At 36.2% G+C, this 115343-nt stretch carries 85 protein-coding genes and 3 tRNA genes (1 of these 88 running past the window's edge); 51 read left to right on the top strand and 37 right to left on the bottom strand.

Annotation, left to right across the window (positions count from 1 at the left end; translation table 11 throughout):
* From ACHRWY_RS23105 to ACHRWY_RS23060, 10 genes are all read right to left on the bottom strand, one after another.
* Positions 1-1047: the 5' end (the start) of a glycoside hydrolase family 3 N-terminal domain-containing protein gene (locus ACHRWY_RS23105; RefSeq protein WP_395357746.1), read on the bottom strand. It extends 1614 nt beyond the left edge of the window; the window shows 1047 of its 2661 coding nt (coding positions 1-1047); it begins with the start codon at positions 1045-1047; its stop codon lies off the left edge, out of view.
* Between the two features lie 13 nt (positions 1048-1060).
* Positions 1061-3304, bottom strand: a complete 2244-nt coding sequence (locus tag ACHRWY_RS23100) for a GH92 family glycosyl hydrolase (protein ID WP_395357745.1) — start codon at positions 3302-3304, stop codon at positions 1061-1063.
* Between the two features lie 4 nt (positions 3305-3308).
* Positions 3309-4793, bottom strand: a complete 1485-nt coding sequence (locus ACHRWY_RS23095; RefSeq protein WP_395357744.1) for an alpha-L-fucosidase — start codon at positions 4791-4793, stop codon at positions 3309-3311.
* Between the two features lie 128 nt (positions 4794-4921).
* Entirely contained in the window at positions 4922-7243 is a 2322-nt protein-coding gene (locus ACHRWY_RS23090; RefSeq protein WP_395357743.1) for a family 20 glycosylhydrolase, read from the bottom strand.
* Positions 7244-7248: 5 nt separating this feature from the next.
* Complete coding sequence (locus tag ACHRWY_RS23085) at positions 7249-10389, bottom strand: glycoside hydrolase family 2 TIM barrel-domain containing protein (protein WP_395357742.1); 3141 nt, start codon at positions 10387-10389, stop codon at positions 7249-7251.
* 178 nt (positions 10390-10567) lie between these two features.
* Positions 10568-11647: a putative glycoside hydrolase gene (locus ACHRWY_RS23080; protein WP_395357741.1), complete on the bottom strand. Its 1080-nt coding sequence runs from the start codon at positions 11645-11647 to the stop codon at positions 10568-10570.
* A 6-nt stretch (positions 11648-11653) separates the two neighbouring features.
* Positions 11654-12724: a carbohydrate-binding family 9-like protein gene (locus ACHRWY_RS23075; protein ID WP_395357740.1), complete on the bottom strand. Its 1071-nt coding sequence runs from the start codon at positions 12722-12724 to the stop codon at positions 11654-11656.
* A gap of 7 nt (positions 12725-12731) precedes the next feature.
* The gene (locus ACHRWY_RS23070; protein ID WP_395357739.1) at positions 12732-13697 is read right to left on the bottom strand and encodes a glycosidase; all 966 of its coding nucleotides are present in this window, start codon (positions 13695-13697) and stop codon (positions 12732-12734) included.
* Between the two features lie 310 nt (positions 13698-14007).
* The gene (locus ACHRWY_RS23065; protein ID WP_395357738.1) at positions 14008-15885 is read right to left on the bottom strand and encodes a sodium:solute symporter family protein; all 1878 of its coding nucleotides are present in this window, start codon (positions 15883-15885) and stop codon (positions 14008-14010) included.
* A gap of 36 nt (positions 15886-15921) precedes the next feature.
* Positions 15922-18165 (bottom strand): GH92 family glycosyl hydrolase, encoded by a 2244-nt coding sequence (locus tag ACHRWY_RS23060; protein WP_395357737.1) that lies wholly within the window; start codon positions 18163-18165, stop codon positions 15922-15924.
* A 121-nt stretch (positions 18166-18286) separates the two neighbouring features.
* Between ACHRWY_RS23060 and ACHRWY_RS23055 the strand changes: the two genes are divergently transcribed.
* Positions 18287-19345, top strand: coding sequence for a sensor histidine kinase (locus ACHRWY_RS23055; protein ID WP_395357736.1), 1059 nt, complete (start codon positions 18287-18289; stop codon positions 19343-19345).
* A 67-nt stretch (positions 19346-19412) separates the two neighbouring features.
* The gene (locus ACHRWY_RS23050; RefSeq protein ID WP_395357735.1) at positions 19413-20126 is read left to right on the top strand and encodes a LytR/AlgR family response regulator transcription factor; all 714 of its coding nucleotides are present in this window, start codon (positions 19413-19415) and stop codon (positions 20124-20126) included.
* A gap of 674 nt (positions 20127-20800) precedes the next feature.
* Here ACHRWY_RS23050 and nagB read toward each other — a convergent pair.
* The 3 genes from nagB to ACHRWY_RS23035 all read right to left on the bottom strand — a co-directional run bounded on the left by nagB (position 20801) and on the right by ACHRWY_RS23035 (position 26175).
* Positions 20801-22714 (bottom strand): glucosamine-6-phosphate deaminase, encoded by a 1914-nt coding sequence (nagB, locus tag ACHRWY_RS23045; protein WP_395357734.1) that lies wholly within the window; start codon positions 22712-22714, stop codon positions 20801-20803.
* A gap of 141 nt (positions 22715-22855) precedes the next feature.
* A complete protein-coding gene (locus ACHRWY_RS23040; RefSeq protein ID WP_395357733.1) occupies positions 22856-24955 on the bottom strand; it encodes an alpha-L-fucosidase in 2100 nt (699 codons plus the stop codon).
* 302 nt (positions 24956-25257) lie between these two features.
* Positions 25258-26175 carry a Dyp-type peroxidase gene (locus ACHRWY_RS23035; RefSeq protein WP_395357756.1) on the bottom strand — a complete coding sequence of 306 codons (918 nt, stop codon included), beginning with the start codon at positions 26173-26175 and terminating at the stop codon, positions 25258-25260.
* Between the two features lie 361 nt (positions 26176-26536).
* Between ACHRWY_RS23035 and ACHRWY_RS23030 the strand changes: the two genes are divergently transcribed.
* Positions 26537-27460, top strand: a complete 924-nt coding sequence (locus ACHRWY_RS23030) for a hypothetical protein (protein ID WP_395357732.1) — start codon at positions 26537-26539, stop codon at positions 27458-27460.
* 102 nt (positions 27461-27562) lie between these two features.
* Positions 27563-28543, top strand: coding sequence for a phosphotransferase enzyme family protein (locus tag ACHRWY_RS23025; protein ID WP_395357731.1), 981 nt, complete (start codon positions 27563-27565; stop codon positions 28541-28543).
* A gap of 62 nt (positions 28544-28605) precedes the next feature.
* Here the strand turns inward: ACHRWY_RS23025 and ACHRWY_RS23020 are convergent, their stop codons facing one another.
* The 5 genes from ACHRWY_RS23020 to ACHRWY_RS23000 all read right to left on the bottom strand — a co-directional run bounded on the left by ACHRWY_RS23020 (position 28606) and on the right by ACHRWY_RS23000 (position 30481).
* A complete protein-coding gene (locus ACHRWY_RS23020) occupies positions 28606-29427 on the bottom strand; it encodes a phospholipase A (protein WP_395357730.1) in 822 nt (273 codons plus the stop codon).
* Between the two features lie 337 nt (positions 29428-29764).
* Positions 29765-30019: a GIY-YIG nuclease family protein gene (locus ACHRWY_RS23015; RefSeq protein ID WP_395357729.1), complete on the bottom strand. Its 255-nt coding sequence runs from the start codon at positions 30017-30019 to the stop codon at positions 29765-29767.
* A 180-nt stretch (positions 30020-30199) separates the two neighbouring features.
* A tRNA-Arg gene (locus ACHRWY_RS23010) sits at positions 30200-30273 on the bottom strand.
* Positions 30274-30305: 32 nt separating this feature from the next.
* Positions 30306-30380 (bottom strand) — tRNA-Pro (locus tag ACHRWY_RS23005).
* 17 nt (positions 30381-30397) lie between these two features.
* Positions 30398-30481: transfer RNA gene (locus ACHRWY_RS23000), tRNA-Ser, on the bottom strand.
* Between the two features lie 239 nt (positions 30482-30720).
* On the opposite strand from ACHRWY_RS23000, the gene ACHRWY_RS22995 reads away from it, so the two are divergent.
* The 3 genes from ACHRWY_RS22995 (at position 30721) to ACHRWY_RS22985 (ending at position 33813) form a co-directional block, all read left to right on the top strand.
* Positions 30721-31899, top strand: a complete 1179-nt coding sequence (locus ACHRWY_RS22995; protein ID WP_395357728.1) for an acetyl-CoA C-acyltransferase — start codon at positions 30721-30723, stop codon at positions 31897-31899.
* Between the two features lie 66 nt (positions 31900-31965).
* Positions 31966-32727, top strand: a complete 762-nt coding sequence (locus ACHRWY_RS22990; protein ID WP_395357727.1) for an NlpC/P60 family protein — start codon at positions 31966-31968, stop codon at positions 32725-32727.
* 27 nt (positions 32728-32754) lie between these two features.
* Positions 32755-33813 carry an SMI1/KNR4 family protein gene (locus ACHRWY_RS22985; protein WP_395357726.1) on the top strand — a complete coding sequence of 353 codons (1059 nt, stop codon included), beginning with the start codon at positions 32755-32757 and terminating at the stop codon, positions 33811-33813.
* Positions 33814-33980: 167 nt separating this feature from the next.
* Here the strand turns inward: ACHRWY_RS22985 and ACHRWY_RS22980 are convergent, their stop codons facing one another.
* Positions 33981-34430, bottom strand: a complete 450-nt coding sequence (locus ACHRWY_RS22980) for a hypothetical protein (protein ID WP_395357725.1) — start codon at positions 34428-34430, stop codon at positions 33981-33983.
* Between the two features lie 56 nt (positions 34431-34486).
* Positions 34487-35335 (bottom strand): AraC family transcriptional regulator, encoded by an 849-nt coding sequence (locus ACHRWY_RS22975; RefSeq protein ID WP_395357724.1) that lies wholly within the window; start codon positions 35333-35335, stop codon positions 34487-34489.
* Between the two features lie 115 nt (positions 35336-35450).
* Between ACHRWY_RS22975 and ACHRWY_RS22970 the strand changes: the two genes are divergently transcribed.
* From ACHRWY_RS22970 to ACHRWY_RS22955, 4 genes are all read left to right on the top strand, one after another.
* Complete coding sequence (locus ACHRWY_RS22970; RefSeq protein WP_395357723.1) at positions 35451-36437, top strand: aldo/keto reductase; 987 nt, start codon at positions 35451-35453, stop codon at positions 36435-36437.
* 426 nt (positions 36438-36863) lie between these two features.
* Positions 36864-37469: an NAD(P)H-dependent oxidoreductase gene (locus ACHRWY_RS22965; protein WP_395357722.1), complete on the top strand. Its 606-nt coding sequence runs from the start codon at positions 36864-36866 to the stop codon at positions 37467-37469.
* 2 nt (positions 37470-37471) lie between these two features.
* Positions 37472-37750, top strand: a complete 279-nt coding sequence (locus ACHRWY_RS22960; RefSeq protein ID WP_395357721.1) for a putative quinol monooxygenase — start codon at positions 37472-37474, stop codon at positions 37748-37750.
* 10 nt (positions 37751-37760) lie between these two features.
* Entirely contained in the window at positions 37761-38738 is a 978-nt protein-coding gene (locus ACHRWY_RS22955; RefSeq protein WP_395357720.1) for a zinc-dependent alcohol dehydrogenase family protein, read from the top strand.
* 57 nt (positions 38739-38795) lie between these two features.
* On the opposite strand, the gene ACHRWY_RS22950 is transcribed toward ACHRWY_RS22955, so the two are convergent.
* Both ACHRWY_RS22950 and ACHRWY_RS22945 read right to left on the bottom strand, forming a co-directional pair.
* On the bottom strand, positions 38796-39332 hold the full coding sequence (locus ACHRWY_RS22950; protein WP_395357719.1) for a YbhB/YbcL family Raf kinase inhibitor-like protein: 537 nt from the start codon (positions 39330-39332) through the stop codon (positions 38796-38798).
* Positions 39333-39352: 20 nt separating this feature from the next.
* Positions 39353-40060 (bottom strand): class I SAM-dependent methyltransferase, encoded by a 708-nt coding sequence (locus ACHRWY_RS22945; RefSeq protein WP_395357718.1) that lies wholly within the window; start codon positions 40058-40060, stop codon positions 39353-39355.
* Between the two features lie 201 nt (positions 40061-40261).
* Here ACHRWY_RS22945 and ACHRWY_RS22940 point away from each other — a divergent pair, with 201 nt between their 5' ends.
* Positions 40262-41146, top strand: coding sequence for a LysR family transcriptional regulator (locus ACHRWY_RS22940; protein ID WP_395357717.1), 885 nt, complete (start codon positions 40262-40264; stop codon positions 41144-41146).
* Between the two features lie 441 nt (positions 41147-41587).
* Complete coding sequence (locus tag ACHRWY_RS22935) at positions 41588-42865, top strand: DUF2130 domain-containing protein (RefSeq protein WP_395357716.1); 1278 nt, start codon at positions 41588-41590, stop codon at positions 42863-42865.
* Positions 42866-43165: 300 nt separating this feature from the next.
* Here ACHRWY_RS22935 and ACHRWY_RS22930 read toward each other — a convergent pair whose 3' ends face one another.
* Positions 43166-43948 (bottom strand): META domain-containing protein, encoded by a 783-nt coding sequence (locus tag ACHRWY_RS22930; RefSeq protein WP_395357715.1) that lies wholly within the window; start codon positions 43946-43948, stop codon positions 43166-43168.
* A gap of 269 nt (positions 43949-44217) precedes the next feature.
* Here ACHRWY_RS22930 and nirB point away from each other — a divergent pair, with 269 nt between their 5' ends.
* From nirB to ACHRWY_RS22885, 9 genes are all read left to right on the top strand, one after another.
* A complete protein-coding gene (gene nirB, locus ACHRWY_RS22925; RefSeq protein WP_395357714.1) occupies positions 44218-46731 on the top strand; it encodes a nitrite reductase large subunit NirB in 2514 nt (837 codons plus the stop codon).
* A gap of 285 nt (positions 46732-47016) precedes the next feature.
* Entirely contained in the window at positions 47017-47394 is a 378-nt protein-coding gene (nirD, locus tag ACHRWY_RS22920; protein WP_395357713.1) for a nitrite reductase small subunit NirD, read from the top strand.
* A 131-nt stretch (positions 47395-47525) separates the two neighbouring features.
* Positions 47526-48110 carry a DUF4202 domain-containing protein gene (locus tag ACHRWY_RS22915; RefSeq protein ID WP_395357712.1) on the top strand — a complete coding sequence of 195 codons (585 nt, stop codon included), beginning with the start codon at positions 47526-47528 and terminating at the stop codon, positions 48108-48110.
* 61 nt (positions 48111-48171) lie between these two features.
* The gene (locus ACHRWY_RS22910; RefSeq protein ID WP_395357711.1) at positions 48172-49977 is read left to right on the top strand and encodes an ATP-binding protein; all 1806 of its coding nucleotides are present in this window, start codon (positions 48172-48174) and stop codon (positions 49975-49977) included.
* A gap of 598 nt (positions 49978-50575) precedes the next feature.
* Positions 50576-51238, top strand: a complete 663-nt coding sequence (locus ACHRWY_RS22905) for a response regulator (protein WP_395357710.1) — start codon at positions 50576-50578, stop codon at positions 51236-51238.
* A 94-nt stretch (positions 51239-51332) separates the two neighbouring features.
* Positions 51333-52811, top strand: a complete 1479-nt coding sequence (locus tag ACHRWY_RS22900) for a nitrate/nitrite transporter (RefSeq protein ID WP_395357709.1) — start codon at positions 51333-51335, stop codon at positions 52809-52811.
* Between the two features lie 89 nt (positions 52812-52900).
* Positions 52901-54163, top strand: coding sequence for an alginate export family protein (locus ACHRWY_RS22895; protein ID WP_395357708.1), 1263 nt, complete (start codon positions 52901-52903; stop codon positions 54161-54163).
* 186 nt (positions 54164-54349) lie between these two features.
* Positions 54350-55063: an endonuclease/exonuclease/phosphatase family protein gene (locus tag ACHRWY_RS22890; protein ID WP_395357707.1), complete on the top strand. Its 714-nt coding sequence runs from the start codon at positions 54350-54352 to the stop codon at positions 55061-55063.
* Positions 55064-55066: 3 nt separating this feature from the next.
* Positions 55067-55690, top strand: a complete 624-nt coding sequence (locus ACHRWY_RS22885; RefSeq protein ID WP_395357706.1) for a class I SAM-dependent methyltransferase — start codon at positions 55067-55069, stop codon at positions 55688-55690.
* Positions 55691-55766: 76 nt separating this feature from the next.
* Here ACHRWY_RS22885 and ACHRWY_RS22880 read toward each other — a convergent pair whose 3' ends face one another.
* Positions 55767-56471 (bottom strand): Crp/Fnr family transcriptional regulator, encoded by a 705-nt coding sequence (locus ACHRWY_RS22880; RefSeq protein WP_395357705.1) that lies wholly within the window; start codon positions 56469-56471, stop codon positions 55767-55769.
* 183 nt (positions 56472-56654) lie between these two features.
* Here ACHRWY_RS22880 and ACHRWY_RS22875 point away from each other — a divergent pair, with 183 nt between their 5' ends.
* From ACHRWY_RS22875 to ACHRWY_RS22865, 3 genes are all read left to right on the top strand, one after another.
* Positions 56655-60173 carry a molybdopterin-dependent oxidoreductase gene (locus tag ACHRWY_RS22875; RefSeq protein WP_395357704.1) on the top strand — a complete coding sequence of 1173 codons (3519 nt, stop codon included), beginning with the start codon at positions 56655-56657 and terminating at the stop codon, positions 60171-60173.
* A gap of 268 nt (positions 60174-60441) precedes the next feature.
* Positions 60442-61872, top strand: a complete 1431-nt coding sequence (locus tag ACHRWY_RS22870) for a rubredoxin (RefSeq protein ID WP_395357703.1) — start codon at positions 60442-60444, stop codon at positions 61870-61872.
* A gap of 368 nt (positions 61873-62240) precedes the next feature.
* Complete coding sequence (locus ACHRWY_RS22865; RefSeq protein WP_395357702.1) at positions 62241-62879, top strand: hypothetical protein; 639 nt, start codon at positions 62241-62243, stop codon at positions 62877-62879.
* 189 nt (positions 62880-63068) lie between these two features.
* Here ACHRWY_RS22865 and moaA read toward each other — a convergent pair whose 3' ends face one another.
* The 9 genes from moaA to glp form a co-directional block, all read right to left on the bottom strand.
* Entirely contained in the window at positions 63069-64076 is a 1008-nt protein-coding gene (moaA, locus tag ACHRWY_RS22860) for a GTP 3',8-cyclase MoaA (protein ID WP_395357701.1), read from the bottom strand.
* On the bottom strand, positions 64063-64977 hold the full coding sequence (gene moaCB, locus ACHRWY_RS22855) for a bifunctional molybdenum cofactor biosynthesis protein MoaC/MoaB (RefSeq protein WP_395357700.1): 915 nt from the start codon (positions 64975-64977) through the stop codon (positions 64063-64065). Before moaCB ends, moaA begins: the two co-directional genes overlap by 14 nt.
* Positions 64970-65407, bottom strand: a complete 438-nt coding sequence (locus tag ACHRWY_RS22850; protein ID WP_072972525.1) for a molybdenum cofactor biosynthesis protein MoaE — start codon at positions 65405-65407, stop codon at positions 64970-64972. The genes moaCB and ACHRWY_RS22850 overlap by 8 nt, the downstream gene beginning before the upstream one ends.
* A gap of 237 nt (positions 65408-65644) precedes the next feature.
* Positions 65645-66724, bottom strand: a complete 1080-nt coding sequence (locus ACHRWY_RS22845; protein ID WP_395357699.1) for a ThiF family adenylyltransferase — start codon at positions 66722-66724, stop codon at positions 65645-65647.
* A gap of 10 nt (positions 66725-66734) precedes the next feature.
* Complete coding sequence (locus tag ACHRWY_RS22840; protein WP_395357698.1) at positions 66735-66971, bottom strand: MoaD/ThiS family protein; 237 nt, start codon at positions 66969-66971, stop codon at positions 66735-66737.
* Positions 66971-67762, bottom strand: coding sequence for a uroporphyrinogen-III C-methyltransferase (cobA, locus tag ACHRWY_RS22835; RefSeq protein WP_395357697.1), 792 nt, complete (start codon positions 67760-67762; stop codon positions 66971-66973). The genes ACHRWY_RS22840 and cobA overlap by 1 nt, the downstream gene beginning before the upstream one ends.
* A 5-nt stretch (positions 67763-67767) precedes the next feature.
* On the bottom strand, positions 67768-68340 hold the full coding sequence (locus ACHRWY_RS22830) for a molybdenum cofactor guanylyltransferase (RefSeq protein ID WP_395357696.1): 573 nt from the start codon (positions 68338-68340) through the stop codon (positions 67768-67770).
* Between the two features lie 177 nt (positions 68341-68517).
* A complete protein-coding gene (locus tag ACHRWY_RS22825) occupies positions 68518-69264 on the bottom strand; it encodes a sulfite exporter TauE/SafE family protein (protein WP_395357695.1) in 747 nt (248 codons plus the stop codon).
* A 257-nt stretch (positions 69265-69521) separates the two neighbouring features.
* A complete protein-coding gene (glp, locus tag ACHRWY_RS22820) occupies positions 69522-70694 on the bottom strand; it encodes a gephyrin-like molybdotransferase Glp (RefSeq protein WP_395357694.1) in 1173 nt (390 codons plus the stop codon).
* A gap of 942 nt (positions 70695-71636) precedes the next feature.
* Between glp and ACHRWY_RS22815 the strand changes: the two genes are divergently transcribed.
* The 16 genes from ACHRWY_RS22815 to ACHRWY_RS22740 all read left to right on the top strand — a co-directional run bounded on the left by ACHRWY_RS22815 (position 71637) and on the right by ACHRWY_RS22740 (position 99355).
* The gene (locus ACHRWY_RS22815; protein ID WP_395357693.1) at positions 71637-74768 is read left to right on the top strand and encodes a SusC/RagA family TonB-linked outer membrane protein; all 3132 of its coding nucleotides are present in this window, start codon (positions 71637-71639) and stop codon (positions 74766-74768) included.
* Between the two features lie 17 nt (positions 74769-74785).
* Positions 74786-76258 carry a RagB/SusD family nutrient uptake outer membrane protein gene (locus ACHRWY_RS22810; RefSeq protein ID WP_395357692.1) on the top strand — a complete coding sequence of 491 codons (1473 nt, stop codon included), beginning with the start codon at positions 74786-74788 and terminating at the stop codon, positions 76256-76258.
* Between the two features lie 29 nt (positions 76259-76287).
* Positions 76288-77856, top strand: a complete 1569-nt coding sequence (locus ACHRWY_RS22805) for an arylsulfatase (RefSeq protein ID WP_395357691.1) — start codon at positions 76288-76290, stop codon at positions 77854-77856.
* A 42-nt stretch (positions 77857-77898) separates the two neighbouring features.
* Complete coding sequence (locus ACHRWY_RS22800; protein WP_395357690.1) at positions 77899-79827, top strand: arylsulfatase; 1929 nt, start codon at positions 77899-77901, stop codon at positions 79825-79827.
* A 64-nt stretch (positions 79828-79891) separates the two neighbouring features.
* Entirely contained in the window at positions 79892-80443 is a 552-nt protein-coding gene (locus ACHRWY_RS22795) for a DUF1254 domain-containing protein (RefSeq protein WP_395357689.1), read from the top strand.
* A gap of 228 nt (positions 80444-80671) precedes the next feature.
* Positions 80672-81265 carry a DUF1214 domain-containing protein gene (locus ACHRWY_RS22790; RefSeq protein ID WP_395357688.1) on the top strand — a complete coding sequence of 198 codons (594 nt, stop codon included), beginning with the start codon at positions 80672-80674 and terminating at the stop codon, positions 81263-81265.
* Positions 81266-81539: 274 nt separating this feature from the next.
* Positions 81540-82610: a sterol desaturase family protein gene (locus ACHRWY_RS22785; protein ID WP_395357687.1), complete on the top strand. Its 1071-nt coding sequence runs from the start codon at positions 81540-81542 to the stop codon at positions 82608-82610.
* Between the two features lie 7 nt (positions 82611-82617).
* On the top strand, positions 82618-84570 hold the full coding sequence (locus ACHRWY_RS22780) for an alkyl/aryl-sulfatase (RefSeq protein WP_395357686.1): 1953 nt from the start codon (positions 82618-82620) through the stop codon (positions 84568-84570).
* A gap of 11 nt (positions 84571-84581) precedes the next feature.
* Positions 84582-85298, top strand: coding sequence for a thioredoxin domain-containing protein (locus tag ACHRWY_RS22775; RefSeq protein ID WP_395357685.1), 717 nt, complete (start codon positions 84582-84584; stop codon positions 85296-85298).
* Positions 85299-85554: 256 nt separating this feature from the next.
* Positions 85555-87171, top strand: a complete 1617-nt coding sequence (locus ACHRWY_RS22770; protein ID WP_395357684.1) for a sulfatase-like hydrolase/transferase — start codon at positions 85555-85557, stop codon at positions 87169-87171.
* A gap of 218 nt (positions 87172-87389) precedes the next feature.
* A complete protein-coding gene (locus ACHRWY_RS22765; protein ID WP_395357683.1) occupies positions 87390-88652 on the top strand; it encodes a YeiH family protein in 1263 nt (420 codons plus the stop codon).
* A 234-nt stretch (positions 88653-88886) separates the two neighbouring features.
* Positions 88887-90536, top strand: a complete 1650-nt coding sequence (locus ACHRWY_RS22760) for an arylsulfatase (RefSeq protein WP_395357682.1) — start codon at positions 88887-88889, stop codon at positions 90534-90536.
* Positions 90537-91721: 1185 nt separating this feature from the next.
* The gene (locus ACHRWY_RS22755) at positions 91722-92642 is read left to right on the top strand and encodes a family 2A encapsulin nanocompartment shell protein (RefSeq protein ID WP_072960213.1); all 921 of its coding nucleotides are present in this window, start codon (positions 91722-91724) and stop codon (positions 92640-92642) included.
* Positions 92626-94563 (top strand): family 2A encapsulin nanocompartment cargo protein cysteine desulfurase, encoded by a 1938-nt coding sequence (locus tag ACHRWY_RS22750; protein ID WP_395357681.1) that lies wholly within the window; start codon positions 92626-92628, stop codon positions 94561-94563. Before ACHRWY_RS22755 ends, ACHRWY_RS22750 begins: the two co-directional genes overlap by 17 nt.
* 378 nt (positions 94564-94941) lie before the next feature.
* Positions 94942-97950, top strand: a complete 3009-nt coding sequence (locus tag ACHRWY_RS22745) for a SusC/RagA family TonB-linked outer membrane protein (protein ID WP_395357680.1) — start codon at positions 94942-94944, stop codon at positions 97948-97950.
* A 10-nt stretch (positions 97951-97960) separates the two neighbouring features.
* Positions 97961-99355 (top strand): RagB/SusD family nutrient uptake outer membrane protein, encoded by a 1395-nt coding sequence (locus ACHRWY_RS22740; RefSeq protein ID WP_395357679.1) that lies wholly within the window; start codon positions 97961-97963, stop codon positions 99353-99355.
* A gap of 121 nt (positions 99356-99476) precedes the next feature.
* On the opposite strand, the gene ACHRWY_RS22735 is transcribed toward ACHRWY_RS22740, so the two are convergent.
* Positions 99477-99932: a DUF1810 domain-containing protein gene (locus ACHRWY_RS22735; RefSeq protein WP_395357678.1), complete on the bottom strand. Its 456-nt coding sequence runs from the start codon at positions 99930-99932 to the stop codon at positions 99477-99479.
* Positions 99933-100178: 246 nt separating this feature from the next.
* Positions 100179-101432, bottom strand: a complete 1254-nt coding sequence (gene rocD, locus ACHRWY_RS22730; protein WP_395357677.1) for an ornithine--oxo-acid transaminase — start codon at positions 101430-101432, stop codon at positions 100179-100181.
* Between the two features lie 468 nt (positions 101433-101900).
* Here rocD and ACHRWY_RS22725 point away from each other — a divergent pair, with 468 nt between their 5' ends.
* From ACHRWY_RS22725 to ACHRWY_RS22695, 7 genes are all read left to right on the top strand, one after another.
* The gene (locus tag ACHRWY_RS22725; protein ID WP_395357676.1) at positions 101901-102353 is read left to right on the top strand and encodes an Lrp/AsnC family transcriptional regulator; all 453 of its coding nucleotides are present in this window, start codon (positions 101901-101903) and stop codon (positions 102351-102353) included.
* Between the two features lie 11 nt (positions 102354-102364).
* Positions 102365-103834, top strand: a complete 1470-nt coding sequence (locus ACHRWY_RS22720) for a M20/M25/M40 family metallo-hydrolase (RefSeq protein ID WP_395357675.1) — start codon at positions 102365-102367, stop codon at positions 103832-103834.
* 18 nt (positions 103835-103852) lie between these two features.
* Positions 103853-104716: a cyanophycinase gene (locus ACHRWY_RS22715; protein WP_395357674.1), complete on the top strand. Its 864-nt coding sequence runs from the start codon at positions 103853-103855 to the stop codon at positions 104714-104716.
* A 2-nt stretch (positions 104717-104718) separates the two neighbouring features.
* Positions 104719-106920, top strand: coding sequence for a penicillin acylase family protein (locus ACHRWY_RS22710; protein ID WP_395357673.1), 2202 nt, complete (start codon positions 104719-104721; stop codon positions 106918-106920).
* A 99-nt stretch (positions 106921-107019) separates the two neighbouring features.
* Positions 107020-107793 (top strand): dienelactone hydrolase family protein, encoded by a 774-nt coding sequence (locus tag ACHRWY_RS22705; protein WP_395357672.1) that lies wholly within the window; start codon positions 107020-107022, stop codon positions 107791-107793.
* A gap of 232 nt (positions 107794-108025) precedes the next feature.
* The gene (locus tag ACHRWY_RS22700; protein WP_395357671.1) at positions 108026-109003 is read left to right on the top strand and encodes a DUF3667 domain-containing protein; all 978 of its coding nucleotides are present in this window, start codon (positions 108026-108028) and stop codon (positions 109001-109003) included.
* Between the two features lie 7 nt (positions 109004-109010).
* The gene (locus tag ACHRWY_RS22695) at positions 109011-110027 is read left to right on the top strand and encodes a M28 family peptidase (protein ID WP_395357670.1); all 1017 of its coding nucleotides are present in this window, start codon (positions 109011-109013) and stop codon (positions 110025-110027) included.
* 249 nt (positions 110028-110276) lie between these two features.
* Here ACHRWY_RS22695 and rho read toward each other — a convergent pair whose 3' ends face one another.
* Positions 110277-112178, bottom strand: a complete 1902-nt coding sequence (gene rho / locus ACHRWY_RS22690; protein ID WP_395357669.1) for a transcription termination factor Rho — start codon at positions 112176-112178, stop codon at positions 110277-110279.
* Positions 112179-112361: 183 nt separating this feature from the next.
* Here rho and ACHRWY_RS22685 point away from each other — a divergent pair, with 183 nt between their 5' ends.
* From ACHRWY_RS22685 to ACHRWY_RS22675, 3 genes are all read left to right on the top strand, one after another.
* Positions 112362-112778, top strand: coding sequence for a DUF4293 domain-containing protein (locus tag ACHRWY_RS22685; protein ID WP_395357668.1), 417 nt, complete (start codon positions 112362-112364; stop codon positions 112776-112778).
* A 168-nt stretch (positions 112779-112946) separates the two neighbouring features.
* A complete protein-coding gene (locus ACHRWY_RS22680; RefSeq protein WP_395357667.1) occupies positions 112947-113609 on the top strand; it encodes a response regulator in 663 nt (220 codons plus the stop codon).
* Positions 113610-113651: 42 nt separating this feature from the next.
* Entirely contained in the window at positions 113652-114569 is a 918-nt protein-coding gene (locus ACHRWY_RS22675; protein WP_395357666.1) for a sensor histidine kinase, read from the top strand.
* A gap of 5 nt (positions 114570-114574) precedes the next feature.
* Here ACHRWY_RS22675 and ACHRWY_RS22670 read toward each other — a convergent pair whose 3' ends face one another.
* Entirely contained in the window at positions 114575-115069 is a 495-nt protein-coding gene (locus tag ACHRWY_RS22670) for a metallophosphoesterase family protein (RefSeq protein ID WP_395357665.1), read from the bottom strand.
* Positions 115070-115343 lie beyond the last annotated feature (274 nt).

Here is a 115343-nt window from a genome sequence, read left to right as displayed (position 1 = left end):
TATGATGCTGGTTTGCCAAAATTCATTGGTAAAATCATAAAACTGCATATCCACTCCTGCCGAAACTGCTTCTCTGATGCTTTCTTTAGGAGAACTTGCTACATAATGTGTTACCTGCAAATATTTAATAGCTCCTAAATCTGAAACTACAATTCCTTTAAATCCCCATTCTTTTCTTAAAACATCCGTCAACAACCAATGATTTGCCGCACAAGGGATTCCGTCAAGTTCAGAATACGCACACATGGTTCCCAATGCGCCGCCTTTTCTGAATGCTTTTTCAAATGATGGTAAAAAATCCTGACGTGCTGCACGCTCACCAATTAATACTGGCGAAGAATTTGCTCCTCCTTCCGGAATACCATGAACTGCAAAATGTTTGGGTTCTGCAATAATAGAACGGTCAGACCTTAAATCATCGCCCTGCATTCCTTTAATCATTGCGGTTCCCATTTCGCCCACTAAATACACATCTTCACCAAAAGTCTCGGCAACCCTTCCCCAACGTGGTTCACGGCCAACGTCAAGATTTGGGCCCAAACCAAAATGAACTCCGTGTGCCCTGGCTTCAGTACCAATTACACCACCCACTTTACCCATCAAAGTGGTATCCCAGGTAGCACCTAAACCAATGTTCATTGGGAAAGCCGTACTTCCGTCATCTAAATAACCGTGAAGCATCTCGCACATAATAAGTGCCGGAATGCCCCATTTGTTCTTTTTAATGATCTCACTTTGAAGATCATTTATCATTTTTGCTGAACGCGGATAAATGTCATGAATTGCTCCAATACCCAGATTTCCAATTTTAGCATCTGATTTAGATTTAGAAAAATCTTCTTTTTCTTTAAAAAATTCGCCTTTGTACATATCCATCTGACGTACCTTTTCTTCAAGGCTCATTCTGCTTAACAAGTCTTTTAGCCGGTCTTCAACCGGTAGTTTTGCATCCTGGTACGGGTATTTTTTCTGGGCACAGGCCGGGTTAAAAAAACCTGCAGCCATTACAAAAATAATGGCTGCTTTTTTGATTTTTAGTTGTAACATAATTGTGTGTGTTTTAATTTTGAATCACTTTTAACTTTGTTCCATTCACAAAATCTTCGTGCGAAATAAAAAAGCTATTAAGTGGTTTTCCGTTTATCTCAATCGAATTGATTTTTCCATCATTATTCTCTTGCCTTTCAATTACAATGCTTTCTTTTTTATAATATGCCGGATCTAATTTGATCGTCACTCTATGAAACATTGGTGTTGTAATGGTATAAATTGGATCTCCGGGCGATATCGGATAAATTCCCATCATAGAATAAACCAACCAGGCCGACATGGTTCCGGTATCGTCATTTCCGGGCAATCCTTTTGGTTTGTTTTGAAAATATTCTTTTACCAGTTTTTTAACCATTTCCTGACTCTTCCATTCCTCTCCTTTTACATAATTGAATAAATAGGGATAGGCAATGTCCGGTTCGTTTGCCATATCAAATTGTTTGAGATCAAAAACTTTTTGCAATTGATCTGAGAAAACTTTATCACCGCCCATTAATTTAATCAATCCCCTGATATCATGTGGCACCATAAAAGCATATTGCCAGGCATTCCCTTCGATAAAGCCTACATTTGCCTGAAAATTAGATCCTGCTTCAGGATCAAAAGGTTCATACCATTTTCCGTTAGCGGTTCTTGGCCGAAGTAATTTTAAATCTTTATCGTATAATTTTTGGTACGAGAGTGAACGTTTCGTAAAACGCTTATAATCGTCTTTTTCGCCTAAAGCTTTCGCTAAAAGTGAAATCGCATAATCTGAAGTATTGTATTCTAATGTGGTAGAAACGGGGCCCGGATAATTAGTGGATAAATATCCTTTTTCGATATATTCTTTAAGTCCGGGACGCAACGGATTATTTTCAGTTTTATCCGCACCTTTTAGCATTGCATAGTAGGCTTTGTAAATATCAAAATCCTGAATTCCTTTTAAGCAGGCATCGACTATAACTATACTTGCGGGATCTCCTACCATGGTAAATGTTTCTGTTGAATTTAATTCCCATTTGGGTAACCATCCGTTTTCATCATACATTTCCAGCATGCTTTTTATCATATCAGATTGTTGCTTAGGATATACTAAAGACGTTAACGGATGCATGTTTCGGTATGTATCCCATAAAGAAAATACGGTATAACGGGTATCTTTTGTTTTACCAATCTTACTTCTTTTGATTTCAGGATATTCTCCGTTGAAATCATTTAAGGTATTGGGATGAATTAAAGTGTGATATAAAGCGGTGTAAAAAATCGTTTTATCATCATTTGAACCGCCTTCAACTAAAATTTTAGAAAGTTCCTGGTTCCATTCCTGGTACGTATCTTTATAAACGGCATCAAATGATTTGTTTCCGGTTTCTTTTTCTAAGTTGTCACGGGCATTTTCGATGCTTACATACGAAATTCCAATTTTAACTTCAACCTTTTGTTCCTTTTCGAATTTATAGATAAAATAACTTCCAATACTATCTCCTACAACAGTTTTAACAGTATTTTCCATTATTCTGGTTTTTCCGTTATATCCCATCCATTGTGCTTCGACACCGTTATACTTCGTAGTCTTTTTCCAAACACCAAATTTATCTGCCGGTTTAGAAAATTTTGCCACAAAATAAACAGGATATGCATCCTCAGGGCTATTATAACAAAAAGAACCTACAGATCGCATTCCTTCAATTTCTGTTGAGGAAACGACTTTTATCATCGCGCCTTCTTCATTGGTTAATCCTAATCCGAGGTTTAATAAAATATTCGATTGTCCTTTTGGGAACGTGAACCTGCTTACACCTACTCTTTTTGAGGCCGTAAATTCTCCCTTAACTTTATACTTGTCAAGATTTACGCTGTAATAAGCCGCTTTGGCCACTTCATTAGAATATCCCGATCCGTATTTTAAATGATCGATTTCTACATTTCCTGTGGTAGGCATTAGTAAAATAACCCCTAAATCAGGACAGCCCACACCGCTTAAATTAACCTGACTAAATCCGGTTAAAAAGGTATTTTCGTTTACATAAGGATTCGATAACCACTGACTATCTTTTTCTAACGGACGGTTTTGCGGCCCTGCAACATTAAACGGACTTATACTTGCCATACCTCGTGGTGCAATAGGTCCCGGAAAAGTAGCTCCAAAATTGGATGTGCCGATAAACGGATTGACAAAATCAACGGGTTCTTGTGCAAAAATACTTATGCTAAAAAACAGCATGCAAAAAATACATGCTGTTTTGGATATTATTTTTTGTATTGAAAACATATTTTTATCTGTTAATAGCTTCAATTTTTAAAGTCCAGGCTTCTTTTGCCGGTAAATTATTTCGTAAGCTTTCCGGAATTACCACTTTAAATCCTTGCGCTTCTTTTGTCCATTTAAGGGAAGTTTTAGACCCTAACATTGTGATTTTTGTTCCTTTTTTAGGATTGATCGATTTTACGGTAACAGTGGCAGGAATTTTATCTTCTCCTTCTTTTGCTAAATAAAAGGCGAATACATTTCCGGCTTTATTTTGCGTAAAGCAAATATTTTCTTCTTTAAAAGGTTCGATTGGTTTTGTATCGTAAATCGCTATGCTGTTTACTTTCATCCAGTCTGCGTAAGCGGCTAATAAATCATAGGCTCCTTTTTGCCATTCTCCTTCGGGACTTGGCGCGATATTCAACAACAGGTTTCCGCCTTTTGCCACCACATCAATCAACATGTGAATCCCTTGTCTTCCTGTTAAATAGGTAGCATCCGGAGTATAAGACCATCCACCGCCAGACGTAATACATGATTCCCAGGGGTAAGGCAGGGTTTTTTCAGGAACTCTGTTTTCAGGCGTTAAATAATTTTGGTTTTTACCGTGAACCGCTCTGTCTACTACAATTAATCCCGGTTGTTTTTGGCGTGCTTTTATGACCAATTCGTCCATTTTAGGATCTTGTTCTACTACTCTGTGTTTGATGAAACCGTTTTTAGATTCGTTTTCTGCAAATTTCTCTTCGTAGTTTTCTTTGATGTTTTGCTGGTCCCTTTTTCTAACCCATCCTCCATCTAACCATAAAATATCTACTTTACCGTAATTGGTAAGGATTTCTAAAATTTGATTGTGTGTAAAATCAACATACTTCTGCCATTTTTCAGGATATAATGTTGGATCGTAATTTACGTTTCTGTCGAAAGGAGGAAAATAAGGATCCCAATAGTTTTCATTATGCCAGTCCGGTTTAGAGAAATAGGCTCCTGTTGAGATATTTTCGTTTCTAAAAGCATTAAAAACTTCTTTCAAAATATCTGCTTTTGGATTTGTGCTAAACGGACAAGCTGCATCTGTTACTTTATAATCAGAATATTTAGTGTCGTACATATTAAATCCGTCATGGTGTTTGGTGGTAAAAACCATGTATTTCATTCCTGCCGCCCTGGCTGCTTTTGCCCATTTTGCAGGATCAAATTTGGTTGGATTGAATGATTTTTTCAAACCTTCGTACTCTTTTACATATTCATTATAATTGCCGGGATTGCTGCCTTTTTTGCGTTCGCACCATCCATAATCTTCTGGGCAAATAGACCAGGATTCTACAATTCCCCATTGGCTGTAGGTTCCCCAGTGCATTAACAATCCAAACTTTTTGCCTTGCCATTGCTCTAAATTTTTCAATACTAACGGATCCGTTTCCGGTACATAGCGCTCATCTTCATAAATGGCCTGCGAAAACAGCTGGACTGAAAATAATATCGCGATTATGAATATTCCTCTTTTCATCTTAATTCTAATTTATGGTTTTTGTTTTTTGTTTTGTCTTTATTTTTAAACACATAGAAACATAGCTTTTTCCAGCTTTCAAAGGCGTTCACTTGCATTCATACACATAGAACTATGGCTTCCTGGCTTTAGTTCACTAAAATTTCATCTACGAATAACCACGACGATTCTCCTTTAGGGCTTTTCTTCAGGTTTGATGCAATTACTTTAATAAATCTGGTATTTGTTTTTGTAAAATTGATTTTGAAATCTTTCAGTTCCGAAGTCACATTTGCTGCGTACGGACGTGAAATTTTCCCGACTTCCTGATAATTGATTCCATCATTAGAAACCAGAACTTTGATTTTTACAGGAAAATTAACCCCTGAGCCCTGGCTTTCCAAAGTTCCAACGATTACCTGCTCCACAGCTTCCTGCTTTTCAAGATCAACTACAACTTCCATATCATTGACTAACCAGGCCTGCCATTGTCCGTCGTGGAAATTTTTAGATCCGCGAATGGTATTGACCAGGGTAAAAGGGCCGTCGCCTTTGTAATTATCATTAAATGGCGTTAAATATTTTACTTTATGTGCTACGGCTTTGTGAAAAACAATCGTATCTGTAAACGTTTTCCCAACTGGTTTCTCATTTTGAAACAAGGAAGCTTTTAAAACGGTTGTTTCGCCAACCTGAATTGGATTTACATATTTCACAGCATTCTGATCGATAGTTTTATTACCCAAAACATATCGAATATCCGGATTCGGAAATTCATTTTTTAAAGACAAATTGATTTGTTTTTTAGTCAAATCTGCGCTTGAAGAAGCGGTGACCAAATAAGCACTTTTTGCATAATTGATTCCCATATATTCATAACGCATTAGTAATGGCGCTAATCTTGTGGTGAAATCATTCCAGTTACGGCTTTCTTTAGAACTCCATAAAACTTCGGCCATAGCCGCGAGTCTTGGAAAAATCATATATTCTGAATCCTTTGGTCCGGCAAGATGTTCTGCCCATAAATTGGCCTGTCCGCCCAAAACGTGACTGGCTTCAATAGGCGACATAGTAGGCTCCACCGGATCAAATTCGTACACTTTGCTTAATGGCGTATAACCGTCGAAAGCTAAAGGTTCTTCGTTTTGAGGTCCCTGATAAAAATTAAAATAACAATGCGATTCAGGAGTCATAATTACATCATGTCCCTGGTCTGCCGCTTCAATGCCGCCTTTTGTTCCTCTCCAGCTCATTACCGTTGCTTCGGGAGCTAAACCTCCTTCTACAATTTCATCCCAGCCAATTACTTTTTTTCCTTTAGAATTAATGTATTTTTCAATTCGTTTTACAAAATAACTTTGCAATTCGGCTGTGTTTTTTAAACCAAGATCTTTCATCCTTTTTTGACAATGCGGGCATTTTGTCCAATTGGTTTTCGTCGCTTCATCTCCGCCAATATGAATATATTTTGAGGGAAAAATGGCCATTACTTCGTCTAGCACATTTTCCAGGAATTCAAATGTATTTTCTTTTCCGGCACAATAAATATCTGTAATGGGCCATAATCCGCCTGACGGAACGCCAATACGCTGATCAAAACAAGACAGTTCCGGATAGGATGCAATGGCAGAACTTACGTGTGCCGGCATTTCGATTTCAGGAATGACCTCTATGTTTTTAGTTGCGGCGTATTTTACAATTTCCTTTAATTCTTCCTGGGTAAAAAAGCCTCCATAAGTTCCTTTTTCATCCGGATTTGTGGTCAGTCTTGCATTCCAGGAAACATTTTCCTGATCGACTCTCCAGGCACCCACTTCTGTTAGTTTTGGATATTTTTTAATTTCAATTCTCCATCCCTGATCATCCACCAAGTGCAAATGCAAAACATTCATTTTGTGCATCGCTAAACGATCAATTGTCGCCAGAATATAATTTTTATCAAAGAAATGACGTGATACATCGAGCATTAAACCTCTCCATTTAAAACGGGGTTCATCCGTAATCGTTACATTTGGAATCTGCCATTTTGCAGTGGTAACAGGATAATGGCTTTCTATGGACACCGGAAGCAATTGCCTGATGGTTTCTAATCCGTAGATAAAACCGGCATTTCCACTTGCCGTAACGATAATAGTACTATTGCTTACTTCTACTTTATAGGCTTCCTTATGAAATGCCGGATCAGCTTTAAACTGGATAAAATTACTTTGTGGTGCTTTTGCTCCTAAAACCGGACGCCAGCCTGCAGCAACTCCAAATTTGCTGATCAAAGCATTTGAAATCTCTTTTTGAAAATCAGTAGTCACTACAAAAACAGTATTTTTAGAAAATTCAAAAGTTCCCGGCTGTACTGTCAGTTGATTCGGTTTTGGAATGATCTGAATGTCTTTCTCCGTATACACTTTCTGACTATAACCCGAACTTAAAACGGCTAAAAAGATGAAGACAAAAAAGGGCTTTAATGTTCTCATAATTATTATTTTAAAGAAGGTGTTATTTTAAATTGATACTGATAATTTTTGTCTCTCAACAGGTATTTTTCCATTGGCCATGCCTGCCAGCTGTCAATTCCGCCCACACCCATTTGTTTCGAATCGATTTTTAAACTCGTTAAATCTCTTTCCTTCAATTCGGCAGCGTGTCTTTGGTCTTTTTTCAATCCGTCATCTAAATCTTCATTTAAATAATGCAAAGCGGTTACGGCTAATAAATTATCTGATGTCACTGTTAATTTCAATTTATCGCCCGATAATTCCAGAAAACGTACATCCGTTTTATTTCCGGTTTCCTGCGGACGGATGTATGGGTAATACTGTTCTGAAACAGTTTGTGTATAAAGGCCTACCTGAGAACTGTAATTTCTGTCGATGTAATTTTCGTGCGGCCCTCTTCCGTAATACGTCATATTGCTGAAATCCTTTGGAACAATTATTTCCATTCCAAATCTTGGTAAGATTGGTGTTTCAGTTCCTTTATCAATATTTAATTCTTCTTTCACAAGTAGTTCTCCGCTGCTATTGATTTCGTAATTCAATATTAATTTTGCAAAAACCTGAGGCAAACTATAGGTCGCTTTTATCTCAATTTTATTGTCTTTTGTAGCTGTATAATTCCAGTTTACAAGTATTGGGTTTTCTGTTGCTGTTTTCCAGGCTACTAAGTTTACCTGAAAATTAGCGCCGAAATCATTATCGTTTGGTGCTCTCCAAAGGTTAGGACGCAATTGATATCCGTCTTTTATAATTGGTAAATTATTGAATGAATACCCCTTGATAAATCCGGTTTTCTGGTCGAAAGTAATTTCGGCTTTATCACTTTTAAAAACGGTGCTGTTGGCTTTTTTCTCTACTGTAATTTTTCCTGAACCTTCTATTTTAATATCATTTTTCCAGATACCTTTATAAGCCAGTTGTTCTGTTGCAATCTCGAATCCTTTTGGTAAAAACGGCTCGTCTTGTTTTAACTGATAACTTATAGTAATAAAAGCTTCCTGAAATTTTTTATCGCCTAATTTAATCGGTAATGTATACGTTTTGGACTGCCTTGGATCTATTGCTAAATAATCAATTACTCCTGAATCTTGTGTAATTCCATCCAAAATTAATTTCCAGTGCAAAGTCACATTACTCAAATCTTTAAACGAGAATTCATTGTACACTTTAACCGTTGCGGTTTCTTTATTTTCCCAGGAAGTCAGAATGTTCTGAAGCACATTTTTTACTTCAAAGGCATGCGGATTTGGTTTTCTGTCTACTGTAAATACGCCATTGTTCACAAAATTATTATCGCTTTTGACATCTTTTGGTCCAAAATCGCCTCCATAAGCTAAAATAGTAGTTCCGTCCGGTTGTTTTTTATACACCGACTGATCGATCATATCCCAGATAAATCCTCCCTGAAAGTTTGGATATTTACGAATCACATCCCAGTAATCTTTAAAATTTCCCATTGAATTTCCCATTGCATGTGCATATTCGCACTGAATGTAAGGTCTGGACGGATTTGGGTTTGCCAGAATATATTCTTCCATTTTATTAGGCGAACTGTACATTGGGTCGATGATATCAGAATCCCATTCAAATTTTAAATCTTTTCCGTCCCAGGCTCCGGCAGTGGCTCTTTCGTACTGAATGGGTCTTGATTTATCGCGGTTTTTAATCCACAAATAGCCTCTGTAAAAATTGTACCCGTTTCCGGCTTCGTTCCCCATACTCCAGATAATGATCGACGTATGGTTTTTATCTCTTTCGACCATGCGCTGCATACGCTGAATATGCGCCAGCTCCCAGTCCGGTTTATTACCCAGTGTTTTGGTAATATCATACCCCATTCCGTGTGATTCTATATTGGCTTCATCCACCACATAAATTCCGTATTTATCGCATAATTCATAGAAATATTCATCGTTAGGATAATGGGACATTCTTACCGCATTGATATTAAATTCTTTCATGATTTTAATATCCTGTTCCATACGTTCTCTTGAAATCGTTTGTCCGGTTACGGGATCAACTTCATGACGGTTTACTCCTTTTATGTAAATGGCTTTTCCGTTTACTAAGAGTTGCCCCCCTTTGATTTCTACTTTTCTAAAACCAACATTTTGATGGATCACTTCGACAACATTTCCTTTTTTATCTTTTAAAAGAAAACTGATCTGATATAAATTCGGGATTTCGGCACTCCATTTCTTTGGATTATTTACGGCAAAATCAAAAGTTTGTTTTTCGCTTACAGCGGGAATTACTTTTGAGGTTATAATCTTGTCGCCATCTTTTAACTGAACGTCTAAAGTATAACTGTCTTTTTTATCTAAATCGGACCATTGGGTTGAAATTTTTAAAGTTCCGTTTACATAATTTGCATCCAGGTCCGGAATGATTTCATAGTCTTTTAAATGGGCTTTGTTTCTCGCCACCAAATAAGAATCTCTGGTGATCCCGCTCATTCTCCACATGTCCTGACATTCTAAATACGAACCGTCATTCCATTTCATTACTTGCAAAACGATGGTATTTTTACCGGTTTTTACATATTTGTTCAGGTTAAATTCAGACGGGAGTTTTCCATCTTCGCCATATCCCACATAAACGCCGTTTACCCAAACCGTAAGATTTGATTTTGCGGTTCCTATATGAAGAAAAATGTCTTTTCCTTCCCACGATTTATCAATTGTAATTTCTCTTCTGTAAACTCCCGTCGGGTTGTATTTTGTGGGCACAAACGGTGGGTTTGGCGCCATCAAATAATCAAAATCGTAAGTAGTATTCACATAAACCGGATATCCATAGCCGTTTACATCCCAGCTTGCCGGAATTTTAAAATTATCCCAGCTTTTATCATTAAAATTCGTTTTCTCAAAATCTTTAGGAAGATCATTTGGGCTGTCCACGTATTTAAATTTCCAGGCTCCGTTAATGTCCAGGTAATTTTTAGATTGCCTCCATTCGTTTTTTGCCGCCAGTGCTTCATTTTCAAAAACATAATAAGCCGCGTGCATAGGTTCACGATGCTCTTCGTTGATTTTTTCATTCTGCCAAAACGGAACTTTCTCCTGTGCGTTAACCGCTACTATCGAAGTTATTAGTAATGATAATATGGATATTGTTTTGTTCATTCTTTATTTTTTTATTCTTGCGTGCTGTTTTTTTTCCGAACACATAGAAACATAGATTTTAAAGTTAAAAAAAAGACGTTTAAATCGTATAAAATTCACAGAGCAATGTGAAAATTGGGTCACTATTTTTAATTTTATGAGAGAAAATCTATGTTTTTATGTGCTTAAAAACAATCCATTATTTCAAACTTGCTTTTGTTGCAGCGATGGTTTTTAAATTACTTTCTGTCAATGCATTTCCATCAAAGAAAGAAACGCCAACTGCCCCGTTTTCTTTTGCCAGTAAAATAGCTTCTTTTAGTTCCTTATCATTTTTTAATCCCGGAATATAAATTCCTGTGTTGATTTTCGTTTTCTTGTCTTCTAAATCGGCAACACCTTGTTTTGTAGCGTAACCAACCCAGTCAATTTCTTCGTTATAAAAACTATGGTAGATCATGGGATATACCTCATCGATGTTCCATTTGTCCCAGCGCTGGCGCACCATGTGATCTGCCATTTCAGGATAAGGAAACACTGCGGCCGTTAGTTTTTTATTGTGCTTGTGGGCAATTTTATAAGCATCATTTACAACTGCTTGTATGGCATTTAACCTGAAATTTTTCCATTCCATATCGATCGAAGTGTTATGGCTTTCTTTTGGATTTTTATGATGGATTTTTTCGAATGCTTTGATACATTCATCACAGTAACAGAAATCGAATTGAGGTAATTCTGTGTCCTGTACTAAATTGTATTTAGGCAGTAAACTAATAGGTAAAAAGATGTCCGGAAAACGAATATAATCTAAATGAACGCTTTCGATCCCGTCTACTTTTGCTAATTCTTCTACTAAGGCTAAAACGTGTTCTCTTGATTCTTTTCTGGTTGGACATAACCATTGGTAATAATCTACATAAGGGCGATTGTCAAAACAGGATTTTCCTTCTTTGCTTACCATATACCAATCCGGATGTTGTAATGCCAGAGAATCTCCGGGTCTGTTCATGGCCATAATCCAGGCATGCACTTTTAGGCCCTCTTTTGTCGCTAAAGGCACTAATCTTTTTAAAAGTTTTGGGTCTGTAGTGGTATTGATTAATACTTCATCGATTCCGCCATCTTTGTATTTTTTAAATTCTTTTGCATAATCGGCATCTGATTTTTTAGCATCTGCAGTGGTCCAGACTCCAAATTTAAAGGTGGTTTGCCCTTCTTTTTTGGCACAGGAAAAAACAGTAAGCGCCAATAAAAAAAGGAATAGTTTTGGTAGTTTCATAGTGGTTTATTTTTGTATTATTTTGCCATCCTGCCTGATCACAAAGATTTGATTAGAAAATGGGCTTTTTACTGAAATATTAAATCCGGCAGAATGATTTTCCAGTATTGGTTTTAATATTTTACCCTCAACGCTAATTGGTTCTTTCGTAAGATCAGCCAGTGATTTTGCCCATACTTTATGCTTTTGATTGTATTCTTTTTGAAATCGGTATAAATTATAAAGTTCCCATTTTACTTTTTCATCCTGCGGAATGGTAAAGTTATCTTTTCCTTCTTTGGAAGAAAAATAAACATACCCCCATTTCTCCGGTTCATGCATATTGATCACACCCATTGGCGACCAAACCCAATTGTACTCGGGCAGAAATTTTCCGTCAGCTCCTTTTTTGCGTTCGTATTTGCCGTCAGCAATTGAATGCTGCCAGTTTACTCTTGAGAAATTAACCCGCCAGAATTTATCTATAGGAACGTTTTTGTCAAAATACGACGTTTTATAAGATGCCCAGGGAATCGCCATTTCTAAAACCCAACCCTGATCAATGTCGTTGGGATTATTTAGCGTTCCATGAATTTTAACTGCTGACTTCAGGCCCGGAATATTCCAGTCGTTTAAAACAACATTATCATTTTCACGATAAGGTTTTGATAAAAATAGATCCCAGGCGGTATTTAAGGCGTTTATTTCTAATTCATAATAGTTAAAAGTGTCGCTATCGGGATCTATAAAAACTTCAAAATCATTGTTATAAAAGATAATGGTATCACGTTGTTTTAAATTTGCCCAAACATGTGGTTCTTCTATTTTCGCTACAATATAGAAATTGGTTTCATCCCAGAGCATTTTTACTTTTGTGGCATATTTTGGTTTTATGCCATTCTCTATATCTTCAAAAAGATCTGTCCAATCTGCTTTACTCCAGGCTTCATCCGTTTCGTCACCATCGATCACGATTGGAGTTGTCGTTTTTGCAGCTACATAGGTTTTAGGAATAATGGTGTTTTTCTTCGACTGTGAAAAACTTACAACCGAAAGAAAACCAACAACAACTGTTAACCATTGAATTTTTAAACGCATGCTTTTTCTATAAACTGTTATCTTTTGTAAATTGAACTACTTCGCTTAATTTACCAAATGCAATAGCTACAACCGTATCTGCTGCACCGTAATATACGGCTAATTTATCTTCTTCAGTATCGTGTAAAGCGGCACATGGAAAAACTACATTAGGTACATCTCCCACCATTTCATAAATTTCTGCGGGACCTAACAAATATGGCTGTGTTCTGTATTTTACTTTATCCGGTGCATCAACTTCTAAAAGTGCCGATCCCATAGCATAACGGAAACCATTGCAGGTATTGATAACGCCGTGGTAAATCATTAACCATCCTTCTTCAGTAAGAATTGGGATTGGCCCTGCCCCTACTTTGGTGCATTGCCATGCGCTTTGTTCGAAAGGGCTTGGTTTCATTACTAATCTGTGTTCTCCCCAATATTTCATATCCGGGCTGTAACTGATCCAGATGTCTCCAAAAGGGGTGTGTCCGTTGTCACTTGGACGGCTTAACATGGCATATTTTCCGTTTATTTTTTGCGGAAATAAAACCCCATTCCTGTTGAAAGGCAAATAGGCATTTTCGCATTGAAAAAATTCTTTGAAGTCAAAGGTATATCCAATACCAATTGTTGGTCCGTTGTAACCATTACACCAGGTAATCCAGTAACGGTCTTCGATAAAAACCACACGCGGATCGTACTTATAAGCCGATTCGATCATCTCTGTATTTCCGGCCTGCATTACGATAGGGTCGTGATTGATATCCCAATCGATTCCGTTTTTACTAAATCCGGCAAAAATATTCATTTGAACCGCTTTGTTATCACATCTGAAAACTCCCGCAAAGCCATCTCCAAAAGGAACTACAGCACTATTAAAAACACTGTTTGATGATGGAATCGCGTATCTGTCGATAATAGGATTTTCAGAATATCTCCACATTACGTCGTTACTGTTTTCGGGTCTGTCTTGCCAGGGAATTGTGCTCATTTTTTTGTTTTTTATTTATTTTGTATTGTAAACTTTGTCCTTTTATTTAAACACATGGAAACATCGATTTGGAAAAACTCAAAAAGGCGTTTTACTTTATTTAAACACAAATGACTATGTGTTAGACACTAGTTTCTTTTATTCTTTTTTTTTATTTTCTCAATTCTGTGTTATCAGTCTTTGTCGGGTTACGGGTTTGATCCTTCGTTCCTCAGGATGACAAACTGTGTCGTTAATCTTTGTTGCCAGTCTTTGTCTGGTTACGCATGTGATCGTTCGTTTCTCAGCATGACAAAATAAATTCTTTTACTTAATCTTCAATTTTTCGAACTTTATCTAACCACGTGAATTTTAAAATTGTTGTAGTCACTAAAAATACTGCAAATGCTGTAATCGCTTTTGGATAATCTCTTATAATAAAGAATATCGGAAGCAAAATCATACTCGACTGCCATACAATCCCAATGGCACAGTTTAACATATCTTTCCAGAAATCATTATTTTTTTCGAAAGTCTGATCTTCTGTTTTTAATAATTTGTAAACCGGTTTCCACCAGCCCCACGGCCTTACATTGGTGTAAAAAGATTTCAGAACTTCAATATCAGTTGGTTTACTTAAAAAAGTTCCTAAAAGACAGCCCAAAATCGAAAAGCCAAATATTAATGGAAACAGATAAATAGCCTGTACTTGTGATAATTCATATAAAAATGATCCTTCGGACAAGCTTCCTTTGGCCTGCCCTAAAGCAAATTGTAAAGAAGCTACAATTAATCCGGCAAACATGCCCCAGAAATACCCCCAGCCGTTAAATCGCCACCAAATCCATTTTAAGAAATTGGCTGCGACATAACCTCCGTACAAAGCACTGGTAATCCATAAAGTTAAAGAATTGATCGAGTCTGCAAAGAATCCCATAAAAACCCCTAAACCAACTACAAGAAAAGAAGAAATCTGACTTACTTTGATATAATGCTGATTGGTAGCAACAGGTTTGAAATATTTTTTATAAATATCATTTACAATATACGCCGGTCCTGCATTTACAAATGCTGAAAACCCGGACATAAATGCGGCCAGTAAACCGGCAAGCAAAATTCCTTTAATTCCAACCGGAATATATAAATTGACCACTTTTGGCATTAACAATTCTAAATCGGCTCCGGTTAAGCCTGTATTGGCATTTAATTCCGGTGCCATATTGACCAACGCAATTACTACGATTCCGGTAATTAACAAATATCTTGGAATGAATAAAATCAAGTTCGTAAAACCACTCATGTAAGCCGCTTCTTTTACTGATTTGGTAGACAATACTCTTTGTAAATCATAGCTTGGTGTTGGGCCTGCAATACTGGCGAAGAAACCTTTAAACAAGGTCATGCCTATAAAAGCGCCAAACATTTTGTAGCCTTCAGAATCTATTAAGTTATTAAAGGTTTGAAATTTATCACTCCATTGGGTCTCAAACTGCCATCCAAAGAAAACATTCTTCCATTCTTCGGTGATAACCGAATTAATCTGAATATCCGTATAATTGATAAAAGCATAACCGGCAATCAAAACTCCCGCAATAATCATGATAAGATATTGAACGACTTCTGTGGCTACTACCGAAAACATTCCGCCTTTCACCGTATAAATCGTCGTTAAAAGAATGATGATCAAAGCATAAGAGCGCTCTGAAGTCAATACAATTAAATCACCGTAATGAAGCGTTAAATCCCATGGCAAAATAATGGTTACAAATTTCCCGATTCCTTCAAAAAAGTAGGCAATAAAACCAATGGTAGAAATAATAGCAAAAATAGCCACGATAATATGAGATGCTTTTCCGGCTCTGTCACTTCCAAAACGGGTTAAAATCCATTCAGAACCTGTCATCACTTTTGATCTTCTGATCCAGACAGCGAGAAACATCATGACAAAAATCTGGTTCCATATTGGCCAGAGCCACATAAACATAAAACTTTTTACACCGTACAAAAACAATACTCCAATCATCCAGGAGGTTCCTGAAACATCAAACATTCCTGATCCGTTGCTTAGTCCTAAGAAATACCATTTGATTGTTTTTCCGCCAAGAAAGTAATCATCCAGTCCTTTTGATGCTTTTCTTGAAATCCAAATTCCAATTCCTACCGAGAGCAGAATGTAAGCTACGATGATCGATACGTCAATTATATCCATTCAATTATTTGTTTGTTGGTTAGTTACAGTTTTTGTTTATTTTTTTGTTCCCCAGTTTTTATTGGGTTGTGGTCCCATCACAAAATGCAATGTTCCTCCTTTTACTATTTGCTGATGTGTGATTACGGTTTGATTGAATTCGGCCCCGTCTAATGTCACCGACTGGATATAAAAGTTTTTGTCTGAAACATTTTCTGCTTCAATTACAAAAGATTTTCCACCTTCGAGATTGATTTTTGCTTTTTCGAAAATAGGGCTTCCTATTTCATATTCTCCCGAAGCCGGGTTCATTGGATATAATCCCATGGAACTGAAAACATACCAAGCCGACATTTGTCCGCAGTCTTCGTTTCCGCTTAGACCGTTTGGTGTTGTATTGTATTGGGTATCTAAAATATGACGCACCCAATATTGGGTTCTCCAGGGTTGTCCTGCATGATTGAACATGTAGGCAATATGATGGCTTGGCTCGTTCCCGTGTGCATACTGACCAATTAAGCCTGAAATATCTGCTGAAACATTGCTTCCTGTAATCTCTGAACTTTCGGTAAATAACTGTTCTAAACGTTTTACGAAAATTTCATTACTTCCGTGTAATGCAATAAAATCTTCTACATTTTGAGGTACAAACCAGCTATGCTGCCAGGCATTTCCTTCGGTATAATCGGTATGTTCTCTGTGGTTGGAATGTTTTGGATCGAAAGGTTCATTCCACGATTTTCCATCTTCTGACTTTCCTCTCATGAATCCCGTTTTCGGATCAAATAAATATTGATAGGCTTTTGAACGCTTGAGGAAAAACTGATAATCTTCGTTTTTACCTAAAGCTTTTGCCATTTGTGCCATACACCAATCGTCGTAGGCATATTCTAAAGTAATTGTAACCGACTCGTCTAATAAATTAAAAGGAATGTAACCGAATTTTTTATAGAAATTCAATCCGCGCTCGTCCTGCATCATCGTAGTTTTCATGGCTGCATATGCTTTTTCGGCATCAAAACCTTTAATCCCTTTTAGATATGCATCTACAATTACGGGAATAGAATGATAACCCGTCATGGTATTCGTTTCATTTGCATAAAGTGTCCAGACCGGTAATATTTTTTTGGTATCGTAATACGCTAACATAGAGTTTACAATGTCTGAAGTTTTGTCCGGGGCTAATAAAGTCAATAGTGGATTTTCGGCTCTAAAAGTATCCCATAGTGATAAGGTCGAGTAAGCGGTATAATCTTTTGCTGTAACAATTTGATCATCCTCTTTTCTAAACTGACCATTTTTATCACTATAGGTTACAGGGGCAACTTGGGCGTGGAACATCGCGGTATAGAAAATTGTTTTTAATGAGTCTATTGGGGTTTCGACTTCAATTTTACTTAAAGCACTATTCCATACGCTGGCTGCCTTAGATTTTGTAGTATCGAAAGTTGACTTTTCATCGTCCAGATTGTCTTTGGCATTGGCTACACTTACAGAAGACAAAGCGACTTTTACAAATAATTCATTTGTATTATTGGATTTAAAAAATAATTGTGCTGAAGTATTTTCTCCATCGGCTTTATTTCCTGTAACTATTTGCTTATTAGCCAATAAAACGGACTCAGAAATGGGTTTTGAAAACTTAGCTACAAAAAATACTTTTTGATTTTTTGCCCAGCCAGTACTATAACGATAGCCGCTTATGGTATATTCGTCTTCAATTGTGATTCCGGTTTTTACCGTTTTATCCCAATTAATAGCAAAACCAAGATCGATAATTACGGATTGTGTATCATTCTTAGCAAAGGTGTATTTATGGAATGCAGTACGTTGTGATGAAGTTAATTCTACATTGATTTTAGGATCCTCAAGAAAAACTTGGTAAGAGCCCGGTGTTGCTTTTTCGTTAACATGATTGTATTTTGATTTATAAGGTAATTGATCGCGCGAAGTTGTTTTGATTGTTAAATCGAGTTTTTTATTGGCTGGCATGAAGAGAATATCTGCCAAATCGCCAATTCCGGTTCCGCTTAAGTGTAAATGACTAAAACCGGCCACGATAGAATCTGAATGATGGTATCCGGAACACCAATCCCAGCTTGAAACACCATTGTCAGGACTTACCTGAAGCATCCCAAACGGAACAGTTGCTCCCGGATACGTATGCCCGTGACCACCTGTGCCAATAAAAGGATCGACATGGTTAACAAAAAGTGTTTTTTGATCGTTATTTTTGTTTACATTTATTTTGCAACTTGCAGTCAAAATGACAAAAACAACCAATAGGGGAAAATTCTTCATATAAAACAATCTTAATTTAACCTTAAATTTATATAAAAGAGGTTTTTATTAAAACTAATTTAGACGGACGACACATAAACTAAGATAAACATCAAAAAAAGTCACAAAACATACTATTATTATGAATTTCAATTCCAGCAAACTTTATCGCATCCCGTTGCATTATCATATCCTATTTTGGCTTACTTACTTTTTATTTAACACATTTAGATGGGGAAGCTATTTTAATGATTACCTGTATTCATTAAAAACAAACTTATTGGGGTTTCCAATTCACATGACGTTATGTTATCTGAATATTTTAATCTTTATGCCCTATCTGGTGTATCGAAAAAAATATCTTTTGTATGTACTGGCAGTTTTATCGTCTCTTTTTATAATGGTTATTGTAAAATTTAATCTTACCTATTTATTAATTACACACAACGTTTGGCCTGAAGGACCAGAAACAATTGATAAACTGACGCTCAATTATACTATTGACATGATGATGGGCGAACTTTATGTAATTACTTTTGTAACAGCTATTAAGATTACACTGGACTTTTTGAAAGAACAAAAAAGAGTTACGGATCTTGAAAAATCTCAATTAGAAACGGAATTGCTTTTTCTGAAATCTCAAATTTCTCCGCATTTTTTCTTTAATACCCTCAATAATATTTATTCCCTGTCTGTAGAAAAATCAAACAAAACGCCCAAAATTGTTCTCAAACTTTCTGAACTAATGCGCTATATGTTATATGATACAAGAAGCAAAAGACAAACTTTAGAAAATGAGATTCTTTGTATCCAGAACTACCTGGATCTGGAACGCATTAGAAACGACGATCGGTTAGAGGTCAACATGTCTATTTCGGGAGATATTCACGATAAAGAGATTTCTCCTATTATATTATTAACATTTATCGAAAATGCTTTTAAACACGGGGTAAACAAAAACACCGGAAAAGTAGTCATTGATATTAACTTTAAAATAAAAGGTGATTATTTACATTTCACTATTTCTAATCCAACGCCAGAAATTACGCAACATGAGGACAATTTTAACAAGTCAAGTGGCATAGGTATAGATAATGTGAAAAAAAGATTAGAATTAGGTTATAATAAAAATGACTATAAGCTTTCATTTAAAAATAAAAAAGATATTTTTGTCGTAAAGCTTGTGATTAAAGTAACCTAACACGACTTTTCTTCGTATATAGATTTACCTGCTAACTTATTTCGCTCAAATAACTAAGATTATAGAAATGAAAATAAATTGTTTGATTATTGACGATGAGCCTTTGGCAATTAACGTAATTAAAAACTACTTAGAGCCAATTGAAAATTTTGAGCTAATAAATACTTTCAGTAATCCTATTGAAGGTTTAAATTTTCTAAAAAATAACAAGGTTGATGTTATTTTTCTGGATATTAATATGCCTGTTCTTGACGGAATTAATTTTATAAAGAGCCTGGAAAATCCGCCTATACTGGTCATTACAAGTGCATACAGTCAGTTTGCCATAGAGACTTACGAACTGGATGTTTTAGATTATCTAGTAAAACCTATCGAATTTCCGAGGTTAATGAAAACCCTGAATAAGATTAGCAAAAGACTTGAAAACAAAAACAACATTCCTCAGGAAAACAGCGCAGACAGCCCTTTTATATTCGTTAAAATTGACAAGAAAAGGATGAAGAAGATTTTCTTTAATGAAATCCTTGTTATTGAAAGTTTAAAGGATTATTTGAAAATAAACACTTTAACCGGTAAATATATTATTCACAGCACGTTATCAGACTTTACAGATTTACTTCCGGAGAGAAATTTTTTAAGAATACACAGATCGTATACGATTGCAATTGATAAGATTGATGCTGTTGAAGGAAACAGCATTGAAATTGAAGGTTTACGATATGTAATTGGAAGATCGTATATAGATCATGTAAAACAAAGAATTTTGAATTCTTCGATTTAAAAAATTGCTATAAAATTTATCACTAAACCCTCTTTCAAAGTTTAAACTTTGAAAGAGGGTTTTTAGCTAATACACCGTTTGTCATCATGAGGAATGACAAAGATTGTTGTTTTTCTGTACGGAGTTTCTTGTCTGATCCTTCGTTCCTCAGGATGACAAGAATGGGATGAAAATTGATTGTGGAATTACTGTGTGGAGTTTCTTGTGTGATCCTTCGTTCCTCAGGATGACAAGAATGGGATGAAAATTGATTGTCGAATCACTTTGCGAAGTTTCTTGTGTGATCCTTCGTTCCTCAGGATGACAAGAATGTGATGAAAATTGATTGTGGAATTACCGTGCGGAGTTTCTTGTGCGATCCTTCGTTCCTCAGGATGACAAGAATGTGATGAAAATTGATTGTCGAATCACTTTGCGGAGTTTCTTGTGTGATCCTTCGTTCGTCAGGATGACAAGAATGTGATGAAAATTGATTGTGGAATTACTGTGCGGAGCTTCTTGTGTGATCCTTCGTTCGTCAGGATGACAAGATTGCGGTTAAAGCTCAACTCTTAACATTTAACTTCTCCCTGTTAAAAACAAAAAAAATGCAGCCAACCACGGCTGCATTTTCAAAACTGGTAACTAACCAAATAAACCACATGAAATAGTTTATTATATTTTAAAAGATTATCTTAGAAAAAATAACGTTTAAATGCTTCGATAGCAGAGTAATCTGCCAAACCTAAAGCGTGATATTTTTCTGCTGTTAACCTGTTTCTGTCTTCTGCCCGTATCCAGAATTCCCTACTGTCATCGCCCTGGAACATTACACCATCTTTTTGAGACTGGTGGTAAAAAATAGCATGACGTTTTTTAAGAACCTGATCCGGACTCATCGGAACTGCCATTTCAATTTGGTACGTTTCCCATTCATGCCATGCTCCTCTGTACAGCCAAACCCAGCAATCATCCATAAAACTTTTGTGCTTCAATCGTTTTAAGGCTTCAAACAAACTGTCCAGACACACTTTATGCGTTCCGTGTGGATCTGCCAAATCCCCTGCTGCATAAATCTGATGTGGTTTTATCCTTTCGATAATATCACACATAATTTGTATATCAGCCTCTCCAAGGTTATTTTTCTTAACTGTTCCAGTTTCATAAAACGGTAAATCTAAAAAGTTAACATTTGAATCCGGTACCCCTAAATATCTGGTTGCCGCAACTGATTCACTTCTTCTAATCAATCCTTTTAATCTTCTAACCTCTAATGAATCAATATCATTTGCTTTTTTATTCTTTAAAAAATTAATGATATTTTCAGCTTCATCAGAATTTTTATTCAATGCCATCGAAATTTCGGCAAACTTTAAAGCTTCTTCATTCGAAACAGCTATATTTCCTGAGGTTTGATAGGCAATATGAACATCATGTCCCTGCTCTACCAATCGGTCAAAAGTTCCTCCCATCGAAATCACATCGTCATCCGGATGCGGACTAAAAATGATAATTCTCTTTTTCTCCGGAGTAGCACGTTCCGGCCTGTAAGTATCATCTGCATTTGGTTTTCCACCGGGCCATCCTGTGATGGTTTGTTGCATCTTATTGAACATTTTAATGTTCAAATGGTAAGCAGTTCCTTCTTCTGCCAAAACGCTCGACATTCCGTTATCGTTATAATCTTTGTCTGTCAGTTTCAGGAAAGGCTTTTTAGTCAATTCACTTAACCAGGCTACTGCTTTTAATTTTAATTCTTCAGTCCAGATTACCGATTTGACCAACCAGGGCGTTTTTACTCTCGTTAATTCCGATGAAGCTTCTGTATCTAAAACAAATGTTGTGTTGTTGTGCTGTTGTAAATATGTAGCCGGAACTCTCGATGAAATTTCGCCTTCGATGGTCTTTTTTATTATTTCTGCTTTGCTGATTCCCCATCCAAGAAGCACAATTCGTTTGGCATTTTTTACCGTACCAATTCCCATTGTAATGGCTTTTTTAGGCACATTATCAATTCCTAAAAAAGAAGAAGCAGCATCCTGACGTGTTAAATGATCCAGTGTAATGCTTCGTGTTGCTGAATTAACGTGAGATCCCGGTTCATTAAACCCGATATGCCCGGTTCTTCCAATTCCCAGAAGCTGAAAATCCAATCCTCCGTAAGCTTTAATTTTCATTTCGTAATCAATACAATATTGCTGCAGGTCTTCATTGCTGATATTTCCGTCAGGAATATTAATATTTTGAGGTAAAATATCGACATGATTAAAAAGATGCTCATGCATAAAGTACCAATAACTCTGAATGTTGTTTTTATCCATTGGATAATACTCATCTAAGTTGAAGGTTACTACGTTTGCAAAACTCAAACCTTCTTCTTTATGAAGTCTTACCAATTCTTCATATACTTTTACAGGTGAAGATCCTGTAGCCAGTCCTAAAATACATGGCTCGTTTAATTCTTCTTTTCTTTGAATTATATTGGCTATTTCCTGAGCTACTAAAATTGAAGCTTCCTGAGACGAATCGAAAATCACATTATGAATTTTCTCAAAACGGGTTTCTTCGAACTTTCCTGCTTCTTTGAAATTTATACTTTCTTTAATCATTTGCCTGCTGTTCTAATTATTTGATATAAAATTAAATATTAGACCATGGAAATAATCAAAAATTCGACTAATAACATGTAAACTTCGCTAGAAAACACAATTCGTAACTTTAAGAAAAAAGATCACAAATCAAAAGCTGTTTTACAATGTTTCAATTACATTTATTTCTGCAATAGAAACTGTCGCCCCCTTCGAAACTGCCGACTTAGCAACAAAACGAATATATCTCGCCTTATCTTTTTTAAATGTTTTTACCTGCTCGATCGGATTGTTTTTTATATTCGAAAATTCACCTTCAGACTGCAATGTCCATTTCACATTATCAAGGCTTGTATAAAATTCATAATTCGAAATCAAATTGAGGTTATTCCCCACTTGTTGCGGCACGTAGGTAAAACCATTTACAGTTAAAATGCTTCCCATATCGATTGTTATTTCCTGTGGAAGTTGATTCGCATCATTGCCAAAGCTCCAGTCTGTATTTGGATTTCCATCGATAATTCGGTTTGCCAAAGCCAAATCTCCGCTCGAAGCACTAAGTATTTTCCAGTTTTCTTTTGATGCGCCGTACTTTGCGGTTTTTACAGCACTGCTGATATTTTCAGACGCATCAATTGCAACCGCCTTTATGGTAACTGCTTTATTGTATTTGAATACTCCTTTATATAAAGTACTTTTTTTCGTTGGATTTTTTCCGTCAAGCGAATAATAAACAGGATTTTTATCTTCCGTTTTTATCGTTACATCTCCGTTTTTATCACGTTGAATTTCCGGCATACGCACAAACGTTGGTGCATTGTATGCCTGAATATTCGAAATTACAATACCCGCTTTTGAATCGGTAATATTGATTCTTAATGCTGATGCTTTGACCCTGTCGATTCTTAGAATTCGTTTGTAGCCAATAGTAGTTTCTGTTGCAACAGTTTTCCAGGTTCCATCTACTTTAAGCTCAACATTAAAGGCTTTAACACGTTGACCAAGCGCAATATATTCCTGAAGCAAAATACGATTTATAGCAGTCGGCTTACCAAATTCAAAAAGAATTGAGGCTGTTTTAACAGGATCATCTGTTGCCCAATAGGAGTTTTTATTTCCGTCAGAAACATTTTTTGCAGCAAATTCAGCACTATTCCCTCTAACATTATTGGCAGAAATTTTTGTTCCGGCTAATAATTCCGTTTTAAAATCGGCTTTTATTGTTGTTACCAATTCTTTTAATCTTGCCTCATCATTTTCATGAACCAAACCTCTTTTGTCTACCGGAAGATTCAATAATAAGGTCGCATTTCGTCCAATCGATTCGTAATAAATATCGACCATTTCATCCAGCGGGCGTACTTTATCATCTTCAACCGAATGATAAAACCATCCCGGTCTTATCGAAACATCGGCTTCGCCGGGAACCCATTTTTCTCCGTCTTCGTGACCGGACATGAATTCAGTATAATGCACTTTTCCTGCCAATTCATCTTTCTGGCGTAAAAGAGACCAGTTTGTTTTTCCTGCACGTCCTTCTTCATTTCCAATCCATCGGGCTTCTGAAGGTCCAACACCCCAAACCAAAGTTTTAGGGGCAATTTTATAAATCAATTTATAGGTTTCATCCCACTTGTAGTATTCCAGCGTATTAATTTTTCGGGTTTCATTTGCTCCGCCATAATAACCATCACCACCATTGGCACCATCAAACCACATTTCGAATACATCTCCGTAATTCGTCAATAATTCTTTTAGCTGATTTCTAAAATAGGTAACATATTCCGGTTTGCCATAATCTGCCCGGTTTCTGTCCCAGGGCGAAAGATACAGCCCCAATTTCAAACCGTATTCTTTACACGCTTCTGCGAGGTCTTTTACCAAATCGCCTTTACCCTGTTTCCATGGGGAATTTTTCACAGAACGTTCTGTATATGCCGATGGCCACAAACAAAATCCGTCATGGTGTTTGGCAACCAAAATAATCCCTTTCATTCCTGCAGCTTTTACAACACGTGCCCATTGACGAACATCTAAATGTGTCGGATTAAAAAGCTCCGGAGACTCATCGCCATAACCCCATTCTTTATTGGTAAATGTATTTAATGAGAAATGTACAAAGGCATAAAACTCCATTTCCTGCCAGTCGATTTGTTTTTGAGTTGGCAACGGACCAAATGGCGCAGGGGATTTTACCAATTCCTGAGAACAGACAGGTGTTATGATGCAAAAAAAACTCAGTATTAAAAAAATATTTTTCATTTGGAGATTAGCTACTATTTTGGTTGAAAGCGAATTAAAATATAAATTTAAAGTAAATGAAAATTTTATTTGCTGTTATTTCGACCAACAACATTTTTAAAAGAGTATAGGGATAATTATAAAGTCATAAAAAGATGCTTGTACATCTTTAGAACCCTATAAAACAAAAAGCGACTCCATTGAATCGCTTTTGACGGGAAACAGGTCCTGTAAAAACCAAACCTTTTAGCCCAGGTTTTAAATGAATAAAGACCGTCATCTCAGTCTTAACTCTTAATCCATAAATCTTAAGTCCTCTCTCTTCACTCCGCAAACTGGTCCAGCATATCAAAAGTAGGAACAAAGAAAAGAGTTCCGGTTTTGGCCGTACTAAAATCTAAAATCCTGTCATAATTGCCTATTGGAGAACCAACAAACATATTGGTCAGCATTTTTTGTATCGTAGTAAATGTACTGGCATACGCAATAAAATAAGTTCCCATTTCATTGGTAGACATACTTCCGAATGGCATATTGTCCCGTACAATTTTTAAGTCATCCCCCACATTGGCAAGTGCCGAATGGGAATTCGAAGGCTTTTCATCATCAGACATTTCGATATCATCCGCTTTTGACCTGCCAATTACTTTTTCCTGTTCCTCTACCGGCAAGGATTTCCAGGCGTTAAGATCGTGAAGGTATTTCTGGACAAATAAATAGCTTCCGCCTTTATACAAAGAGTCCTCATCTCCAATTATTCCAAAAAATTCCCGATCGCTGCCATGCGGATTTTCTGTACCGTCTACAAACCCCAAAATACTTCGGCTGTCCCAGTATCTAAATCCATGAATCTCTTCAATACTTTCCCCAATACCGGATAAGACCGCTGAAATAGCCGCAGCTGTATCAATACAAAAACTAAACTCTTTAGAGCGTATATGAAAATGCAAATCTCCGCTGGTAGCTACGGCCGTATGTTTAGATCCTGCAATAGGTTCAAATGACACTAGTTCTTTTGGAAGTGGTTTAGACAGGTTTAACCATAACCATGCTTCATAGCCAATTCCCATAACCACACTGGCCTTACAATCTGGAAAACGGGTATTCGCAGAATTATTAAGGTTAATAAGCAATGAGCAAAGTTTTTTAAAAGAATCGTTCAGGGAAACATCTTTCTTCAAATTCCAAACCATAAAAATGGTATTGTTGTTGGCATAATCTAATACATTTTGAGAATTAATACTCATAAATAAAATATTCTATAATTAGACGTAAATATCATTTCAGGATCAAAATTTAAAAGCCTTTTAACCTTTAACTTTTAAAATAATTATCGTTCTAAAGGTACAAAAAATGACCTCTGATTTTTCAGTAGTATCAGGTTCATTCTTTTTAAATGGCAGTACATTTTATATAACTGAGTAAAATCTAGTTCGAAGATTTTCAGACTTCTTCACTACCTTTTACAGACCTTAATGAAACAGAAGCGATTAGAATTTTAATTTGTATTTTCGCTTAGCTGAAACTACTTTGTTTTAAATTGATCGAATTTCTATTACCACGAAGATGAAGTGAAAATTTATAAAGCCGAAACAAAACTATATGAAACAACTGAAAATATTTATAGGATTACTTACGATATCAATTCTTGTTTCTTCCTGTTCAAGCGTTCTGAAAAGCACAAAAATTGATTATTTGACCACCAATTTTTGTCAGCCCACTATTGAATATGATTATTCTCAAATCGAAATTTCCAAAACGAATATAAAAAAAGAAGACAGTATTTTAAAGGCTAATTTGTCCCGACACGACATCCTGATTAGCAAAGCAATTGGTATTGAAACTTATCTGGCCGAGTATCTTCAGACCAAAAAAGACACTTTAAAAAGATTAGTTCTAAAACAAAAAATTACCGACCGCCTCCTGCTTACCAACATAGAAATAAATGCTCTGGCATCAGAATTAGATTGCAATGGCGAACGTATCAATAAATTAGCCGATTTTGTAGACGATATCAACAATAAAAGAACCAAAAACCTTACTGTAGCCTCTGTTACTTTAGGCGCATTGACTACTGTCGCAACTGTTTTAATAAAAAACAATAATGCAAGCAATTTAGCAGGCGTAAGTGGCGGATTGCTCAGTGCAGGATTGGGAGCATTGACTATTTCTCCAAAAGGCAAAAAAATTGACCTGAAACTTCAGAGAAACTTATTACGGAATATTTGGTACAATGACAATTCAAATCAAACATATCCTGACTCCATCTGGACAATCCTAAATGAAAAACAATTTAGCAATTCGGGAGAAAATGACTTACAGGAAAGCATAAAAAATAGGTGGTTACAATATAATTTTGACGGGAAAATAGATCCTGAAACCCAAAAACTCTTCTTTGATGAAGGCGGACTCTATACCGCAGACGATTTACATTCAAGAGCTAATATGCTAAATGAACTACAATCAACTATTCGTTCCCTTGAACAAGATTTAAAAAGTTTAGCCATAAGACTTAATGGGTTTTAATGCATAAAAATCCGTTACATTGTCCATCACATTCCAATTTAAATAAAAACCTTTTTCCTCCAGCAAGCTATCTGTAATTTTACCACCTAAGACTGTAAACCAATGAAAAAATTCTCCGTCACCAGTTCTATACTTTCCTCATCAGACATTGCCGGTTTTGTGCGCGAAAAATATGGATTGTCATCCAATACAACTTGCAGATTATTAAAAACCGGCATCAATCACACTTATCGTATTGATAGCGATAACGAGGTTTTTATTTTTAGGGTCTATAGTTACAATTGGCGAACGAAAGAAGAAATAACAGAAGAATTAAAACTGTTGCAACTCTTAAAACAAAATGACATTTCGGTTTCTTTCCCAATTGCAGATACATTAGATAATTTCATCAACCCTATAGAGGCACCGGAGGGCTTACGATATGCTGTTTTATTCTCTTTCGCAAAAGGACACAAAATTTTAAATTTCAGCAAGGATACTCATTTTGAAATTGGAATGTTAATGGCTAAAATCCACCATACAACAAAAGGAATGGAGCTCAAACGCATTACGTATTTACCTGAAATTTTACTAAACCAATCCCTTACCGCTATCCAATCTTTTCTTTCTGAAGAAACAGAAGAGATGCAATTTCTTATCGCCACACGACCTATTCTTGAAAAGGAATTGCTTAATGCAGACCATAGGCTTTTAAGAAAAGGAATTGTGCACTTGGATGTATGGTTCGACAATTTGAACATCTCTGACGAGAATAAAGTCACGCTATTTGATTTTGACTTTTGCGGAAACGGCTGGCTTTGCTTAGACATCGCGTACTACATTTTACAACTATACAGTACCGAAAAAGACGAAATTGAGCGTTCCGAAAAAATAAAAGCATTTTATAAAGGCTACGAAACCGTAGAAAAAATAAATGACGAAGAAAAACGCCTTATTCCGGTTTTGGGTGTATGCCTTTATTATTTTTACCTTGGAGTTCAATGCAGCAGGTTTGAAAACTGGTCTAATACTTTTTTGAATGAAGTCTACCTAAAGCGTTTTATTTCAGTTTTAATAAAGGGGTATTACGAAAAAACAAATTAACCTAAAACACGTTCAAAAATAAGCGTAAGGTAAAAATGCATGCAGCAGAAATTTAAGGCAAATTAGAAAATCCCCATATTTTCAGGTTTGATAGTAAATCCAATACGCACCATGCTTTTATGTTCCTGATAATCAATCAGACTTTCTGTATAACCTACAAACCACTGTAGTGTCAGGTAATAATTCTCACTTTTGTAAGGTCGCCAGTTTACCTGTGTCTGCAGGGATCCGTATCGAATAAGGCCACTTCCCTTTCTAAAAAGAATATCCGCACTCCATCGTCCCGGTTGTATCTGATAAGTTGCGCTCGCTTCACCATAGCCTACATACTGGGTAAGATAAGGATTGTCTTCTTTATCCACCAGCGGGATCCAGCCTCTTAACCCTACAATCCATCGTGGAGAAATCTGTGATTTTAAGGAAAAAGCAAGCATATTCCAGGTTCTCGAGTAAATAGAGTCCCTGCCATTTGATTCATGTTCTAAAGAGATTGTACCATACGTTAACCTTCCGCCTTTTAAATAAAATGGACGAACAATGGCCACACCAGGATTAAAATTAATTTCTGAAAACGGTTTTGAACTTGCGTAAATATCCCAAAACGCCTTTTGGGTATACATTAAATAGGGAAAAAAACCACCCCACAAAGGTTTTGAATTCAACCGCAGCTTAAAGCTTACCTGATACTTTACATCAGCGGTGTTACGGGTAATATCGGTATTGATTGGTACTCCGGTTAGAAAATAGTTGTCTTTGTGAACAGAAAAACTAGGTTCCTTCAACAGTGAGTCTGCTGCACGGAAATTCTTTTTAGCTTCTAAAATTTGCGCATTGGATTGGATTGAAAATAAAACCAAACACAGTAATAGGTATTTCAGGTACATTCTTATAATTTAAATTGAGGCTTGTTTTCTCAGCTTTTAGCTCTTTACAATAAATGTACATTATTTAAATGAATCAAATTAACGCAATAAAAACAACAGTTAACCCAATAAAAATAAGAATACAGCAATCAATCAAATAGTCGATTCATTTTTACATCAAAGTTTCTCAAAATCAAAACCTTAGCATAATAGTTAAAAAAAATCAAAACAAAAAGAATATTTGGTAAATGGTACAAAACAAAAAAGCCACTCGATTTGAGTGGCTTTTGATGTGAACGCAGAAGGATTCGAACCTTCGACCGTCCCGATTGGAAATCGGGATGCTCTATCCAGCTGATCATAACAAAAGATTACTTATAAGCTTTTCAACTCTGATTCTACTTTTCCATTTTTTCACTTCTAATTCTCTTTTATAAGCCAGTGGTTTAGTCTCAAATTCTTCAAAATAAACAACAATCCAATCCTTAGCCTTGCCAGTAAATCCAGAATGATTTGATAAATGTTTACGTAATCGTTCATCTAAACTCTCAGATGTATGACCAATGTAATATTGGTCAAGTGAATTTGAATATAAGATATAAAAGTAATTCATGATTTTTTCAATCTAGAGTAAAAAAAAAGCCACTCGATTTGAGTGGCTTTTGATGTGAACGCAGAAGGATTCGAACCTTCGACCGTCCCGATTGGAAATCGGGATGCTCTATCCAGCTGAGCTGTGTTACTAAAACCAATACAAAACAAAAAAGCCACTCGATTTGAGTGGCTTTTGATGTGAACGCAGAAGGATTCGAACCTTCGACCGCCTGCTTAGAAGGCAGGTGCTCTATCCAGCTGAGCTATGCGTCCATTTGTTTTAAAACTTTATGGCAAAGTTTTTGTCGGGGTGGCAGGATTCGAACCTGCGGCCTCCTGCTCCCAAAGCAGGCGCGATAACCGGGCTACGCTACACCCCGAAGGCAAATTTATTAAGCGGAGAGACAGGGACTCGAACCCTGGCGACGGTTACCCGTCGACAGATTAGCAATCTGCTCCATTACCGCTCTGGCACCTCTCCAAGCTCAAGAAACGTGTTCTGTTTTGCGGTTGCAAATTTAAGACAACATTATATATCTCACAACTATTTTGGCGCTTTTTTTCATCTTTTTTTCATCTTTTTTTTAAACGGCTTCACAATCAAACAAATAGAATTAACAAAAAATTGATATTAAATTTAAAATCCAATCGAATTGCCCCAAAATTTGAATTTATTCAAATAAAGAGTAAATTTGCTTGATTAACTAATATTAACAGAAAATGAACAAAAGAGTTGTTATCGTTTCTGCCGTTAGAACACCTATCGGAAGTTTCATGGGAGGTTTATCTACCGTACCCGCACCAAAATTAGGTGCTGCCGCTATTAAAGGCGCACTTCAAAAAATTAACCTTGACCCAAAATTAGTTGATGAAGTATTCATGGGAAATGTGGTACAAGCAGGAGTTGGACAAGCTCCGGCACGTCAGGCGGCACTTTTTGCCGGATTATCTGAAGAAGTTGCTGCTACAACCGTAAACAAAGTTTGCGCCTCAGGAATGAAAGCTGTAATGTTTGCTGCTCAGGCTATCGCTTGTGGTGATGCCGAAATCGTAGTCGCAGGCGGAATGGAAAACATGAGTTTGATTCCACATTACGTACAAATGCGTAACGGAACTAAATTTGGCCCCGCAACAATGCTTGACGGAATGCAAAAAGACGGTTTGACAGATGCTTACGATAACAACGCAATGGGAGTTTGCGCTGATTTATGTGCATCTGAATACAACATTAGCCGTGAAGAACAAGACAACTTTGCTATTCAATCCTATGAAAGAAGTGCAAAAGCCTGGGATGCCGGAAAATTCGACAACGAAATTGTTCCTGTAGAAGTTCCGCAAAGACGTGGCGAACCAATCATTGTTTCTAAAGATGAGGAATACACTAATGTAAAATTAGATAAAATCCCTTCATTAGCCGCTGTTTTCACAAAAGACGGAACGGTTACTGCCGCAAACGCCTCAACAATAAATGATGGAGCTGCTGCTTTAGTTTTAATGTCCGAAGAAAAAGCGATCTCATTAGGATTAAAGCCCCTGGCCTATATAAAAAGCTATGCCGATGCTGCCCAGGAACCAAAATGGTTTACAACCAGCCCTGCAAAAGCATTACCAAAAGCTTTAGAAAAAGCCGGAATTGCAATTGGCGATGTTGACTATTTCGAATTCAACGAAGCATTTGCTGTTGTTGGATTAGCCAATTCAAAAATCCTTGGTCTTGATAACGACAAAGTAAACGTAAATGGTGGTGCTGTTTCATTAGGACATCCTCTTGGATGCTCCGGAGCCAGAATCATTGTAACTTTACTGAATGTTTTAGAACAAAACAATGCCAAAACAGGAGCTGCTGCAATTTGCAACGGCGGTGGTGGTGCATCAGCAATTGTTATCGAAAGAGCTTAAATAATATAACATTAGGAGTTATTAAATTCGATAACTCCTAATTTTTCAAACTAATACATTACCCAAATGTTCGGAATTTGCAATCTAGCCATAGTACCCGTTCGATCTGAGCCAAGTGACAGAAGCGAAATCGTTACACAACTTTTGTTTGGCGAACACCTCGAGATTTTAGAACGCCAAAATCAATGGGCCCGAATAAGAATGCAATACGATGACTACGAAGGTTGGGTAGATTCAAAACAGTATCAGGTAATTTCAGAAGCAAATTACAATCAATTAAGTAATGAATCCATTATTCTTAATGCTGATTTAATCGATTATATTACTTCTTCAAATAATTTATTATTACCCATTCCGCTTGGTGCTTCTTTATCTTTTTTGAATAATAACGAAATTAATACTTCTAATTTTGATTTCGAAGGCACAAAAACTAGTGGCGTAAAACCTAAAAGCGCTTTAATCAATACCGCATTTATGTATTTGAACGCACCTTATCTTTGGGGCGGCAAAACCCCTTTTGGTATCGATTGTTCCGGTTTAACCCAAATGGTGTACAAACTAAACGGATACAAAATACACCGCGATGCCTCGCAACAAGCACTTGAAGGCGAACCCCTGAGTTTTATAGAAGAAAGCGAAGCCGGAGATTTAGCCTTTTTTGATAATGACGAAGGAAATATCATTCATGTAGGCATCATAATGGACAATAATTACATCATTCACGCCAGTGGAAAAGTCCGCATTGACCGTTTAGATCACTTAGGAATTTACAATCCTGAATTAAACAAACATACCCATAAATTACGTGTTATTAAAAAGATCATTTAATTTCAAACAATCTCTAAAACTTAGCTCTTGATAAATTTTTCATTATCTAAAACACATTTTCAAATCAATGAAGTTGCTATTCAATTTCCAATTGAGATTGCGATTTTAGAAAAAATCCTGGGAGATTATCGATTAAAAAAGAATAAACACAACCACATTTATACCTGGGATAATCACGGTATTATTGCATTTTCTAAAGAAGGAGTAAAAGCAGAAAATTTACTGCTCGATCTTAATTACGGCACTTATGATTTCTGCTCAAAACAGTCGTTTTCAGGAGAATTTGTTTTTGAAAATCAAAATCTATTTGAGCTTTATAAAACAAATAAAAAGCAACTTGTAAAACTTTTTAAAGGAGATGACAGCGGTGCTTTTATTCTCAATGGCATAAGCGTTTGGTTTAATAGAGAAAATGATAAGATAACAGCGATAGACATATCTGCATACGAGGAAAAGATTAAAAACCCACGCTTGCCTGTCGATAAAGAATTTAAACAATTAGAATCTTTATGGCAAGAATGGATTATTGAAATTAATAAAATTGTCACAGCAGATAACGATTACTACAATCTTACTGACGGAATTTCTGCTGAAGATTTAAAAGAACATTTCATTTTAGAAAATGAAATCACAATTCCGCCAGCGCTTCAAAATTTTTACAAGATTCAGAATGTTGAATATAATGCAGTAACTTCTGCATTTCAATTTTTGATCCGTGATTGGACGTATGATCTCATTCCGTTTGAAGACATTAAGGAAGAATGGAATGCGATACAAGATTTACAATTTGAGGAAGACGATCTTCCCGAACTAGAAATAGATTTCGAGAAAATCAAAACCAATAATTACGCAAATCCCAAATGGATACCGTTTGCAACCGGACGAAATGGCGATTATTTAGTATACGATACCGACCCGGCAGATAAAGGAAAATTTGGTCAAATCATAGAACTTCAAAACGAATCCTGGGAACGAAACATAGCTGCAGAATCCTTAGAAGAACTTTTAAAAAAAGAAATCAACAACCTAAAAACAGGTAAAACACAGCATTTCGATTTTATAACCGGCAAAGAAAATCAAGATTAAAAATCCGTTCAATCTAAAACAAAAAAATCCGCGATAATCCGTGTTTTCGCTTGCGAATCCGCGTCATCCGCGTGCCAACATCATGCACTAACACGTATCACTTTCCTAAACTCCGAAGTAAAATCCCCTCTTTGTGTTTTGTAAGTGAATTTGACTTTAATCAGATATTATTTTTTTTCTTGTCTATTAGGATAGGGATTTTCTAAGCTCGATTGTCTCCATATACTTTTATCAGATCTTTGTAGTGCTTTCAATAAATCGAAATCATTTCCAAGTTTATCTTTATAAAAATCAAATTTGTAATTTTTATCATTAAAATAAATATCCCCATCTGTCTCCTTCATTAAAAAATAAGCTACTCTATTTGCTATAATTTGGTTTTCAGATTTAACAATATAAATTAAAGGATTATCTTGTGCCTGATCTATCGAAAATCTTTCATTTTCATTTTCCCTACTTTCCATATCTAAGAAAGCCCAACTTCTGCTTGCAGGATTGTAACTATCTCCATCAGAATCAACATTATGATCATAATCCCATAAAAAATCAACGAAAAGTCTATAATCTGGAAGACTTGAATTTATTAGTACATTTATTTTATAATCACTTCTGCCCATATGTAAACAATTTATTAAACAGAAACAAAAGTGAGAATTTTACATCATTAAAACAATTAAGCACTAATTCTTATTACTTTTCGAAACTCCGAAGGACTATTCCCTCTCTGTTTCTTAAAAAACTTATTAAAGTGGCTTTCATCCGTAAAACCAAATTCATACGCAATTTCATTGATTCGTTTATCACTAAACTGCAAACGATGTTCAATCAGTTTCGTTTTATAATTGCTGATATATTGCTGCATGGTTTCATTCGCGTGTTTCTTGAAATAACGCCCTAAGTACGTATTCGAAATCCCAAAATATTCACTCAGCGATTCTGCTTTAATTCTCTCCGGATAATAAATATTGTTCTGGATGTATTGCAAAATATCCATCGCTTTCGCTTCACAGCCAATATTAACCTGCTCCGGCAAATATTTCGCAATATTTCTCGCCACAATAATAATTAAGGTATTCACCAATTGCTGAATCAGTTCTTTATTATACACATCCTTATCCTGACGTTCTCTAATAATGGCTTCAACCATTACTTTTACCAGACATTTATCTGCCTGATTCTTTAAAATACAACCCGGCTGATGATTCGCATTTTGCAGAATATATTCTAAACGCTGAATATTCTCATTCTGCAAACTCGAATTTTTCAAATAAATATCATTAAACCTCAAAAAGAAAAACTCTGTTTTGGTTTCAATGGTAAAATTATGGCAATCCTCAGGCGTCAATAAAAACATATGTCCGGCATCATATTCAAAAACATTTTTGTTGATACACTGTCTTCCCGTTCCGCCCAGAATATAAACCAGTTCAAAGAAATTATGACGATCTCCAACATCCGGATATTCATCCAGCGTTTCAAAGGAAACCGTAAAAGGCTCGTATAAGTTTTCTTTCTTCATCATGCTCTTTATTAATTCGGCTACAAATTTACATAAAAAAGACAAATATATACAACTTAACAGCCTTAAAAATGGTATAATTTTGCCAAACAATTTTTAAGCATTAAAATATAATATTATGGAATATAGAAAATTAGGCAATACAGAACTTGAATTATCAACTATTACATACGGAGCCTTTGCTATTGGCGGAAACATGTGGGGCGGAAACGAAAAGAAAGATTCCATCGATTCTATCCACGCTTCAATCGATCACGGCGTAACCACAATCGACACCGCTCCTTTCTACGGATTTGGCTTAAGCGAAGAAATGATTGGCGAAGCTTTAAAATCTCAAGATCGTTCAAAAGTACAATTGCTAACTAAATTTGGTTTGGTTTGGGACGGAAGCAACAACGGAAAAGGAGAATTCTTTTTTGATGCCGAAGACAACGGAAAGAAAATCCCGGTTTACAAATACGCGTCAAAAAGCAACATCATCAAAGAAGTTGAAGACAGCTTAAAACGCCTTCAAACCGATTATATTGATTTATTACAAATTCACTGGCCAGATGCCACTACACCAATAAGTGAAACAATGGAAGCGCTTGAAGCTTTAATTCAACAAGGAAAAATCAGAGCAGCCGGAGTAAGTAATTACAGTCTTTCTCAAATTATGGAAGCACAAAAAACAATTCAATTGGCATCTAATCAGGTTCCGTACAGCATGCTGAATCGTAGTATCGAAGCAGATGTTATTCCGTACACAACAGCAGAAAATATCGGAATCATCGCATACAGCCCAATGGAAAGAGGTTTACTAACCGGAAAATATTTTACAGACAGCAAGCTAAAAGACAACGATCACAGAAACGGATATTTTGGTCAGTTTGATCTTCAAAAAGTAAAAACTTTGGTCGAAGAACTGAGTTCTCTGGCGAATACAAAACACATGTCCATCTCTCAATTGGTATTGCGCTGGACTACTTTACAAAAAGGAATTACGATTGTTTTAGCGGGAGCACGAAACGCAGCACAAGCCATTTCAAACGCAAAAACTTTAGATTTTGACTTATCAGTTTCTGAATTAGATTTTATCAATCAGGCCATTTCGAAATTAAAATAATATTAAACGTAAAATATTTAAACACATAGAAACATAGCCAATAGAAATGAAAAAAGGCATTTCACTTGTTTAAACAAACATAGCCTGCACAATCTTGTCATTTCGGGGAACGAGGAATCGCACTCGGGATTCGACAAAGATTATCGTCATTCTTTATAGAGTTTTTATTGCGATTCCTCGTTCCCCGAAATGACAAACTTTGAGAACTATGTGTGAGAAACTAGTTTCTTTTTACCACCTTTTTCAAAAGCTAAAAAACCTATGTCTCTATGTGTTTAAAAAAAATCTCAAAAATTAAATAATACGAATTTGGGCGTGTCCCAAGGGCCGGGCTATCCGTTGCAATCTTTTATGCCGAACACCGGCATAAAAGGATTTTCACTCCTATCCCTCACGCAACCCAAATTCATAAGAACATAAAGAAAAATGAAGAAAATATTTATCATTAACGGAAGTCAAAATTTCGCTCATTCAGGCGGAAAATTCAACGAAACCGTTACCAATTGGACAATCGAATACTTAACCAACAGCAAGCAATTCGAAATCAAAACAACCGATATCAAACAAGAATTCGACTTAGACGAAGAAGTAGAAAAATTCGTTTGGGCTGACGTAATAATTTATCATACACCAGTTTGGTGGTTTCAGTTACCCAACTTATTCAAAAAATATATCGACGATGTTTTCACCGCCGGACACAACAAAGGAATTTACAAAAGCGACGGAAGAACCAGAACAAATCCGGATATTAATTACGGAACGGGCGGACAATTACACGGACGTAAATACATGTTAACCACAAGCTGGAATGCGCCTGCAACCGCTTTTACACTTCCGGGAGAATTCTTCGAAGAAACATCTGTAGACGACGGAGCTATGTTTGGCTTTCATAAAATGAATAAATTTACAGGAATGCAAAAACTGGATGGCTTTCATTTTCACGATGTCGAAAAAGGTGCAACCGCTGAAAACATTGACAGCTTTAAGAAAAACTATACCCAACATTTAGAACAAACCCTTAAAACTTTATAACTATGATCTCAATTACAGCGCTTTTTAAAAGCAAACCAGAAAATACAGAACAACTAAAGAGCAGACTAAACCATTTGGTTACCGAAACCCGAAAAGAAGCTGCCTGCATACGTTATGACCTTCATGCTGCTGATCATGTTTTCATTATCTGGGAAGAATGGAAAGATCAGGCAGGACTTGACATTCACAACAATCAGCCTTATTTACTTGATTTTATTGCCCAAAGCGAAAGTTTAGTCGCTTCACCTATTCAGGTTTATAAAACCGCACAAATACTATAATTTAAAAACAATGAAAGCACTCTTTACTAATACTTACGAATCTGAATTTGTAAGCACCGAAATAGAAAAACCAAGCCCAAAAAAAGGAGAAGTCTTAGTTAAAATACATGCCAGTGGCGTAAACCCGATCGACAACAAAATCCGAATTGGAGTTTCGCCTTATGCATCACCGGTATTGCCCGCTATTTTAGGAACAGACCTTGCCGGAGTTATTGAAGCAATTGGCGAAGATGTTACTAAATTCAAAGTTGGCGACGAAGTGTACGGACTTGCAGGAGGCGTTTTAGGCCTTCAGGGAACTCTGGCTGAATATACTGCTGTCGATGCCGATTTACTGGCCATAAAACCAAAAAACCTAAGTATGAAAGAAGCTGCGGGGATTCCGCTGGTATTACTTACCGCCTGGGAAGGTTTGATTGACAGAGCCAAAGTACAAAAAGGAGACAAAGTTTTGGTACATGCCGGAGCTGGTGGCGTTGGTCATATAGTGGTACAACTTGCCAAAATTTTTGGTGCGGAGGTTTACGCAACAGTTTCTCAACAAAAAGCATCTATTGTAAAATCGTACGAAGTAACCCCAATTGATAAAAATACCCCGGTTGAAGATTATGTTAATCAGTATACGGACGGAAAAGGCTTTGATATTATCTACGATACCCTTGGAGGACAATCTTTTGATGATTCCTTAAAAGCGATTCGTCATTACGGTCAAATTAGCAGTTGTTATGCTTTTGGAACCCATACACTGGCAACAAGTTCTCTGCGTTCTGCCAGTATTCATGGCATTTTTGTATTACATCCGGCCATAAGTGGCGAAGGAAGAAAACACCACAGCGATATTCTGACAGAAGCTGCAAAACTATTCGAAGAAGGAAAGTTAAAACCCCTTATTGACAACAGAACATTCACTTTAAACAATGCCATAGAAGCTCACAAAGCTGTAAGCGATGGTTCAGCTATTGGAAGAATTGTTGTGGATATTTATTAATCTTTTACATAAAAAAAGCTTTTAGAACTTATCCAAAAGCTTTTTTTTTAATCGTTTTTATTGTTGTCCGTAGATCGCTAATGATGCTTTTTCTAAGCTATTGGCATTTAGCATAAAACCTACTAAAGCAGAACTTGCATCTTTATCTAACGTTAATTTAGTCTTTAAAGCATACACAGTTATCAAATACAAATGACTTTGTCCAACAGGCGGACATGGCCCTAAATAACCAAATATTCCCGCATCATTAAGACCGTTAATCGCCTCTTTTGGTAAATTTTGCTGAGAAATATTTCCGGCATCTACAGGTAACATTCTTGTACCTGCCGGAATATTATAAACCACCCAATGCCAAAAACCACTTCCTGTTGGGGCATCTTTATCATACATTGTTACAGCAAAACTCTGTGTTCCTTGTGGGGCATTTTCCCAAAAAAGCTCCGGTGATTTATTCTCTCCATTACACCCAAACGTGTTACTGAAATTTTTACTCCTAAATTGTCCTCCTAAATCATTACTCTTCAATATAAAAGTTTGAGAAGAAAGCCAATTAAAAATCAATATCGCGACAATTGAAAATGTTATATTCTTCATATTTTTATTTTTTTTAAAATCTATCTAATACCGCCAAAAGCACCAAAACACATATTTTTGTGCAAAATCTCAACGCTGGTGAAACCTACTTTTTTCATCAAATCCAATTGATAATTCATTGATCTTGGTGTATCTTCTTTCTCCACATAATCCAAAACTTTCTTGCGGTATTCTGCACCACCAATTCCTTCTAAATAATCACCATAGCGCTGCCAGGTGTATTCGTTTAACAATTCGGTATCTTGTGTAATCAAATCCGAAATCATGAAACATCCTCCCGGTTTTAACAATTTGAATATTTTAGTAAAAGTCGTTTCCCAATCCTGATCATCACGCAAATGGTGCAAAACTGCCCCGGCCAAAATAATATCAAAATGATTCTCCGGTAAATCCAATTCCCGAATATCACCTTGCTTCACTTCTACCCTTCCATCAGTTTTGTTTGATACTCTTTCAAAAGCCCTATCCAACATTGGTAAACTCAAATCGACCAAAGTGCAATTCAAATTTGGGATCTTAGACAACATTTTCAAAGTATAATTTCCGGCTCCGCAGCCAATATCCAAAACATTTGAAGCATTCGGAACAATTCTTTTAGAAGCTTCTGTAATTAATTCTAAGGATATTGTCGCATCAATTGTGGCAACCTGCCCCGTTTCTAAATTCGAAAATCGTTCGACATCATTATCAAAACGTTCTCTGATTTCTTCAATAGTTGATTTTTTCATAGTTTTTGTTTTTTTTTCACGCAGATTTTAAAAAGATTAAAGCAGATTTAAAATGATATTCTATTTTGAAATCGGTACAATTAAAAATAATCTGCGTTAATCAGCTTAAATCTGCGTGAAACATTTTTTATCAAAACTACTACTTTGATATATACTTCAAAAATACTTATTTTGTCAATTATTAATACTTAATAGGTATTTATGGAATTACGTCATTTAAAATATTTTCTGGCTGTGGCCGAAGAATTAAACTTTACCAAAGCCGCGGAGAAACTATTTATCTCTCAACCTCCCTTGAGCCGGCAAATCATCGAACTCGAAGAAGAAATTCAGGCACGTTTATTCATCCGAAACAATAAAAAAGTTGAATTGACAGAAGCAGGAAAGTATTTTGAAAAAGAAGTACGAGAACTTTTTCAGCATTTGGAACGCATTTCTGTGAAAACAAAAAAATTTGCAGAGAATGTGTCCGGAGAATTCAGGATCGCCTACATCAGTTCTATCTATTCATCAGTCATTTCAGATTTGATTAAGCACCTGAAAAATCAATTCCCATATGTAAATTTCAAACTTTTTGAAGTCTCGACAACCAAGCAAATTGATGCTTTAGAGCAAGGCAAAATTGATCTGGGAATTATTCGTTCTCCCATAAAATCTCCTAAGATAAAATCGCAATTGTGGTTTCGGGACGGGTTTTCTGTCGTTTATAATAAAAATGCCACTCAAATTAATTCCGAGAAAGAAATTCCAAACCTGAAAGATGAAACTTTTGTGTTTTTCAATAAGGATTATGCACCTCATTATCATGAAGTTTTACTGGAACTGTGTGCCTTTTATGGCTTTACGCCAAAAGTCGTACACGAATCCAACAACATCAATTCGATTGTACAACTGGTAAAAAACGGCTTGGGAATTTCGATTGTTCCGTCGAATATCGCCAAAAACAATCAAGATTCACAAATTGGCTTTATCGAATTGAAAAAGGTCAATTTATTTACAGATGTTTCATTGATCACTTCAAAGGAAGACAATTCAGAAATTACAAAATCAGCCGTTGAATTTTTATTGCATTTTTCTAATAAATAAAAAAAAGCCATGACGATGGAAATCCGTAAAAGTTAATCACCAGAAGTATTTAAATTGCAAACTATAAATTAATCGCGCAAAGTCGCAAAGTTTTTTGTAAGCTAGAATAAGTTTGTCATTTTCGACCTAAGGGAGACTCGAGCAATAGCGAACAGACGAAATAAATCGCACTAGAAACTTGACAAAGGTTTGAAGAATTGCCAGATGGAGCTACTAGTGTGATACTTCTTTCATCAGGATGATATAAAATGAGAAAAAAATCCTTTTAGTCTTTACAATCTGTCGCTTTAAATTAAATTCTTTGCGTCTTTGCGACTTTGCACGATTATTATGATAATTCGTAGCAAAAAAGTTACAATTTATCACAGCTAAATCTCCCAAAAAGAAAGAACTTTTAGATACCTTAGCAAATTATAATTCTACTCAATAAAAACAATAAAAATGGCGGAGCAATCTTCAATTCAGTGCCCAAATTGCGGAACAACTATCGATGTAAATGATATTCTTAAACATCAGCTGGAAGATAGTATACGCAAAGAATTCCAACAAAAAGCCAATGCTCAAACCAGAGAATTAGAACTTAAAAACGAGCAATTCGAAAAAGCCAAAACCGAATTTGAAGCCAAAAAGAAACAGGAAAACGAACTCTTTGCAGAACGTTTAGAGCGTGAAAAAAAGGTCGCCGAAAAAGAAATTACCGAAAAATTAAAAACCAAACTCGATGAGGAAAATAAAGATCGTTTGCTTTCGATGGAAAAAGAACTTTCAGAGAAATCAGAGAAACTTCGTGAATTGAATAAAATGACTGGCGAAATTGCCAAACTACAGCGTGAAAAACTGGAAATGAAAGAAGCCATCGAAGCCGAAGCACAAAAGCAACTCAACGCTACTTTGGTTCTCGAACGGGATAAAATCCGCAAACAGGAAGAAGAAAAAAACGAATTAAAAATCAAGGAATACCAAAAACAATCAGACGATCAGAAAAAGCTGATCGAAGAAATGAAACGCAAGCAGGAACAAGGTTCTATGCAATTGCAAGGTGAAGTAATGGAATTAGCGATCGAAGAATGGCTGGCCAATAATTTCCCGCTTGATAGTATTGACGAAATTAAAAAAGGCGCAAACGGAGCCGATTGTCTTCAGATTGTGAATACACGCGAACTTCAAAACTGCGGATCAATTTACTACGAAAGTAAACGTACAAAAGCGTTTCAACCTGCCTGGATAGAGAAATTCAAAAACGATATCAGAACCAAAAGAGCCAATATTGGAGTTTTAGTTACAGAAGTTATGCCAGCCGGAATGGACCGAATGGGAATGCGTGACGGAATCTGGATTTGTACGTACGAAGAATTTAAGGGATTAAGTGCTGTTTTACGTCAATCACTAATTCAGATTAGTCAAGCCGTTCAGGCGCAGGAAAACAAAGGCGATAAAATGTCGATGTTGTATGATTTCTTAACGAGCAACGAATTCCGTTTGCAGATTGAAGGAATCGTTGAAGGATTCACGCAAATGCAAGGCGATCTCGATGCCGAAAAAAGAGCCATGCAGCGTATCTGGAAACAACGCGAAAAACAAATCGAAAAAGTAGTTCACAATACATTAGGAATGTACGGTTCGATTCGGGGTATTGCCGGAAATGCCGTTCAGACTGTTAGAGCTTTAGAGCTGGACTTTATTGAAGAAGATAAAGAAGATCCTAAAGAATTGGAATAACGATGTGTGATGGCAAGCAGATTAGACAGATTCGCTAAAGCGAAAACGCTGATTTACAAGGATTTTTTATATTTATAATAATTAAACACAATATTTTTCATTGCGAGGAACGAAGCAAAAACTATATACAGAATTTACACAAAACTATAGCAAAAAGGCTTTAACTATTATTAGTGAAGCCTTTTTACTTTTAACAAAATCTTTTCAAATAACTTTTTTTTTGAAAGACATAATGAGCCTAAATTGGTTTGAAAGGTATATGTCATTATTATCATTAAGGCATATTTACTGGCTGCAATCTCAATCCACTTTTCTAAAAACCAAAAGTTTCCCTGAAGGGTTTGAAAGCGTTAATCTGTTATCTCCAATAGAATAACTCGTGGTATTTTGAAGTGCCTTTATAAACTGATCTTCTTTATTTCCAGATGCACACGCCATCATAGTCGAGATTACTTTTGAAAATCGAAGCAAGTCTTTTTCATAAAAAATACTGCCGCTAATCGCATTGCAGCCTCCATAACCCATAAATTTATTTTCTGTAGAATTAATTTCAATTCGTGGTAATTCTTTTTGAAAATCGGTTAAAAAAACTTTGAATCCGTTTAACTCTTCGAGAACCCAAATATCATGCAGGCGATAATCCGTATTATAATTTCCGCATCCGCTTAATTTTGCAGCAGTAAGTTCTGTGTTATTTTTAATTTCAACAGCCACTTTATAGGGAGAAATTGCGCCGGACATTGAATTCTGACATTCTAATTGCTGAATCGTAATTGTGGCAGTTGATGTTTCATTAGTTACTTTATACATCTTTACATTCGCATCCATCGCCTTTATGGCTTCTGTTGCAGGAAAAATTAATTTCTCCTTTCCGGAAATTAAAGAGGTAAACTCAATATTTTCACTTCCCATTTTTACTCCCCAAAAAGGTTCGTTTCCGGTTCCTGTAAAATAATATTTCATTTGATCTTCCTGAGTTCCGTATTCAGAAGTAGTGTTTTTTGTATCAGAAGTTTTGCCGGCTGTAGATTTACAAGCTACTATCAATGAAAGCAATAGCAAAAAATAAAGTAATTTTTTCATATCAATTATGTTAAGAATATTCTATTTAAATAAAATACATATAAAATTCTTATGAATTTACGACATTTTTTCGAAATTCTTATTTAGAATCTTTTCAAATTTATAATAATTATCTCCAATAAAATGTGTTCAAAACCCGCACTACGTAAAAGATTACGATAAAATACGTAATAACAACACCTTAGTCTATTTATAAAAAAGAAACTAGTTACGTATTTTAATAAGTATAAATACTTATATTTGCGTAGTAATACTTAATTAAAGAAATCATGATAAGAGTAATAGTAGTTGGAAACGGCATGGTTGGTTATAAATTTTGCGAAAAATTCATTGCAAAATCAGGACATGAAAAGTATCAGATAACCGTTTTTGGCGAAGAACCAAGACGAGCCTACGACCGTGTTCACTTAAGCGAATACTTTGGAGGTAAAACTGCAGACGATTTATCACTTTCAACCAGCGATTGGTACTTAGAAAATAATATTACTCTCAATACTGCTGAATTAATCACTGATATAAATCGATCAGAAAAAACAATTCACACACATTTAGAAAAAACACATACGTACGATTACTTAGTTTTGGCTACCGGATCATCGGCTTTTGTACCGCCAATTGACGGTGTCGAAAAAGAAGGTGTTTTTGTCTACAGAACTATCGAAGATCTTGATGCGATTATGGCTTACGCCAAAAAAATAAAACAAAAAGGCGCAACAGAAGCGGCCGTTTTGGGCGGAGGATTATTAGGTCTTGAAGCAGCAAAAGCAGTTCGGGATTTAGGCTTAAACCCTCACGTTGTTGAATTTGCTCCGCGTTTGATGCCAAGACAGTTGGACAAAGGCGCCAGCGATATGCTGCAATCTAAAATCGAAGAATTAAATATTGGCATTCATCTTAACAAAGCCACACAATATATCGACGGTGCGGCATGTATAACGGGAATGATGTTTGCCGAAGACGAATTGTTAAAAGTAGACATGTTGGTGATATCTGCCGGAATTAAACCTCGCGATGAACTGGCCAGAGTTTCGGGACTTGAGGTGGGTTTACGAGGCGGCGTTGTGGTAAACAATCAAATGCAGACATCAGATCCTTCTATTTATGCCATTGGCGAAGTAGCGCTTTACAACCAAAACATTTACGGACTTGTTGCGCCAGGTTACGAAATGGCAGATGTTGCTGCTGAGCAAATCTTAAAGGGTTCTAAAACCATGAGAGAAACCATCGATATATCGACACAATTAAAATTAATTGGCGTTGAAGTAGCGAGTTTTGGTGATCCTTTTATAGAAAACAATGATGTAACTGCGATTATTTATGAGAATAAATTAAGCGGCATTTACAAACGAATCAACGTGACCAAAGATTCTAAAACCTTATTAGGCGGAATACTAGTAGGCGATTCAAGCGATTACAATTCCCTTTTTCAAATTTTCAGCAATGCCATGGCTTTGCCAAAAAATCCTGAAGATCTGATTTTAGGTTCCAGAGACGGTTCTGAAGGTTCAAGTTTAGGAAGCGTTTTAGACCTGCCTGATACCGCTGTAATATGTTCTTGCGAAAACGTGACTAAAGGTGCTATCTGCTGCTCGCTTTTAGACGAAACATGCTCTAACTTTTCAGATGTGGTCAAACATACCAAAGCCACTTCCGGTTGCGGAGGCTGTAAACCAATGGTTTCTGATTTGGTAAAAGCCACTCAAAAATCTCTTGGTAAAGAAGTAAAAGATGTTATTTGCGAACACTTTAGCTATACGCGCCAGGAATTATTCGATTTGGTAAAAATCAACAAATACGAAAACTTCTATGAAGTTATTGATCATCATGGCAAAGGCGATGGCTGCGAAGTTTGCAAACCTGTTGTAGCTTCCATTTTCTCCAGTATATATAATGATACTGCCAACAAACACGTTACAACACAGGATACAAATGATAGATTTTTGGCCAATATTCAACGAAACGGAACCTATTCTGTAGTTCCAAGAGTTGCCGGAGGCGAAATTACGGCAGAGAAACTTATCGTTATTGGCGAAGTAGCCAAACAATTCGATTTATATACTAAAATTACCGGAGCCCAACGTGTCGATTTATTTGGAGCACATTTAAGTGACTTACCAAAAATATGGAAAATCCTAATCGATAATGGTTTCGAAAGCGGTCATGCTTATGGAAAATCGCTTCGAGCCGTAAAAAGCTGCGTTGGAAATGCCTGGTGTCGTTACGGAATGGATGACAGCGCCGGATTCGCCATAGAACTCGAAAACAGATACAAAGGAATTCGTTCTCCTCATAAACTAAAAGGCGGAGTTTCGGCCTGTATTCGCGAATGTGCCGAAGCCCGAGGAAAAGATTTCGGATTGATTGCTGTTGAAGGCGGCTGGAATTTATACATTGCCGGAAACGGTGGTGCCAACCCAAAACACGCCGTTTTATTAGTTGAAAAAATCGACAAAGAAACCGTTATCAAATATCTGGATCGTTTTTTAATGTATTACATCCGCACCGCTGGTCCGCTAATTAGAACCGCAACCTGGCTGGACAAATTAGACGGAGGTTTAGAATATTTGAAAGAAGTAATCATCGAAGACAGCCTGGGCATCTGTGAAACACTTGAAGCCGAAATGCAGACTCTGGTCAATACTTTTGAATGCGAATGGAAACAAGTACTGGAAAAACCAAGATTGTTAAAACGTTTCAATCATTTTGTAAACTCTGAAGACAAAGATGATAATGTTGTTTTTGTTCCGTTAAGAGATCAAAAAGCACCAAAAGCGTGGACGTAACTCTATAAATAATTTTTAAACACATACAAACATAGCTTACAGGAGCGAATAAAGGCGTTTTACTTAAAATAAATCACATCGCTATGTGTGAAGAAACGAGTTTCTTTTTGATTTTCTTTCTTTAAAACTATCCAACCTATGTCTCTATGTGTTTAAAAAAAGCTCCAAAAAAAAAAAAATATCACAAAAACGTTTGCTGTCCTCTTACCCTCTTTTTTACTGCGCCATCAAACTCTCTTGATTGTAAAAAGAGGGATAAGAAACAGGAACACAAAACTTATCAAAATGGAAGAAATCTTAAATCAATACGAAACAGTTCATCCAAACGATGCGACAATTTGGTTCAAAGCCGGAAAAACAGAAGACTTCCCAACCAATCGCGGCGGCTGCATCAAATACAAAAACAAACAAATTGCCATTTTTAATTTTACACGCCGTAACGAATGGTACGCTTGCCAAAACGCCTGCCCGCATAAAATGGAAATGGTTCTGGCAAGAGGAATGACAGGATCTACAGAGGACATCCCAAAAATCGCCTGTCCGATGCACAAAAAGACTTTTTCGTTATTGGATGGATCTAACTTAAATGGTGATGATTATAAAATTGCCACCTATCCTATTAAAATTATTGAAGATGAAGTATTTGTTGGTTTCGTGGATTAGACTTTTTAGAGGCAAGAAACAAGAAGCAAGATTTTAAAAACGTTTATCGTCTTGCTTCTTGCTTCTTTCATCTTACTTTCGACTTTTCTACTAATTTATGTATCTTTGAAATCTATTATCTTACCAAAAAAATGAACACACCTTTTCAAAAAGCAAGCGAGTGGATTGATGCCGAAAATGCACAGGATCCCAACATCGAAATCGACCAAAATACCCAATATCCAAAAGAATTATTGTATTCGAACAGAATGTACGAAAGACTGATGCAGTTCGAACCCGAAGCTTCAGAGCAAATTCAGATTGCCTCAAAAGCACAACACATTTGCCGATGGAAAGTAGCCCGAGAATCCTACCCAATGGATCGTGTGGGGTATTTGAGATGGAGAGAAGATCTTAAAAAATTTCATGCTAAAACTACAGCCGAAATTCTGGAAAAATCAGGATATAATCAGGATTTTATAGATCGTGTTTCTTTTTTAATCGAAAAGAAATTACTGAAGAAAGATGCTGAAACACAATTGCTCGAAGATATTATCTGTCTCGTATTTTTAGAATATTACTTAGATCCGTTTGTTCATAAACACGATGATGAAAAACTAAAAAACATTATCAAAAAAACCTGGGATAAAATGTCTGACAAAGGACATCAGGAAGCCTTAAAAATTAATTATTCTGAAGAAAACCTAAACTTAATAAAAGCCTCTTTAGGATTGTAATCTGATTGGAAAATGAGCTAAAGGCGAATTCCGTTTTCCGACAAAAGACAAATCTATTCGAATGAAAAAAAGCAATCAGGAAGCTGCAGATAAAATCAATTTCAAAAATTTACGCCGTTGGTATTTTTTTGCACTCTGGACTATTGCCATAACCGTCATTCTTAGCCAAATCCTGGTTCAGTACAACTTAAAACAGCAATTAAGTGATTCTAAAATCATTAATATTTCAGGTAAACAGCGAATGTTAAGCCAGAAAATTGTCAAAGAAGTGCTGATCTTACATTATGTTTCTGATACTATTTCACAAAAACAAATATCACATCTGAAAAATGTTCTCGAACTCTGGAAAACAACTCAAAACGCACTTGAAAATGGTAACGACAGTTTAGCTTTTCCGACAGAAAAAAGTGAAACCCTAAATAAATTGTATAAAGAAATCAATCCTGTTTTCAGTACCATAAGTCAATCTACTGATTTTTTTCTTCAAAACTTACAACAAAAAAGCAATTTAAACCAGAATCAAAAACTGGTTCAGACCGTACTAAAAAACGAAGGCGTTTTCCTTTCGAAAATGAATCAGATTGTAAGTCAGTACGATCTCGAAGCACACGAAAAAGTTACCGAACAGCGCAAAATAGAATACTGGATTTTTGCCTTTACGCTTTTCGTTTTACTGATGGAGTTTTTCTTCATCTTCAAACCTACCAACAAAAAAATCGAGAAACTCATCGCCAAGCTTTTATCTTCTGAAAAGAAAGCTTTAAAACTCGCTTATGATACCGAAATCATTAGCGAAATAAAAGAAAACTCAGTAAAAGAATTAAAGTCCCTGAACTATGCCATGGAAAATACGCTGCTGTATTGCCGTATTGCGCCCGATGGTTCGATTATTCATATTGGCGAAAAATTTGCCAAGCTTTTAAACTACACCCGATTTTCTTCCAACAAAAAATTCTCCGAAGTTCTGACAACCGACGAAAAGGAACAACTGAATATTGACCGAATCATTTTCGAAAAACATCGAAGTGGCTGGCAAGGTGAAATTAAAATCATCAATAAAGAAGCCCAGACTTTTTGGCTTGATTTATCAATGGTTCCGGTAACCATCAAAAAAGAAGAATCGGAACTTTTAATTATTTGTTTCAACATTACCGAACGTAAAAAAGCACAGCGCGAAGTCGAACGCCTGAACATAGAAAACAGTACCGAAAAAATCAATCAGCAAAAGATTATTTCAAGTAAAATCGTTGAAAATCAGGAAAACGAACAAAACCGAATCGCAAAAGAAATTCACGACGGAATCGGGCAAATGCTTACCGGTTTAAAGTTTAGTCTGGAAAGCATCAATCTCGACGATAAAGAAAAATCGGCTCAAAAAATCGAGTATTTAAAGAAATTATCTCTCGATATCATAAAAGGGGTTCGTACCGCAACTTTCAACCTAATGCCTCCGGAATTGAGCGATCACGGTATTGTTTCTTCACTCGCAAAACTGACGCAGGAACTTTCAAAACTAACCGGAAAAGAAATTCTGTTTTACAACAAAACCGATTTTAACCAACGTCTAGATTCTCTAATCGAAATTAATATTTACCGCCTAACGCAGGAAGCCATCAATAATGCCATAAAATATGCCGAATCATCGCATATCATTGTGCAGCTTTCACACAGCAACAATTTATTAAGTATTATTGTAGACGACAACGGAAAAGGCTTTGACATCAACGCAGTAGACAAAAAGCGCAACAGCGAATCCGGAATGGGATTATTATTTATGAAAGAGCGAATTCAATACGTAAACGGCCGCGTATTTATTAATTCTATTCCCGGCGAAGGAACGAGAATTACATTTAATATTCCAATATAAAAAAAGGAAAATCTAAATTTTAAATTCCAGTTCTCACACAATCTTGTCATCTCGACAGAAGGGAGAGATCACACAAGAAACTCCGTTATAATGATCACCAATTTAGATGAAGATTCTTGTAATCTTGTCAGGCTGGCGAAGTCGAAGCCACAATGTAAATCAAAATAAGTTCTACAATCATTTGGGCGAGACACCATCCCGGTAAGAGGGCAAAGTTGCTTTGTCTTTATTCGCCCTCTTACCGGCATGCTGTCGGGCTATCCGCGCTACTTCGGTAGCCAGCTCCTATCCCTCTCGCGGGCAATCGCTTTCAGAAGATCTTAAGATTACTCCGAATTTACCAGAAATGACATCTAAAACCTTTGTCAAAGTTTCAAACTTTGACAAAGTTCAACGCAAACCTATCCTCAAATAGCAACATATAACTTTTAATGTAAGTCATTTTTTAATGAAATTTTAATGTTGGCTTTAATGTTAGAATTTAGTCCCGAAACTTCGGGATAAAAAAATTAGAATTTCAAATCCAAAAATTACGTATATTAGCGTCTTCTTTGTAGATGAATATACGTAAAAATCCAAAATAAAATTTAAGTAAATTATGAGTAATATCATTCGTGTAGTACTGGCAGACGATCATGTTTTTGTAAGAGATGGAATTAAATCATTACTTGAAAACGAAGCAAACATCGAGGTTGTAGGAGAAGCCATTGATGGTGCTGATGCTCTTGAAGTGGTTGCAGCCAGCAAACCAGATTTACTTATAGTAGATATTCGTATGCCCAACTTAACCGGTATCGAGGTAGTAGAAAAACTTAGAAGCGAAAATAATAACGTAAAGATCATCATGCTTTCTATGCACGAATCTGAAGAATATGTATTAAAGTCAATAAAAGCCGGAGCCGATGGTTATTTACTAAAAGGTTCAAGCAAAGAAGAATTCCTAAAAGCACTGCATACCGTTGCTGCCGGCGGAAAATATTTTAGCGGTGATATTTCCTCTATATTAATAAGCCAATTGACCCACTCTTCGACATCATTAGAACCTAAACAAAGTTTAGCCGACGAAATGATGATTACCAAAAGAGAAAAAGAAATCCTTACGCTGCTATTATCCGGAAAAGGAAACAAAGAAATCGCTGAAGCACTTGATATCAGCAAGCGTACAGCCGAAGTACATCGTTTTAACTTAATGAAAAAGTTAAAGGTCAAAAATTTAATGGAACTTTCGAATAAAGCGACAGAGTATTCCTTGCTTCAATAATTACGTATTAATACTTAATTATTTTTCAAAAACTGCGTTTTAGCATCTTTAAACTAAGTTATAGTACTTATTTTTATCAAAAATTATAAGTGCTATGAAAACTACAAACCCATTATCTCAATCTCACAAAATTTTATTTTTGAACACATTGGCATTTACAGTGTGTTTTGCCTGCTGGACACTAAACGGCGTTTTGGTAACTTTTTTAGTCGATAACGGAATTTTCCACTGGAACGTTGTTCAGGTGGGCTGGTTACTCGGGATCCCAATTCTGACGGGTTCAATCATGCGTTTACCAATTGGTATTCTAACAGATAAATTTGGCGGAAAATATGTTTTTTCCCTTTTATTACTCCTCTCCTCTATTCCATTGTTTCTCCTTCCCTACGCCGACAGCTTTTTTATGTTTGCTTTACTGAGTTTTTTCTTCGGAATGGTAGGAACAAGCTTTGCTGTCGGGATTGGATATACCTCTATTTGGTATCCAAAAGAATGGCAGGGACGTGCCTTGGGAATCTTCGGGATGGGGAATGCCGGAGCCGCAATAACCACTTTTCTGGCACCTTCATTATTAAATCACTTCTCTATTGATGATCCTCAAAATGGCTGGAAAATATTGCCCGTTATTTATGCCATTTCTTTACTGGTAATTGGAGTCGCCTTTTTGATTTTCGCCAAAAATAAAAAAATAGAGAACAATACTAAAAGCGTTTCTCAAATGCTGGGATCTTTAAAATCAGCCAGAGTGTGGCGTTTTGGAGCTTATTACTTTTTGGTTTTCGGTTGTTTTGTCGCCTATTCACAATGGTTATTGCCCAACTTTATGAATGTCTATCAAACCAGTTTAGTAATGGGTGGCTTATTTGCTACACTTTTCAGTTTGCCATCTGGCGTAATCAGAGCTTTTGGAGGATATTTATCAGATAAATTCGGAGCCAGAAAAGTGATGTACTGGGTTTTAAGTTCATCAGTAATTTTAAGTGCCTTATTAATGATCCCAAAAATGGAAATCACCACCACTGGTCCGGGAGTTTTAGCAACAAAAAAAGGCACTATAACTTCCGTTTCAAATAACAATATCAAGATTGGAGAAACAGATTTTGCTGTTGCGCAAAAGAAAGAAGATCTAAGCGAAAGTGCCATCTTTCCCATCAGTACATCCTGGCAGCAAGTCGTGGTAGAACAAAACCAAACGGTTAAGAAAAAAGAACTTTTGGCTAAAGGAATTACAGTTATAAAGTTTGATGCCAATATGTGGGTTTTTCTGGTTCTGGTGATCTTAATTGGAATTTCATGGGGAATAGGGAAAGCAGCAGTTTACAAACATATTCCTGAATATTTCCCTACCGAAGTTGGGGTTGTTGGAGGAATGGTCGGTATGATTGGCGGTTTAGGAGGTTTTTTTGGCCCTATCATTTTTGGGTATCTACTGACTGCAACCGGAATCTGGTCCAGTTCATGGATTTTTATATTGGTGTTTTCAGCCATTTGCTTAATTTGGATGCATTATACCATTACAAAAATAATGAACGAAAATCAGCCTAAATTATCCAGATTAATTGATGCACAATAATTTAAAAGACAAAATAAACAAATATGATTTTCACCATATTAAACAAGGTATTTTTCTTATAGTTTTGCTGATATTTAAAGAAACCAATTATGAAAAAATTAAAATTAATTCTATTCTTATTACTAGTAGGAATAAGCCTTGACATACAAGCGCAGGAATTAAACGTAAATTTGCAATTAAGACCACGTTTTGAATACCGTAACGGATATAAAACCCTTATACCGGAAGGTAGAGAGGCAACTTCTCAAATCTCACAGCGTTCAAGATTAAATTTTAATTACAAACAGGATCAGTTATCTGTAAAATTAACTTTTCAGAATGTCAGAACATGGGGAGATGTGCCAACAACTGCCACTTCGGATAAAAATGGTGTAGCCGTTTTTGAAGCCTGGGTACAATATGATATCAGTGAAAAATGGAGTGCAAGAGCAGGACGCCAGGTACTTTCATACGACAATCAACGTATTATGGGAGAAATCGACTGGTTACAACAAGGACAAAGCCATGACGCGTTAATGATTTCGTTTCATCCAAAAAACCATCAGCTTGATATGGGATTTGCCTATAACACTGATGCCGAAAACAACTTTCAGACTCCTTATACTGTAAACAATTATAAAGCGATGCAATATGCCTGGTACCATACTAATGTCGACAAATTAGGCGTTAGTTTATTAGTTTTGAATACAGGTTATGAATATGCAAACCTCGATAAAAAATTACTAGTTGATTACAAACAAACTTTTGGAACTTACCTGACTTACAAAACCAAAAAAATTGACAGTAACTTAAGTTTCTACGGCCAAACCGGAAAAAGTGCAGACAAACAGGTGAGTGCCTGGGATGGTGCTGTAAACTTTGCATACAGTATAACAGATTCTTTTAAAGCTGGTATTGGTTACGAATATTTATCAGGAAAAGATATGGATGATGCCAGTACAGTGATCAAATCATTCAACCCTATTTTTGGTACCAATCACGCTTTTAATGGTTATATGGATTATTTTTATGTTGGAGGTGGTCATCAAAACAGCGTGGGTTTACAAGATGCTAATTTGAAATTCAGCTACAATGTAAAAAAATGGCAATTTGCCTTGATGCCACACGTATTCTTATCTGCTGCTGATGTCGTTGTAGCAAACAAAAAAATGGATTCGTACTTAGGAACTGAGGTCGACTTTACCGCCGGATTCAATTTCAAAAAAGATATTACCCTTACAGGAGGTTACTCTCAAATGTTTGGCACTAAAACTTTAGAAGTTTTAAAAGCTCCGGGATATGCGGGACATACCAACAACTGGGCATGGTTAATGATTTCTGTAAACCCTGGAATTTTTAGCTGGAAAAAATAGTTTTTTCTATCTAACCACTATTTATATTTTACCCTTTTTCTTTTTTGGAAAAAGGGTATTTTTTTTAGGGTCAGTAACACATTCTTTTGGTATATTTGATTTAGATTTATTGGTTCTTTTCCCAATTTATAACAAGTCTCACTTCTACTAAACACAATTAAATCCGGTACAAAAATTCTTCACTAAATGAAAATCATAGCCTGGAATTGTAATATGGCATTCAGAAAAAAAGCCGAATTCATTTTGGCTTACGATCCTGATATTGCAGTAATTTCTGAGTGTGAAAATCCTGAAAAACTCAAATTTCCTGACGGAATACAATTACCAACAGATATTCTTTGGTACGGCACAAATCCGCATAAAGGGCTTGGTGTTTTCTCCTATAGCGATTATCGCTTTGAACTGCTGGATTGCCATAATCCAAACTTCAAAAATATTCTGCCCATTGCCATTACTGGCGGAAAAGTCGATTTTACACTATTTGCCGTTTGGGCAAATAACCCAGCAGATAAAGATGGCGCTTATGTAACACAGGTTTGGAAAGCCATTAATTTTTATGAAGATCTTATTACAGAAACTGGAACAATTTTAGTGGGAGATTTTAACAGCAATACCATTTGGGACAAACCACGTCGGGAAGGAAATCATTCTACTGTTGTCGAAAAGTTAGGATCAAAAAAAATCTTTAGCACCTATCATAAATTTTACAATCAAATACAGGGAAGAGAACAGCACCCAACTTTATATATGTATCGCCACGAAAACAAACCTTATCATCTCGATTACTGTTTTGCATCAAATGACTTCATAGAAATTTTAGAAAGCGTACAAGTAGGAAATTATCAGGATTGGACTTTACATAGCGATCATAAACCTTTAATCATTAAATTCAATTTATAAACTATGAACAACACCTGGACAGACAGATGGAACGACCGTTACAGCAGCCAAGAATTTGCTTACGGCACAGCACCCAACAATTATTTAAAAGAACAACTTGAAAAACTAAACCCCGGAAGTATTCTTTTCCCTGCTGAAGGCGAAGGCCGAAATGCTGTTTTTGCTGCCCAATCAGGCTGGAAAGTGGCAGCATTTGATATTAGTGCCGAAGGAAAAAACAAAGCACTTAAATTAGCTGAAGCGAACAATGTCGAAATGGATTATCAGGTTGGAGAACTGGAAACTCTCCATTATCAGACTGAACAATTTGATGCTATTGCACTAATTTATGCACACTTTCCGGCAGCAATTAAATCCTCAATTCACAAAACATTAGAAACTTATTTACGTAAAGACGGATTCATTATTTTTGAAGCTTTTAGTAAAAAACATCTCGAATATCTGGCCATAAACGATAAAGTTGGCGGGCCAAAAGATATTGAATCCCTATTTTCTATTGAAGAAATACAATCTGATTTTCCTGATTATGAAATCATTCAATTAGAAGAAAAAGAAATCGAATTAAACGAAGGTCTGTTCCATAACGGAAAAGGTTCTGTCATTCGATTTGTTGGAAAGAAAAAATAACCACTATAATGTTGCCAGGAGGCGTACTTCTGTACGTCTCCGCCAAATCCCTTTACTTCCTTTTAAGTAATAATACTTAATTAAAATATTTATGTTCCATAATTTCGGATCTTAATTTAGGCAGCGCCAAAATCCCAATTCTTTTTCCGACGGTTTTAATCAGCATTTCTTTTTTTAAATTAGAAAGTACACGAATCGCCTGCTCTTCTGTAGTTCCGGCAAAATCAGCAATCTCTTTTCGGGAAAGTTCAATGTCTATCACATCATTTATTTGACCAAACTTACGATGAATATAAAGCAACAAATCGATTACACGTTCACGTACATTCATATGAGCAATTTTACGAATGTTGTTTTCGCTTTTATTTAATTCATCGGCATAAAATAACATTAATGCATATGTAAATTCAGGAATGTTCTGAAGAATTTCAAGCATAGTTTCATTACTAAAATTACACAAAACACTATCTTCTAAGGCAGAGGCGCCAATCAAATATCTTTTACTCGTTCCAAATCCGCGAAAACCTATTGTATCTCCATTTTTTGTTAACCGGACAATTTGTTCCCTTCCATTTATTCCGGTTTTTATCGTTTTTACTTTTCCCGAACAAATAAAATAAAGTCCCTGTATTGGATCTCCTTCAGTAATAAAAGGATTTGATTTTTTACAAACAAAAGTATTCTTTTTCAAAACATACTTTTTCATTTGCTCCAAATGCAGATGCTTCTTAATAAAACAATTTTCATTCAGGCAGGTATAACAAACGGCTTCTTCTTTCATGAGTTCGAATTTTATGCATTTAAACTAATTTGTTGTTGCTCATTTATTTTTATCAAAAATAGAAAAATAAATTCTAAAAATAAGTATTTATACGTAAAAATACTTATTTTTGTTTAGAGATAAATAAGTGAATTATTTAGAATCTAATTAGGATTTAACTAATCGTACTTAAAAAGAAGTGTAATGCAAAATACCAAAATCAAAACTACCTGTTCGTATTGTGGCGTTGGCTGTGGCATAATCGTAACCAAAGATGCTAAAAATGGCGTAATGGTTACGGGAGACAAAGACCATCCGGTAAACAAAGGAATGTTATGTTCTAAAGGAATGAATTTGCATTACGTAGTCAATGATACTTCAGACAGGATTTTATATCCGGAAATGCGTGGCAGTAAATCCTATCCGCTGGAACGCGTAAGTTGGGATACTGCACTTGATCGCGCTGCAGCCGTTTTTACTTCTATCATAAAAAAACACGGTCCCGACAGCGTTGGGTTTTACATTTCAGGCCAATGTTTAACCGAAGAATATTACCTTGTCAACAAATTGGTAAAAGGATTTTTAAAAACCAATAATATCGACACGAATTCCCGTTTGTGCATGAGCTCAGCCGTTGTTGGGTATAAAAAAACATTTGGTGAAGATGCTGTACCCATTGCTTATGATGATATCGAACTTGCCGATACGTTCCTGATTACAGGTGCAAATCCGGCTTGGTGCCACCCTATTTTATTTAGAAGAATAGAAAAACACAAGGAGAAAAATCCAAAAATAAAAATCATTGTTATTGATCCAAGACGCACGGATACAGCCGCTTTTGCCGATCTGCATTTGCAGATTATTCCGGGATCTGATATTATTTTATATCATGCTATTGCCAAACGCATCATAGAAAAAGGCTACGTAGATCATGATTTTGTAAAAAATAATGCCGAAAATTTCAAACAATACAAAGACTTAGTTCTAAGTACTTCTTTAGAAAAAGCTTCAAAGATTTGCGGTATATCAGTAAACGACATTAAACTTGCCGCAGATATTATTGGCAAAGCCAAAGGATTTATTTCGCTTTGGGCGATGGGACTCAACCAAAGTGCCGTTGGCGTAGATAAAAATACCGCTTTGCTGAATTTATCATTATTAACGGGACAAATAGGAAAACCCGGTTCAGGACCATTTTCGTTAACAGGACAACCCAACGCAATGGGCGGACGAGAAGTGGGCGGAATGGCAACACTGCTGGCTGCACATAAAGAAATCGCAAATCCGGAACATCGCAAAGAAGTAGCCGATTTTTGGGGCGTTGATGAAATTTCAGATAAACCGGGCCTGACAGCAACTGAAATGTTTGAAGCATTGGAATCAGGTAAAATGAAAGCGGTCTGGATTATCTGCACCAATCCTTTAGTAAGTTTACCGGATTCCCGCCGTATCGAAAAAGCATTACAAAATGCCAAATTTGTTGTCGTTCAGGATATTTCGCACAATGCCGATACTTCAAAATACGCCGATTTACTATTGCCCGCAGCAGGCTGGTTAGAAAAAGAAGGTACAATGACCAACTCTGAGCGTCGGATTTCTTATTTGCCAAAAGGAATCAATGCGCCCGGTGAAGCACTTTCTGACATTGAAATTTTAATTCGCTTTGCTAAAAAAATGAATTTTAATGGTTTTAATTTTAATAGCGCCGAAGAAATTTACAAAGAACATTGTGCCCTGACTAAAAATACCAATATCGATATCTCGTTCTTAAATTATCATCGGTTAAAAACCGAAGGCACTTTTCAATGGCCTGTTCCTGATTACGGACATCCGGGAACCCCTCGCCTATTTACCGACAAGAAATTCTATACACCATCGCAAAAAGCAATTTTCAATTTACCAACTGCAATAGAAAACACATCGGAACAGCCCAATGCCCAGTTCCCTTTTATTTTAACAACAGGACGCGTTCGCGATCAATGGCATACCATGACCAAAACCGGAAAAGTATCCCGATTGATGACACATACACCAAGTCCGGTTTTAGAAATCAACCCAATTGACGCTTTTAAAAATGATATTAAAAATGGAGATATTGTTATTGTATCCAGCAAAAATGGAGAAGTTCGTGTAAAAGTAAAAGTAACGGATTCGATCAAAGAAAAAGTTGTTTTTCTGCCCATGCATTGGGGAAAACAACTCGAAAATGATTTAAACCGAACCAATAATCTGACGAATACTGTTGTCGATCCGGTTTCTAAAGAACCTGATTTTAAATACACAACGGTTAACATTAGCAAATATGTAAAACCTTTTCAGAAAATTGCAATTGTAGGCGCCGGAGCCGCAGCGTTCAGGTTTATTCAAAATTATCGTGAGTTCAATTCTACAGATGAAATTGTCGTTTTTTCGAATGAAATAAATCCCTTTTATAATCGTGTCTTACTTCCGGAATATATGACAGGGGAATTTTCCTGGCAACAATTGCTAAAAGTAAAAGATGGAGAAGCTCTCAATAAACTAAAAATTACCATGAATGCCGGCATCGCCATTACTAAAATAAATGCATCAAATAAAACAATAACAGATGGCTTAGGCGAAATACATGCTTATGATTCTTTGATTATGGCAACAGGAAGCCGCCCGTTTGTTCCTGAAAATGCACAACTGCATCTTCCCGGCAGATTTACCGTACGACGAAAAGAAGATGCAGACCGATTAAAAAAACACCTTGACAGCACTAATTTACCAACCGAGGAACAACACGTTGTTATTATTGGCGGCGGTTTATTAGGATTAGAATTGGCTGCTGCCCTAAAACATAAAAAAGTTAAAACGACTATTATTCAAAGGGCATCTCGTTTAATGGAGCGTCAATTAGACCGAATTTCAAGTAAATTATTAGCCGAGGAAGTACAGCTTCGCGATATTCAGATTTATTTTGACAACGAAGTAAGTACCGTTTTTGAAACCGATAATCCGAATGAAATAGAAATTGCCTTAAAAAGTGGCAGAATCATCACCGCAAATGCAATTGTTTATACTATAGGAACAATTCCGAATATTGAAATCGCCAGAGAAAGCGGTCTGGCCTGCGGACGCGGTGTAAAAGTAAACCAGTATTTACAAACCTCAAATCCTGATATTTTTGCTATTGGAGAAATAGCTGAATTCAATAATAAATTATTCGGAATCACATCTGCCGCCGAAGAACAAGCTGATATTTTAGCCAACTTTTTAGCGGGCGATATCAGCAGTTTTTACAAAGGATCTATTCTAATGAATATTCTGAAACTGGAAGATATCAACCTATGCAGTATTGGTGATATCGAAATTCCTGAAAACGACGATTCATACGAAGAAATTATTTTTGCCGATCTGAAAAAACGTTATTACAAAAAATGTATTGTTAAGGATGATCTTCTGGTGGGTGCTATTTTAATGGGGGATAAAAATGAATTTGCCGAGTTCAAAACCATGATAGAAAGCAAAATCGAACTATCAGACAAACGAAATTTATTACTAAGAGGAACTTCAAATGCAAAACCAGTCCTCGGAAAATTGGTTTGTTCCTGCAGTCAGGTTGGAGCCGGAAATATCGAAGAAACCATCAAAAGCGGCGTAAACAATTTTACAGATTTATGCAAAAACACCGGCGCAGGATTAGGCTGCGGAAGTTGTAAAACAGAAGTTAAAGAGATTTTAGCGAAGTGTAAAGTTTAAAAGTTGTTTCAGGTTTCAAGTTTCAGGTTATCGCATTGTGTTGATCTAACCGCAAAGTTCACAAAGGTTTTTTGCAAAGTTTCACAAAGCTATGCAATAAGATCTTTGCCCAAAGCTTGGTGAACTTTGGCTACTTATTAAACATAAATTAAAAAATATTTGCGAAACTCGGTGAAAAAAAATGGTACACTCTATGGTAAAATTTATGCTCAAAGCAAAGTAACCTGAACCCTGAAAAAAAAGAAAAACCTGAAACCAAAATAGAGATATGGAACTAACAAGATTAATAGTAAAAGGAGGCGTTATTTCGCCCGGAGAACTGAAAGAAGTAGTCAATATGGCAATGGATCAGGGTTTAGATTCTATCTCCTTTGGTTCAAGGCAGGATATTATTTTTCCAAAAGGATTTAAAACCTTAGATAAAGAAAAACTGGGGAAACATCATTTTGTTTTTCCCGAACAAAAAAGCGGAAACAATATCGTTTCCTCCTATGTTTCTACCGATATTTTCAGGAACACCAATTGGCTTACAGGCAATAAGTTTTTATATATTCTGGAGCAGTTCAAAGAGCAGCCACGATTAAAAGTCAATATCAATGATCCCAGGCAGCAATTGGTACCCTTGTTTACGGGACATCTTAATTTTATTGCTTCGGAGCATGAAGACTATTGGTATTTGTACATTCGCCTACCCAATTGGGAACGTATGGAAGTCTATCCAATTTTGATTTACAGTTGGGATATTGCTCAGTTTTATTATGAAATCGAAAAAATTACAGCCGAAGAATCTATTGGTATCGATATGATATTTGCGCTTGTAAGCGAAGCTTTAGACACCAATAATCGAACAATAGACAAGCCATTGAATATTCCGTTTTATCCCTTCCCCTATTACGAAGGCATGAACCGAATGGGAATCGACCAATACTGGCTGGGTTTGTACTGGCGAAATAATTTATACGATTTAGGTTTCCTGAAAGAAATGTGCGACCTGTGTTTTGACTGTAAAATTGGAAAAATATGCATCACGCCCTGGAAATCGTTTATAATAAAGGGAATCCCGAAAGATCGAAAACTCGAATGGGAAAAATTCCTGGGTAAACGAGGCATCAATGTCCGCCATTCTTTATTAGAGTTAAACTGGCACTTACCTGTAGCAATGGACTGGGCGCTAAATCTTAAAACATATCTTGTTCGGACACTCGATCAATTTGATATTAGTACATACGGATTAACTTTTGGGTTATCAGAATACAATCGCGACGGGCATTATTTTACGTCGATTGTAGTAGAGAAAAATGAATTGCCAAAAGCTCTCGAATCAATCAAAATCAGAGATACCTATAATGTCTTATATGCAAAGAACTTCGATGCCAATACACGCGAATATCTGGTGCATTCGCAAGATATAGACAAACTCGAACTGCCTACAATATTAATTGAACTGAGTCGGAAATATTTCGAAGAACTCGGAAATTCTGTTCCTGAAACAACCGAAAATCCTCAGAAAAAAGAAAAAACACCATTAGATATTTACCAATGTCAGGAATGCTTAACACTATATAAATCCGAATACGGAGATAAAAATCAAGGTATTCCAAAAGGTATTTTATTCACAGATTTGGCCGAAACTTATTGCTGCTCCTTATGCGAAGCACCAAAAAGCAATTTTAAAATTTTAGAAATTGTCGAAAATTAGACTATATGCTTTCATTATAATTTTCAGGAGCTAATCCAGCTGTCCTCTATATCTTTTGTGTCCGCCGCGGCGGACACAAAAGGATGCCGTTTCCATCTGGGCCAGGGCACTCGTTTTCAAAAGAAAAATTATTCAAACTACCATTTATCATTCCTCTGGTAATTTACATTATTTCTCAGGTAGAATTGTTAAGAGATTTTCGACTTTTATTTCTACCAAAAATCCAACATATTAAAAATAAACACCTTATAGTTAATTTTTAAGTAAAAACTTAACATTGGCGGACTTGTTTTATGTTTATCTTTACTTAACTGTTAATTAACAATTTAGTTACATTGTAACAATATACTCATTAAAAACGCATCAATATGGAAAACGACAACGAAAAAATTACCCCAGAAAAAATTGATTCACCAACACCTGAAAATATTCAGCCTGCTACAGAAAATAAAAAAACAGTAAACACACCGGCTGCAAAAACACCAGTTCGTAAAGCAACACCGGTTAAACCAACAACTGCCGCAAAACCTGTCGCGCCAACAACTACAGCACCAAAAGCTACAACAAAAACGGCAGCAACAACTTCTCCAAAACCTGTAGTTCGCAGAGCTCCTGCAAGAAAAGTAATTCCTGCTGCTGCTGAAAAAACAGAACAAATAACAACTCCAAAAGTAACAATCAAAGAACCAGCAAAAAATGAAGCATCAGAAACTAAAACTGATGACGCGGTTAAAACAAAGGGAGAAACTAAAAAAGATAAATCAACAGATAAACAGAAGAAAAAAGTGAAAGACAAAGACAAGGAAAAAGAGAAAAAGAAATTAGCCAAGAAAAAAGATCAGGCTAAAAAAGACAAAAAGAAAGAAAAAGCTAAAAAAGCAAAACAAAAAGCTGCTGCTAAGAAAAAAGAAAAGGCTAAAAAAGCGAAAGAAAAAGCAAAAGCTAAAAAAATAGCCAAAAAGAAAGCTAAGTCTAAGAAAAAAGACAAAGCTAAAAAGAAGAAATAATTTAGGAAGAAGGTTTGACTTGAAAAAGTTAGACCTTTTTCATTTGGTAAAGACTTATCCTTATAGTTTGTCATTTCCATGGACGGGAAATCTCCACGAGAAGTTCGACAAAGATTGGGTTTTCGTTGCGGAGTTCCTTGCGAAGCTCTCCTTCGTCGAAACGACAATATTGCGTAAACTCCAAAAGAGCTATCCCCCAATCGCAATCATACTGCGATTATCAAAATGAAGTTTAGGATCGTCCATTTCCTCAAGGGTAATCATTCCGGCTCTGACTTTCTTTTTGCTCTTTACAGCATCAGAAATCAGGTTTGTGATCGATTCACGATTTCTGAAAGGTGTCAATAAATCAGTTTCGGAATTAGAGAAAAGACAATTTTTAATTTTTCCGTTTGCCGTCAGGCGAATTCTGTTGCAGCCATCGCAAAACGGATTTGTAATAGAACTTATGATTCCGAAATCGCCTTGAAAATTTTTTATTTTATAGGTTCGGGCCGTAAAGTTTTTTTCGTCTTCCAGTTTCTTAATTTCCTCAGAAGAAAAAGTCTTTTCCAACTCTGATAAAATATCGCTTTGAGAAATCATTTTACTGCGGTCCCATTCGTTTCCGGCAAAAGGCATAAACTCAATAAAACGAACTGATAAAGGCAAATACTGTGTTAGTTTGACAAAATCTACAATTTCGTTTTCATTAAATCCCTTGATCAAAACCACATTTACTTTTACCTTAAAACCATTATTCAAAAGCAAATGCAAATTATCAATTACCTTCTCAAACTGATTACGAAGTGTTATATGATGAAATTTAGAAGCAATCAGCGTATCAAGGCTCAAATTGATCTTATTGATTTTATATTGCTTTAAAACATCAATATGGCGATCGACTAAAATACCATTTGTCGTAATCGAAAGAGCAACTTCTAATTTTGCTAATTTCGATACAATTTCCGGAAAATCTTTTCGCAAAAGCGGTTCTCCTCCTGTTAACCTTATTTTATCAACACCATTTTGCACGAAAGTCCGGGCGATAGAAAAAATCTCGTCTGCCGTCATTAAACTGGCTTTTGGAGATAAGGCGATTCCGTCAACAGGCATGCAATACGTACAACGCAAATTGCATTTCTCCAGTAACGAAATACGCAAATAATTGTGTTTTCGCCCAAAATCATCCGTTAAAATGGTTTTAGAGGGTATCATGATTTTTTCCTTTTAAAATATGAAAAACATGCAACACATGAGGGAAAACGGCATCCATAGATTCTCTGGCTCCATTGGTTGATCCCGGCAAGGCCAAAACCAAACTTTTTCCTAATGTTCCTGCAACTGTTCTGGATAACATGGCATAAGGCATTCGTTGCTGACCGTAATCGCGAATAGCTTCTTCAATTCCAGGAATTCTGCTTTCCAGTAATGGCGATAGCGCTTCCGGCGTAACATCTCTCGGGGACAATCCTGTTCCTCCGGTAAAAATGACCAACTGATGTTCTTTGGCGAAAGCCTTTGTTTTTTCCTGGATAATATCTAATTCGTCCGGGATAATTTCATAATGTGACGTTTCAACTCCGCATGCATTTAGTTTTTCTACAATAATTTTTCCGGAACGATCTTCTTTGTCCCCGGCAAAAATAGAATCAGAACAAACAAAAACCGCTGCTTTGATTACATTTGAAAATTTATTTTTGAAAGAGGATTTTCCACCGTCTTTATTAATTAATTTAATAGTCGAAATTTCGATTTCCTTATCAATCGGTTTCAGCATATCATACATCGTCAACGCCACTATTGATGCACCGTGCATTGCCTCGACTTCAACTCCGGTTTTATAGACAGTTTTTACATTAAAGATAATTTCGATTGTTAACCCCTCAACCTTATATTCAACCGACGTAAATTCAATTGGAATAGGATGACAATCCGGAATCGACAAATGGGTATTTTTCACCGCAAATAATCCTGCCGTTTTGGCCATTTCGAATACATTTCCTTTTGGCACCAGATTATTCACCACAGCATCAATTGTTTCTTGTTTACTCACTTTTACAATTGCCGTAGCTGTTGCAGCTCTTAAGGTGCTTATTTTATGCGTAATATCAACCATTAGTATTTTGTTTCCAGGTGAATGTATCGTTTTCAAACATTTCTTTACCAAAAATTGGCACATCGGTTTTTATCCAGTTCACAATGGCTTCTGTTGCTTCATAAACTTGTTTACGTCGTGTTGCGGATACAAATACAAACAAACAAATTTCACCCGCTTTCACTACTCCTAAACTATGGTAAATATGCATACAGGTTAGGTCGAATTTAGCAAATGCTTTTTCGCGAATTGCATGCAATGCTTCATTTGCCATATCCGTATAAGCGGAATAGTCAATGGCTACAACGGTATTATCATGAATCACATCGGCGCGAACTTGTCCTAAAAAAATATTATGTGCCCCAATCGTATGCTTCGATTGATGTTTAGCAATTGACTCAGCTATAAATTCAGGAGCAATTGGCCCTTCTACAAATACATTTTTACTCATTTTTTTTTGTTTTTTTTTGCCACAGATTATTTTTTTGCCACAGATCACACAGATTAAAAGGATTTTCTTTTACAACGAATAACACGAATTAGCACGAATTAATTAACCTACATAGCATTTGTCAGCGCAAGCTTTGTCATTTCGAGGAACGAGAAATCACATCCGAAAAGCAACGCACTGTGTGTAAATTTCTAGTGTGATTTCTCGTTCCTCGAAATGACAAACAGCACGGATGATCTATACTTTTATATTTTCCTCTTTTAATAATTGCTTCAATCTAGAAACTCCTCCGGCAATACTTTTTGCATTTTTAAATTGATGTTTCTCAAGCAATTCTGCTGCAATTTTACTTCTTATTCCGGATTGACAAAAAACGTAAATGGTTTGGCTTTTATCCAGCTTTTCCATTTCATTTTCTAAATTCATGAGCGGAATCTGAATTCCATTTTTGAAATTAATTTCAGGAAACTCATCTTCATTTCTAACATCCAGAAAAAGAACCTCATCATTATCTATTTTATCTAAAATTGATTCTGCCGAGATTTCTTCAACCTGATTTTCATTATTGTTATATCTTTTCTGAAAATCATTTAAATTCAGTACAACATTTGTATTCTTTTCAAAATCATACTTCTGCTGTTCATTATTCAAAATAGTATACACCAGAATTTTACCATTTAGAACCTCTCCTGTTTCGAGAATCATTTTGATGACTTCATTGGCCTGAAGCATTCCAATAATCCCAACTGTAATTCCAATTACTCCGGTATCTTCACAACTGGCAGATTGGGTATTTTCATTCGGATACAAACATCTGTAAGTAGGTCCGTTTTGATAATTAAAAACCGAAACCTGCCCCTGAAACCTAAAAACAGATCCGTAAACCATTGGTTTATTTGTTAGTAAACAGGCATCATTGATAAGATATTTTATGGCTATATTATCTGTTGCATCAACCATAATATCATATTTTTCAAATAAATCAATTGCATTATTACCGGACAATCTTTCAACAATAGCATTCACTTTTACCAGGGGATTCAGTTCAGCAATCATCAATTTAGCTTCTTCTGCCTTGTATTTCCCAACAGCGGAGCTTTTATAAATTACCTGACGATGCAAATTCGAAATTTCGATAATATCATCATCCACAATTCCTATTTCACCTACTCCTGCTGCAGCTAAATAAGGCAATATAGAAGCCCCTAAACCTCCTGCTCCAATTACCAGAACTTTAGCTTTAGATAATTTATCCTGACCCGTTTCTCCTATTTCAGGAAGGATTACTTGTCGGTTATATCGGTTTGTTGCATTCATATAATTCATTTTATCCTCCTGCAAAAGGAGGCAATAAAGCAATTACATCACTGGTCTGTAAAGTATAATCTGCTGCTTTTGGTACTATTTTTTGGTTGACAGCCACGCTGAAAGAAATCGATTCAAATTGATATTTCTTTTCTAAATCCTGCAATAATTCCTGCAATGATAATTCAGATGAAGATATCTTTTCGAACGAACATTTTGTTTTTTCAGCTACAGCACCAAAATATTTAATCTCAATCATTATTTTAAATTTAAATTCTGAAAAATAAACTCATCCTCAAAATGTTCCTGAAAATAAGACGTTAATCCTGACGTATTTTTTACTACTTCGCCAATAACAATAATTGCCGGTGACGAAATTTTATTTTCAGCTACTAATTTACTAATCGAACTTATCGTTCCCACTACTTTTTGTTCTGTGTTTTTTGTTCCGTTCTGGATAATTGCAACTGGTAAATCGTCTGTTCTGTTTTCCTGATAGATAGAAATAATCTGATCTAATTTATGCATTCCCATCAAAATAACCACCGTTGCATTCGATTTTGAAGCCAAATGAACATCTTTAGACAATTCATGATTTGAAGTTGTTCCTGTAATAACCCAAAAACTCTCTGCAATCTGGCGTTGTGTCAAACTGATCCCAACCGAAGCCGGAACACCTAAAGCTGACGAAATTCCCGGGACGATTTCTGTTTCTACTCCAAATTGTTCTACATAATCAATTTCTTCACTTCCTCTTCCAAAAATAAACGGATCTCCGCCTTTTAGACGCACGACATGACCATAACGATTCGCCATAGAAACAATCAATTCGTTAATCTGGTCCTGCGTGTAGGCGTGACATCCTAATCGTTTACCAACAAAAACAATTTCTGCTTTTGTCGCGTATTGCAATAACTCTTCGTTGACAAGCGCATCGTATAAAACAACATCTGCTTTTTCTAAAGCTTTTATCGCTTTTAGTGTGATTAATTCAACATCTCCGGGACCTGCGCCTACAATTGTTAGTTTTGGTGTTTTAAAATCTCGCATAGCTTTTAACTTAAATTGATATTCAGGTCGTTTAATTCGTCAAGCGAATTAATGTTGGTCAAATGAAAGTTTTCGCTTTCTTCTATTTTGATGATTTGATGCGGAATTTTCGATATTAAATTCATCATTTTTAAATCGTCGCTATCAATTGCGCTTTTGATAACGGATACTACTTTTTTAGAATAAATTCCAATTAAGGGATGCATTCTGCTTTCAGAAGCAAAAACCGTAATTTCAGCTTCCTGATTGTGTTTGGAAATTAATTCTGATAATAATTCGGTTGAAATTAACGGGATATCACAACTCAGAATCAAATTGAATTCCGTTTCTGAATTTGTCAAAGCTGTGTAAATTCCGCCCAAAGGCCCTTTATCAGTAATGATATCCGGTATTTTTTGATACTTCAGATAATCGTATTCTTTATTATTTGTTATTAACTTTATGTTTTGTGTAATTGGTAAAACTGCTTTAATGATATGCTCGATAAAAGGTTTATCCTGAAATAAAACCAATCCTTTCTCTGATTGCATTCGGGAACTTTTTCCTCCACAAAGGATAAAAACGGATAGTGATTCCATGACAGAACTATTTATGATTAAACATATTTTCTTTTAACACATAAGAACATAGCTTTTGATGTTGTAAAAAAGGCGTTTCACTTGCATGAATACACTATGTGTGATAACTTGTTATCTTTATTATCTTTTCGCAAACTATAAAATCTATGTTTCTATGTGTTTAAAATTGAAACTCATTTATGGAAAAATCAATTTTATGCTTGCCATTAAAATCACCACTCCTAAAACCATTTTTAATGTTCTGTTAGAGAAATATCCACTCCCGTAAAACCCTCCCAAAACTCCTCCTATAACTGCAATTGGAACCCAATAAAAACTCTCTATTGGAATTGTTTTTCCTCCAAAAAAGAATCCTAACATTCCCGCAAATGAATTCACAAAAATGAATAAACCCGAAATTGCTGCCGATTCTTTTACCGTTGCCCAGCCTAAGAATAATAAAATCGGGCTCAGGATAATTCCGCCGCCAATACCCAACATTCCAGACAATAAACCTATTATAAATCCTATTGCTAATGCAAAAGGCAATTTAATTTCGACTGCTTCTTTTTCTTTAAAATTAAATATCCCAAACAATCTAAGTGCTGCAAAAACCAATACAAGCCCTAAAATAATTTTATAGATCGTACTGTCTAAAGTCACAAAACCACCAATGAACGCTGCCGGAACTGAGGCTATCGCAAACGGATAAAATAACTTCGGTTTAAAATAATTCATCCTGTAATAAAAGAAAAATGAAATACTCGAAACAAATAAATTCAACAACAAAGCCGAAGGTTTCATAATTGCCACCGGAAAAGCAAAAATAGTCATCAAAGCCAAATAACCCGAGGCACCGCCATGTCCTACGCTGGAATACAAAAAAGCAATAACTATTAAAGCAAAGCTGAATAATACAATATTTTCGGAACTAAGAAGGCTCATCAGTTTTGTTTCAGGTTTATTTTTTTTTGTCTCAGGTTTATTTTTTTGTTTCAGGTTTCAGGTTCTCTTTGTTTCAGGTTTATGCTGTGTGTTTAAATTTACATACTGCATCTCGAACTTTTTACTGATCTCTCTATTCTATTCTCTCTATTCTATTCTCTTTATTCTTTTCTCTTTATTCTTTACTCTTTATTCTTTACTCTTTTCTCTCTATTCTATCCTCTTTATTCTATCCTCTTTATTCTATCCTCTAAAATCTAATCTATTGGCAAAAGAGTAACAAGTTCTCCTTTTTTGATTGATTCTACATCATGCGGAACCACTAGCAAACTATTCGCAATAGCAAAAGTATTTAACATTGCGGAACTCTGACCGTCTAAAACCGTAACATGAGTTTCATCATACAATGCTTTTAAAAATAATGTTTTTCCGGTTGTGTTGGTCACATTATCATTTAGTTTCCGGAGCATTTTTTTTAAATGAACATCGGCGAAACCCATTCGGTTTTTAATTGCCGGATATACATAAATATAAAAATTAGTTAATGATGACGCCGGATTTCCAGGCAAAGCAAAAACTAAAGTATCATTTTTAGATCCAAAAAACATTGGTTTTCCGGGTTTCTGATTGATTTTATAAAAAAGTTCCTCTACTCCGTTTTCCAATAAAGCTTCTTTTACAAAATCATAATCCCCAACAGAAATTCCACCTGAAATTAAGATGATATCGTATTTCTTTAAAATTTCTTTCAGTGCTTTTTTAGTAGCTTTGAGATTATCCTTTACTTTATAAACTTTCGTTTTTTTTATTCCTATTGTCTGAAGTGTAGCCTGCAGCATCACCGAATTACTTTCGTAAATTTTTCCTTTCGATAATTTCTTACCGGGCTTTACTAATTCGTTTCCGGTTACTAAAATCACAACCGTGGGCTTTTTATAGACCTCAACTTCAGTAATTCCTAAACAGGCTAAAAAACCAATTGCAGCGGGTGTAATTAAAGTATTGGCTTTAAAAACAACTTCTTCTTTACCAATTTGCTCTCCTCTATTACGAACGTTCGTATATTGTTCCGGCATCCTGGTAATTAAAATTGAATTTTCAGTAGCCATTACATGCTCCTGCATGATTACAGTATCAGCATTATCAGGCACATGAGCTCCTGTAAAAATCCTTATTGCTTCATTCTCTTTTAGTTTTATTTTTGAATGATCGCCAGCTTTTGAAATACCTACAACATCATATTGATGTTTTTCGCTGTGAATAAAAGCATAACCATCCATGGCCGATTGACGAAATGGCGGCATTGCAATAGGAGAATATACGGTTTCTGCCAAAATATATCCCAGTGATTTACTCACCTGAATTTTCTGAACCGGCATATTAGTGCTATTCTCTGCAATAATTGATAAGGCTTCTTCGACTTGAATCATGGTTATTATTTTATATATAAGCAAAAAATACTTATTACAAATATAAGTACTTTTACTTAGTTTAAATCATTAATAATCTAAAATTTTAAAAGAATATAAATTTAAGCTTAATTCTTCATATACTTCCAGAAAAAAGGACAAATAGCTTTATTGTTCTATTTAATAGATTTCTTTTCGATATTTTTTTCTGAAATTTCCAGTAGGTAAATAATACATCCGTGCAAATCCAATAAAGAATACTATGGCAGAAGCGATAAAAGCAGGTAAGTTTTTAAAAACTAGGAAATTAAGTATAAAATACTACATTTTCAATCCTCTGAAAGGTGCTTTTTTAACATTTGTTATCGTGAGACAACAAAACACAATGAATTGTTTTACAAGGCTTTAACCTAAAATTATTTTAATTTAATTTATTTATTTTGCTTTAGATTAAAAAAAAAACGAACAAATTTTTGGATTTTATTATATTAAAATTAACTTTGTCTATAGGATTAGTAGAGTATAAAAATATTTGAAACCTTAAAGAATTATATTTTGAAAACAATCGAAAGCATAGCGTATTACATTCTTCCTAAAAAATATACTTATAACACAGTCTGTTATATGTGCTTCTGTTGCTAATTCTTAGCATTATTTTCGTTTACATTCGATATCTCTTTTTCATCGAATCGATTTAAAAAACAAAATTCAAAATACACCAAAAATTACTTATTGAAATTCTTGAAACTATACCTATACATTAAAAAGAAAAATGACTAATAACTAAAAAAAACAAAAATGAAAAAGACACAAAGCTGTTGCTGTAAATAAAAAAAGCCATTTCTGCGGCAACAGAAATGGCAAGGCTTAAAGAACATTTATCACTAAATCAAGAATACCATTAGAGAGTTGAAAAATCAACTTTCAGGGCGCCTTGTTAATTACTTAAACCAGTACAAAGAAATGAAAAAAAATTTAAAAATATACTCCCTATTATTTCTCCTGCTCCTATCGGCAGGAATTAATGCCCAAAATACAACCCCGCTGATACAATCTAAACTGGATGGAACTGTTGTAGACGATGTTACCAACCAGCCTGTTATTGGGGCATCTGTAGTAATTAAAGGTACTACTCACGGGGTTCAGACAGATGCAGAAGGAAAATTCTATTTTCAAACCGGTCAAAAATTCCCTTATACTTTAATTGTAACCTATATTGGTTACAAAAAAGCAGAAGTAATTGTTGACAAAAACCCCGTAACGATCCATTTAAAAGAAGAACGTCAGGAACTGGACGAATTGGTTGTTGTGGGATATGGTTCTCAAAAAAGAAAAGACATTACAGGATCTGTAGCTTCAGTTCCAAAAGCAAATTTATCACAAGTAACTTCATCTGCTGATAACTTACTTAGGGGTGCAATTCCGGGTGTGGTAGTTACACAAAGTTCAGGACGTCCGGGAGCTTCTTCAAGTGTTCGCATTAGAGGAGGAAACTCAATTACAGCAGGTAATGAACCACTTTATGTTGTAGACGGAATATTAATTTATAATGATAACAACAATAGTACAGCCGGAGTGACCAATGCCGGTGCAACAGTCAATGTATTATCAACCATAAACCCGGGTGATATTGAATCTATAGAAGTCTTAAAAGACGCCTCTGCAACAGCCATTTACGGATCCCGTGGTGCAAATGGTGTTGTAATTATTACGACTAAAAAAGGGATAAAAGGACAAGATAACATTTCATACCAGGGATACTTTGGATTCCAGAATGTTTCAAAAAAATTAAACTTAATGAATGCCAGCCAATGGGCAAGCTTACGTAACGACGTTCAGGCAAGTATTGGTCAGGCCCCTTCTTTCTCTGCTGCTCAGATAGAAGCCCTTAAAACATCGGGAAGTTATGACTGGCAGGATGCTCTTTTTAGAACTGCTGCCCCAATTCAAAATCATCAATTGACTTTTTCCGGTGGAGACGAACGTTCACGTTATGCTATTTCAGCAGGATATTTTCAACAGGACGGAATTGTAATTGCATCTGATTTTAAAAGAATTTCACTTCGTGCCAATTACGAAAGAAATTATTCCCCGAATTTTAAATTTGGCGTCAATGCAAATTACAGCAATTCCATTTCAAATGGTACAGGAACAAATGGCGGTGCCACTGCCGGAAGATCTCCAAACCCGTTAGTTGTTGCTTTATATCAGCCACCTGTGGTGCCTATTAAAAATGCAGACGGAAGTTATAATTTAACCAACAATCCTTATGCAACAGCAACAAATGGTATTATACCAAACCCTATTAATGATTTGGTAAGTACAACAAATGAAACTAAAATCAACCGGATCCTGACCAGTTTATTTGGTGAATATAAAATCACCAAAAAACTTACTGCAAAAGTAGCTGTGAGTGGCGACGTTATCAACACCAAACAAAATTACTATGCACCGGCAACTACAACTACCGGTGTAGGGACTAAAGGACTGGCTTCGGTTGGAGATCGATTGGTAAGTTCTGTTCTGAACGAAAACACCCTGAATTACAACACTACTTTTGGCGAAAATCATAAGTTCTCAGCTTTAGGCGGATATACACTTCAATACACACAAGGAGAAGTAGTAAATGCAGGAGCACAAACTTTTGTAAACGATGCAAATACCTACAACGCTTTGCAAGATGGGGTTCCGGTGAAACCTTACAGCGATGCATTCGAAAGTGTCCTGAAGTCCTGGTTAGCCAGAGTAAACTATTCTTATAGAGGAAAATATAACTTTACGCTTTCTGCCCGTGCTGATGGTTCTTCAAGATTTGGATCTGAATCACTATGGGGCTACTTTCCTTCTGCAGGATTTTCATGGAACATTACCGACGAAGATTTTGCCAAAAACATTAAAGGGGTAACCGAAGCTAAATTAAGAATTACAGCCGGGACAACCGGAAACCAGGAAATAGGAAACTACCTTTCTCTTGCCCAGATGGGTTCTGTTAATTATTCTTTTGGAGGAACATTATATACTGGTTTAGCTCCTACCCGACTGGCCAATCCGGATTTGAAATGGGAAAAAACAAATCAATACAACGTAGGTTTAGATTTATCCTTATTAGACAGAAAAATAAACTTTGTGTTTGATGTCTATTACAAAAAAACAAACGACTTATTAATCAGTGTACCCATTCCGTTAACTTCCGGCTATGCGAGTGTGCTTCAAAATATTGGCGGAGTTGAGAATAAAGGAGTTGAAATTGGTGTAACAACCGAAAATGTAAAAACAGAAAATTTCTCGTGGAACTCAAATATTGTTTTTTCAGCAAATAAAAATAAAGTGGTTTCAATAGGAAACGGAGTAGATCAGTTTTTTCCTGTAGTGCCAAACGGTTCTTTATTACAGCAACAACCTGTAACGGTAAAAGTAGGCTTGCCTTTGGGAACTTTCTGGGGATACAGAACCAACGGAATTTTCCAGACTCAGGAAGAAGTAAATACACAACCTAAAATAAACAGTTTAGCCAATACAAAAATTGGGGACAGAAAATATGTGGATACCAATGGTGATGGTGTAATTACAGCACTTGACAAAGGAAACTTAGGAAGTTCACAACCTAAATTTGTTGGAAGTTTCAGCAACACGGTTTCTTTCCATGATTTCGATCTTAACTTCTCTTTTCAGGGATCTTACGGTGGTAAAATATTCAATGCTTTAAACCAGCAATTAGAGATTTCTACTCTGGGAACTAATGCAAATGTTACACTGGATGATCGTTGGACCCCCACAAATCCAAGCAATGAAGTTCCAAGAGCAACCAGTTCACCACTGGGTATCGTATCAGAACGTTACGTAGAAGATGCTTCTTTCCTGAGATTGAAATTAATTACACTGGGGTATACTTTACCTAAAAGCGTTTCTCAAAAACTGGGCGCCAAGAGTGTAAAATTCTATGTATCCGCAGAGAACTTAATCACATGGACTAAATACACCGGATATGATCCCGAAGTAAGTTCATACGAACAAAACAACTTATATCCGGGAATTGACTTTGGTTCTTATCCAAATTCTAAAACATTCATTTCTGGTCTGAACGTAACTTTCTAAGTAAAAAAATATACACAATGAAAAAGATTATAATTCTATTAATAGCTAGTGCCGGTCTCTTTGTATCGTGCGCAGATTTAGAGGTAACACCAACCTCGTTTGTTACCGAAGAAAATTACTTTAAAACACAGGATGATGCTATTGCAAGTGTAACAGCCGCTTATGCTTCTTTAAGTCTGGATCCGGGAGAGCAAAGTTTATTTGGCAGAAACCTTTATTTCCTAACTGATATGGGATCTGATTATGCAGCAGCGGGAGTTTCCGCAACCAATCCGCAGGTAAGAGCCATGAGCAGCCTGACCCATGATGCTACCAACGATCGTGTTCAGGTGGCCTGGCGCCAGATTTATAACGGGATCAACAGAGCCAATGTTTCTATAGATAACATCCCTAAAGTTGTGGGTACAGATGCCGTTAAAAACAGACTGATTCTGGAAGCAAAATTCATCAGGGCCTTATTGTACTTTCAGGCGGTTCGTCTTTGGGGCGGGGTTCCAATTGTTTTGCACGAACCTACTTCTATTCAGTTAGAAAGTTTAAAATCAAAAAGAGCCACCGTTGACGAAGTATACACTCAAATTATTTCAGACTTAAAAGATGCTGAAGGTTTGCCATCCACTTATGCAACAGCTGATGCAGGTCGTGCAACATCCGGAGCTGCAAAAGCCATTTTAACCAAAGTCTACCTAACCAGAAAAGATTATCCAAATGCCATTTTAAAAGCCAGGGAAGTAATCAACGGCGGTTACGGATATGCTCTTTTTGAAAGTTTTGCTGACATCTTTAATAAAGCCAAAAAGAATGGAAAAGAGCATATTTTCTCTGTTCAGTTTGAAGCAAATCAGGCAGGAAACGGATCCAGCGGAAATAATTTTCAGGCTACATCATTTATTGGTTTTACTGCTACAGAGCCTGCCGATATTATCTCAGACGTTGCTTTATTTTATGACATTTATGCTGCCGGAGATACCAGAAGAGATGTAAGTTATGCCAAAACATTACCCATTACAGGAACAGCAAACATCTATACTTTTCCTAAACCAATTTTCAAAAAATATATTGATTTTACCAATTTAGCTACTCCCGGTAACGTAGCAATCAATTTCCCAATTATTCGTTATGCCGATATTTTATTGTCTTTAGCAGAAGCGATAAACGAACAGGGAGCACCAACTGCCGAAGCTTATGAACTCATCAATCAGGTAAGAAGAAGAGCTTTTGCAAAACCAATTACCACGCCAGATCCAACTGTAGACTTAGCAGGATTAAATCAAACTACTTTTAGGGCTGCCATTCAGGAAGAACGCAAAAAAGAGTTTGTTCAGGAAGGACAACGCTGGTTTGACTTGGTACGTTGGGGAACTTTGGTTGCCGAAGTCAAAAAAGTAACGGCTAAAAACTCAGTTTCAGAACGAAATAACCTTTATCCGATTCCGCAAAGCGAAAGAAATATCGATCCGGTTGGTTTGCCACAAAATCCCGGATATTAATAAAGGGTTTACCTGCTAATTAAATAAAAATGATAAAAAAACTGTTGATTCTAGTCCTGTTGTTTGTTGCACAATTTCAGCTATTTGCACAGAAAAAACAACCTAACATCATCGTCATTCTGGCGGATGATTTAGGTTTCTCCGATATTGGTGCTTTTGGCTCAGAAATTACAACCCCCAACCTGGATAAGCTCGCTAAAAACGGGCTCATTCTAAAGCAGTTTTACAATGCGGGACGTTGCTGTCCTTCGCGGGCTTCCTTACTCACGGGCCTGTATCCACACCAGGCAGGTGTTGGCGACATGGTTCAGGACAAAGGGGTTCCAGCCTATCAGGGATATTTAAACGAGCATTGTATCACTATTGGGCAAGCACTCAAACAGGCAGGATACAACACCATTGTTTCCGGAAAATGGCACGTGGGTTTAGTACCATCAGCTTGGGCAGTTAACAGAGGATTTGATGATTCTTTTACTTTACAAAACAATGGCAGCAGTTATTTTAACTCGCAACCACTGTATAACGACGGAAGAAAAGTCATTTTTATGAAAGGAGATAAAGAAATTATCCGCACGGATACTGCTACTTATCTGACTCAGGAAATCACCAATTTCGCTATTCGTTCTTTAGAAAAACAGCGAAATCAGCAAAAGCCTTTTTTTCTTTATGTGGCTTATAATGCTCCGCACTGGCCCATTCAGGCATTGCCGGAAGATATTGCAAAATACAAAGGCAAATACATCGAAGGCTGGGATAAATTGAGAGCAAGCCGTTTTAAAAAATTGAAAGAACTGGGAATCATTGATAAAAGCTGGGACTTATCAAATCGTTTTGAAAAAGTACCGGATTGGGAAAAACTAACTGCCGAAGAAAAAGACAAATGGGATACCCGAATGGCAATTTATGCCGCCATGATCGACAGAATGGATGCCGGAATTGGAGAGATCCTGCAGAAAGTTAAGTCTTTAGGAGAAGAAGATAATACGCTTATTCTTTTTCTTTCGGATAATGGCGGAAGTGCCGATGATGTGAAAAACTGGAATTATGTTACCCAAAAAAATGGAATACCAGGCTCAGTTGCGTCGATTGACAGTTACGAAAGTCCGTGGGGAAATGTGAGTAACACGCCTTTTCAATTATTCAAAAAGAACACTCACGAAGGCGGTATTGCTTCCCCTTTTATTGCGTATTATCCAAAGCATATTAAGGCCGGAACCATAAGCAACAGGGTAAGTCATTTGATTGATGTTTTTCCCACTTTTCTGGAGTACGCAGGTTTTGAATATCCGGATACTTTTCAGGGAAAAAGTCTCACTCCTTTAGAAGGTATTAGCTTAAAAAAAGAATTTGAAGGACAACAATCTAACGCACATGAAGCCTTGTTTTGGGAACATGAAGGCAGCAAAGCAGTACGAAAAGGAGATTGGAAAGCAGTAGCTGAAAACAATCAGCCCTGGGAATTGTACAATCTTGCTACAGACCGGACAGAAACCAAAAACCTGGCAAAATCAGAATCAAAACTGCTCCAAACCCTGATTGAATTACATCAACAATGGTCTGTAAAAGTAGGTGTAGAAGATTGGAATAAAATAAAATAGTTAAACAGTGATTACGCATTAAATAATTAAAAATTTAATCTAATGAAAAAATTCAAATTTAATAGTACAATCAAAAGTTCACAAAAAGGGCTTTTGATTACTGCATTGCTTCTTGCACAATTAGGTTTTGCTCAGGAAAAACAAGATGCAGATTTCAAAGGTGTTATTGGTAAAACACTAGCCGATTCTAAAGAATATTGGCCAGATCCCGTAAAAGCTCCTGCAGGTGCGCCAAATGTTGTTTGGATCTTACTGGACGACGTAGGATTTGGAGCTTCAAGTGCTTTTGGCGGATTAATAGAAACGCCAACTTTTGATGCTTTGGCCAACAATGGTTTACGATATACCAACTTTCATACAACAGCCATTTGTGCTCCTACCCGCGCTGCCCTATTAACCGGACGAAATTCAGGAAGAGTACACGTAAGCGGGTTTTCGCATACTATTTTATCAGCAGGTTTTCCGGGTTGGGATGGGAAAATACCAGCCGATAAAGGAACAATCGCCGAGATTTTACGCGAAAACGGCTACAATACTTTTGCTGTTGGAAAATACGGCGTAACTCCGGATGAAGACGCTACAGATGCGGGACCATTTGACAGATGGCCAACCGGAAAAGGTTTCGATCATTTCTACGGATTCTTAGGCTCTCAAACAGATCAGTACAATCCTGATTTAGTAGAAGACCAGGTTCACATCAAACCAGACGGACGTCACTTAAACGAATTAATTACAGATAAAGCAATTAGTTACATTCAAAAACAACAAAAAGCAGCACCCGGAAAACCGTTCTTTTTGTACTATGCACCAGGAGCAGCGCATGCACCTCATCAGGTAGCTACAAAATGGAGTGATCCGTACAAAGGAAAATTTGATGAAGGCTGGGATGCTTACCGCGAAAAAGTAATTGCCAACCAAAAGAAATTAGGTGTAATTCCTGCCAATGCTGTATTACCGGAACGCAATCCATTAATTACAGACTGGAAGAAACTAACTCCGGATCAAAAGAAAGTGTATGCGAGATTCATGGAAGTTTATGCCGGATTCCTAACCTATACAGATTATGAAGTAGGACGAGTGGTGAATTATCTAAAAGAAACCAATCAGCTGGACAACACTGTAATTTTTGTAGCGATTGGTGATAACGGAGCCAGTAAAGAAGGAACTACAGAAGGTACCATTAACCAGAGTCTGTTTTCGCAAGGAGGTTCTGATGATGAAAACCTAAAGAAAAACTTAGCCAATATCGACGAAATTGGTACTCCAAAAGGTTTAAATACTAATTATCCTTTAGGATGGGCACAAGCTACAAACGTTCCGTTCAAAAACTGGAAACAAGATGCACAATCAGAAGGTGGAACCCACAATCCCTTAATTGTTTTTTATCCAAAAGGAATCAAAGAAAAAGGCGGTATCAGAAACCAATACAGTCATGTAACCGATTTATTGCCTACAACACTGGATATTACAGGAATTAAAGCACCCGAATACATCAAAAATGTAAAACAGGATATTATTCAGGGTTCTTCTTTGTATGCTTCGTTGAATGATGCTAAAGCAGAATCATTGCACAAAGTTCAGTATTACTACATTTTTGGAAACAGAGCGATTTACAAAGAGGGATGGAAAGCCGGAGCAGCTCATTTACCGGATTCTTTTGCTGTGAAAAAAGCATTAGGCAAAAATGAAAAACCTGCTGACAGCAATTTTGACACAGATGTTTGGGAATTGTACAACCTTAATGAAGACTTTAACGAACGTAATAACCTGGCCAAAAAATATCCTGAAAAATTAGCCGAGCTTAAAAAACTGTTTGATGACCAAGCCAAAGAAAACAATGTTTATCCGTTAATTGACTGGCAGGATGTATACAACAGAAGAATACACAATACCGGAGCAGATAAAGGTAAGACGCTTCAGGATTTGGTGAAACAAGTCACTAAATCGGGAGATGCCGGAAGTTCTAAATAACATATGATTTTAAATCCTGCAAGTTTAAAATCCTTGCAGGATAATAACTTATAATAATTAAATTATGGCAGCAACAAAACCAATTTTGAAAAAAGGCCTCTTCGCCTTGATTCTTGTAGTAATTGCAGTAGGTTTTTACTACCTCACTATTTGGGCAACTCCCTATTACGTGCAACATAAATTTGCCGAAAAAAGTCTGGGTGCTATCAACACTCCCCGATTTGGAGATCAGCCCAATGCTGAAAACAGCAGAGTAATTCCGCTACCAAATCCTGACTTTTTGTATTCGACAATCAATTATGATTTGAAAGATGATGTATTGAAAATTTCAGGAATAGTTCCGGATTCGACTTACTGGTCCATCTCGGCTTATCAGGAAAACACCACTAATTTCTTTGTTGAAAACGAAGAAAAAGTAAAAGCCAAATTCGAATATTATTTAGCTCCGGAAGGAAGTACATCAGAAGCATTGAAAAATATTCCAAAAGAAAAAATCATTTACAGCCCTACGACCAAAGGATTGATTTTGTTTCGTTATTTAGTTTCAAAAGCATATCCGGTAAAAACATTGGCGGAATTGCAACATGGTGTTACGGTAGAGAAATTAGGGAAATAATCTTTGTCATGGTACGCAGATGCTACGGATTTGCTTTGCAAAGACGCGGATTTAAACGGATTTTTTTACTTCCAAAAATGTCATTGGCAGGAACAAGGGATCTCATTGAATAACTCGACAAAGATTGATAAAATTCAGCACGGAATTTCTAGTGTGATTCTTCCTTCGTCAGGATGACAAGATTACGCAAAAGAATTTTAAAAAAACGTTCAACATAAAAAAATTAAAATGGCATTAAATCAAAAAATTAAAAAGGCAGGACTTGCAGTAGCACTGATTATTCTGGCTATTGTATTAGGAAGCGCCGTAGGTGTTTACAACATCAAATCCGGCAAAAGCGATTCACAACGCATCATTGGCAATTGGCAGACTGTCGATAAAGACAAAGATCTCAACTCAGCCGATTTACTTACAATTGCACAAGTGGCAGTTTATGGTCCTTATGCCCTCACCAAAAAAGAAGTGATTTACCTAAGCACCAATACAGACAGCGAAGGAAACGAATTAGATCCTAAAGCAGATTATGTAATTAGCGGAAAAAAATTAGATGCTAAATACTGGAGTATCACAGCCTATGACGAAAATGGCTTTTTAATTAAAAACCCAATCAACAAATACAGCTACAATCTTGAAACTGTAAAATATGAAGCAGATAGTACTTCTTATAAAATCAATCTTTCAGGATCAGAGAAAAAAGAAAACTGGCTGCCAACAACCAATGTTAAAAAAGAAAGCCTGATCATACGTTTGTACCTGCCTTCTGAAAAACTGAGAGACAATTTAACGGTAGAAACACTTCCGGCTATTCAAAAAGTAAAATAAAAATAACTAAGTATTATAACAAATTTTGAAAAATCTTATAAATAAAACTCTACTAAATCCATAGAATTAGCAGTTTATTTTATTTATTTTTACATTTCACAAAATACACTGATTTTCAATACAGTTATAATCATAAAAATTAGAAATCATGAAACGAGTTGACTTTGAAATTATAGGAAAAAAGATTGTCGTTGGGGCAATTGTATTTCTAGTTCCGCTAGTTATTTTGGCGGGAGGTTTAGCATTAATTAGTAATTTTTTAAAATAAGATATCATGGCAATAATAGATCACAATTCAAGAGGCAGACTAATTAGAGATTTAAGCATAAGTCTTGTAATATACTCACTACCGGTAGTAGCAATTTTTCTTTATTTTAAATTCACCAATGGCGTCATAACACAATCGCATCTTACACTGCCATCATTTTTAGAATTTTCAAAACCGGCTTTCGAACACATTCGTACCTGGGGATTAACCGTTTTTATGTTAGTTTTAGGAATTATTGAATTCACAGCAGGTTTATACGATGACGACTGGACAGGCGAAGAACGCAAAGTAGACATTATTTGTTTCTTAGCCCCAAAAGTACTTTTACCGCCCGTAATTGCTTTTTTCAGCTTAACAGCATTGCCTTATTTAATCCCAAATTTGGCCAACTCACTTTCATGGGTTCCGTTTTGGGGAGGCTTTTTCCTGATCGCAATTGCTGATGATTTAACGCAATACTGGTACCACCGCTTGCACCACCAGGTTCCATTTTTATGGAGATTTCACAGAACGCACCATTCAGCTCCGTACATGGGAATGGCGATGGCATCTAGACAAAACTTTATCTATACCGTTTTCTTCTCTCAAATTTATTTAACAGCTACCTTAACCTATTTAGGCTTAGGATTACCGGCCTTATTTGTTTTGGTGATTAAAAGTTTTATCACTTTGGGAGCACACTCCAGTATTAAATGGGACAAACCTTTTTATAAATACAGAATATTACATCCAATTGCATGGGTTTTAGAGCGTTTAATTTCGACTCCGGCAACACACCACGCTCATCATGCTGATACAAGCGGAGATGGTGTTGGACACTTTAAAGGCAACTTTGGAAACATGTTTTTTATCTGGGATATTACTTTTGGAACCGGTTTAATCACCCGTAAATATCCTAAATCATACGGAATGAAATCGTATAAACAAGAAGAATGGTACGCACAATTTTTGTGGCCAATATTCAAATCCAAAAAAGAAGGCAGCGCTTTGGCCGAAGGCGTTTTGGCAGTTCCTTTGAAAGCAAAAGCAGAAACTATTACGCCAAGTCCGGTTTATTACGAGCAGGCGCAATCTTAAAAATACGATGAAAAAAAATAAAATAACGACACTGTTAATCGGTTTCACCATTGTTGCCAACGCACAAGCGCCAAAACAGGCGTCAACTTTTACCCAAAAATCAAATGAGGCAGTATATTCAAAGTTAAACTTTGATGATACTGCCGATTTTACCGACGCCAAGAGAGGTTTTATCGCCACTCTTGCCGACGGTAAAATTCTTTCTAAAACAGGAAATGTCGCTGTAAACTTAAATGATTTTGCCTTTATAAAAGGAAAATCCCCAGCCACGGTAAATCCCGCTTTATGGCGTCAGGCACAACTCAACAACATCAACGGATTGTTTAAAATTACCGATGGTGTTTATCAGGTTCGTTCTTTTGATGTGGCCAATATTTCGTTTATCGAAACCAAAAATGGTTATGTTGTAATTGATGCTTTGACTATTGGTGAAGCTTCATCAGCCGCTTACGAATTAGTCAAAAAACATGTTGCTAATAAACCTATTCTGGCTGTAATCGTTACCCATAGTCATGGCGATCATTATGGTGGTCTGGAAGGTTTGGTTTCAGCCGATGATATTAAATCCGGTAAAGTAAAATTCATAACGCCAAAAGGTTTCTACGAAGAAGCGGTGAGCGAAAATGTACTTTTAGGAAATGTAATGCGCCGAAGAGCCGGATATCAATTTGGCTTAGGTTTAGAAAGAAGTATTACAGGCCAGGTCGATGTGGGTTTAGGAAAACCGTTTTTATCCGGAGGTTCTTCCTCTCTTTTACAGCCTAATTTCGAAGTTGAAAAAACCGGACAAAAAATTACTATTGATGGTTTGGATTTAGTTTTTCAGCTTACGCCGAATTCTGAAGCTCCAGCCGAATTAACGGTCTTTGCTCCTGCCCAGAAAGTTTTCTTTTCTGCCGAAATTGCCAGTCATACTTATCATAATGTCCTTACGCCCCGTGGTGCCAAAACCAGAGATGCCAAAGCCTGGGCCGGATATCTGGACGAAGCGATTGACTTGTTTGGTGATAAAACCGAATTCATCGTTCCGTCGCACACCTGGCCGGTTTACGGACATGATAAAGGAATTACTTTCCTGGAAAAACAAAGAGATTTATACAAATATGTGCACGATCAAACCGTTCATTTGGCCAATAAAGGCTTAAATAAAGATGAAATCGCCGAAGAAATAAAATTGCCTGCCGAATTAGGCAAAGAATGGTACAACCGTGATTTTTACGGAACTGTAAAACACAATGCCAAAGCAACCTACCAATTCTACTTAGGCTGGTGGGACGGAAATCCTGCCGATTACGACAAATTACCACAAGTAGAATCGGCTAAAAAATATGTCGAATGGTTTGGCGGTGAAGAAACCGCCTTGAAAAAAGCAACTGAAAGCTACCAAAAAGGCGAATACCGTTGGGTTGCCGAAGTCCTAAAACATGTCATTTTTGCCAATCCGGATAATGCTGCTGCCAAAAATTTACAAGCCGATGCTTTCGAACAAATTGCCTATCAAAGTGAATCCGGAATTTGGAGAGATTTATATTTATCCGGAGCCAAAGAACTTCGCGAAGGTGTGGTTGTTCCTAAAAATCCTGTGAATCGTGCAGCCGGTTTTTTGTCCACTTTAACTCCTGAAGCTATTTTCGATTATTTATCGGTTACTGTTGACGGAACGAAAGCAGCCGGAAAAGACGTAAAATTGCGTTTCATTTTCCCGGAACTCAATAAAAACATTCTGGTTTATCTAAAAAATGGCGTTTTGCACCAAAGTCAGACACGACCAAATGATAAAGCCGAATTTACCTTAACGATTCCAAAAGCTAAATTTGTTGCCTTATTATCAAACCCTGAAACAGCAAGAGAGATTCTAACTTCAGACGGTGTAAGTTTTGAAGGCGATCCGTTTAAATTCAGAGAATTGGCCAGCACTTTCGAACCGGCAAATCCGTATTGGAATATTGTTACACCCTAAAAATCAAAATCATGAAAAATAAAATATTCAAAAATAGTATTGCAGCCGCAATTTTACTGTTTACAGTCGTAGGTTTTTCACAAAATAAAAGTTCAAATACAGTTTCACTAGACGTGTTTTATTCGAAAATTCAAAGCCAGAAAAATCCGCAGATCATTGATGCGAGAGGGGCTGAAGAATTTGCACTGAACCATATCAATGGCGCACAAAATTTTAATCTGGAATCAAAAGATTATGACAAACGTATTGCTGCTTTAGACAAATCAAAACCTGTATTTACCTATTCGATTGGTGCAGGAAGAAGCGTTTGGCTGGCAGATGATTTATTAAAAAAAGGGTTCAAAGAAGCGTATAGTTTAGAAGGAGGAATCGCCAACTGGATTGGAAACGGAAAACCTTTTTATGCCAACTCAAAAAGCAAATTAACTTTAGCAGAATACAAAAAAATCATCGCTGAAAACAAAGATGTTTTAGTAGATATTGGATCTGTTTATTGTGGGGCCTGTAAAAAAGTAAAACCGGTTTTAGAAACGATCAAAGCACAATACGGCTCTAATTTAAAAATTGTAGAAATTGATCTGGAAGACAGCCCGCAAGTAATCGCCGATTTAAAAACAGTAAAAGTTTTCCCGACTTTGATTTTATATAAAGACGGAAAAATAGTGTTCAAAAAAGAAGGTTTAGGCGATTTGAAAAATGATGTTGATGTGGCTTTGGCGGCTAGATAATTTTTTTTCACGCAGATTGGGCAGATTATTATTTTAATCTACTAAATATTTTAATCTTTCTTTTGCAATCATAAGCGTCATTTTTGTCATCCCAAGGAACGAGGGATCTCACTCGTAAATCGACAAAGATTGACGATTCAGTTTGCGGAGTTTCTTGTGTGATCCCTCGTTCCTTGGGATGACAAAAAATGTGCATAAGAAATTTGACAAAGATCACAGTTAAGCCTATTATTTCTCGAAATTAAACCAAAAAACTATGGCATTATCCAAAACAAAAAAGATTGTTTTTCCAATCCTTATTATAATTGCTATTCTGGCTATCTTTTTATTCTGGCCCATCAACACAGATGGAACTTTAATAAAACCAGATCCCAAATTATTAGCAGGAAAAGCGACATTTCTCGCTGAAAAAGTCACTACAGATAGTGCCTTCAAAAAACCAAACATCATTATTCTTTTGGCCGATGATTTAGGAAAATATGATATTTCGTTATACGGAGGCAAATCAACACCAACCCCACAAATAGATTCTTTGGCAGCATCAGGAGTTACTTTTCAGGACGGTTATGTTTCGGCTTCGATTTGTTCGCCTTCCCGTGCCGGTATTTTAACCGGTCGTTATCAGGAACGTTTTGGACATGAATATCAGCCCGGAGACCGTTATCCAAAAAACAACTTAGAATATTATGGTTTTAAGTATTTGATCAACACCAATAACTGGAGACTGAATGATAAAATCAATTACCCGAACGAAGCTTCGATTGCGACACAAGGTTTGCCACAATCTGAAATTACCTTTGCTGATCTGGCCAAAAGAGAAGGTTACAACACTGCAATTATCGGAAAATGGCATTTAGGACACAACAAAGGATTTTTTCCTTTAGACCGGGGTTTCGATTATCATTACGGGTTTTATCAGGCCTTTTCGCTTTACACACCCGAAGATGATAATCCGGATATTATCAACCATCACCACAAAGATTTTACCGATAAAATGATTTGGGGAAATGGCCGCGTTGGCATTGGACAAATTCGTCGTGATACTACTATCATTCACAACAAGGCATATCTGACCGAAACATTTGCTGATGAAGCCGAAGCTTTTATTGATCGAAATAAAAACAAACCGTTCTTATTGTACGTTCCTTTTAATGCCCCACATACGCCTTTTCAGGTTCGTAAGAAATACTACGATCGTTTCCCAAATGTAAAAGACGAAAACAAACGTGTTTATTTTGCCATGATCAGCGCACTGGATGATGCTGTGGGAAGAATCAGGGCAAAAGTTAAAAAAGAAGGACTGGAAGACAATACCTTAATCATTTTTGCCAGCGACAACGGTGGCGCCGATTATACTTTTGCCACTACAAACGCACCTCTAAAAGCCGGAAAGTTTTCTCATTTTGAAGGCGGGGTAAATGTTCCGTTTGCACTTTCGTGGAAAGGAAAAATCAAACCTCACACGATCTATAAAACTCCGGTAAGTACATTGGATATTTTCAGTACAATTGCTGCGGCTATACATTCTGATTTACCCAAAGACAGGGTTTATGATGGTGTTGATTTGATTAGTACTGTGAATGAAAATAAAGAAGCACACAAAACGTTGTATTGGCGTTCCGGCGATGCAAAAGCGATTAGAAGCGGTGACTGGAAGCTAATCATCAGCGGAAAAACACATGAAGAATGGCTTTATAATTTAGCGACGGACAAATCAGAAACAACAGATCTGGCTCAAAAAAATCCGGCAAAAGTAAACGAATTACATCTTGCTTTACAAAACTGGGAAAAAGGTTTGGTAAAACCTTTATGGCCAAATCTAACCCATTATGAATTTGATTTTGGTAAACAAAAATACTTTGTTGATTTGTAATTGATCAGCAAACCGACATTTAGTTATCCTAACAGGTTTTTAAAACCTGTTAGGTATTTAGTTTTAAGGTCAGTCCTACCAATATTCGGCTAAAGCTAATGTCAATCACAAAACAATAACCTCAAGCTAAGGCTGGAGATTATTCAAAAAATAAGACCCAACAAATTAATACCTAACAGGTTTTTAAAACCTGTTAGGATAAAAAAATAAAATTTAAAATGTCAACCCCAACCAAAACATTCAACATTCACGAAGACTGGACCGTCGTAATCTTAGGATTTATAATCATCGGGATTTCCCTTTTTATTTTTCTTCCTGAAGTTCCTGTTTTCAAATGGTCCACCGGATCAGATTTATTTCATGATGTATTCGATTTCGGAAACCTGAAAATTATCGGATTGCAATTTTTATATCTCATTTCCATCGGAACATTAGGTGCTTTTTTAATTGGTAAATCGGTAAAATATTTTTTATTGGGGTTTCCAGTCGTATATATTTTAACGGTTCTTGCCCTGATTATTGCGGGAAATACCGAAGTAAAAGGACTGAATCTCGAAGCTGTCATTTTCAGTTTGGCAATTGGTTTAGCGATCGGGAATTTCTTTAAACTTCCGGATTGGTTTCGATCAGCACTTTCGACAGAAGTATTTGTCAAAATTGGGTTGGTGTTATTAGGCACCAGCGTCATTTTTTCAGACATTCTAAAAGCAGGTTCTTTAGGATTAATTCAGGCTTTGGTGGTGGTTTTATCCGTTTGGTATTTTGCTTTTTGGCTGTGTAAAAAACTAAAAGTCGATGACGAATTGACGATGATGATTTCGAGTGCCGTTTCTATCTGTGGCGTTTCTGCCGCCATTGCCACTTCTGGAGCAATCAAAGGCGATTCCAAAAAACTATCTTATGTGATTTCGATTGTTTTGGTAACTGCAATTCCTATGATGATTTTCATGCCGATTATTGCCAAATATTTCAATTTCCCTGAAGAAGTTACCGGAGCCTGGCTGGGTGGAAGTATCGATACATCCGGTGCAGTGGTGGCTTCCGGATCTTTGGTTGGCGAAACGGCTTTGAAAATTAGTACAATCGTAAAATTCTCCCAAAATGTCTTATTAGGAATTGCTGCTTTTGCGATCTCGGTTTACTGGACGTACACGCACAACAATTCGGCGGAAGCCATAGCATCAAAACCTACATTAAGTGTTATCTGGGAACGTTTTCCAAAATTTGTTATCGGTTTTATTGCCGCTTCCCTGCTCTTCTCTTTCCTGCTTACTGCTGAAACCAGAGATGGCGTAAAAGACAGTTTGAAGAACTTACAAGGCATTTGGTTTGCACTGGCTTTTACAAGTATTGGCCTGGAAACGAACTTTAAAGATTTACTGCGCAACAATAGCCGAAAACCTTTGTATGCTTTTTTAATCGCACAATTATTCAATGTGATTATTACGCTGCTTATTGCTTTTTTATTGTTTAGTAAATAACCGCCATCATTGTCATCGATTTCTATGATAAAACCAAATCCTTTTTTTCAGGAGCTAATCCCGCGATCCGTTACATCCGAGCGAAGCAAACAAACGAAGTAAATTACACTAGAAACTCTACAACAATTATCGCTATTCTTTGCGGAGTTTCTAGTGAGATCCCTCGTTCCTTGGGATGACAAAAATGCGCATAAAAAACCCAACAATTTTCGACAAATTAAAATATCAATTACAATGAAAAAAACACTTATTACATTAAACCTCCTATTATCAGCAGTCGTTTTAGTTTCGGCGCAAAACAAAACAACTGCTGAAAAACCCAACATCATTTTAATCATGGTCGATGATATGGGTTATTCTGATTTGGGAAATTATGGTTCCGAAATTAAAACGCCCAATCTGGATAAATTAGCCAGCGAAGGTTTACGCTTACGTGAATTTTACAACAATTCGATTTGTGCGCCAACCCGCGGATCTTTGCTTACAGGACAATACCAGCACAAAGCCGGAATGGGATTTTTTGATGTCAATTTAGGATTACCAGCCTATCAGGGTTATTTAAACAAAGAATCTTTGACATTGGGAGAAGTTTTCCGTTCCGGCGGTTACAGCACTTTGCTTTCCGGAAAATGGCACGTAGGTTCTGAAGATCAGGCTCAATGGCCGAACCAGAGAGGTTTTGATAAATTCTATGGCATCTTAAAAGGGGCCTCCAACTATTTTGATACCAAACCGTTGCCTTTCGGGAAAACGCCTTACCCGGTAAAATTGATTCGTAACAATGAAGAATTACACCCCAAAGATGATTCGTATTATTTTACAGATGAAATCGGGAATAATGCCGTGACTTTCCTGGACGAACAAAACAAAGAAAACAAACCGTTCTTTTTGTATTTGGCATTTACGGCTCCGCATTGGCCATTGCAGGCAAAACCGGTTGACATTGCGAAATACAGAGGGAAATTTGATGAAGGCTGGGATGTGTTAAGAGAAAAAAGAATTGAAAAACTAAAAGCAAATGGTATTTTACCCGCCAATCAAACCGTTTCTCCAAGAGATCCTGAAGTGCCGGAATGGAGTAAACTAACCTACGACGAAAAACAATTCTGGAAAGCCAAAATGGAAGTTTACGCGGCCATGGTCGATAACATGGACCAGAATGTGGGGAAAGTTCTCGAGAAATTAAAAGCGTTGAAAAAAGATAAGAACACCCTGATTATTTTCATTTCAGATAATGGAGCACAGGGCGGTTTTAATACCTATAATCCGTTAGGACGTGGTTTGGTTCGAAATGACGGGCCCGTTGGAACTTCAGGGTCTTTTGATTATCAGGAACAAAACTGGGCATACTTATCGAACACTCCATTACAACAATATAAAAACAATATGCACGAAGGCGGATTCAGTTCTCCGTTTATTGCCTGGTTTCCATCCAAAATAAAAGCGGGCAGAATTGATAAAGGAACGGGGCATATTATTGACCTCGCCCCTACTTTTTATGAATTGGCGGGAATTCAATATCCTAAGGAATACAATGGCGTAAACTCCAATCCGTTAGCAGGAAAAAGTTTGTTGCCGGTTTTATTCGATACTGTTTCAGAAGTAAACCGGGGCGCGCCGTTATTTTGGGAAAGAGCCGGAAACAGAGCCGTAAGAGATGCCAAATGGAAATTGGTTTCAACTTATCCGTCGTACGAATGGGAACTTTATAATATTGAAACGGACCGTGGCGAAACCACCAATGTGGCGCAGCAAAACCCGGGAATTGTAAACCAACTTTCGGCTGCTTATTTTGACTGGGCTGATAAAACCGGCGTTGTAGAATACAGTAAATTTAAATTAAAGACGGAGGTTATGCCTGGAGGAGCAGCATTAAAAAAGTAACTGGTCATAATTATTTTTAACACATAGAAACATAGCATTTTTAAACTTAAAAAAAAAGGCGTTTCACTTATTTGAAATACACATAGCTGTATGTTTAAATTTCTCCCGCAGATTTGCTTAGCCTGTTCGCTAACGCTCGAGTGGCCCCCTTTTAATTCGCATAAAACCCTTAAAGACAGAAAAATAAGTATAAATATTTAACGTATACTTATTTTTTTGTTTTTTTTATTTAAACAAGACAAAATTCAAATCACTAAAAATCAATACATTAAACTAAATTCCATTTCAATTCCTAAGTCCTTCTCTCCTGTTGACTTAAATAAAAATTAAAAAACTTTTGGTTTTTATTATATTAAATTTAACTTTGTCTATAGAATTAGTAGAGTTTAAAACCAAAAGAACTACATTTTGAAAACAACCGAAAGCATATCATTTTACATTCTTCCCAAAAAATATACGTATAACACTTTTTGTTATATGTGCTTCTGTTGTTAATTCCCTCACATCCTTTTCGTTCATAATCGATTTTTATCCGAAAAATCAGAATTTAAAAACGAAATTTCTTAAACCTCAACGGTTTCTTATTGAATATTATACCATCATTTTGATGCATTTTCTGCCTCAGGAAGAAGTATCACGCATAACTATAAATCATCCAGAAACAATAACCAAATACGAACAAACATGACACCAATACTGCTACAAAATTGTACCTAATATTTCTGCGGCAACAGAAATGGCAAGGCTTAAAGAACATTTATCACTCAATAAAACAAGGCAACGGACATCCAATCTTACTGCATTTTTTAATTACAAAAAAAATCAATAACCAAGAATGAAAAAAAATACCAAACTTATTTTATGGATTAGCATTTTGTTTATTTCCATCGGAATAAATGCTCAAAACACAGAACTGCAATATTTAGTCGAAACTTAACGGAACGATTGTCGACCAAATATGATATCCGGGAACGATATCTTTCTGTTGATGAGTTATTCGATCCGCTTTCATAACATTATAATTCAACAATTTAGATGTTATTAAACCGTAAATTAAACAACATTTATTTCTGATGTTTTTATTTTTAACATAAATTTACTTATACAATAAAATGGCCTTTTTTACGAATGAAAATTCTTAAAATATTGTACCAAAAATAAATTAACCTTTAAACCTTTAAAGCCATGGCTGAACAAAAACAACAACAAACAGCATTAGGAGATGTTGCAGCAAGACAGTTAGCAATTGCAACACGTACGGTCCCTCAAATTGGAACCATTTCACCACGTTGGTTAACCCATCTTTTACATTGGACACCAGTAGAATCGGGTGTATTTCGTTTGAATAAAGTAAAAGACGGAAGTCATATCGAAGTAGACTGTTCTGCACGTGACGAAAGAGTTTTACCCAATACTTTTGTCGATTATATCGATAATCCAAGAGAATACAATCTGGCAGCGGTTCAAACTATTGTAGATGTACACACGAGAGTTTCTGACTTGTACAGCAAACCATACAATCAAATTTCCGAGCAGCTTCGTCTGGCCATCGAAACGATCAAAGAACGTCAGGAAAGCGAGTTAATCAACAATAAAGATTACGGTTTACTAAGTAATGTTGCAAAATCACAAATTATCAAAACCAGAACCGGTGCACCCACTCCGGACGATTTAGACGAATTATTGACTAAAGTGTGGAAAGAACCGGGATTTTTCTTGTTACATCCGTTGGCGATTGCTGCCTTTGGCCGTGAATGTACACGTCGTGGTGTGCCGCCTCCCACTACTTCTTTGTTTGGATCCCAGTTTTTAACCTGGAGAGGGATTCCGCTTATTCCATCAGATAAGTTACCAATTGTAAATGGAAAATCGAAAATCATTTTATTACGCACAGGCGAAAGCCGTCAGGGTGTAATCGGACTTATTCAGCCGGGATTACAAGGCGAACAATCACCTGGATTATCCGTTCGTTTTATGGGAATCAATGAAAAAGCAATTGCTTCATATCTGGTATCTCTTTATTGCTCATTGGCGATATTGGTAGACGATGCCATTGCAGTTCTCGAAGATGTAGAAATAGGAAAGTACCATGAGTATAAATACTAACCACAACGGTTTACCCAACATTGAGGATTTGCAGCTTTTGGCCAACGAATTGTTCAAGACATTACCTAATGAATTTCCAAAGGAAATTTCATTAAGTCCTGATCGAAATGAACATCCCCGTGCGACAAAAATTGCAGAAACTTTGTTGAATGCCGGAAACTTAAATGGCAACAATACACCACCAGCTCCATTTCAGGATGTAGCGGTTTCACCTTCCGGTGCACCTGCATTTAGCGGTTTTGGGGTTTCGCCAACTGTTGCCAATTATGGTTCAGGAGCTTCGGCTTTATATCCAAACGCCGGAGCCGGATTTGATCCTCAAAGCGGGGTTTCTCCATCGGGAATTCCACACGGAAATAATGTCAATGTCAACAATCCGCAAACCGGTTTTCATGATGTCAATTTCAAGAATGGAGGAACCGCTCAACCAAATGAAGAAAACGTCTTTTCGAAATTGCTTTTAAACCATGATTATCTTCCTTTTCAAACCGAAAGTTCTTCTTTTGAAACGGAATTAAAAGTGGCTTTATCATTAGTGGATACCCAATTTACAAAACGTGTAGATTTTCCGTTAAACGGAAATGAAATCCCGAATTCGTATTATTTTTTAGAACAAAACCCATTTGCTTTTGATCAGAGAAATTCGAATTTGATTGTTGGGAATACTTTTGAAAAACCAGATTTCGGCAATGTCTCAGGTTCTCGTTTTGATGCCAATCTGATTAAAAAAGATTTTCCGATTTTAAGAGAAACCGTAAACGGTAAACCTTTGGTTTGGTTTGATAATGCAGCTACGACTCAAAAACCACAATCGGTTATAGATCGTATTGCGTATTTCTACGAACACGAAAATTCGAATATTCACCGCGCAGCGCATGAATTGGCAGCTCGTGCCTCTGATGCTTACGAAGCCGCACGCGAAAAAGTAAAAACCTTTTTGAATGCAAATTCCGTAAACGAAATTGTATTTGTTCGCGGCGCTACAGAAGGGATCAATCTGGTAGCTCAAAGCTGGGGCGATCACAATCTGGTTGCCGGAGACGAAATCATTTTAAGTAATCTGGAACACCACGCGAATATTGTTCCGTGGAAACGTCTGGCGGATAAAAAAGGGTTGAAACTACGAGTAATTCCTGTTGATGACGACGGACAAATTTTATTGGATGAATATGCAAAACTATTGAATTCCAAAACGCGTTTGGTTGCTTTCACCCAAGTTTCAAATGCACTGGGAACTGTAACGCCGGCTAAAGAAATTGTAAAAATGGCACACGCTGTTGGAGCTAAAGTTTTAATCGACGGCGCACAATCGGTTTCCCACATGAAAGTCGATGTTCAGGATTTAAATCCGGATTGGCTGGTTTTCTCCGGACATAAACTTTTTGGTCCAACCGGAATTGGCGCTTTATACGGAAAAGAAGATTTACTAAACGAAATGGAACCGTACCAGGCTGGCGGAAACATGATTCAGGATGTGACTTTTGAAGAAATCAAATACCACAAAGCACCCAATCGTTTCGAGGCCGGAACCGGAAATATTGCTGATGCCATTGGACTGGGAGCTGCCATAGATTATGTTACCAAACTGGGTATTGACGCTATTGGTCATTACGAACATCAGTTACTGGACTATGCGACAAAGTTGCTAAAAGAAATTCCGGGTGTTCGATTAATAGGAACGGCGAAAAATAAAGCCAGTGTGCTTTCTTTTAATTTACAAGGCTATACCAACGATCAGGTGGGTCAGGCTTTAAACAAAGAAGGGGTTGCGGTTCGAACGGGACATCATTGTGCTCAGCCTATTTTGCGACGAATGGGAGTTGAAACTACAGTTCGTCCGTCTTTGGCTTTTTACAACACCACACAAGATGTTGATACTTTCATCAAAACGCTGTGGGAACTTAAAAAAGTTAGATTTTAAAAATAGAAGAGAAAGAGGTCCTATTCATCCTCTCAAGAAATAATTACTTTTTTTGATATTTTAAGTGATTATAACCAAAAGCGATTGTTTGAGGACAATCGCTTTTTTACATTCAATTATTATCAAAATAAAAGAACAAATAACAACAATATTCACGATTTTTTTGTTAAATTGCCTCAAAAAAACCACTATACAAAACATTTTTATTACATATTAAGTAATAAAAAATATTTATTTTTAGAAAAATCGGTATATTTTCATTAAAAAGTTATATATAACACAATAATAATAATTTTTGTGATATTTTATGTTAATAAAGTCATGTTTATTAACATATATTTAAGATATTTGGAAGAACTAATCCAAAAATTTTTTAAAATGAAAATTAACTTAAAGCATTTTTTGTGGCTTTTATTGGTATTATCTGTACAAATAGCCACAGCGCAAGGAGGATCTATCTCCGGTAAAGTTACAGACGCAAAACGAGTACCAATTCCCGGAGTAAATATTGTTCTAAAAGGAACAAAAGTGAGTACACAAACTGATTTTGACGGAAATTTTAAAATAGCTGCCAATAAAGGAGACATTTTGATTGTGAGTTATGTAAGTTTTGCCACTATTCAGGTTTCTGCTTCTAATTTAATGACAATAGAATTAGTTGAAACTCAAAACGAGCTTGAAGCGGTTCTCGTTGTAGGTTACGGAACCCAGACAAAGAGAAACTCAACCGATAATATTGCCCGCGTAACAGCAAAAGATATCCAGCAAATACCAGTCTCCAACCTTCAAAATGCTCTGGTAGGTAAACTGGCAGGTGTACAGGTTACCCAGACAAATGGTAAAGTCGAAGGAGGAATTAACATCAGAGTTCGCGGAGCTGCGAGTATTAGCGCAGGATCACAGCCTCTGTATGTGTTAGATGGTATTCCTTTAATTGCAGACGATGAATCCAGTAACGGAGCCCCAACCAATCCATTACTGACTTTAAGTACAAGTGAAATTGAATCTATAGACGTTTTAAAAGATGCTTCTTCCGCGGCTATTTATGGTGCGCGTGGTGCAAACGGGGTCGTAATTATTACCACTAAAAAAGGTAAAGAAGGTAAAGGTACTTTCTCTATTAATTTATCCCAAGGTGTTAGTGAAGCCACCCACAAAAAGAAATGGCTAAATGCTACACAATATGTTGAATTATTACAGGAGGCCGGAAGAAATGTTAACGATCTTGAATCTGTAGAAGACGAATTAGAGTTCTTATCGCAAGGAACAGACTGGAGAAACGGAGCCGTAAACACAGACTGGCAAAAAGAAGCTTTAAAAACCGGTTATACTACTGATGCCGATTTTTCGGTTTCAGGAGGAGATGATAAAACAAAATACTACTTTTCAGGTTCCTACAATAAAACAATCGGAATTGTAGACAGCAATAGTTTAGAAAGATTAACAGCGAGAAGCAACTTATCGCACAAAGTATCAGAACGTTTTACAGCCGGAATGAATATTGGTTTTTCAAGATCATTAATTGACAGGGTCCAGGATGACAATTCCTTTACAACACCACTGCAATCTGTTGCACAAGCGCCAATTTCGCAAGCCAGATTAGAAGACGGAACACCAAATCCTAATACAGAATATGCCAATTATCTTTTAGCAAAAGACAATACTTTCTGGAAAACAATCATGAGAAGGGTAACCGGAAAAGTATTTGGAGAACTGAAAATTTTAAACTCATTGAAATTCAATTCTGATTTCTCATACGATCTTTTAAGTCAGACCGAAGATTACTGGCAAGGAAAAAATGCCCCTTTTATGGCGACTGATGGTGAAGTATTTGCCTCTTCTGTAAATACTGAAAGTTATGTTTTTAGTAACTACTTCACTTACGATAAAACATTTGGAGAAAAACATACTATAAATGCGGTTGCCGGTATGGAATTCAATAAATACAACCGAAGATATCAGGATGTAAACAGTATTTATTTCCCTAACGATAATTTCCAGACCGTTGATGGAGGAGCAGAAGTAAACGAAGGTCACGGAAGCGAAACCGATTATGCATTTGTTTCTCAATTTGGAAGAGTAAATTACAGTTATGATGGTAAATATCTTTTTAAAGCAAGTGTACGTCGTGACGGTTCTTCCCGATTTGGAAAAAACAACAGATTTGGAATTTTCCCTGCCTTTTCTGCCGGTTGGGTTATTTCTCAGGAACAATTCTTAAAAGACAATCCTGTTTTAAGTTATTTAAAAATAAAAGGAAGCTGGGGTAAATTAGGAAATGCCGAAATTGGAAACTTTGCTTCACGCCAATTGTACCAGACAAATCCGTATAATTTAAAATCGGGATTAACCTTTTACCAACCCGGAAATAATGACCTTACCTGGGAAAAATCAACTCAGACTGATTTTGGTTTCGAAATTGGATTCTTAAACAAAATTTCGTTTGAAGCTGATTATTACCAAAAAGATACTGACGGATTACTTTTTGACGTACCACTTCCTAAAAGTGCGGGTGCCGGTACTGACGGAACAATAAGCAAGAACATCGGAAAAATCAGAAGTAATGGTTTTGAGTTTACCTTAAACACTAAAAACATTGAAACAGAAGAATTTAAATGGAGTACCAGTTTCAATATTACAACCAATCAATCTAAGGTAAAATCATTGCCAAATGATAATACCGATATCATTTCAGATTACACTATAAACAGAGTGGGCGAAAATATATCTTCTTTTTACTTAGTAGAATATGCAGGTGTTGATTCACAAAACGGAGATGCCCTTTTTGTAAAAAACACTAAAAATGCCGACGGAAGTCTGGATAAAAGCACAACAAATGACTTCAGTGAAGCGAAAAGAATTATTGCTGGAAATCCGTTTCCGACCTTGATGTCCGGTTTAACCAATACCATCAATTACAAAGGCATTGATTTCACCTTTACTTTTCAGGGAGAATGGGGGGCGAGTATTTATAATTCAGCAGGAATATACCAATCAACAGCTGCTGACTATTTTGACAACCAAACTGCTGATCAGTTAAACCGCTGGCAAAATCCAGGCGATATTACAAATGTTCCTCAGGCCAGATTTGGAGGTTCAAACGGAACGCAGCAATCGACACGCTATTTAGATAAATCTGATTTCATTCGTTTAAGAAACATTACATTAGGATATTCTTTACCTAAAAAAACGGTAAGCGACATGGGAATGAGCAATCTGAGAGTTTACATTACCGCAGTGAACCTGCTTACATTTACCAATTATGAAGGAACTGATCCGGAAGCAAGAAGAGATGACAGCACCAGAACCAATCCAAGAGCCGGAGAAGATTTTTACTCGGCCCCGCCAGCAAGAACAATTGCCATGGGAGTAAATATTAATTTTTAAAACGAACAAAATGAAAGCAAATAAAATAATCCTGTATCTATTTTTCGCAGCCCTTTTTGCGAGTTGCGAAAATGAATTAAATATAGACCCTAAACAGACCGAAGATTCTTCGATCACACTTAGCACAGAAGGCGGTATAACAAATATACTGACCGGAACGTATGCCCTGGCAGCAAATGGAAATGCTTATGGCGGAAGAATTTTACTTTACGCCGATCTATTAGGGGTTAGCGGATCACTAAATACTACAGACCTCAGATGGAGAGGGACTTTTGGCGAGTTGAGACAGATGTACATTAAAACCATGTTGTCAGACAATGTAATTATTCAGGGAACCTATTCCAGATGCTACGAAATCATTAATGCTGCAAATACCGTAATCGAAAACGTTGATAAAGTAAAAGACCCGGCCAAACAAACCAGAATGGTTGGTGAAGCGAGTTTTTTACGATCTCTCGCCTATTTTGATCTTGTTCGCTTTTTTGCAAAACCGTATGTTAGTGGTCAGGCCAATACACAATTAGGAGTTGTAATAAGACCAAATGCAATCTACAACTTCAATGTTGATCTTTCAAAAGAAAGAAGTACTGTTGATGAAGTGTATAAAGTAATCATTGACGGCTTAAATGTTGCTTACACCAACCTCCCTGCCCAAAACAGCTTTTATGCAGACAAATATGCTGCAAAAGCACTACTGGCCAGAGTATATTTACAGCAAGGCAATTATGCTCAGGCAAGAGATGCCGCCAACGATGTAATCGAAAATAGCGGGCACGGATTATCTCAAACTTATGCTGCAGCTTTTAATCACGATAGCGATCAGACTGAAGATGTATTTGCGATACAAATTACCAAACAAACCGGAGTAAATGATGCCAATACCTTTTATCAGTCTGAGGACAATGGAGGTCGTGGCGGAGATTTTTCGATCAGGGACCATTATTTAGAAAAATTTAGCGATCCTGATGACAGGGCAGCTTTTAACTATGAAAATGAAGCAAACGGCAGAATATTAACTTCTAAGTTTACAGATCAGTTTTCTGATGTCACTATTATTCGTTTAGCCGAGATGTATTTAATAAGAGCCGAAGCCAATCTCAGACAAGGAACAGCTGTTGGAAACACACCACTTGACGACATCAATATTATCCGAGCAAGAGCAAAAGCAGATGATTTACTAACAGTTACCGTAGATGATATTTTACTGGAACGCGAATTAGAATTAGGAATGGAAGGTTTCTTAATTCACGACATCAAAAGAACCAAACGTTCTATTGATATTAGTGAAGACGGTGACGGATCAAGCCTGCTTCCTTATGATGCCAATAATCTGGTATTCCCTATTCCGTTAAAAGAAACTGATGCCAACAAAAAAATTACCCAAAATCCCGGCTATAGTAATTAATAAAAACAGCTGCCGGCAGATTCAGCAGATTTAAAAAAAATCATTTTAATCTGTGGTAAAAACATAAAAAAACCATTCCGCTTTTCGTGGAATGGTTTTCTATTTCCTAAGAAATTTATGATTATGCTGCAACAGCTGACGACACTAATTGTGTAGAAATTATAGACAATGTCAGGGGATCAGAATACCCTGCAAAAAACGCATTCAATACTTCCTGAAATACAGGGTGTGCACCTTCAACCTGAGCAAAAAGCGTCATAGAAGAACATAACTTACGTGCATCTAAATCCCCCATAAGAGATTCAATTGATTTTCTTCTAAAAGTCAGTAAAAGCCCGGTAATTTCAATAAGGTGTTTTGCTAAAATAGGATGATTCAAAAATTCCTTTGCTTCATTAAGATTGGCAATAGCATAATAGTTAGAAACATTACTCTTTCCCAATCCTTTTATCTGAGGAAAAATAAACCACATCCAGTGTGTTTGTTTTTTACCCTTTTTAATTTCAGAAAAAGCGGTTAAATAAAGTTTATTCTGCGCATCTAAAAAACGTGTGATATCATTATTTGAATAAGCCATTTGTAGAATTGTTGTATAAAAGTTAATAAAAACCGATTTCGTTTTGCTTCTGAAATAAAATTAAAGCCTTTTTTTAAATTGCTTTAGTTCACTTTCAAAGACATTTCAAAACTACACAGCAAGGCGACTTAAAAGATTATAGAATTTTTTTCGTTTGTTATATAATTTAAGGTTTTGCATTTAAAACAAAAAAGTTGCCGAATATTCCGGCAACTTTTTTGTTTTATACAAAGACAGATTTACTTCTTAGTCCCTGAAATCATTTAATGATTTCTCTATAATTTCAAGACAGTCCTGAATCTGAGCTTCGGTCATCACCAATGGCGGCGCTAATCTGATTTTATTACCATGAGTTGGTTTTGCCAATAATCCGTTATCTCTGAATCTTAGGCAAATTTCCCAGGCTAGATCTGAATCTTCACCACAATTAATTACAATGGCATTCAGTAACCCTTTACCGCGAACTAGCGTGATCAGGTTATTTCTTTCGGCAATTTCGTTTAAGCCTTTTCTTAAAATGATTCCCAAACGTTCTGCATTTTCAGCCAGATTTTCATCTTTAATAACTTCAAGTGCTGCAATGGCAACAGCTGCCGCAACAGGGTTTCCGCCAAAAGTCGATCCGTGCTGACCCGGTTTAATGACATTCATGATTTCATTATTACACAAAACCGCCGAAACCGGATACACTCCGCCCGAAATGGCTTTCCCTAAAATTAAAATATCAGGCTGCACATTTTCATGATGTACTGCCAATAATTTTCCGGTACGTGCAATTCCTGTCTGAACCTCATCTGCAATAAACAAAACATTATGTTGCTCACACAACGCTTTTGCTTTCGCTAAATATCCTTCAGAAGGCACATAAACCCCGGCTTCACCCTGAATAGGTTCTACCAGAAATCCTGCTATATTTTTTGACGAATCCAACGCTTTTTCAAGAGCCTCAAGATTATCGTATTCAATTTTTATGAACCCTTCTGTAAAAGGACCAAAGTTTTTACGGGCACCTTCATCATTAGAAAATGAAATAATAGTAGTCGTTCTTCCGTGAAAGTTATTTTCACAAACAATAACCTGCGCCTGATTTTCCGGAATGCCTTTTACTTCATACGCCCATTTTCTGCATACTTTAAGCGCTGTTTCAACAGCTTCGGCACCAGTATTCATGGGTAAAACTTTGTCAAAACCAAAATACTTCGTTACAAACTCTTCATAATCACCTAATTTGTCATTATAAAAAGCACGTGAAGTCAAAGTCAGTTTTTGCGCCTGATCTACCATTGCTTTCACAATTTTAGGATGACAATGTCCTTGGTTTACAGCAGAATAAGCCGATAAAAAGTCATAATATTTTTTTCCGTCGACATCCCAAACATATACACCTTCTCCTCTTTCCAGCACCACCGGAAGCGGATGATAATTATGAGCTCCGTATTTATTCTCTTTTTCTATCAAAACTTCTGATTTTGACGAAAGTGATTTTTCAGTATGTATCATGGTCTATTTATTTAAAGTGCAAAAGTATTAAAATTTATTCATTATCAAGGTCAAAAATATTTATTTTGACTTTTTAAAACCATTATTAAAGTCAAAAACAACAATTTTTACACGATAAAAAATCAATTGTTTTTATCAATGAAAGCGCATTATTCCCTTTTATCGAAAAAAATAATTACTTTTATGCAGGTAAAATTATAATTCATTACGAATATAATTTGGCAGGACATAATGTTGTCACAATGGGACAAAATTATGTTTGTCATTTTATTTTTCTGCCCGTATTTAATCTCTCCGAGATATAGGAACTATATTCGGCAAACATGAATATAAGCAATCAGCATATATTCCGTTAGGAATAAAATATCGGTAGAAAAAGAAGATCACAAACCGTTAAAAATGTTCCGTAGGGACTACATATTTACCACAACAATAAAATTAGGAGATAATTACAATACAATTTAAATAATGGATATATTAGACGAATTTGATATCAGCATCATTAAAGAATTAGAGAAAGATGGCAGAATGGCTTTTTCTGCCATTGCCGCTAATTTAAAAATATCAAATACAATGGTGCACCAACGCATTAATCGAATGATCGAGCAAGGTGTTATTGGCGGAATAAAACCCATTATTCAGGAAAAGAAAATTGGTTTTGACTGGGCTTCTTTTACCGGAATTACCCTAAATAAAGATTCCGATTCGGATCGGATTATCGAAGCGTTAAAAGATATTCCTGAAATTACAGAATGTTATTATGTAACGGGTTCTTTCACGCTTTATATTAAAATCGTGGCAAAGAATCACGAACATATGCGTAAGATTCTTTACGAAAAAATTGATAATATCCCGGGTATCGCTAAAACCGATTCGATTATTGAATTGGGTTGCGCTTTCAAACGAAATATCACTTTATAAATCTTTACTAAATGCGTTTACGAATACTAGCTTTATTTACTTTATATTTCTGTAGATCAGTACTGTTTGCGCAAATCACAGTTTCAAACCCTTCAAAAAGTGATTTTTCTGAAACATTAGCTATTTTGGCATCAGATTCGATGCAAGGCCGAAAAGCAAATCAAAGAGGCGGCATTTTAGCTGGTGATTATGTTGCTTCTAAAATGAATTCCTATAAATTAAAACCTTATAATCAAGCTCAAGACTATTTTCAGGTATTTACAATTGAAGAACATACCGTAAAAAAAACATCTTTACAAATCAAAAAAAGAAATTACAAAACGATTTCCCTTTCTCCCGAAAAGGATTTTGAAGTTATTCCAACAACAAATTCCATTCAAAAAAAACAAGCTGAAGTCGTTTTTGCATCTTACGGTTTAGAATTGTCAAAAGAAAACTACGACGATTATAAAAATATAGATGTAAAAAACAAAATTGTTGCGGTTTTAAGCGGATTCCCAAGTGATCAGGATAGCACTTCTTCAACTTATAAAAAATTAAAAAAGATATTTCCGGAAGAAAATGATTTAGAAGAAACCAAACTAAAAACCGCCATTAGTAAAGGTGCAATTGCATTAATCATCATCGAAACAGGAGAAAATTTCAAACCTCAAAACAAAGAAAATGAAGTTTTTCATTCTTTAGAAAATACAATTACAACGTCGATTCCTGTTTTTAGAATTAGCAAAAAAACAGCAGAAAATCTTTTTTCAAAAAGTGACATTCCATTAAAAAATAACCTTGCTTCTACTTCATTAAAAAATGTGAAAATCAATTTTTCAATACAATTAAAACATGAAACCTCTTATGTTGGAAATATTTTGGGTCTTATTGCGGGAAAAGACACTACAAAAACTATTATTGTGGGAGCGCATTACGATCATTTAGGAATTAAAAATGATTCGATCTACAACGGTGCAGATGATAATGCATCCGGCACTTCGGGTATGCTGGCTTTGGCTAAAAAATGGTCAGAATCAAACATAAAACCCGAGTATAACATTCTTTTTGCAGCATGGACTGCCGAAGAAATGGGACTTTTGGGAAGTCAATATTTTGTTCGGAATTTAAACGATCAGAATATCCTGCTCTGTATTAATATGGATATGATTTCGAGAAGTGCACCGGAAGATAAAACACATCGCATTCTGAGCATTGGAACCCAAAAGGAAACTGAATACTTAAAGAAAATTGCCCAGGAAAGCAACGAAAAACTTCAAAATCCATTTGCTTTAGATTTATGGGAAACTAATGGGCATTCCGGAAGTGATTATGCATCGTTTACCGCAAAAGGAATTCCCGTAATGACATTTTTTAGTGGCTTTCACGAGGATTATCACACGCCCCGGGACACTTATTCAAAAGTAGACTTAGATAAAGTAAAAGATGTTCTCTTTATTGTCAATGCCTCAATTTTGAAATTTATAGAAAATCAGCATTAACCAAACCAAAACAGTACCATGAAAAATCAGTTTCTTTTCACATTTTCGTTTCCAAAATACCTGTTGCTTTTATTTTTATGTACAGGTTATTTTTTACAAGCCCAGACACCAAAAGGAAAGCTATTCATCATTGGTGGCGGAGACCGTTCTGATGCGTTGATGAAACAGGCTTTGGCCGTTGCCGATTTAGGTAAAAAAGATTTTATCGTCGTTTTACCTATGTCAAGTGAAGAACCGGACAGTTCGTTTATTTTCTTTAAGACACAAATGGTTAAATTAACCTCAAACCCAATTGTGATGCTTAATTTTAATAGAGAAACGGCCCAAAATAAAACATTAACAGATTCCCTGCAAAAAGCAAAACTCATTTTTATAAGCGGCGGTGATCAGGTACGTTTTATGAATGTAGTGCAAAATACTCCCATAAAAACGGCCCTACAAAAAGCCTATGAAAACGGAAGCACCATTTCAGGAACCAGTGCAGGAGCAGCCGTGATGTCAGAGAAAATGATTACAGGCAACCAGAAACTACAAAAAGAATATTCCGGAACTTTTGATAATATCCGATATGACAATCTCGAAACTTCTGAAGGTCTGGGATTATTAAAAACAGCTGTAATTGATCAGCATTTTTTAAAACGAAACCGGTACAACCGACTACTTTCTGCTTTAGTTGAATTCCCTGGTTTAACCGGAATTGGAATCGACGAAAGTACTGCCATTATCGTTCGGAACAATCAAATTGAAGTAGCAGGAGAAAGTGAAGTAATTGTGGTAAGAAATCCAAAGGGAATTGTAAAAGCAAAACAAAATAACCTGATTTCGATCGAAAGCCTTCAAATGAGCATTTATACAGCCGGACAAAAATTTAATATCAAATAATCATGTTTCATTACACTAAAATAGCACCACTAAGTTTTCTCTTTTGCTTGGTTAGCCTTCAGATTACTGCACAAAAAATCACTCCAAAAGAAATCAGCCGTCTGGAGAAATTGGCACAACAGGTTTCTATTATCAGAGATCAGTGGGGAATTCCGCATGTTTACGGAAAATCAGATGCCGATGCTGTTTTTGGATTACTTTACGCGCAGTGCGAAGATGATTTTAAACGAATTGAAATGAATTATATTGAAAAACTGGGACGTCTTTCTGAACTAAAGGGACAATCGGTTTTGTACAATGACTTAGAAATCCGCCTTTTGATCGATCCCGAGGAAGCCAAATCTGATTATAAAAAAGCACCTGACTGGCTCAAAAAACTATTGAACAGTTATGCCGATGCAATCAATTTTTATTTATTCAAACATCCCGAAGTGAAACCGGCACTTTTAACGCATTTCGAACCGTGGTTTCCGCTGCTTTGGACAGACGGAAGTATTGGCGCCATAAGTACCGCCGATCTTTCAACAGGAGAATTAAAAGCTTTTTACTCCGGCAATACTGATAAAGTCGCTTATGTAGAAAGAGAAAAAAACGTACAAACAGGCTCTAATGGATTTGCTTTCTCCCCTTCTAAAACTGTCGATGGAAATGCTATTTTGTATATCAATCCCCATACTACTTTTTATTTCAGACCCGAAGTTCAGATCACCAGCGAAGAAGGCCTGAATGTTTACGGAGCCGTAACCTGGGGACAATTTTTTATTTACCAGGGCTTTAATGAAAATTGCGGATGGATGCATACGTCATCAAACGTAGATGTTGCCGATATGTATGCCGAAAAGATCAGCACCAAAAACAACAAACTATTCTACGAATTCGATACAAAGCTTTTGCCTGTTATCGAAAAAGAAATCACGATTCGTTATACCGAAAACGGAAAACTGATCCCTAAAAAATTCAAAACCTATTTTACCAACAACGGCCCGGTTATGGCGAAGCGAGATGGAAAATGGATCAGTTTAAAATCGAATAACCGCTCGATGACCAGTTTGATTCAGAGTTGGGTCAGAACCAAATCCAAAAGTTTCGAAGACTATAAAAAAGCGATGGCTTTAAAAGCAAATACATCTAACAATACGGTTTATGCAGATCGTAAAGGAAATATTGCCTACTGGCACGGAAACTTTATCCCGATACGAGATAAAAACCTCAACTGGTCAAAAGTAGTTGACGGATCGGTTTCCTCAACTCAATGGAAAGGTTTACATGAAGTCGACGAAACTGTTCATGTGTATAATCCGGTAAACGGCTGGCTGCAAAATTGCAATTCGACTCCTTATAGTGTTGCCGGGGAAAACAGCCCGAAAAAAGAAAACTACCTGCCTTATATGGCACCCGATGGAGAAAATTTTAGAGGAATAAACGCAGTCCGAATTTTCAGCAAAGGAGATCATTATACTTTAGACAAGGTTATTGCAGATGGATACGATACAAAACTATCTATTTTTGAAGTTTTGATTCCGGCTTTGATTACGGTTTTCGAGAAAAACATCAAACCTGCAGATCCTGCATACACAGAATTAATTGAACCTGTCACAATTTTAAAAAACTGGGATTATTATGCCAAAGAAAATTCAGTAGCCACTACACTGGCGGTTGAATGGGCCTATAAATTAGACCCGATTATCTTAAAAGCATACATTGACGAAGGTGAACCGGACCAGGTGGAGAATACCAAAAACTTTGCGAAGAATGCTACTGTAAAGCAACTTATTCCACAATTACAGGAAGTTCTAAAAGATCTAAAATCAAAATGGGGAACCTGGCAGGTAGCCTGGGGCGAAATCAACCGTTTTCAGCGTTCCGGCGGAGATATTGATTTAAAATATGACGATGCCCGGTCCAGCTTGCCCATTGCTTTTGGCCCGGGCTCCTGGGGAAGTTTACCTTCTTTTAAAAGCAGTTATCAAAATGGTACTAAAAAACGATACGGTTACAACGGAAACAGTTTTGTTTGTGCAGTAGAATTTGGCCCGAGAATAAAAGCAAAATCATTATTGGCTGGCGGAAACAGCGGCAATCCAGACTCGAAACATTTTAGTGACCAGGCCGAAATGTACCAAAAAGGACAATTTAAAGAAGTCTTGTTTTATAAAGAAGATGTCATTAAAAATGCTGAAAAAACCTACCATCCCGGCGAATGATTTTAATCTTATAAATTAACTAAGAAACCTCGGAAGAAATGCCTTTTGAGGTTTTTTTGTAACATAATATTTCTGATATTTGTTAAAAATTGTAAAACTATGAAAAATTCAGCCCTACTCTTATTTGCTACTATATTGTTTTCTAACACTATAAGCGCGCAATTAAAAGCTGTAAAATATACAGATGGTTCCCAGGCATTAAACGGCTTATTTGCCAAATCTGCTAAAAAAAGCAGTCAGAATCCGGGTATTTTACTTCTGCCGGCATGGCTTGGAATTGACAAAGCCTCGAAAGATATTGCCGAAAATTTATCAAAATTGGGCTATAATGTTTTCATCGCTGATATATATGGCGAAGGCAATTATCCAGCCAATACTGGCGAAGCCGGAAAACAAGCCGGTTACTATAAAAAAAATTACGAAATTTATCAAAAGCGCATCAATGCTGCCTTACAGGAACTCATAAAATCTGGTGCAAATGCGGATAATATTGTCGCTATTGGGTATTGTTTTGGAGGAACAGGAGTTCTTGAAGCAGCCCGCGGACATTTAAACCTAAAAGGTGTGGTTTCGTTTCACGGAGGCTTAGGCAAAGATGCTACCCGTCCTGTTACACCTGTAACCACAAAAGTTTTAGTTTGTCACGGTGCAGACGATCCGTTTGAATCTGCAGCAGAAATTACGGCTTTTCAACAGGAAATGCGCGATTCAAAAGCCGACTGGCAAATGATTTACTATGCCAATGCCGTTCACTCTTTTACCAATCCGGAAGCCGGAAGCGACAACTCAAAAGGTGCTGCCTATAATGCTGTGGCAGCCAAAAGATCGTTTGAACATTTGCAGCTTTTCCTGAACGAAGTATTGAAAAAATAGCACTTTATTAATAGTAATGACGCACAGATGTTACGGATTTAAACGGGTCTCAACGGATTGTATTAAAAAAAATGATCCCAGTCACAGATTGTTGTATTGACAGTCAAAATAGAATTAAAAGACTATTTTATTTAATCTGTAAAAAAAGAAACCAGCGTAAACCCTTTTAAATCCGCAACATCCGTGTGCAAAAACCAATAACCAAAACCAAATCAAACCAATTTAATAACCAATGTCACATAGTCCCATTCGAAAAGACAAAACCTGCCTGAATTGCAGGCACGTTGTGGAACAAAATTTTTGTCCTAATTGCGGACAGGAAAATACCGATAGCCGAAAAACATTTCATCATTTATTCATTCACTTCTTTGAAGATTTGACGCATTATGAAAATGCTTTTTGGAAAACCATTCGCAATTTACTTTTTAAACCTTCAACATTAACAAAAGAATATCTTTCCGGCAAAAGATTATCCTACCTTGCTCCTGTTCGTCTTTACATCTTTATCAGTTTTGTTACTTTTTTAATGATTGCATTATTTCCCGGGCACGATACTGAAATTGTCACTTCAGATAAAAATCATAAAACTGGTAAAAAAGAAATTCCTAAAAACATTTTTACAGGAAATCTGAATGATCTGCAACCCGGACATGATTTTGACAACTTTACCAGAGAAGTAGATTCCGTACAGAAGTTTGCCCCAAAAGAAAAAAAACTGGATAGTTTTAGTTATTGGGTGATTAAAAAGATTCAATATGTAAAAGACCACAATTCGAAGAAGGAAATTATCGACAAATTCACGGAATCTTTTATCCATAATATTCCTAAAATGCTGTTTATCATAATGCCATTTTTCGCATTCTTTCTATGGATTTTTCACAATAAAAAGAAATGGTATTACTTTGATCACGGTATATTTACCCTGCACTATTTTTCATTTTTACTTTTAATATTCCTGATCTTATTCATTATTCGAAGACTCGTTGGCTTATGTGGAGAAGACAGTCCGCTGACTTTTATTTCAGACATTACTGACTTTGTGGGCTTTATCTGGATGTGTTATTATTTTTATCCGGCCCATCATCGTTTTTACGGCGAAAACAGATGGGTATCGTTTATTAAAAGTTCGGTATTGTTTTTCATTAACCTCTTTTTTATTCTACTTTTACTAATCATTTATGCATTCTATACATTCCTAAACTTACATTAAACACAATATGAAAAAAATTATAATTCTATTATTAATTGGTACTGCCTTCTCCTGCAAGAATACACAGTCGGCTGTATCAAAAGACAATTCAGATCCGGGCAAATACATAAAAGTTATTTCTGAAAAAGATTTAAAAACCATGTTATATGTTGTGGCATCCGACGAAATGGAAGGCCGTGAAACCGGATCTAAAGGACAGAAAAAAGCAGGTCTTTATATGATTGAGCAATACAAGAAAAATGGTGTTTCATTTCCTAAAGGAGCAGCAGATTATTACCAACATATTCCTGCTGCTTTTTTAAACGCAAGACGCAATGAAAATTTATCCGATTCTGAGAACATCTGGGCATACATTCAAGGTTCTGAAAAACCTGATGAAGTTTTAGTAATTTCTGCACATTATGATCACGTAGGGGTAAAAAATGGCGAAGTGTACAATGGAGCCGATGATGATGGTTCAGGAACTGTAGCCGTAATCGAAATGGCAAAAGCTTTTGCAAAAGCCAAAAAAGACGGGCACGGGCCAAAACGCTCCATCTTATTCCTTCATGTAACGGGCGAAGAACACGGTTTGCACGGATCCCGCTATTATTCTGAAAATCCGTTATTCCCGATTGCCAATACGATTACCGATATTAATATTGATATGATTGGTCGCCGTGATGTAGAACATGCCAAAACCAACAATTATGTTTATGTAATTGGTGCTGACAGGCTTTCAACAGATTTGCACAATATTGTAGTAGCACAAAACGAAAAATACACCAAATTAGATTTAGATTTTAAGTTTAATGACCCTAAAGACCCAAATCATTTTTACGAGCGTTCTGATCATTATAACTTTGCAAAACACGGTATTCCGTCAGTATTTTTCTTTAACGGAGTTCATGAAGATTACCACCAAAAAGGAGATGAACCTCAAAAAATCGAATACGATGCTTTAACAAAAAGAACACAACTGGCATTTGTGATCGCCTGGGATTTAGCCAATAGAGAAAACAGACCGGTAGTTGATAAAAAGTAGGTTCAAAGCTGCAAAGGTTCTTAGGTTTCCCGAAAGGGACTGAATCTATGATTTGCGAAAATTTTACCGTAGAGGCGCACAGCAATGCGTCTTTGTAGAATCCTTAAATATCTAAAAGACCGCAACATTTTATCAAATTTACCAAACAAAAAAGGGATGAGTTTAAAAAACTCATCCCTTTTTTTATATTTACAGATCCTAAAAGAAAAATCTCAGAACCTTTGCTACTTTGAACCTTTGAACCTTCCTCTAGTCATTCATCGAGATCAAAAACTCTTCGTTATTTCTGGTTTTCTTAAAACGATCATTTACAAAATCCATAGATTCTACCGGGTTCATATCAGACAGATATTTACGCATAATCCACATTCTTTGTAATGTTTTCTCATCTAACAATAAATCATCACGGCGTGTACTTGACGAAGTAAGATCAATTGCAGGGAAAATACGTTTGTTGGCGATTTTACGATCCAACTGAAGTTCCATATTACCGGTTCCTTTAAATTCCTCAAAAATCACCTCATCCATTTTAGAACCTGTTTCAGTTAATGCAGTTGCGATAATACTTAACGAACCTCCATTTTCTACATTTCTGGCTGCTCCAAAGAAACGTTTTGGTTTTTGCAATGCATTGGCATCAACACCACCACTTAAAACTTTTCCTGATGCAGGCTGAACGGTATTATAAGCTCTTGCCAAACGTGTAATCGAATCTAAAAGAATCACAACATCGTGACCACATTCTACTAAACGTTTTGCTTTTTCCAGTACGATATTAGCAATTTTTACGTGTTCTTGCGGTTCTCTGTCAAATGTCGAAGCAATAACTTCACCACGAACACTGCGTTGCATATCAGTAACCTCTTCAGGACGCTCATCAATCAAAAGAACAATAAGATAAACTTCAGGGTGATTGGCCGCAATGGCATTGGCAATGTCTTTTAACAACATTGTTTTACCCGTTTTAGGCTGAGCGACGATCATACCACGCTGCCCTTTTCCTATTGGAGAAAATAAATCGATAATACGGGTGGAAACGGAACTGCCTTTTTCGGCTAATTTGAATTTTTCAGAAGGAAAAACCGGGGTTAAGTGTTCAAAAGAAACTCTGTCGCGAACAACTTGCGGATCGTGACCATTGATTTTAAGTACACGAACTAAAGGAAAAAACTTCTCGCCTTCTTTAGGAGGACGAACCACTCCTTTTACAGTATCTCCGGTTTTAAGACCGAATAATCTGATTTGTGACGTTGATAAATAAATATCATCGGGAGAGGCTAAATAATTATAATCTGATGAACGTAAAAATCCGTAACCATCCGGCATCATTTCAAGAACACCTTCACTTTCTATAATTCCGTCAAATTCAAAGTCTGAATCCCTGAAATTATTCTTTTTATTTTTATGGTTTGGATTTTGATTTCCGTTATTGCCATTTCCGGTACCGTTACCATTTTGATTTGGGTTCGGGTTTTGATTCGGGTTCTGGTTTTGGTTTGGATTCTGGTTTTGATTTTTATTTTGATTCGGATTGATCTTTTTTACAGGAGCAGTTCCTTCTGCTTTTTCTGAAAAATCCTTTTTTTCTTCAATTGGAGCTGTGGCAACAGTTTCTTCAGCTTGTTCTGTACCTACTTCTTTGACAGCCTCTTTTTCTTTTTGCAGTGCAACCTTTTTCTCGTAAGCTGACTTATTAAATTTTACAATTTTAGGTCCTTTTTTCTCTACTTCCTTATTTTCTATAGGTTCAGAAGCTTCTGCTTGTGGTTTTGCTTCCTCTTTTGGAGTGGCCTGGTTTTTTGAAGCCGGCTGGGCTTTTGAAACCGGTGCTGCTTTTGAAGCTGGCTTTGCAACGACAGGGGCCTGAATTTTCTCAGGAGCTTCCTCTGCTTTATCAAATTCCAGAACAGGCGCATTTTTTGAAATGGCTACTTTTTTAGCTGGAACTATTCTGGCTCTTTTGGGTTTATCATCTTCTGATGGCTCAGTTACGGCACTTACAGGCGGTGCAACTGTCGCTTCTTGATGTGCTAAAATCTGACTTATTAAAGTCTCTTTTTTAACGCCATTAAACTTTATAGTTTTAGCTAACTTAGCTATTTCTTGAAGCTCAGCAAGCTTCATTTCTTTTAATGCAGAAATATCAAACATGAATGTTCTATGAATTTAATTATTTTAAAGGAAATACTGTAAAAAGAATAGGTAGATAATTGATTTCAATTGACCGCAGTATGAAGTGCTTACGGTATTATGATGCAATAATACGAATAAAATTTAATCATACAATAGTATTTTAAAAAAAGAAAATATATTTTTGTAAAACAATTTTAGATCATGATACAACGAATTCAGACCGTTTATTTAATTCTTACCTTTTTAATCACAGGGGTTCTACTCTTTTTTGTACCACTTTGGACATTAAATAACGGTAAGGCATTTTACTTTATGCAGGATCAGTTTTATACGATCTTATTAGGGTTAAGTACTATGTTAACGATCATTAGTATCATTTCATACAAAAAAAGACAAAATCAGTTTGTAATGGGCAGGCTGAACATAATATTAAATTTAATTTTATTAGGATTGTTTGTATATCGTTCTCTAAATTTATCTGGAGATACTACTAACATTGTATCAGAGAAAGGTATTGGGATGTTTCTTCCAATTGTTGCTATCGTATTATTAGTTTTAGCTAATAAGGCCATCAAGAAGGATGAAGATCTTGTAAAATCTGTAGATCGTTTGAGATAAACCTATAAACTTAAGTTTTTTGTGCGAAGAGAACCCGAATTTTTTAATTCGGGTTTTTTTGTATTTGTATTTTTCCCTAATTCAAAACAACACCGTTAAAACAAATTAAAAAACAACTTTGTAAGATATTTTTTCCATAATTTTGTATTTCAGTTTCCAAAAATAAATATGAAACATAAAATAAGGATACATCTGGCCGATGATCATCAGGTACTTATTGACGGCTTAACTAATTTATTACAAACAGTCCGTAATTTTGAAGTTGTTGGCAGCTCAAAAGATGGCACCACTGTTTATAATGATGTGGTTCAAAACACGGCTGATATTTTAGTTTTAGATATCAGTATGCCTAAAAAAGACGGAATTGAGGTTTTAAAAGAATTCAGTGAAAAAGATTTTCCTTGTAAAGTTATTATCCTGTCGAGTTATGACGATTTAAAAATCATAAAAGAAGTCATGAAATTGGGTGCTAAAGGGTACCTCACAAAAAAATGTGCCGGCGAAAACATCATTGAGGCTATCGAAGCTGTTTTTCAGGGGCAGGACTATTTTTGTGATGCTGTAAGAGAAAAGATCTTTAACAATTTCATGCATAACAATATAAAGGTCAACAAAGATTATATTGTCGATAATCCTATCTTAAGCTCACGTGAAATCGAAATAATCACCCTGATTGCACTTGAATACAGCGGTAAAGAAATTAGCGAAGAACTCTTTATTAGTTCCCATACTGTTGAAACACACAGAAAAAACATTCTGAAAAAATTAAATATCAAAAGCACTATTGGCATCGTAAAATACGCCTTAAAAAACAACCTTATCAATACCTGATATCCTGAAAGAAGACCGTAATCTTTAAAAATTTATTTTTTTATGTCCATTTTTAGAACTTTCATAGCTTTTCTGTTCTGTATTGCCCTACACGGAAACATGGCTTATAGTCAGGAAAAAGAAACGTTAAAAGAAACGAACACTGTATCTTCTGATAGTTCAAAAGAAAATAGTATTGCTAAAACCAGCGCTCCTGAAAAAGTCAGGAATAAAAAAATAGTCAGCCTTTCTATTGTCCTTGTCGTAATACTGTTCTTTTTATTCTACTTCTTCTACCAAAATAACAAACTGAAACAAAAAATTAAACGAAAGGATATCAAGCAAAAAATACTACTTAACGTTATTAATGTGGGAATCGACACGCAGGAAATTGAGCGTAAAAAAATTGCATCGTTTTTACATGACAACATCAATTCTTTACTTTCATCAGTAGGCCTGCACCTGAATGCCTATACATCCCAAAACCATATAAAATCAGAAGAAATCCAGAAAGCAAAAGCGATTTTAGAAGAAGCACATGACTTGTTGCGTGACATGTCTCATGATTTGGTCCCTACCCTTTTAGTTCGTTTTGGATTGATTTACGCTTTAGAAGATTTATGCGAGAAAAATTCCAACTCTACTATTAATTTTGAATTTTCAAGTTCTGTTTCGACCGAAAAAAGATACAATGAAAAATTTGAAATGAAGGTTTATTTTATTGTTTCTGAATTATTCAACAATATCATCAAACATAGTGATGCCAAATTAGCCCAAATTTCACTATCCGAAGAGCGTAATCAGTTTACCATTATTATTCACGATAACGGAAAAGGTTTTAAAACTAAAAAACTACACGAAGTCGAAGGTTTTGGTTTAAACCGAATTAGGGCACGAATTAAAAAATACAAAGGAAATATCGCTATTATTTCAAAAGCAAATGAAGGTACCTTAATTAAAATTCAGGTTCCGCTTCCATAATAAAATTATTTTTTTCCAATCTCAACAATTTCCAGATCTTTAATTTTATCATCATCGATAACAAATCGCAACATGGTTCGAACCTGGTGAAATCCGCTTTTTCCGGCTGCACCCGGATTCATGTGTAATAAATTATTTTTTTTATCAAACATGACTTTTAAAATATGCGAATGCCCGCAAATGAATAATTTAGGTGGATTTGCTGCCATTTCTTCTCTTATCGCCGGATTGTATTTCCCGGGATATCCACCAATATGCGTAATCCAGACCGAAACATTCTCGCACGAAAACCTGTTATGCAAAGGAAATTCTAATCGCGCCTGTGCATCATCAATATTGCCGTAAACACAACGCAAAGGTTTTAGCTTTTTGATAGTATCCGTAACATTCAGATCCCCAATGTCTCCCGCATGCCAAACCTCATCAGCCTGATTTACATATTTTAAAATAGTATCATCAATATGACTGTGGGTATCAGAAAGGAGGAGGATTTTTTTCATTCTAAGGTACTAAGATTCTAAGTTACTAAGTTGCTGGGATTTTTTTTCTGCAGTTTCAAAGGTACAAAGGTTTTTTAAAACGCGCTAAGTTTCTAAGTTGCTGAGTTTTTTTTCGCAAAGGCACACAGCAGCAAGTCTTTCGTAACGTTTTCTTATTTTCGAACATAAAAAATCCGGTCTGCCAATGCAGACCGGATTTCTGTATCCTAACAGGTTTTTAAAACCTGTTAGGTATTATTTTTATCCCCACCTCTAAACATACCTAACAGGTCTT

Origin of the sequence: Flavobacterium sp. FlaQc-48, from assembly GCF_044007335.1 — a bacterium.
Classification (GTDB): Bacteria; Bacteroidota; Bacteroidia; order Flavobacteriales; family Flavobacteriaceae; genus Flavobacterium.
Note: the sequence above shows the minus strand (reverse complement) of the source record. Positions and strands in the feature narration are given on the sequence as shown.

What these genes read in the sequence shown, in the direction of transcription:
- ACHRWY_RS23100 (WP_395357745.1), bottom strand. Translation starts at nt 3,304, where the DNA reads ATGTTTTCAATACAAAAAATAATATCCAAAACAGCATGTATTTTTTGC.
- ACHRWY_RS23095 (WP_395357744.1), bottom strand. Translation starts at nt 4,793, where the DNA reads ATGAAAAGAGGAATATTCATAATCGCGATATTATTTTCAGTCCAGCTG.
- ACHRWY_RS23090 (WP_395357743.1), bottom strand. Translation starts at nt 7,243, where the DNA reads ATGAGAACATTAAAGCCCTTTTTTGTCTTCATCTTTTTAGCCGTTTTA.
- ACHRWY_RS23085 (WP_395357742.1), bottom strand. Translation starts at nt 10,389, where the DNA reads ATGAACAAAACAATATCCATATTATCATTACTAATAACTTCGATAGTA.
- ACHRWY_RS23080 (WP_395357741.1), bottom strand. Translation starts at nt 11,647, where the DNA reads ATGAAACTACCAAAACTATTCCTTTTTTTATTGGCGCTTACTGTTTTT.
- ACHRWY_RS23075 (WP_395357740.1), bottom strand. Translation starts at nt 12,724, where the DNA reads ATGCGTTTAAAAATTCAATGGTTAACAGTTGTTGTTGGTTTTCTTTCG.
- ACHRWY_RS23070 (WP_395357739.1), bottom strand. Translation starts at nt 13,697, where the DNA reads ATGAGCACAATTCCCTGGCAAGACAGACCCGAAAACAGTAACGACGTA.
- ACHRWY_RS23065 (WP_395357738.1), bottom strand. Translation starts at nt 15,885, where the DNA reads ATGGATATAATTGACGTATCGATCATCGTAGCTTACATTCTGCTCTCG.
- ACHRWY_RS23060 (WP_395357737.1), bottom strand. Translation starts at nt 18,165, where the DNA reads ATGAAGAATTTTCCCCTATTGGTTGTTTTTGTCATTTTGACTGCAAGT.
- ACHRWY_RS23055 (WP_395357736.1), top strand. Translation starts at nt 18,287, where the DNA reads ATGAATTTCAATTCCAGCAAACTTTATCGCATCCCGTTGCATTATCAT.
- ACHRWY_RS23050 (WP_395357735.1), top strand. Translation starts at nt 19,413, where the DNA reads ATGAAAATAAATTGTTTGATTATTGACGATGAGCCTTTGGCAATTAAC.
- nagB (WP_395357734.1), bottom strand. Translation starts at nt 22,714, where the DNA reads ATGATTAAAGAAAGTATAAATTTCAAAGAAGCAGGAAAGTTCGAAGAA.
- ACHRWY_RS23040 (WP_395357733.1), bottom strand. Translation starts at nt 24,955, where the DNA reads ATGAAAAATATTTTTTTAATACTGAGTTTTTTTTGCATCATAACACCT.
- ACHRWY_RS23030 (WP_395357732.1), top strand. Translation starts at nt 26,537, where the DNA reads ATGAAACAACTGAAAATATTTATAGGATTACTTACGATATCAATTCTT.
- ACHRWY_RS23025 (WP_395357731.1), top strand. Translation starts at nt 27,563, where the DNA reads ATGAAAAAATTCTCCGTCACCAGTTCTATACTTTCCTCATCAGACATT.
- ACHRWY_RS23020 (WP_395357730.1), bottom strand. Translation starts at nt 29,427, where the DNA reads ATGTACCTGAAATACCTATTACTGTGTTTGGTTTTATTTTCAATCCAA.
- ACHRWY_RS23015 (WP_395357729.1), bottom strand. Translation starts at nt 30,019, where the DNA reads ATGAATTACTTTTATATCTTATATTCAAATTCACTTGACCAATATTAC.
- ACHRWY_RS22995 (WP_395357728.1), top strand. Translation starts at nt 30,721, where the DNA reads ATGAACAAAAGAGTTGTTATCGTTTCTGCCGTTAGAACACCTATCGGA.
- ACHRWY_RS22990 (WP_395357727.1), top strand. Translation starts at nt 31,966, where the DNA reads ATGTTCGGAATTTGCAATCTAGCCATAGTACCCGTTCGATCTGAGCCA.
- ACHRWY_RS22980 (WP_395357725.1), bottom strand. Translation starts at nt 34,430, where the DNA reads ATGGGCAGAAGTGATTATAAAATAAATGTACTAATAAATTCAAGTCTT.
- ACHRWY_RS22975 (WP_395357724.1), bottom strand. Translation starts at nt 35,335, where the DNA reads ATGATGAAGAAAGAAAACTTATACGAGCCTTTTACGGTTTCCTTTGAA.
- ACHRWY_RS22970 (WP_395357723.1), top strand. Translation starts at nt 35,451, where the DNA reads ATGGAATATAGAAAATTAGGCAATACAGAACTTGAATTATCAACTATT.
- ACHRWY_RS22965 (WP_395357722.1), top strand. Translation starts at nt 36,864, where the DNA reads ATGAAGAAAATATTTATCATTAACGGAAGTCAAAATTTCGCTCATTCA.
- ACHRWY_RS22960 (WP_395357721.1), top strand. Translation starts at nt 37,472, where the DNA reads ATGATCTCAATTACAGCGCTTTTTAAAAGCAAACCAGAAAATACAGAA.
- ACHRWY_RS22955 (WP_395357720.1), top strand. Translation starts at nt 37,761, where the DNA reads ATGAAAGCACTCTTTACTAATACTTACGAATCTGAATTTGTAAGCACC.
- ACHRWY_RS22950 (WP_395357719.1), bottom strand. Translation starts at nt 39,332, where the DNA reads ATGAAGAATATAACATTTTCAATTGTCGCGATATTGATTTTTAATTGG.
- ACHRWY_RS22945 (WP_395357718.1), bottom strand. Translation starts at nt 40,060, where the DNA reads ATGAAAAAATCAACTATTGAAGAAATCAGAGAACGTTTTGATAATGAT.
- ACHRWY_RS22940 (WP_395357717.1), top strand. Translation starts at nt 40,262, where the DNA reads ATGGAATTACGTCATTTAAAATATTTTCTGGCTGTGGCCGAAGAATTA.
- ACHRWY_RS22935 (WP_395357716.1), top strand. Translation starts at nt 41,588, where the DNA reads ATGGCGGAGCAATCTTCAATTCAGTGCCCAAATTGCGGAACAACTATC.
- ACHRWY_RS22930 (WP_395357715.1), bottom strand. Translation starts at nt 43,948, where the DNA reads ATGAAAAAATTACTTTATTTTTTGCTATTGCTTTCATTGATAGTAGCT.
- nirB (WP_395357714.1), top strand. Translation starts at nt 44,218, where the DNA reads ATGATAAGAGTAATAGTAGTTGGAAACGGCATGGTTGGTTATAAATTT.
- nirD (WP_395357713.1), top strand. Translation starts at nt 47,017, where the DNA reads ATGGAAGAAATCTTAAATCAATACGAAACAGTTCATCCAAACGATGCG.
- ACHRWY_RS22915 (WP_395357712.1), top strand. Translation starts at nt 47,526, where the DNA reads ATGAACACACCTTTTCAAAAAGCAAGCGAGTGGATTGATGCCGAAAAT.
- ACHRWY_RS22910 (WP_395357711.1), top strand. Translation starts at nt 48,172, where the DNA reads ATGAAAAAAAGCAATCAGGAAGCTGCAGATAAAATCAATTTCAAAAAT.
- ACHRWY_RS22905 (WP_395357710.1), top strand. Translation starts at nt 50,576, where the DNA reads ATGAGTAATATCATTCGTGTAGTACTGGCAGACGATCATGTTTTTGTA.
- ACHRWY_RS22900 (WP_395357709.1), top strand. Translation starts at nt 51,333, where the DNA reads ATGAAAACTACAAACCCATTATCTCAATCTCACAAAATTTTATTTTTG.
- ACHRWY_RS22895 (WP_395357708.1), top strand. Translation starts at nt 52,901, where the DNA reads ATGAAAAAATTAAAATTAATTCTATTCTTATTACTAGTAGGAATAAGC.
- ACHRWY_RS22890 (WP_395357707.1), top strand. Translation starts at nt 54,350, where the DNA reads ATGAAAATCATAGCCTGGAATTGTAATATGGCATTCAGAAAAAAAGCC.
- ACHRWY_RS22885 (WP_395357706.1), top strand. Translation starts at nt 55,067, where the DNA reads ATGAACAACACCTGGACAGACAGATGGAACGACCGTTACAGCAGCCAA.
- ACHRWY_RS22880 (WP_395357705.1), bottom strand. Translation starts at nt 56,471, where the DNA reads ATGAAAGAAGAAGCCGTTTGTTATACCTGCCTGAATGAAAATTGTTTT.
- ACHRWY_RS22875 (WP_395357704.1), top strand. Translation starts at nt 56,655, where the DNA reads ATGCAAAATACCAAAATCAAAACTACCTGTTCGTATTGTGGCGTTGGC.
- ACHRWY_RS22870 (WP_395357703.1), top strand. Translation starts at nt 60,442, where the DNA reads ATGGAACTAACAAGATTAATAGTAAAAGGAGGCGTTATTTCGCCCGGA.
- ACHRWY_RS22865 (WP_395357702.1), top strand. Translation starts at nt 62,241, where the DNA reads ATGGAAAACGACAACGAAAAAATTACCCCAGAAAAAATTGATTCACCA.
- moaA (WP_395357701.1), bottom strand. Translation starts at nt 64,076, where the DNA reads ATGATACCCTCTAAAACCATTTTAACGGATGATTTTGGGCGAAAACAC.
- moaCB (WP_395357700.1), bottom strand. Translation starts at nt 64,977, where the DNA reads ATGGTTGATATTACGCATAAAATAAGCACCTTAAGAGCTGCAACAGCT.
- ACHRWY_RS22850 (WP_072972525.1), bottom strand. Translation starts at nt 65,407, where the DNA reads ATGAGTAAAAATGTATTTGTAGAAGGGCCAATTGCTCCTGAATTTATA.
- ACHRWY_RS22845 (WP_395357699.1), bottom strand. Translation starts at nt 66,724, where the DNA reads ATGAATGCAACAAACCGATATAACCGACAAGTAATCCTTCCTGAAATA.
- ACHRWY_RS22840 (WP_395357698.1), bottom strand. Translation starts at nt 66,971, where the DNA reads ATGATTGAGATTAAATATTTTGGTGCTGTAGCTGAAAAAACAAAATGT.
- cobA (WP_395357697.1), bottom strand. Translation starts at nt 67,762, where the DNA reads ATGCGAGATTTTAAAACACCAAAACTAACAATTGTAGGCGCAGGTCCC.
- ACHRWY_RS22830 (WP_395357696.1), bottom strand. Translation starts at nt 68,340, where the DNA reads ATGGAATCACTATCCGTTTTTATCCTTTGTGGAGGAAAAAGTTCCCGA.
- ACHRWY_RS22825 (WP_395357695.1), bottom strand. Translation starts at nt 69,264, where the DNA reads ATGAGCCTTCTTAGTTCCGAAAATATTGTATTATTCAGCTTTGCTTTA.
- glp (WP_395357694.1), bottom strand. Translation starts at nt 70,694, where the DNA reads ATGATTCAAGTCGAAGAAGCCTTATCAATTATTGCAGAGAATAGCACT.
- ACHRWY_RS22815 (WP_395357693.1), top strand. Translation starts at nt 71,637, where the DNA reads ATGAAAAAAAATTTAAAAATATACTCCCTATTATTTCTCCTGCTCCTA.
- ACHRWY_RS22810 (WP_395357692.1), top strand. Translation starts at nt 74,786, where the DNA reads ATGAAAAAGATTATAATTCTATTAATAGCTAGTGCCGGTCTCTTTGTA.
- ACHRWY_RS22805 (WP_395357691.1), top strand. Translation starts at nt 76,288, where the DNA reads ATGATAAAAAAACTGTTGATTCTAGTCCTGTTGTTTGTTGCACAATTT.
- ACHRWY_RS22800 (WP_395357690.1), top strand. Translation starts at nt 77,899, where the DNA reads ATGAAAAAATTCAAATTTAATAGTACAATCAAAAGTTCACAAAAAGGG.
- ACHRWY_RS22795 (WP_395357689.1), top strand. Translation starts at nt 79,892, where the DNA reads ATGGCAGCAACAAAACCAATTTTGAAAAAAGGCCTCTTCGCCTTGATT.
- ACHRWY_RS22790 (WP_395357688.1), top strand. Translation starts at nt 80,672, where the DNA reads ATGGCATTAAATCAAAAAATTAAAAAGGCAGGACTTGCAGTAGCACTG.
- ACHRWY_RS22785 (WP_395357687.1), top strand. Translation starts at nt 81,540, where the DNA reads ATGGCAATAATAGATCACAATTCAAGAGGCAGACTAATTAGAGATTTA.
- ACHRWY_RS22780 (WP_395357686.1), top strand. Translation starts at nt 82,618, where the DNA reads ATGAAAAAAAATAAAATAACGACACTGTTAATCGGTTTCACCATTGTT.
- ACHRWY_RS22775 (WP_395357685.1), top strand. Translation starts at nt 84,582, where the DNA reads ATGAAAAATAAAATATTCAAAAATAGTATTGCAGCCGCAATTTTACTG.
- ACHRWY_RS22770 (WP_395357684.1), top strand. Translation starts at nt 85,555, where the DNA reads ATGGCATTATCCAAAACAAAAAAGATTGTTTTTCCAATCCTTATTATA.
- ACHRWY_RS22765 (WP_395357683.1), top strand. Translation starts at nt 87,390, where the DNA reads ATGTCAACCCCAACCAAAACATTCAACATTCACGAAGACTGGACCGTC.
- ACHRWY_RS22760 (WP_395357682.1), top strand. Translation starts at nt 88,887, where the DNA reads ATGAAAAAAACACTTATTACATTAAACCTCCTATTATCAGCAGTCGTT.
- ACHRWY_RS22755 (WP_072960213.1), top strand. Translation starts at nt 91,722, where the DNA reads ATGGCTGAACAAAAACAACAACAAACAGCATTAGGAGATGTTGCAGCA.
- ACHRWY_RS22750 (WP_395357681.1), top strand. Translation starts at nt 92,626, where the DNA reads ATGAGTATAAATACTAACCACAACGGTTTACCCAACATTGAGGATTTG.
- ACHRWY_RS22745 (WP_395357680.1), top strand. Translation starts at nt 94,942, where the DNA reads ATGAAAATTAACTTAAAGCATTTTTTGTGGCTTTTATTGGTATTATCT.
- ACHRWY_RS22740 (WP_395357679.1), top strand. Translation starts at nt 97,961, where the DNA reads ATGAAAGCAAATAAAATAATCCTGTATCTATTTTTCGCAGCCCTTTTT.
- ACHRWY_RS22735 (WP_395357678.1), bottom strand. Translation starts at nt 99,932, where the DNA reads ATGGCTTATTCAAATAATGATATCACACGTTTTTTAGATGCGCAGAAT.
- rocD (WP_395357677.1), bottom strand. Translation starts at nt 101,432, where the DNA reads ATGATACATACTGAAAAATCACTTTCGTCAAAATCAGAAGTTTTGATA.
- ACHRWY_RS22725 (WP_395357676.1), top strand. Translation starts at nt 101,901, where the DNA reads ATGGATATATTAGACGAATTTGATATCAGCATCATTAAAGAATTAGAG.
- ACHRWY_RS22720 (WP_395357675.1), top strand. Translation starts at nt 102,365, where the DNA reads ATGCGTTTACGAATACTAGCTTTATTTACTTTATATTTCTGTAGATCA.
- ACHRWY_RS22715 (WP_395357674.1), top strand. Translation starts at nt 103,853, where the DNA reads ATGAAAAATCAGTTTCTTTTCACATTTTCGTTTCCAAAATACCTGTTG.
- ACHRWY_RS22710 (WP_395357673.1), top strand. Translation starts at nt 104,719, where the DNA reads ATGTTTCATTACACTAAAATAGCACCACTAAGTTTTCTCTTTTGCTTG.
- ACHRWY_RS22705 (WP_395357672.1), top strand. Translation starts at nt 107,020, where the DNA reads ATGAAAAATTCAGCCCTACTCTTATTTGCTACTATATTGTTTTCTAAC.
- ACHRWY_RS22700 (WP_395357671.1), top strand. Translation starts at nt 108,026, where the DNA reads ATGTCACATAGTCCCATTCGAAAAGACAAAACCTGCCTGAATTGCAGG.
- ACHRWY_RS22695 (WP_395357670.1), top strand. Translation starts at nt 109,011, where the DNA reads ATGAAAAAAATTATAATTCTATTATTAATTGGTACTGCCTTCTCCTGC.
- rho (WP_395357669.1), bottom strand. Translation starts at nt 112,178, where the DNA reads ATGTTTGATATTTCTGCATTAAAAGAAATGAAGCTTGCTGAGCTTCAA.
- ACHRWY_RS22685 (WP_395357668.1), top strand. Translation starts at nt 112,362, where the DNA reads ATGATACAACGAATTCAGACCGTTTATTTAATTCTTACCTTTTTAATC.
- ACHRWY_RS22680 (WP_395357667.1), top strand. Translation starts at nt 112,947, where the DNA reads ATGAAACATAAAATAAGGATACATCTGGCCGATGATCATCAGGTACTT.
- ACHRWY_RS22675 (WP_395357666.1), top strand. Translation starts at nt 113,652, where the DNA reads ATGTCCATTTTTAGAACTTTCATAGCTTTTCTGTTCTGTATTGCCCTA.
- ACHRWY_RS22670 (WP_395357665.1), bottom strand. Translation starts at nt 115,069, where the DNA reads ATGAAAAAAATCCTCCTCCTTTCTGATACCCACAGTCATATTGATGAT.